This is a genomic window from Deltaproteobacteria bacterium (assembly GCA_016933965.1).
In the GTDB taxonomy this organism is placed as follows: Bacteria; Desulfobacterota; Syntrophia; order Syntrophales; family UBA2210; genus JAFGTS01.
In genome coordinates this window covers 1-88,867 of record JAFGTS010000055.1, presented here as the reverse complement: position 1 = coordinate 88,867, position 88,867 = coordinate 1, and the positions used below count along the sequence as shown (strand labels likewise).

The window sequence follows — 88,867 nt, the reverse complement described above, 5'->3', positions numbered from 1 at the left end:
GCGAAGCGGAGGATAAGCGATCTCAGCTGTTTGAGCCGGAGGCGAGTTTTGAGATCGCCCGGAGCAAGCCGCAAAGATGTATCAAAAACGTTTCGGGCCCAGCGAAAAAGGGATTCGTCACTGAAAAATATATGAAAAAGCTGGATTCCGGAATGGCACCAGGAATATTTTTAATCACGCTCGAAAACGATCCCGTATTTTTCCAGTTTCCGTTCAAAGGTGGGCCGTGAAATGCCGAGCATCTCGCAGATCTCCCCCTTGTTCTTGTCGGTTTCCTTGATAACCTTTCGAATGTGACGCTCTTCGACTTCGTCAAGGGTCAGGTAACGGCCCTCTCTGTCGCGGGCATCGTCCCCGGAAAGGGCCTCACCACTCTCCCCGGAATCAGGATCGGGCATCAACTCGGGGAAGTCCGCCCTGGTGAGAATGTGTCCCCTGGCTATGACGGAAGCCCGGACCAGCAGGTTCTCAAGCTCGCGGATATTTCCGGGCCACGGGTAGCGATTGAATGTTTCCATCATTTCATCGGAAACACCGGCGATCTTTTTATGAAGCTCCCGGTTTATCTTGGCAAGCAGATAGTTTATCAGAGGCACCAGGTCCTCCCGCCGCTCCCTCAAGGGCGGTATTCTGATCGAAACGATGTTCAAACGGTAGTAAAGGTCATCCCGGAATTTCCCATCCTTTACCAGGGAAAGAAGGTCCTTGTTCGTGGCTGTGATGATCCGGGCGTTGACCTTCACGCGGTCCTTGCCGCCGACACGCTCAAATTCCATCTCCTGAAGGACTCTCAGCAGCTTCGCCTGGAGATTGACCGACATTTCACTGATCTCGTCAAGAAAGACCGTACCATGCCTGGCCAGTTCGAACTTTCCCAGTTTCCGGCTGATCGCTCCCGTGAAAGAACCCTTTTCGTGACCGAACAGTTCCGATTCAAGAAGGGTCTCCACGATGGCCGAGCAATTGACCGCGATATAAGGTTCACTGCGGGCCGTATTGTTATGAATGACCTTCGCGATCAGTTCCTTTCCGGTGCCGCTTTCCCCCTGGATGAGAACGGTCGTCTTGCTCTGAGAAACGACGCCGACGGTCTTGAATATCTCCCGCATCTTCGGTCCGGTACCGATAATGTCACCTACTTTGAAATCCCGGGACGGGTCAACAAGAAGACCGTCGATCTTCTTTTCCATGTCGAGGCTGTTCAGCGCCTTCTTGATGGCGATATCAAGCTCATCCACATCAATGGGTTTGTGAATGTAATCAAAGGCCCCTCCCTTCATGGCCTTGATGGTGGACTCCATATCGTGGTGCGCCGTGATCATGATCACCTTCACATTTTCATCCTCTTCCTTCAGGTCTTCCAGGACGGTGTAACCGTCTATATCGGGCAACCTGATATCGAGAACAACCACATCCGGTCCGGTCTCGACAAAACGGTTCAGACCGTCCGTGCCGGTTGCGGCGGTGGTTACGTCGTACCCCTCTTCCGTCAGGTAGAGTTCGAGCGTTTCACAGATCGAACTGTCATCATCAATAACGAGAATTTTTGACATGGCTCCTGTCCTCACCAATTACGATGGCCCTTGTGCGTCATCGGAATTGTTAGCGGAGGCCCCACCGCTCCCCTCAATCGGAAGCGTGATTATGAATCTGGTGCCCTCCCCTTTCTTGCTCAGGATTTCCGTCGTCCCCTGATGCTGATCAATAATTTTACTGACCTGGGAAAGTCCCAGCCCGGTCCCGTATTTTTTCTTCGTAAAGAAGGGGTTGAACAGGTGCGGCAGATCGGCCTCGTCGATACCGCACCCGTTATCTTCTATTTCGATCTTCAGCCTGTTTCTGTTCTTACCGCTCATTTTGGCCGATATGAGAAGTTTTCCGTTTTCCTCCATGGCGTCAACAGCGTTGTGGTACAGGTTGATGAGCGCCTGTTCCATCATTGCCGGATCAACGTTCATGAGAGGAATCCCGTCATCGTATCGCTGGTGCAGTTTGATCCTTTTATCCGTCAGGGCCTTTTCCACCATCGCGAGAGCATGCTCCATGATCCCCCTGACATCGGACAACTCTTTCCTGGGTTCCGCGGGCCTGGCGAAAACGAGCACATCATTGACCAGTTTTTCCAGGTGCTCAACTTCCCTCTGAGCGATCCGGAACCGCTTCATGTCGTTGCCCTGCGGATTCATACGTTTTTCGAGGATCTGAAGGCTCATCTTGATCGATGAGAGGGGATTCCTTACTTCATGGGCAATGCCGGCGGATAGCTGTCCCACCGCCGCCAGTTTCTGGCTTTCATAATACTTCTTTTCAAGATCTTTCAGCTCTGTGATATCTCGCTGAACGAGAACATACCGGTCCGTTCCCTTTACGGGGCGGGGTGAAATGAGCAGGTCCCGCCGCGTCCCGTCGCGGGCCGTCACTTCAAGCTCATAGGGTTTGAATATTCCATTCTTGGCATCGTTCCATTTTGTTATGACGTAATCCCGGTGCTGGGGATCGACGAATTCCGTAAAATGCATCCCCTTGATCTCTTTCGATATCCCTCCGTCGCGCTTAATGTCTCTGCTCACAAAGTTGATAATCCCCTCACCGCTCAGGTCGAAAATCTTGTCGGGCAGGCTGTCGATGATGGATTGGAGATAATTATAGAGCTCTTCGATCTCCTTCCTGAGCTTTATGTTCTCCTTGAGCTCCTTCTGGAGGTTGTCCGCATACTCGCGAAGATGCTCCGACATTTCCTTTTCCCGGGAAATATCCTGCAATGTTTCAACGGCGGCGGTAATGTTCCCCTTGTCATCGTATATGGGCGCCGCCAGAAAATAGAGATGCCGGTCCCTGCCTCCCAGGTTGGCAAAGAAGTCCCGTGCCTCGTAGGCCCCCCGGACCACCTCTGATTTCCGTACTTTCTTGGAACCGTAATACTGATCCAGTCCGGCGACGTTCCCGTCGATGATGAAATCGGCGATGACCGGTCTCTTTTCGCGGTAAAAAGGAAGGTAATGTTTGCCGGTGCCGATCATCTGCGCGGCGTCATACCCTGTCAGTTCGGCACAGGCCTTGTTCCAGAAGATAATGGTATGGTGCTTGTCGATGACAAAGGTCGGGATCGGCGATCCCTCGACGATTCCTTCCACGGTCTTCTTCTCTCTTTCAATACTGTCGGCAAACTCGCGAAGGTTCCGGGCCATCTCCTCTTCATATGAGATATCCTGAATACTCTCGATCGCCGCCGTCACCTCTCCCTTCTCATCATAGATCGGGGCGGCGAGGAAATAGAGATACCGGTCCTTTCCATTGAGATTTTCAAAATAATCCTTTGCCTCGTAAGCACCTTCAACAATATCGGATTGTACGATCTTCTTCGCACCGTAGTACTTCTGCAGCACTTCGTGGTCATAATCGACGATAATATCGGCGATAAGCGGCCTTTTCTCACGGTAAAAGGGAATATAGTGCCGGTCCGTCCCGATCATGTCCCGGGCGCTCGATCCGGTCAGTTCGGCGCAGGCCCTGTTCCACAGTATGACCCGATGTTCCTTGTCGATAACAAAGGTGGGGACCGGGGACCCTTCAATGATCCCTTCCACGGTCTTCTTCTCTCTCAGGAGCTTGCCCTGCCACTCCTCCCGTTCCTGAAGACGCTTCAATTCCTCGTGAAGACGGAGCCGCCTGGCGCCGGCCCGCGCGATGGTGGTCCCGGTTATGATCACGACGACAATGAGCCCGGCTGCGCCGAGCATGATATTGATGAACGCCTTCCTCACGATGGCTATGACTGCCTTATAGGGGGTGACCATGACAAAAGACCACTGCAGGGAACCTATGCGCATCGGTGCATAGGCGACGATGCTGCGTCGTATATCCCCCATGCCCTTGCTCACAACGTACCCGCCGTATCCCAATCCGGTTCCCCCCGCGATTTCCTCGAAAACAGGCTCCCTGAGAGTTGAAATATTTTCGACGTTCTTGCCGACCAACACCGGGTTTGAATGAAAAATGATCGTTCCCGCCCCGTCGACGATCCAGAAATCGTACACGCCCTTTTCCGCCGCCGGTGCCACGTACCGCTTGACTATCGTTTTCAGTGAAAGCGCGGCCAGCGTTGCCCCGACGAATTCTCCGTTTCGGTCCACGGAGGGAACGGCGATCGCCGTCATCGGGACGGATCCCCACTCGGGAAGCATGCCCGCTGCGCCCGACAGCGAGAACTCACCAACATAAAATTCCCGGGATTCACGGATGTTTGCAAAGAATGGATGGCCGCTGAAGTTTTCAAATGCTGCGACATCGATGAAAGCAGGAGGATACCCGCAGGAAATATCGCCGTTCCCGTCGAGCCGAACGATGAATTCGACCTTCCCATCCAGGTCATCATAGGCGGTCTGAATGCTCCGGATCGTTTCCTCGCATTCGATCTGTTCCACCGTCGGCAATTTGGAAAGGATCACGATGATCCGTTCGATGCCGGCTACCATGTCCTCTATGCCGGCGGCCGCCCCGGCCGCAATGGTCGCCTGCTGACGGCTGAACTGTTCGATGATCGCTTTTTCCCTGGCATGATTGACGGTAAGGGCCAGAAGGATGATAAGCAGGATGATAACCGATGTGGTTATCCAGATTGAAATTCCCTTTTTGCTTTTAAAATACCGATTCATTCTCTGATCCGGCTTGATTCTCTCTTGACTGAAACGGCTCGTATTCCCGCGGAATGCACCGTCATTCCTCATTGTCGCGTTTTTTCTTTTCCTCATACTCCTTGAAGGCGATAAGGAAATAAACGCCGACGGCCGCGCCAAGGGAGATGATCAGTGTAATCAACCCACTCTCTATATTCAGCACCCACTTGCAGATGAGCCACATGACGAGGTACGTCGCAACTGTCAATATCTCCTGCATTCTGAACCCTCTCGCGTGATGTGATCTTTCGATCAGGGACAAAAATCAATCCGGAATGTCATAAGCGACGAATACTACAGACCTTATTAATAATTCAATAAAAATGTAAAAAATCATTGGAAAACCACGACCCGCACCGCACAAAGCAGTGTTCAAAGGCCTCCCCAAAACGGATCGTGCCGTATTCCCATTTGAAAGATGGCCGTCATGGAACGGTCTGTCAACAAGGTGCGGGCAGTTACAACCGGACAAAAGGAAATCATTGACCAAATTACTTTGAGGGGATATCCTTGATTACCTATACCTGCAGATGTGCCATTGATTAATCTTATCTTGCGCTCCCGGAGAACGCTCGGTTTCAGAAATTAATTTTGACGACTTCGTACGTGGTCATTAATTTTGGCGAGTGAGGCCGACTTAATTTTATGGGAGGTTCGTGAATGCCATATCGTATATCACCTGCATGGTGGCCGTTTCTGGCCATCACTTCTCCGGTCACACTTCCCCTGTTGCTTGTCAGGAACCGGCGATTTCAGAAGGGACGTGAAGAAGTCGCGGGGCTGAACAGACAACGAATAGACCGGGCCGAGCCACTTGAGCTGCCTGAACTTGATTTTCTCGAGCTGACAGTTCTGGTGGAGTGGAAAAGGGAACAAGGGTTTTTAGGAGATGCCGGCGTTTCCTACCTCTTTAAGAACAATCTGGGTTCGATGCTCTTCGATATCGGCTTCGGCCCTGATCGGCCGGCCTTTGTTCATAACGCCGAAAAGCTCGGTTTTCATCTTGACCAGGTCGATGCCCTGACGATCTCACATCTCCACTGTGATCACATGGGAGGTATTTCCGCTCAGCGTTCCTTGAAAGTAACGGTACCGGAAAAACTGCTTCCGACGCGGCACATACCCTGTTTCCTTCCCGATATGGCCACGGCTGAGGGATTCGACGCCCGGCTCATCGAAAGACCGCAACTCCTTGCCGCTGGTATTGCGTCCACCGGCCCCCTGGCCAGGAGGCTTTTCATGCTCGGTCACACGGAGGAACAGGCGCTGGTGGCACGTGTCAAGGGAAAGGGTCTGATTGTCTTTACCGGCTGCGGTCATCCGACCATAGAGGTTATTCTGGAAATGGTCTCCCGTCTGTCCGATGAACCGCTCCATGCGGTCGGCGGAGGGCTCCATTTCCCTGTTACTGAGGGGAGAGGCAACCGTGCCGGCATCAAGATCCAGATGCTCTTCGGTACGGGCAAACCCCCGTGGCAGCGGATCACCGATGAGGATCTGAGCCGCACCATTGCCGCCATCAATGACGCCGGCCCTGAGGAAGTGTATCTTTCAGGACATGACACCTGTGACCACGCTCTTGACCGCATGATAAAAGAACTTACTGCTGCAACAATAGTGCTCAAGGCGGGGGCGACCTATCGTTTGTAACCCGCATTCCGGGGCTTACGTCAGGCACTCTCGGCAGCGGCGTTCCTTCCGGCAATGCGCCCGAAGACAAAGCAGTCCGTAATGGCACAACTGCCGAGACGGCAGGCACCATGGATGCCTCCCGTGACCTCGCCGGCCGCGTATACTCCCCTCACCGGGTTTTGATCCAGATCTATGACCTGACCTCTGACATCGATCCGGACACCGCCCATCGTATGATGCACCTTGGGCCATAATCGCATCCCATAATAGGGAGGATGCGTTATTGTTGCCGCATCCGGCAGAATTTGTTTGCCGAACGTTTCATCCTGCCCTTTCACGACGAAACCGTTGTATTCTTCGATCGCAGGTTTCAATCCACTGTGAGGAAGACCATAGAACGAGGCAAGTTCCCGCAATCCATCGAATTCTTTCACCACGCCCTTCTTCAGACACCGGTCTATACTCCAGCCTGACCGTTCGACCGCCTGTGCGTCGGCGATACCGATGCAGGGCCGGCCGATATTGAGTATCGCATCAGACAGGGTTTTGCGGTCCGCCAGTTCATTCACGAACCGGCGACCCGTACCAGGGTCTATCACTATTCCGTAAAGGAATACGATGTAATCCGAAAAGCCGGGTCCGACACCGAATCCCTTTTCATCGGGAGAGGCCCATGGGCCGAGCTGTATCTGTGAAAGATGAACGGGCATGGCCCCTATCTTCATGGCCTCTTTCAAACCTTCGGCGGTGGCGAAGGGTTTGTTCGTCGTATCTATCTCCGCGGACAGGCGGGGGTCCTGGGCGACGCGGAATGCAACATCACTGCCGAAACCACCCGTGGCGAGAACAACCGCCTTTCGTGCCTGGATATACCGGTCGGACCCGCTGTCCGCATCCCTGTGATCATATCCGTCGCGAACGAGAACGCCGCACACCCGGCCTTCGGAATTTCGGATAAACTTACGCAGGTGCATTTGCGTCCGTATCTCCATTCCAAGCTGCTTCATTGTCGCAAGCTGCCGCTTTATGATCGTCAGGCCGGTCACGTTTCGCGCCGTATAACAGCGGGGAACGGAATGCCCCCCGAACCGATCCACCCGGTCAAGATATTCCACTCCCAGATAATCGATAGACCACTGAAAGACCTCATTCGAGCGCTCTGCAACCTCGCGGACCAGCTCCGGATAGTTCAGGCCCAGACCGGCCTTGAGCATATCAGAGCACATAAGCTCGGGTGAATCCTTGATGCCTGCTTTTTCCTGCATCCGCGTACCCGCCGCGGCAATGCCGCCGTCGCTGATGATGGAGTTTCCCCCGGGGGCCTTCATCTTTTCCAATATGAGGACGGAGGCACCGGCGTTACACGCCTCGATCGCCGCAGTGAGCCCGGCGAATCCACTGCCTATTATTACCACATCAGCGATCTCATCCCATTTCGGGACCTGTGACTCGAAGATCCCGCCTTCCTTTGCCGCCGCGTTTCTTGTGAGCATCTTCGCTTCTCCTGACCGAACATGTACTATGTGTACCACAGGTTTCTTCGAATCACTGCTTTTTTTATACGCACAAGCAGGTTCTTTTAACGCATCGCGTCAAAACAAGTGAACCCCGCATTTCTTTAATCTTGGAATTTGTAAAGACGCTGGTTTTATGAGATAGTGATCTGCGGTTCTGAAAATCTGACGGAAATGTTTCTGTATATCAAACGGTTCGTATGTCGCATCCGCACGGTGGCTCCTCCATGCTCTCATGAATCTCATTATGGTATTGACAGTGGAAAAGGGAATCGCGTATAAGGCGATTCAACTTTTCGTTCAACGGGAAAGCGCCCGTTTTGAATGAAACGTTAAATACAGAATGACCGGCATTCATTTTCCGGTGCGTGACAATACTGAAAATAGGGTAACCATTATAAGGCATTATGCGCTGGAAGGAATGACCGTCGGATTTATGGCATACCTGTTGCAGTCACTACACGCGGTTTGTTGAGAGTGTTTTCTCAAGACACTGAGGCGCTGACCGCGCCGTGTGAAAGAAACTATTCTTTATGGATGAAAGGAGAGAAACATGTTCAGGAAATCAGTAAAGTGGGTATTAGCCTTACTAACGTCTACGGCGGCATTGTTTGTATCCACATCGAGCGTCTTCGCCGCTGAGGCTCTTCCTGCTGAAGGAACCTATATCAAGGTTATCTTTGCTGTCGGTGCGATGATCGGTGCGGGTCTGGCAATCGGCCTGGGTGCGATCGGTGCCGGCGCCGGTATCGGTAACGCCGCAAGCGGTGCCTGTAGCGCAGTGGGAAGAAATCCCGGAGTTCAGGGAAAGATCATGATGACCATGCTGGTCGGTATGGCCATGGCCGAATCGATCGCCATTTACGCCCTTGTTGTTTCGCTTGTCCTTCTCTACGCAAACCCCTATTCGAGTTTCCTTTTCGGTTAAGAGACGAAATATCGAAGATAAACGTATAACACACTAACGTTAGGGGGAGAAGGAAATGGCAGAAACGAAACAAGGTAAGCAGTTATTGACGGTTGCGAGAGTATTCTTCCTGCTTATCGTCATCCCCTTATTATTGATGTCATTTCTCATCGCCAACGGCATTTTTCAATTAGGGGACGTATCCAAGAAGGGGGCAATTTCCGTTCTTGATGAGAAATCCCAGCAAGAAATGCTGATACGGGCCACGACGGTTGCTGAAAATGTCGCGAACTTCCTGCAGGAAAGCGAGCGGAACGTTTTGATCGCCACGATCCTGCCGCAGACACCGGAAGCATACAAGGAGTTCGTCGAAAACAACAAACAGGCCCTCTGGATGAAACAGGATGGACAGATCGTCAAGATACTCGAGCCCCTGTATACGGAAATGGCGCTGATTGATGAAGCGGGGAATGAAGTCATTAAGATTGCAGGTGGGGAAATCTCACCGAAAAGCGAACTGGTGAACGTCAGCGATCCGGCAAACACGACTTTCAAGACGGAAGAGTATTTCCAGAAAACCAAAGCCCTCAACAAGGGTGATGTTTACATATCGCCGGTTACCGGCTTGTATGTCAACAGGTCCGAGTTCGAGAGCGGCAAACGGTTTGAAGGTATTGTTCGTTTTGCGACACCGCTTTTCGATAAGCAGGGATTTACAGGTATGATCACCCTTGCTCTCGATGTACGGCATCTGGCTGCCATGACCGATACCATTATACCGACACAGACCGGCCATGTACTGGAAGCCGATGCTTCAACGGGAAACTACGCCTATATGGTGGACAACCGGGGATATGTTATCTCCCATCCCAACGATTACCACATCGCGGGACTCCGCGAGGACGGAACCCCTGTTCCGCCTTTCACGGGTGATACAGCCGCGGAACTGTCCAAGAAAGGCGAAGAGGTCCTGAATCTCAATCTGCTCGGTGATATTGATGCCGCATTGCCCCAGGTGGCGCAGGACGCTGCTGCCGGCAATTCGGGTGTCAAGGTTTACAAGTTCGCTGGACACACAAAAGTTGTGGCCTACGCACCGGTACCCTATTATTCCGTGCAGTATCCAACCCCGGCGGGGTTCGGCTGGGTAGCCCTGGGTGTCGATGTTGACAAGTACAACGAGCAGGCCAGGATCGCCTCCGACAAGATCGAGAAAGAGGCGAACGCCTGGATGGCAACAATCGTTCTGATCCTTGTCATCGCCATGATACTGCTCTTCATCATCGCTTCGCTCCTGGCACGGGGAGTCAATCGTTCCATTGAAGCGGAGGTCCCGCCGGAGTCTCTGGAAGCGGGAAAATATTACGACGATGAAGATTAAGAGGACCATCGTTGGTCGCAGGTAAAACGAAAGGCCGGAAGATGTTCTTCCGGCCTTTTTCTTTCTGTTATGTGTTATGGGGTCAGGTCTTGCAATATAACAAAAAACACCATTTTAACCATTCAGGTGATGGTGTGAAGTTACCCATAGGACACCAAATCTTATATTGCAAGACCTGACCCCTTTTCCTCTTTTTCCTTTTCGGTTCACACGAAATACCGGGGGATCAGATAGGGAATCTGGCGTGCCAGTTCCTTCAGAAAACGCCGTTTCGACGGGCTCATTGTCCGGACGGCGAGGTATCCGATCGCCGCCAGGACCAGCACAACAAATAGAAATACCTTCATGGCCCTCCTCCTTTTTCACTCGTATTTCCGGATCAGATCCGCCGCGATCATACCCGAGGCGATCGTTGTGGGGACGCCGCCGCCCGGGTGCGTGGACGCACCCACCAGGTAAAGCCCTTTGATACTCTTGGATCTGGCTGCGGGACGGAACGTGACACCGCAGGTCAGGTCCTGACGGAGCGCGTAAATGGCCCCCTCAGGGGAAAGCAGTCGGCGCTCGAAATCTACCGGCGTTGACAGTTCCGCCACCTGCACATGATCGGCCAGACCGGGAATGTACCGTTCCGACATATAGGTGATCAGTTGTTCCGTGAGCGCCGGTTTATACGCATCCCAGCTTGAACCTTTGAGACGGTAGGGTGCCGGCTCCAGAGTGAGCACGATGACATGATGTCCGTCCTTATCGGCCAGGCCCGGATCGGAATGGGACGGCCAGCTGATGATGCCGAAGTGTTCTTCAGGATACCGGTCCTGTTTGTAGGTGTTCCACCAGAAATCATTCAATTCCTCAACGGGGCGTGTTACGAGGGTATGGTGCCCGTCAAGCGGTGGTGTATAGTCCACCCCCAGGTACATCATAGGCGTGGCCATGGAGTATTCATAGCTCTTGATGCCAACCCGTGCCAGCCAGGGCAGATGCTCCTCCCCTATCATTTCAAGATAGAGAAGCTTTGAATTGATATCCGACACCACCACATCGGCGGTGATCTCCGTACCGTCATCAAGCTCGACACCCATGGCACGGCGGTCCCGCACAATGACCCGTTTCACCCGCTGCTTCAGCATCATCTCCATCCCGGCTTTTTCACCGCATCGTCTCAGGGCATTGGGAATCCCTATCATGCCACCCTTGCTGTAAAAGATACCGGCGTGCTCGGACCAGGGGACCATTGCGATATATCCCGGGCAGGTATCCGGCGGCAGGCCGCCGTAAAAGCTCTGAAATGCGACCGACTCCCTGATCCGGGGATCCTTGAAGAACCGTTCGATCACGTCCTGGTAACTGCTGATGAACAGACTACCATACTTGAGTAACCGCGGGGTCTTTCGAAACAGCTCGATCACGTCGCCGGTGGTGTTCGCCGGAGCCGTGAAAAACCCGTCCAGTGCCGCATCCAGGAATCCCTGCATGTATTCCGCATATTCGTGCCATCCTTTTACATCGCCCGGTGAGACCTTGCCGATATTTTTCGCCGACTCTTCACTGGAAATGGGATACCGGATCTTTGTTCCATCCTTGAGAATGACATCATAGACGGGGTCGCAGCTTACCAGGTCGACTTCCTGATAAAGAGTGGTCCCGAGCCGTTCGAAACACCAGTTGATCACTTCGGGGTCCTCGATGAGAGACGCGCCCAGATCAAACCGGTACCCGCCCTTTTCAAAGGTCGAGCAGCATCCGCCGACGATTCCGCTCTGTTCAATGACAAGCGTTTTACGTCCCTGGTGTGCCAACTGAGCGGCCACGCTCATGCCGCCACACCCGGCACCGATAACAACCACGTCATAATCAGCCATCCAGGGGGCCTCCTTTCGTCATGTCCCGCGCCTTACCCTTTGTATCGAAATTCCATCAACATCACCGAAGTATTACAGTACTTAACATTGATTTTATTCATGTAAATTACATTTGACTATGGTCACACATAGCGATAAACTTCATTGCTGTCAACTGAAATATTGAACACGGCGACAGCCTTCGAATGGTACGAATGAAATGACTTCTCAAAAACGGAGTGGTCTGTTATGATGCCGTCACCATGGCACATCAAAATGACCGGCCTTCCCGCTTTGAAAACAAGGGACGAATGGAGCTCGCAGAAAATGGAAATCGAAGACCGTAAGACATGGGAACGCCGGCAGCGGCAGGACCGAATAATCGATATAGCTGAAAAACTCTTTCTATCGCAGGGCGTGGAGCAGACCACGATGGAACGGATCGCCCGGGCGGCCGGCTACACAAAGCAGACTCTCTATCTCTATTTCAAGAACAAGGAAGACCTGATCGCCGCCGTGGTCCTGCGAAAGCTGAACATGATATACAATGCCGTTGACAAGGCTCTCATCACGGATAACATCGGACTCGAGTGCCTTCGCTCGCTGGCAACGGCCTATTACCAGTTCTTTCAGGAAAATGCCGCGTACATTGAACTCATCGTAAAATTCTTCACGCGGAATTACGCATACGGCAGGACGATGGATCCGGAAACGGACGGTTTCTTCATGGCCGAGTGCCAGAAAGTGAACGACGCCACGATCGATATCTTCCTCTCCACGATCAAGCAGGGCATTACCGATGGCTCCATTAAAACCTCCCACAAACCACAGCACCTCATGATCCTTCTCTGGGCTCAGATGCTCGGTGTCCTGCAGACCGTTTCAATGCGCAATGTGTTTTTTGAGGAAACCTATCAGATGAGCGCCGAGGAATTTTTTGCCTATTTCATGGAGAACATAGAGATATCCCTGACACACACCCTGGAGTATAGGGCCAGGTGATGCGATCATGAGCGATGAGATCTACCTGAACGTTGCAAAGGTACTCGATACCCTTCCCAACGGATTCCCGGCAACGGAAAGCGGTGTTGAGATCAAACTGCTGAAGAAGGTCTTTACTCCGGAGCAGGCGGCCCTCTTCTGTGACATGAGGTTGACCTTCGAAACGGCGGAGGATGTGGCGCGGCGGACCGGACGGCCGCTCGAGGGTCTCGAGGAGCTGCTCATATCCATGGGGGAAGCCGGCCAGCTCTTTGCTCTGCAGTTCGGGGAAACCCGCTATTTCAAAATGATGCCCTGGATATTCGGGATATACGAATTCCAGCTCGGCCGCATTGATCGGGAATTCGCCGAACTGATGGAGGAATACGCACCGACCTTCGCCCGGCAGTTCTTCGAACATACCCCCCAGTTGATGCAGGTCCTGCCCGTTGAGGAAGAAATATTCCTGCAGCACCAGGCGTTGCCCTATGAAAAAGTATCGACCCTGATCGAGCAGGGCCAGTCGTTCCTGGTGAATGAATGCATCTGCAAGAAGGAACAGGGGCTTCTGGGTAATCCCTGCAGTCGTCCTCTCGAAGTGTGTCTCGCCATCGCGCCCGTCCCCGGCATCTTCGACGACAGCCCCCTGGGCCGCGTTATCACGAGGGACGAAGCATATGAACTTCTGAGACAATGCGAGGAAGCGGGGCTGGTCCATCTTACCGGCAATATCCAGAACGGTCAGATATTCATCTGCAACTGCTGCGGTTGCTGTTGCGGCGTGCTGCGGTCCATAATGGAACTCGGCATTCCGGCGTCATCCGTCGTCAATTCGCATTACTGCGCGCAGATCGATGCCGACCGGTGCAGCGGTTGCGGTATTTGTGCCGATGAACGGTGCCAGGTCAAAGCGATCGAAGAAGTGAACGGTGAATACCGGGTCATCCCGGAACGCTGCATCGGCTGCGGACTGTGCATCAGTACCTGCCCGACGGAAGCGATCCGGTTCGTCAGGAAAGAGCCGGATAAGCTGACGCCCCCGCCGGTGACGGAAGAGGAATGGTTCGAGGAACGGGGTCGCCGGCGCGGCGTCGATTTTACCGGCTACAAGTAAGCGGAATGGTGACAAACCGACGGTTACCGGCAGCGGATACGGTCAGCGGTAATCGATGAGCCCCTCGATCCGGCCCCATACTTCGGCAGCGGCTTCCTGTACGTCACTCACGGACGCCGTCACCGCTTTTTCGGGACACACCGTGATACATCGGCCGCACCCTTTGCACAGAGACGCATCGTGCGTTACCATCCCCTGCTGATCAAGCGCTCGCGCATCCATGAAGCATTCATCTATACAGATGCCGCACCCGGTACACATGCCGGGGTCCGTCAGGATCTCCAATCCCTTGAGCCTGATGAGCCCGTCCTGAGAAACGGCCGGAAGATATTTTACGGAATTCAGAATGATGCAGCAGCAGCGGCAGCAGAAGCAGATAGTGAGGAGCCGGCCGCGGTCCCGAACGCCCCATATGATATTATCCGCCCGGAACCGTCCCACAAAGGGTATCAAACCGTTGTCAATGCATGTTCTCATGTGCGCCAGCGCCTCCTCGACGCTGACATGCCTGCTGACCCCTTCATCGATCTCGTGTGCGCCTTCACCGAGCAGGAGGCAGCCGAGTTCCACGGAATGATTCTCACAGCGGTTGCCATCCCGGCAGGTACAGCGCCTGATGATCGCCCGGTGCGAGGAGTTTCGGATGACCTCTTCGAGCACGATCTCCGGAACAAAGGAATGGCCATCTCCTGAAACATCCCGGTTGATCGGCAAATAGGTAATGTTGAAATTTTTCCCACTGAGAAGGGGAACGCTGAAATATGCGGCGAGCTTGCCAGCCCGGGTGGTCTGCGTTTCTCTGAGGAGCTTTCGAATAAGGGGATAGAACGTCGCCTGAAGCGTCATCCACCATCCGGGTCGTATGGACATGGTGTTCCCTCCTCAACGGTATGTGTCCTGGTACTTTTCCGTACAGCCCGTTCAGAAATCGTATTCCTCGTTGTCCGGATCGAAATCCACGTCGCCGAGACCAGTATTGATGCACAGCCGGGAATAATAATATGATTCATAGAGGCGGTTTTCCCAATCGTAGATATCGATCCTGAGAGGAATTCCCCACTGGATATCGATATAGATAACGTATCTCCGGCAGTAATGAAAGGGAACAAAGACCTCCTGTCCTTCCCTGATGTCACCGGAATCATCGATGCCGTCATTGGATAGAAGAATGACACGCATGTCCCGACCGGTCATGGCCGCGATGTCCCAGAGAGTATCACCCTTCCCGGCAATGACGACGAAGCCCTCCCGTTTTTCAGGAAATTGCACCTTACAGACATGTGCTTCCCGCTCTTCAAGCCCTACCGTACCGCCATAGGTAACGGTTACGTCCCCTCGCTCAAGCCCCCTCTTCAGTCCTTCCACAACCTGCTCAGTCAACGAACCGATACCGACATCGCTCACAGGATGATGATTATCCTTCATCGCCATCGAGCCGAGGGGATCGAGGGAGACATTCACAAGGCCAAGGAATCCTCCTTCATGAACAAGCAGCTTGTCGTCATTCACCCCTTTTCGAAAGAGCAGCTCACGGCCCTTGTGAGGGGCCTCGGTCCACTTCATGTACACATCGAAGGGCCGGCGGAATTTCATGAAGGTGGTTTCGCGGGCGAAGGTCCCTCCCATGTCTTCCCGTTTCAGGAGAAGGGTCGTGTAGTCCTGCACCGGCTCAAAATGCCGGGGCATTTTCAGGATAAGGTTCACCGGGTCCGGAGGAATCTCTCCTTTTCCGGCGGCCTCGGTGTCCGCGGGCATGCTCCACAGAATGAATGCCGCCAAAAGGCCGATCAGGAGGATCGGCACACCGGTTTTTCTCGCACCTGTCATATCCACGGGCGGTCCCTTCAAGCCATCGGTAATGCCGGTATTGATAACACAGTTTTCCGGAACCTTATAGAAAAAACAGACGGATCATGATTCGAGCAACACCAGGTATATCCCTTTGAAATTTTTTAACGCCACCGGTATAATCCCGAGACAACGAGATCGCATGGCGGCCGCATGTGAAGGGATCAGCGCCTGCAGTGAAAGATGAGGGGGACATCCGGGAGGCCGAAGAACGGATCCATGCTGTCAGAGTAAGGGCTCACTGTATATACAAGTAAAAAGAACGAACAAAACAAGGTGAACGTCAATGATGCCGCGAATACGGATTTTCATAGTCTTTCTGCTGGGATGCTCGCTTCTCTGTTGGGGATGCACGAGGGGCAACAGCGAAGGGGATTTTATCGATGACCGGGCGGGCCTCCTCACGGCAGGTGAGAAAATCCGTATTGCCCGCATGAGCGAAAAACTTCTTGAAGACCTGGATATTCACATCAAGACCGTCATTCTCAAGGAAAGCCCGGCCGACATCGGCACAACGGCGGTTGACATCTTCGATCGTTCCGAACTGGGGAAAAAGACGCGGGGGGCACGGGGTGTCCTTTTCCTGATCGATCCCCCGGGGCGTCAGGTCCGCCTGGAAATCGGCTACGATCTGGAAGGGATCTTCCCCGACGGGTTCGTCGGGTATATCGAACGCCGGCAGATGACCCCATTTTTCGAGTCGGGAACAGTGGGCAACGGCATCGAGGCCGCCGCTGAGCTTCTGGTGGAAAAAGCTTACGGCACCATCGATAATGAGTATGACCGGACAGGCACCGGAGAAACAGCGGAAACGGTCCATTATTCCGGCGGGGCAGGCGCGGAGGCGACCGTTAAGATCGGGAAGGGGGCCCCGGAAAAGGAACGCTCAGTGCTCGCCACGGAGTTCGGCGCCCGGCCCTCCCCCCTTGAGACGCTCGGGCAGTACCAGAAACTGCTGCGCCTTCATATCAAAGACCCCGACCTTGCGCTCTATACGCCTGAGAGCCGGCGGTTCTTCAAGGGGTGGACCGTCACGGACGCACAACAGGACAATGAATCAAGAAAACTGGAAACAGGCCTTGGCGTAGCTCGGGTTATCGTGACGGACGACCGGGCGGTCATCCGCTTCCCTCTTTCGGACCGTGGAAGAAATCCTTACTTCCTTACCCGGGGGCACGAAGGCTGGATGCTTGATTTCGCCGGCATGAACAGGGCTATCGGGTTCAATCACCTGAACCAGTGGTTCTTCCGAGATCAAAGCCACCCGTACATGTTTGCTTTCAAGGATGTATATTTCGACAAGAATGGGTTTCCCCACGAGAAGGGGCAATGAACGTATATGTGGGCCAATTGCTGACCCCTCACTTGTATTTTATCTTGCTGTCACTACTGTCCTTGGGTTTTTCCTTGATTTTAATGACGCCCCGGCGGTGAAGCTCGTCAAAGGTCTGCCTGTCCCGGACAGAGGTGGTTATGGCCACCTTTTCATGAACAAAGCCCTCTATCAGCAGAAGGAAAAAAATGCTCAGAAGATAATAGAAAATCCAGGGATATTTTTCATAGTAGACAAGTGCGATGACAACACCGATGATGATAAAGGGGTGAGTATAAAGGTAAGCCATGAAATGGAATAATTTTACGAGGGGGTTTTTCGTGACCTTGGCGTAGGTGGCCAGTGAATACCCCTTGTTGACACCGATTGAAACCTCCCCCCGTTTCAGTTTTTCCATGACGATGTCATACAGTGTTTTGGCAGCCATGGTTCTCAACTCCCCATAATTGATTTACTCTATAGCGACTCGCAATAAATTCCAAGAAAAAAATTTCACCGCTCACTCATCCGGTTCATCATCAATGCGCTTCATCCCAGTTCTTCCCGGAATAGATGCTGACCAGAAGAGGAACGTTAAGGGTAATAACGCCTTCCATTTCTACTTTTACAAGGTCCGTGAGGACTTTCTTCTCTTCGAGGGGCATTTCGAAAACGAGCTCGTCATGGACCTGCATGATCATTGATGATGTGAGGCCTTCCCGCCGCATCCTGTTCCAGATGTTCACCATGGCGACCTTTATGATATCGGCGGCGGTGCCCTGGATCGGCGTATTGATGGCGGTCCGTTCCGCGAACTGGCGGACCGTGGCGTTCCTGCCGTTTATTTCGGGGATGTATCGACGCCTCCCGAAAAGCGTTGTGACAAATCCATCCCTGCGGGCCTTCTCCAGCACCTCATCAATATATCTCCGTACCTCCCGAAAACGGTTGAAATACTCATCAATATATGTCTTCGCAAGGGCCTGACTTATGCCCAGCTCTTTCGCCAGGCCGAACGGGCTCATTCCATAGATGATGCCGAAATTGATGACCTTCGCCTGTCGACGCATGTCGCTGTTCACCAGTTCCGGAAAGACGCCGAATATCCTGGACGCCGTCCGTGTATGAATATCCTCCCCCGACTCAAAGACCTGTATCAATTCGCCGTCCTTCGAGAGATGTGCCAGTATTCGCAGTTCTATCTGCGAATAATCGGCCGACAATATTTCATAACCCTCGGGAACGATAAAGGCCTGTCGTATGCGTTTTCCCTCCATGGTCCGGATCGGGATGTTCTGAAGGTTCGGATCACTGCTCGACAGCCGGCCCGTGGCGGTGACAGTCTGGTTATAGGATGTATGAATTCGTCCCGTCCTCGGATTCACCATGGTGGGCAGGGCGTCGACATAGGTTGACCGGAGTTTCGCGAAACTCCTGTAGGAAAGGATCTCCGCCGGCAGCTCATAGGACTGTGCAAGAAAGGTGAGGACATCGACATCCGTTGAATACCCCTCTTTCGTCTTCCTGCCCTTCGGCAGCTTCAGCTTGTCAAAGAGGATCACCTGCAGCTGCTTGGGAGAATTGATGTTGAACTCTTCCCCGGCAAGTTCATATATTTTTTTCTCCGAAAGGGCCATGAGCTGTCCGAGCTGTTCGGACATCTCTTGAAGAAGCTTCACGTCTATGAGAACCCCCTTTTCTTCCATCGAGGCAAGAACGGGGATCAACGGCATTTCGACCCCGGAGAAGAGGTCCTCGAATCCACCCTCCCGGATCTGCGACATCAGCACACCGGAAAGCTGCTCGATGGATCCGGCCCGTTCACAGGCAAAGGACGCGGCCTTTTCAATTGGAACGGTAGTAAAGGAAACGGCTTTTGACGCGCTACCCGTCAGGTCCTTGAGGGGCGTCAATTCGCGATCGAGGTAATCACGGCAGACGCCCTCGAGGGAAAAATCCCTCTTGGATGGATTGAGCACGTAGGCGGCAACCATCAGGTCACGGGCGGGACCACGCAGGGATATTCCTTTTTTCCACAGCGATATGAGAACACTCTTGAGGTCGTATCCTTCCTTCCGGATCCCTTCGTTCTCAAAAACCGGTTTCAGACCCGCCAGTATCGTATCGATGGAAAGATGGTCCCCTTTATCCCCCGTCCCATACCCGCCCGGTATGTATACGGCACTTCCCGGCTCCGTACAGAAGGACATGCCGGCAATATCACCTTCGATCGCGTCCTGCGGGGAAAGCTGAACGTATAATGAAAAACCCTTCACCGCGCTCAACTGTTTCAGGAATTCACGAAATTCCGCAGTTTTCAGGATCACGCGGCTCGATATACCTTCCGCGGTCGCTTCGCCGCCGTCCAGGTTCTTCAGGAAGGACATGAATTCAAATTCCTTGAAGAGTTTCCGCAGTGTTTCCCGGTCCGGCTCTCCCCGGTACAGCTCCTTCTCGTCCCGTTCTATATGGGCATCGGTGCGGATCGTGACGAGCTCGCGACTCATCCGTGCCTGCTTGGCATAGGTTTCCAGATTTTCCCTGAGCTTGGCTTTCTTGATGGAACCGGTGTGTTCAAGCACGCCTTCAAGGGACCCGTAAGTCTCGATCAGCGCCAGGGCCGTCTTTTCCCCGACACCGGGAACACCGGGAACATTGTCGGAGGTATCCCCGGCCAGCCCGAGAATATCGATAACCTTGTCGGGCCCCACACCGAACCGCTCGTTGACCGCCGCAACATCATAGGTTTTATCCTTCATGGTATCGACCATCAGAACATCATCGGACACGAGTTGCATCATATCCTTGTCACCGGATATGATGACGACCTTGTATCCTTTTTCACGGTATGTTCTGGAAAGGGCCCCGATAATGTCGTCCGCTTCAAGCCCCTCTTCCTCGATGACGGGCAGGGAAAAGGCCTGAATGATCTCCTTGACGCGTGGCACCTGCATACTGAGCTCATCGGGCATGGCTTTCCTGTTCGCCTTGTAGTCTTCGTACATTTCATGCCGGAAGGTGGGCCCCCGGGAGTCGAACACGACGGCAAGGTACTCCGGATCGTAATCACGGAGAAGTTTCATGAGCATGTTCGTGAACACAAAGAGCGCGTTCGTGGGAAACCCCTTTGAATTGGAAAGTTCACGGATGGCATAGAAGGCCCGGTAGAGATAATTGCTGCCGTCAATCAGATAGAGCGTTGATTTCTTCCCGTTGTCTGTCATTCGATCACCCGACGTTGCGTGGTTAAGAGTATGTTTTTAAATAGATTGTTTATGCTGGTGTAAACAGTAGCATAATACTGTATCATTGGACCATGTCAACCGGTAATTCCAGCCGGTAATTCCAGCCATGCCGCGAGCGAATTCCGGATTTCACACCAATACTCCGTCAACATCGAATGGAAAGAGTCATTATCCCCGATCCCTGCCCCCTGTGAACTTTTTACATTAATAGTTTGAATCCACTATGAATTATATCTTTTTTTCATTATAATCCATGGTGCTGAGCCTTGAAGGCATCACGGAAAAGAAACGTGACGCGGCCGATACCGTACGCACCATCGAGCAGGTACGGACCGTTTGAAAACACGTCAGGGGGTGGAATATGGGAACGGATTTTTCACAGTTCGTGAAAATCATCCTGTCCGGGGGACACCTCTTTTCCGAACACGCCGGCCTTTCCGGAACGAACCTGCGAAGGGTGGGGCCGGTCCAGTATGCCCTGCACTGGCTTTACGGCGTCTCGGAACCGACGATACTCCGCATTGTGGACTTCATTTTACGGCAGAGGTTGCTGACGGAAACGCGGGTCGGACGATGTGTCCTCTACCTCATCGCCGTCGCGAGCAGGTATTTCCCTCACGGCATAGTTGTGACGACAGCGGCGGCGGGTCGCATGGTCGACTTCGTTCTCCAGATGGAGGGTCCCCGGGGAGCCCGTCTCGCCGTGGGTCCCTGCGTATGCCAGCGGGCATTGAACAGATGGGAAGAACCCGTCAAGAAGGACATGGTCATCCTTTATGGTGCCGACATTTACTACAACCTGAACATCGGCTACGAACTCATATCGGCGGAGGAAGGGAAAAAGCTCCTGAAAGAATGCGAAGACGCCGGATTGGTCCATGTCATCGACTTCTGCATGCGTTCCGGGAAGTGGGCCTTTGTCATCTGCAACTGTGAAAACCGGATCTGTGCTCCGACCAGGGTATATCTGTACACCGGGCAGATACTCTTCCCCGGACCGGAGATCGTCGCCCACAACAGACAGCTTTGTCTCGGTCCCGAGAAGTGCGGCCGCTGCATCAAACGCTGCATTTTCGGCGTGAACTTTGAAAACGACGGCCGGGTGGACGTAAACTACGCGAAGTGCATGGGGTGCGGGCTTTGTGTCACCACCTGCCCGGCGGGGGCACGTATGATGATCGAACGGGGAGATTACAGGCACGACCATCAAATACCGTCCGATATTCTCCTGGGTGTCAGGAAACCTCCGGCATCCCGCTCGAAGTGATAACGAAACTCCGCAGGCACCTTGGAGGAGCGAATCTTCCGGATCGGGCCCGAGGGGTGGATCCGGCAGGCCGGGGATGCAGTGAATAACCATCAGGGAGGGCAGCAATGGCGATAACGGAACGGGACAGGAAGCGGGCGCAACGATGCGTTGAATGCCCCGTGTGCAATCACGCCAGGAGGACGCAGAAGGGGCTCGCCTTCTGGTTCGTAAAGAATATCGAGCGCGGATTCTGTCCCTGGTGCGCGGCATACGAAAAAGTATACGGTCGCAAGGCACACGAGCCGATAGATCGCTGAATCACCATGTAGTTATAAAACAGGCTCGCATTCGAAAAAAACCAGTACCGTCCCTAATTCGCTGATGCTTTCGTGTGCCAGTGGAAGGAGAAAGGCTATGCCGATATTATCCGTGACGTTCATTTCAGAACCATGTGACCCGTGATCGGTTGAAAAGCAGGCTTCGTACTCTCATTCAAGTACGGTATCATTTCTTGAATTCCGAAATGATCGCATCAATACTCGATTTTGCATCACCAAAAAGCATACGCGTATTTTCCTTATAGAACAGATTGTTGTCAATTCCCGCAAAGCCGGGCGCCATGGAACGCTTTAAAACGATGACCGTCTTTGCCTGATCAACGTTTATGATCGGCATACCGTATATCGGGCTGCCCTTGGTTTCTCGCGCCGCCGGATTGACGACATCATTCGCACCGATCACAACACAGACATCAACGTCTGCGATCGTCCGGTTAATGTCATCCATTTCAACAAGTTTGTCATAGGAAACATTGGCCTCGGCGAGAAGCACGTTCATATGACCCGGCATGCGCCCCGCAACAGGATGAATGGCATAACGGATATCTGTTCCGTTCTCCTCCAAAATTTCCTCCAATTCATGAAGGCAATGCTGCGCTTGCGCGACTGCCATTCCATATCCGGGAACAAAGACGACCGAGTTCGCAGCTTCAAGAATAAAATATGTATCCTCGGCTGAAATAGGCTTCACATCGCCTTCAATTTCCAGAGGGCCTTTTGCTGCGGCAGCACCGAAGCCACCGAAAAGCACATTGGTGATCGACCGATTCATTGCCTTACACATAACATTGGTCAATATGATCCCGCTCGCCCCCACAAGGGCACCGGCAATTATCAGTATGTTATTCTGGATCGCGAAACCTGCCGCGCACCCTGCGATCCCTGAATAACTGTTCAAGAGTGAGATCACCACGGGCATATCGGCACCGCCTATGGGTATAACCACCAGGGCACCCAGAAGAAATGACAGAATGATGATCCCGACAAATAACGGATAAACGACTGAAGGACTCATCAACAAAAACGCTCCCGCCAGGAGCACAGCTATGAAAAGCGCCAGATTTATGATCGTCTGGCCGGGAAAGAGTATCGGCCTCCCACTTATGTATGTTGCCAGCTTGCCCCAGGCGACCAGGCTTCCTGAAAAGGTCACACCACCGACCAATACAGCGAGATAAATCGTGGTGATCATGAAGAGATCATGCGTGATCATCACATGATACGCCGCCCACCCCACAAGAAGGCTCGTAATGCCTCCGAACCCGTTAAAGAGCGCCACCATCTGCGGCATCTGGGTCATGGCAACAAGCCGGGCGGAGAAAGCACCGATGATACTTCCAATAACGATACCTATCGCGATCCATTTGTAATCGATAACTCCCTCGCTCAGAAGGGTCATTACCACAGCGAGAAACATGCCGGTCGCGGAGATCAGGTTCCCTTTTCTCGCTGTATCGGGCGAGGTGAGCATCTTCAGGCCGAAGATGAACAGAACGGCGGCCACAATGTAAACCACATTCACGAGAATATCCGTGGTCATTCTCTTCTCCCTTTCCCCGGATCCTTCCTGAACATTTCAAGCATCCTGTCAGTGACCACGTATCCACCAACCACGTTGATCGTCGCAAAGATGACGGCCAGGGTACCCAACAGTATCGTTATGCTGTTCTCTGCCGATCCTGCCGCCGCGATGGCACCCACAAGGGTGATGCCCGAGATGGCATTGGAACCGGACATCAAAGGGGTGTGCAATTTTGCCGGCACCTTGGAGATGATTTCAAATCCGACAAATATGGCAAGTATGAGCACCATGCTCATGCAGATCAGGCAGGAACTGCGACACAAGATCATATCCATATTCTCACCTTTACGTATGCCTTTTCAGTGCTTCACTGAATATCTTGCTCTCGTGGGTAACCAGGCACCCCTTGATAATTTCATCATCCAGATCCGGTTTGAGACTCTTTGTTTCGTCATCCCAGAATTCGGTGATGAAACTGAGGATATTGCTGGAATACATCTGACTCGCATGCTGAGCGACCTGATTTGCTGCGTTTTTGAGCCCTATGATTTTCACACCGTTCAGGCAGATCTCCTCTCCGGGTATTGTTCCCTCAACATTTCCTCCGCTTTCCGCAGCAAGATCGATAATTATACTTCCATTTTTCATCCCCGTTATCATTTCCCGTGTGACGATAAGCGGTGCCTTTCTGCCGAAGACCTGCGCGGTCGTTATCACCACATCCGCAATGGCACAGTGTTTCGCCATTTCCCGACGCTGCATCTCGATCTGTTCTTCCGTCAGGGCCTTTGCGTATCCGTCTTTTGTCTCCCCGGTCTCCCCAAGGTCTATTTTTACGAACCTCGCTCCGAGAGATCTAACCTGTTCTTCTACAACGGGTCTTGTATCAAAGGCATCTACCCTCGCTCCAAGGCGCTTTGCTGTCGCGATCGCCTGCAGCCCGGCAACACCGACGCCGATGACAAAAACACGAACAGGCGCGATGGTCCCTGCCGGCGTCATCATCATCGGGAATATCTTGCCGGACCTCTCTGCGGCAATAATGACGGCCACGTATCCGGCCAGGCTTGCCTGGGAGCTCAGTACATCCATCTTCTGTGCCCTTGTTACCCTCGGGATCATCTCCATACTAATTGCACTGATCCCCCGCGAAACGAATTTGTCGAGGATCTCCGGTTCATTAGAAGGGTCAAGATAACTGATGTGGATACTCCCTTTTTTCAACCAGCTGATCTCATCAACAGCCGGTTTGTGCAGTCGCACAACGACATCCGCGGACGACAGGAGCGTCTTTCGATCCGCGCTGATCGTTGCCCCCGCTGCCATGTATTCATCATCAGCATAGCCAACGGATTCCCCCATCCCCTTTTCAATTTCAACCTGCGCACCCAGTTTCACAAGTTGTTTCACATCCGGCGGGATCATGGGAACACGCCGTTCATCAGGCGACCGTTCTTTTGGTATGACGATCTTCATTTACAGCCCCCCGCTTAGATCCAACGTTTTTCTTCATCTGTACGCGTTGATCTTTTCCAACAACACGTCCTCCGGCATCGCACCGATAATATCCCCCACTTTCTCTCCATGTCTAAAAACAAGAAGGTTCGGTATCGACCTGATATTGAACCTGGCCGAAGAATCAGGATTGCCGTCAACATCAAGTTTGCCGAAAACGACAGCGCCCTTCTGGCTCACCGCAAGTTTTTCGATAACAGGACCGATCATCTTGCAGGGCATACACCATTCCGCCCAGCAATCAACGACAAGAAAGGGATACTTGGCGATCGCCTCGTCAATATTGTTGTCGGTTATAACAACCGGGGAATCAGGAACATCGTTCAGGGTTTCCTTTCTTTTTCTCTCTTCTTCCTCTTTTTCCAGTATCTCCTTCGCGCGGGAAGACCCATATTCAAGCACCTGATTTACAAATGCGCTCTCCCGCTGTACACCGACAGTAATAGAGCCTCTTTCTTCGTTGATCACCTGCTGGGGGACTGATGAAACATTGAACAACCGTGCCCTGTCCATCATCTCCTGAGCTTCTACGCATCGTGAAACTATTTTCCCGCCTGACTCGATCGCGATCTGATTTGACAGCACGACCGCTCTGGGACAATGGGGACAGCCGGGCGTGACATACGTCTCTATAAGCAGGTCTCTATCGATGTTCCGCAGCTTCTCTTTTGATGATGTGTCGAGACCGCTATCCCTGTTCGAGATCATCGAGATGGCTTCTATGAAGGAACTCGCCTCGTATCCCGCGGGCGCCCCGAAGTACTGCACCGGATACCACCCATTGCCGTCCCCGATAATGACCGACGGTGAAACGCTGATATCCCTCTTTTTCGCCTCCTCTCCATACATGTCATCAAACTCGACATGGATCCTGTCGTTCAACTCCGTCAACTCCCGCAAGAATTCCTTTGTGAACTCCACATACTCTTTGCTGTCATCTCCCGCTGCCGTGATCAGGCCGGTTGAAAACAGCCTGATGTAAACATCATTTGTTAACTCTGCATCGAATTTCGCCTTGATCTGCTGACGTGTCTTGTCATCAAGTAGCATGTTCTTTTTTCTCCTTCGTGTATTATTCACCCTCTTTTTCCAGCACATCCAGAATGGTTTTTACCAGAACAGGCTGTTTCAGAGAGTAGCATCGCATGTTTCCAACTTTGCGACATTCAACGATATCGCATTCCTTCAAAACCGCCAGGTGCTGAGAAATATTTGATTGTCTCGCACTCACGAGGCCTTCCACATCACTTACACACCGTTCGCCCTTCATGATCTCCATTACTATCTTAAGCCGCGTAGGATTGCCCAATGCCTTAAAAAAAGAGGACATTCTTTCATGATCAACGGTATCCATACATCACCACAATATTAGAATTTTTATATATTCGACTTTACTAATATACTTTCGATCCTTGTTTTGTCAAGTACTCACCGTTTAACACACCTGATCGCAGAGCGCACGGCTCGCGTTTTTGCAACTTATATTTGGCATACGGGAAGCATATATGCGACCCAAATACCTCGCGAACATTCTATTCCTGCACCTCCGCCCCTTATTTGCCCAACATTATATAAGCAATATCAGAATGATACGTCTTTTGAGCCACTTCGATACCGTGCTGGCATGCATCTTGATGTAACAGTATTAGCGATCAAAGATGTTTTTTAATGAGGGTTCAAGGAGCCAAGGGGTCGAGGGTTCAAGGTTTTAAGGTTTCAAGGGGTTATTGTTTTTCAGGGAAATACTTTTGTTATGGTACTCGTATCCACGCATGATCGACATGAGTTACAAAATACATTCAAATTGTTTCACATCCCCGGTTTTTCACTTGGCCCCTTGAATCCTTTTTTCAGAGGTAAGCCTTCATCAATAAGGAGGAGTAAACATGTTGAACCTCAAGAATGAATTTATATTCGCCCCGATAAAGGTCGGATACAGTGACGGAAGCGGCGTGGTGAACCGCAAGCATATCGCTTTTTATGCCGCCAGGAGTCGATATGTGGGAGCCGTTACCGTTGAGCCGCTGTATCTGGACAAAGGATTGCGCGAGATCCCCACGCAACTGGGAATAGATGACGACGACAAGATCGAAGGTCTGAAGGAACTGGTTTCTACTATCCATGAAACCGGCGCAAAGGTCATAGCTCATCTGAACCACCCCGGAAGGATGGCAAATCCCAATATTCCCGGCAATTATTTCATCTCATCTACCGATAAAGCATGCGAAAACGGCGGAGCGATACCAAGGCCCATGGACAAAAACGACATTGAGCACACCGCAAAATTATTTGCAGATGCGGCCCTGCGGGCTGAGAAGGCACATTTTGACATAATAGAACTGCAATTCGGTCACGGCTATCTCCTGTCCCAATTCATTTCACCCTTTGTCAACGACAGAACCGATAAATACGGGGGAAATCTTGAGAACAGGATCCGATTTCCGCTCGAGATCCTGCGAGCGGTTCGAAAAGCGGTTGATCTGCCCATCATTGCCCGTATAAGCGGCGACGAAATGATCCCCCTGGGAATCAAGCTGCCGGAGATGACGTCCTTTTCAAGGATACTTGAAGAAAATGGGGTCAGTGCCATCCATGTGTCCGCGGGTTCAGTGTGCTCCGCTCCACCCTGGTATTTCCAGCATATGTTCGTCCCCAAGGGAAAAACATGGGAAATGGCGGGTACCATAAAAGAGCAGATAACTATTCCCGTCGTATTCGTCGGGCAGATCAATACCTTTGAAGATATCAACAAAATACGAGCGGAATTTCCAACGGATTACATAGCCGTCGGTCGGGCCCTGGTGGCCGATCCCGACTTCATTGGAAAATATCAGGGGTCGGTGAACGATATCGTTCGTCCATGCCTTGCCTGCGCCGAGGGGTGCCTGGGAGGCGTGAAATCAGGCCAGGGACTTCAATGTCTTGTGAATCCGCGCGTAGGGCAGGAAACGGCTGTTATTGAAAAAGCCGAACAACCGAAGCGGTATGCCGTCGCGGGCGGCGGTCTGGCCGGGATGCAGGCCGCAATAACTTTGAAGGAAAGAGGACACGATGTTGACCTGTACGAAAAGAATACACTGGGGGGACAGTTCAACCTGGCTCCGTTGACCCCACACAAAAGATCGATGGGGAAACTGGTCCCCTACTTCATAGAGAAATTAAAGGAAACGAACGTCACCGTGCTCTCCAAAGAAGCAACAAGATCGGATCTGATCGACAGATATGACGGGGTAATAGTAGCGACCGGTTCCATGCCCTCCGCATTGGACATTCCGGGATTGGATACATTTTACTGGGCCGACATACTGTTGGAGGAAAACGTACCGGAAGGCAAGAACATCATGATCATCGGCGGCGGCCTTATCGGCGTGGACATCGCGACGGGCCTGATACCGCGAAACAACAGGATAACCATTGTGAAACGGACAACGGATTTTGGAGAGGACATGGAAATGATCGCCAAGAATCTCTCCCTCAAGATCATGCGGGAAAAGGAGACCGTTTTCAGCGATTACACTTACATAAAAAAGGTTGAGGGGAAAACCGTATACGCCGAGAGGAAGGGGGAGGATATACAATTCAATGATATCGATATTATTGTCGTATCCACCGGGATGACACCCTGTAACACGCTTGAAAATGAGTTAAAAGGGAGCGTACCTGTGCATGTGATCGGTGACGCACGGCACATAGGGAATGCCCAGGACGCGATAAGAGACGGGTATCATATTGGAAGCTCGATATAGATACGAACACCACAAAAAGATATAACCCCTGAACCCTTGAGACCTTGAACCCTCGAACCCTTTTCTGCAACTCAATGGGAGAAGAATGGAATATTGAAATGATGATCCAGCGCCGGGCTACAGGTCGAACTTCGCGTTTATCTTGAAGGTCCGCCGGGCGGGCATGTCGAGTATATCCGTAATTCCCGTTTTTTCCTGAATTTCCCTGATAATGCGGTCAATATCACCCCTGTCGGGGGCAATGAGGGTAAACCAGACGTTGTATTCATGGTCCCGGCGGTAGTTGTGGGTCACTTCACGGTATGAGTTAACGGTCTCGACGAATTCCGGCAGCCGGTCGTCAGGAACCCGGGCGGCGCAGAGGGTGCTGACAAACCCCAGTTTCGGGGGATCGAAAACGGCGCCGATGCGCCGGATAACGCCGCTTTCTTTGAGCTTTCCGAGACGCGCCAGAACCTCCTCCTCCCCGATGCCCGTCCGCTCCCCGATCACCCGGAATGGTTCTTCCTCCAGAGGAAAGTCATCCTGGATCATGTTCAGAATTTTTCTGTCGATCTCATCCATCATGTTCTTTCGTGCCGGCATCTTCGAAGGCATCTTTCAGCGGGTGGTCACGGACCTTTTTGCCGGCTTATAAACACAGAATGGCTCCTCGGCCAGGTAATCACCCGTCATTTCATAGGCCCGTGCCCGGCAGCCGCCGCAGACCCGGATAAATTCGCAGTCGCCGCATTTCCCCCGCAATTTCCGAAGATCGCGAAGGTCCTGAAAAATGGGCGAACCGATCCAGATATCCCGGAAGCTCTGTTTCGTCAGTTGGCCGCAGTCCAGTTCGAGAAAACCGCAAGGCTGCACCTGGCCCGTGTGTGATATGAAGCAGAAAGAGCTCCCACCCATGCACCCCCGGGTCATGGCATGGAGCGGCCCGGCGGCATTGTTCATCAGGTTGGCGTCTTCCTTTTTCCTCTGATGATAGATCCGGTAATACTGCGGCGCGCAGGTCGCCTTCAGTTGAATGGGACAGGAACGACCCTGTTCATAGAACCAGTTCAGGCACTCCTCGTAGGATTCCGGCGAGATCTCCTGGTCCGCCATATCGCGGGCCCTGCCGGTCGGCACAAGGAGAAAGATGTGATGGGCCACGGCGCCCAATTCTATCGAACGTTCAAGGATACGGTCGATCTGATGGAGGTTGAGACGCGTAATGGTCGTATTGATCTGAAATTCCACGCCCGCTCTCTTGAACGCCTCGATGCCCTGCAGGGCGCCTTCAAAGGCGCCGGGGACACCGCGAAGGGAATCGTGACCGACCGCGTCGGGGCCGTCGAGGCTGATGCTGATCCGCTGTATCCCCGATTCACGGGTCCTGCGGGCGATCTCATCGGTTACCAGCGTGCCGTTCGTGGCCAGGACCATGCGCAGGCCCGCCCGGTCGCCATAGGCGGCGATCTCGAAGATATCCCCCCGCAAATAGGGTTCACCACCGGTCAGTATCACCACGGGGCTGCCCACCGAGGCGATGTCGTCGAGGAGCGCCAGGCATTGCCCGGTCGTGAATTCCCCGGCATAGGGGCCGTGCTCGGACGAGGCACGGCAATGAAGGCAGGAGAGGTTGCAGGAGCGGGTCACTTCCCAGGCGACCATACGCAGGGTTCCGGGAAGAAGCAATCTGTCGTGTTTCTCGGACATGGTTCCTCGTCTCTCGACCGTGGGTGTCTCTCAGGCTTTCAGAAGCTTCGCCGCTTCCTTCGCGAAGTAGGTTATGATGATGTCGGCGCCGGCACGCTTGATGGCGGTCAATGATTCCATCATCGCCCGGTCGCCGTCAAGCCAGCCGAGTTTCGCCGCGGCCTTGATCATGGCGAATTCACCGCTCACGTTATAGGCGGCCAGGGGAAGATCGAACTCCTGCTTCGCCCGGCGGATGATATCCAGATAGGGCAGCGCCGGTTTCACCATGATGATGTCCGCCCCCTCCTCCACGTCGAGCATGATCTCCCGCATGGCCTCGTCACTGTTCGACGGGTCCATCTGATAGGTCCGTCTGTCGCCGAACTGCGGGGCGCCCTCGGCGGCCTCTCGGAAGGGACCGTAAAAGCAGGACGCATACTTCGCCGCGTAGGCCATGATAGGGATGTGCTCGAAGCCCTCTTCGTCAAGGATATCCCTGATGGCCAGGACCTGCCCGTCCATCATGGCTGAAGGGGCAACCATGTCGGCACCCGCTTCGGCCTGGGAAAGGGCCGTCTCGGCCAGGATCTCGAGCGTGGCATCGTTGTCCACATCATCACCGTCGAGAATCCCGCAATGCCCGTGACTCGTGTATTCGCAGAGGCAAACGTCGGTAATGACCAGCATATCGGGAACCTTCTTCTTTATCGCCCGCACGGCGCGCTGGATGATGCCTTCCCGGTCGTACGCGCCGGTTCCCTCTTCATCCTTGCTTTCCGGTATCCCGAAGAGCAGGACCGCCGGAATTCCCAGGTCGCGGGCGGACCGCACCTCCCTGACAAGATTGTCCGGGGAAAGCTGAAAATGGCCGGGCATCGACGCGATGGGCTTTTTGATCTTCTTCCCGGGCCGGACGAAGAGTGGGTAGACAAGGTCGTCGACGGAGAGCACCGTCTCCCGCACCATTTTCCTCAGGTTCTCGTTTTTCCTCAGCCTTCGCGGCCGGTATTCAGGGTAGTACATCTTCCCGCTCCTTCTTTTTGTTTCCGGTTCACCCTTCAAAACTTTCTGGATGAGTTCGCACGAGATGAATCTCTTTTGAAGCGGCCATTGAAACGTTTTTGCCATACATCTCGGCGAAGCGTAAGATAAGCGATCTCAGCTGTCTGAGCCGCAGGCGAGTTTTGAGATCGCCTGAAGCAAGCCGTTTAGATGTATCAAAAACGTTTCGGGCCCAGCGAAAAAGGGATTCATCTCGTGGCAACAGCCTGTGTCCATTGTCATATAGTGACCATCTCTGGTCACACGCCTATCTCTTCATCGGTCAGGTAACAGGCCGGGTCGGGCGCCCAGATATCTCCCGTCACCGCTTCGGCGCGGGCCCTGAAGTTCCCCCCGCAGACAGCGAGCCAGCGACACCGCGCGCATCTTCCCGTCACATACTCTTTCTTGTTCTTCAGCTGTGCCATCAATTCATTGCTCCCGTCCTGCCATATCTCGCTGAAGGCGCGATTCCGCACATTCCCGAAGGATATGTTCCTCCAGAACTGATCCGCGTGGACCTCCCCGTCCCAGCTCACACACCCGATGCCGCGACCGGAATTATTTCCCTCGTTCATCTTCAGCAACTCGAGAACCTCGGCGGCACGGCGGGGATCCTCGCGCAGAAGCCGCAGATAGAGATAGGGACCGTCGGCGTGGTTATCAACGGTCAGGACCTCCGTCGGACGTCCGCGGTCGAAAAGGTCCCGGGTCCGGTCCATGATCAGGTCCACGACCCGCCTGGTCTCATCGTGAGAAAGGTCCTCCGAGACAAGTTCGGAGGCCCGCCCCGAATAGACCAGGTGATAAAAACATACCCGGGGGATGTTCTCTTTCTCGACAAGATCGAAGATGGCCGGTATCTCGGCGGCGTTCCTTCTTGTTATGGTAAACCGGATGCCGACCTTGATCCCCCTGGCGATACAGGTCCTGATGGCCCCGAGCGCCGCGTCGAAGGCACCCGGCACACCCCGGAAGCGGTCGTTCACCTCACCGATCCCGTCAAGGCTGACACCGACGTAGGAAAGTCCCAGGCGGCTGAAGACATCCGCCCGTTCTTCCGTGATCAGGGTACCGTTCGTAGAGATGACGGCCCGCATGCCCCGGCCGACGGCATGGCTTATCAGGTCGGGAAGGTCCCGCCTCATCAGGGGTTCCCCGCCGGAAAACAGCACCACGGGACACCCGAAGGAGGCGAGGTCATCAAGGAACGCTTTCCCCTCATCGGTGGTCATCTCGTCCTCATAGCGCAGGTTCTGCGAGCTTGAATAGCAATGAAGGCATTTGAGATTGCACCGCCTCGTCACGTTCCAGACCACCACGGGCCGCTTATCGCGGGAAAATTGAAGCAGGTGCGACGGCAGCTCCGATGATTCACCGCCGTAGCGAAGAACATCGGACGGCTCGACCGCCCCGCAGTATAATTTAGAAATACCGATCACAAAAAAACTCCATTCAGTAAATTCGGGAAACGGGACTCGTTATTCGGGATTCGGTAACACTAATCCGTAATCCGTAATCCCCTATTCCGTAATCCGTAATCCCCTAATCCCCCTTTTCAAAATACCTCACCATTGCTTCCACCAGCCCCTCTATCACATAGGGACCCTGCATGATATCGACGGTCAGGCCCGCCTTCTCGGCGGCGCTCTTTGTCACGGGACCGATACAGGCGATCCTGGTGGATCCGGGCAGGACCGAAACATTACCCAGAATTTCCATAAAGTGTTTCACCGTTGACGGGCTTGTAAAGGTGATGACGTCGATCCGGCCCTCTTCAAGCAGGCCCGCCAATTCGGCCCCGTCACGGCCGGAACTGACGGTCCGGTATGCCGTCACCACATCGACCGTCGCACCCATTCCGGCGAGTCCCTCGGGAATCACGTCCCGCGCCCGTTCCGCCCGCGGCAGCAGTACCCGTGTTCCTTTCATATCATATGTTTTCAGCACTTCCACGACACCTTCCGACAGGTACTCTCCAGGAACGGCATCGACGGATATTCCGCGTTCCTCGAGCATCCTCGCCGTCGCGGGACCGATGGCGCAGAACCTGATACCTTTGAGGTCTCGAACGTCCCCGCCCTTTTCCATCAATCTCAGGAGAAAGGACCGGACCCCGTTCGCGCTGGTGAAAATGATCCACTGGTACTCCTCGATATGTTCTATCGACCGGTCCAGGGCATCGTAGTTTTCCGGCGGCACGATGCCGATCGTCGGGAACGATATCACCCGTGCACCGGCTCGCGAAAGAAGTTCCACCAGTTCCCCCGATTGCTCCTCGGGCCGGGTTATCAAGACCCCCTTGCCGAACAGCGGTTTTGTCTCGAACCAGTTCAGGCGGTCCCGCAGGCCCACCACCTCACCGACGACAAGGATGGCGGGAGGGGTCATGCCGGCCGCATCGGCCCGCCGGGCGATATTACCGAGGGTCCCCACCAGGGTCTCCTGATCGGGCGTCGTACCCCACCTGACAAGCGCCGCGGGCGTTTCAGGGTCCCTGCCCCTCCACATGAGGTTATCCGCGATCTGGCTCAGGTTCTTCACCCCCATGAGAAACACCAGTGTTTCGATCGTGGCGAGCTTGTCCCAATCGATGCGGCTCTCACTTTTTTCAGGGTCCTCGTGCCCCGTCACGAAAGCCACGGTGGATGTGAATTCGCGGTGGGTGAGCGGAATGCCCGCATAGGCGGGAACGGCGATCGCCGAGGTGACACCGGGGATCACCTCAAAGGGGATCCCCGCGCCGGCAAGGACCTCCGCCTCCTCGCCGCCCCGTCCGAATATGAAGGGATCACCTCCCTTGAGGCGGGCGACAACGGCTCCCGTCGACGCTTCCCGAACAAGGATACGGTTCAGCTCATCCTGGGAAACCGTGTGGTGCCCTCCTTTTTTCCCCACATAGATCAGCCGGGCGTCTTTTCGGACATGCCGCAGAAGGGCTTCCCCGACGAGGTAATCATAGACGACGACATCGGCCCTTTTCAGGCATTCCAGACCTTTAACGGTGATCAGGCCCGGATCACCCGGTCCGGCGCCGATGATGAACAAACATCCTTTCCCCGTCATGTCAGCTCTCACTTCCGTACACCGATTCCAGCACGGCTTTCCCGCCCCGGGACAGAATGATCTCGGCCAGTTCAATGCCCAGATGTTCGGCCTCGCGACAGTCTCCCCGCACCTCATCGGCTATGATGATCCTTCCCGTCGTGTTCCCCACGGCACCTCTGATGATCAGGGTGTCTCGCTCCCTCTTCGCCATGCAGGCGATCGGGACCTGGCAGCCGCCGCCGAGGCGCCGCAAAAAGGCCCGTTCCGCTGATACCGCCATGGACGTCTCGGGGTGATTCAGGAAGGAAACGGCTTCTTTCATCGTTTCGTCATCACTCCTGACCTCGATCCCGATAACCCCCTGGCACGCCGCGGGCAGCATGATCTCCGTCGGGATGAACTGGGATACCTCGCGCACCCATCCCATCCGCCTCATGCCGGCGGCGGCGGCGATGATGCCGTCCAATCCCTCCGTTTCCATCTTCCCTATCCGGGTACCGAGATTCCCCCGTATCGGAACGACCTCGATATCGGACAGGAGGTTCAGGAGCTGCATCTTCCGGCGAAGCGATCCCGTTCCGATACGGGCACCCCGTGGAAGCTCCTCGAGCTTCCTTTTCCCCCGCGCGATGAGGACGTCACGGGGGTCCTCCCGCTCCGGCACGACGCTGATCTCGAGACCCGCGGGAAGGTCGACGGGGACGTCCTTCATGCTGTGGACGGCGATCGATATCTCACACCGCAGCAAGGTTTCCTCGATCTCCTTGACAAAGACCCCTTTCCCGCCGATCTGCACCAGCGCGATATCCTGCATCCGGTCCCCGCGTGTCCTGATGGGGACTATCTCCACGGGACGTTCCGGATATCGCTTCCGTATCCTCTCGGCCACGAGACGCGCCTGCACCAGCGCCAGTTCACTGCCCCGTGTACCGATCCTGATCTCTCCTTCAAGGTTCATTTGTCGTCGCCGTTCTCGAGCCTGAAAAGTCGTTTCATCGCCGCAACGTAGGAATGCGCGCCGCCGTTCTCGCTCTCTTCCTTCAGCCCCGTGACAGGGTCATGAAGGACCTTGTTGATGATCGCCCTGACCAGGGCATCCACGTTCTCTCTATCCCGGGCGTGGAGGCCCTTTATCCAGGGACCGGCCCGCTCCATCTCGCCGGCTATGATCCCGTCCACCTTCCCCCGCAGGTCCACGATGGTCGGCACCACCTCGAGACTCCGGGCCCAGCGGGAAAAACCCTCCACTTCCTCATCGATGATGGCCTCCGCTTTTTCGGCCTCTTTCAGACGTCCCCGCATGTTCCGGTCCACCACTTCCTGGAGATTGTCGATATTGTAGAGATAGACATTATCGATACGCCCCACGGAGGGCTCGATATCACGGGGCACGGCGATATCCATGAGGAAAAGGAGCCGGTTCTTCCGCCGGCGGAGGGCGGACTCGATCATGTGTTCCTGAATAACATATCCGGGAGAACCCGTCGAACTGATAATGATATCCGCCCTGCCGAGGCCGTCCACCAGGTGATCGAGATCGATCGCCTCTCCCTGGAATTCACCGGCCAGGGAACAGGCCCGTTCGTAGGTCCTGTTCGCTACAATGACCTTCCCCACACCGTTGTTCATAAGATGCCGCGCCGACAGTTCCGCCATGTCTCCGGCCCCGACGAGGAGGGCCGTTTTGTTGTTCAGGCTGCCGAATATCCGCTTGGCAAGTTCCACGGCCGCGTAACTGACGGAAACGGCATTCCCGGCAACGGCCGTTTCCGTCCTCACCCGCTTGGCGGTGCGGAACGCGTGGTGAAGAAGGCGGTTCAATATGACACCTGACGCGTCCCGTTCGACACTTCGCCGATAAGCGTCCTTCACCTGCCCCAGTATCTGCGGTTCCCCCATCACCATCGAATCGAGGCTCGCGGCGACCCGGAACAGGTGCCGCGCCGCATCCTCATTCCGATAGACGTACAGGCATCTCTCGAGTTCCCGGCGGGGCAGGTTTCCGTGAGAAAAGACAAATTCCTTCAGGTTTTTCAGAGCATCGTCCATATCCCGCACATGGGCGACGACCTCGATGCGGTTGCAGGTTGACAGGTAGAGCGCTTCCAGCACCGTTGGAACGCTTTTGAGCATATCGATGGTCTTTATGTCATCCTCGCAGGAAATCGCCAGGAGTTCCCGTATCTCCACGGGGGCCGTCCGGTGGTTCATGCCGATGAGCACTATGTTCATGTTCTTATGCAAAATGATGAACCGTCACAAAAAAGATATTCACGCCGACGAAGGCAAAGAGGAGAATACCAAAAGCGATGATCGACAGCAGGGCCGCCTTCCTTCCCTTCCAGCCGATGGCGAGCCGCTGGTGGAGCAGAACGGCATAGAGAAACCAGGAAATCAGCGTGCACACCTGTTTCGGATCCCAGTACCATCGACTTCCCCAGACCGTTCCGGCCCAGACGGAACCGGCCACGACACCGAAGGTCAAAAGGAAGAATCCCGCAACGATGGAGACATGATTTATCCGGTCAAGGTCCCGAAGTGGCGGAAGCAGCCTGATAAAACCATACCCCCGCTTCTTTTTCAGCAGATTGTCCTGAACCAGATACGCTATACCCGCGATGCAGGCCAGGGCGAGCAGGGCACCGGCGATAAGGATCGACGCAACATGAGCAGAAACCCAGGTGCTCCGAAGCATTGCCGGGATCGCCAGGTCGCCGGCCGCACGGGGCAGTGCCGTGATGGCAAGGACGAGGACGATGGGGGAAACGAACGCCCCGAGCACCCGCGTCTTTGTCTTGACCTGGGACAGGAGGTAGACGCCGGCTATCGCCCAGGCACTGAACGAGAGGGCCTCATAGAGGTTGACGGCGGGATTGTATCCCGCCGCAACCCAGCGGAAGACAATATAAACCGAATGCACGGCAAAGGCCGCGCAAAGGACCCATGTCGAGACCTTCGCCGCCAGCACACGTTTCATGAGCAGGGATACCATATATCCCACGGTACTAAGCGCGTACAGCAAAAGGGCGGTCTTGAATAAAAGGCTTTCCATAGTTAAAAAACCAAGTGCCTGAGTGCCTGAGTGCGGGATCCGGGATTGGTGAATCGGGATTCGTTATTCGGGATTCGGGAACATTAATCCGTAATCCCTAATCCGTAATCCCTAATCCGTAATCCGCTAATCCCCTCCCACATCGACCTCCTCACCCGTCGTTTCCCGGATGATCCTGCGCACCTCTTCCCAGGCGCCGTTCCGTATATGCTCGAGTACCGGCGAATCCAGAACCCTCTCGAATATCTCCCGGTTATCGCCGGAGCCTCCGCCGCGGGCGATGATCCGTTCCCGCAGGTCTCCCATTATCTTCAGGAGAACGGCATACTCGGGGCCGTACCGTTCCTCCAGCTCCTCCCGGAGACGACGGGCGAGAAGGGGGCTTTTCCCGGCCGTCGAAACGGCGATGGAAAGGTCTCCCTGCTCGGCGACGGCGGGAAGTATAAAATCGCACCGAAGGGGGTCGTCGACTATGTTGACGGGAATCCCCAACTCCCGGCAATCCCGGAAAAGGAGACCGTTCACCACCGGGTCGTCGGTGGCACCGATGACGAGGCGGGCGCCTGTCAGATATTCCTTCCGGTACTCATCATCGATATGGACGATCCCGTTCTCCCTCCTGATACCATCCAGCCGTGCCGTCAGCGTGCGGCTCACGACCGTTACCCGCGCCCCGCTTTCAAGAAGGCGTGCTACCTTTCTTTCTGCAACACCGCCTCCGCCGACAACGACACAGGATCGATCGAGAATATTCAAGTAAACAGGGTAATATTTCACCGTGTCACCTATGGGGATCCCGGTCCCGTTCACACGCTCACTTTCCGGGCACCGCTCCGGACCGGGAGTGATCCATAACACTTCAGATAAAGGAAAGTTTTTTATCACGAAGAACATAAAAATTCAAGATACTTGAAATCTCTTCAAAAAGAGGTTATTAGTCTGAGAACGGTCGTTCATCGGACCTTCCGAGCATGCATGGCCGACCGGACGGTCCCGGGGTCCCCGGTGCCGGAGAACACCGCGATGTCCGCGGGGGTATCAGGCGGAACCCATCAACAGCACCATGTCCTCAGAGGAGACAGGCTATGCCCGAAGCGAAGGAACAATGGATCGAGATCACCCTTTCATCGCCGCCGGAACTGAGCGATGCCCTTTCCAATTTTCTCATCGAGATGAACACCCTCGGGATCATACAGGAAGAGGGAGAATCCGACGCTTTCGAACAGGAGGAGAGCATTGCCGGCCGCGATGAACTGAAGGCATACCTCCCCGCGGTTCAGGAGTCGAAGGAAAAGATCATCCTGCTTCAGCGATATATCGACAGCCTGTCGGAACTCTTCCCTGCTCTCGAAAAACCGGCCTTTACGACGGTTACCGTCGTTGACCCCGGCTGGGAGGAACAATGGAAAAAATTCTTTAAACCGCTTCGGGTCAGCAGGGGGATCGTCATCAAACCTACCTGGGAGCGGTATGCGCCGGCGGGGCGGGACATCGTCGTCGATATAGACCCCGGCATGGCATTCGGCACGGGTCAACACCCCTCAACACGCATGTGCATCATGGCCCTCGAGGAGATCATCACGAAGGACCGGATGCATGGGAGCTGGAACGCCCTTGACATCGGCACCGGCACGGGAATCCTCGCCATCTGCTGCGCCAAGCTGGGCGCCGAGAAAGTGACCGCTATCGATATCGATCCCCGCGCCGTGGACATTGCCTCAAAAAACGTGGCGATCAACGGTGTCGGCGACCGCGTCACCGTCATCAACCAGGATGTTGAAACCTGCGACAGGGTGTTCGACCTGATCGTCGCCAACCTGACGGCGGCCACCCTCACCACCTATCACGCCGCGCTGATCCGCATGATCTCAGACGGCGGCTACTTTATCGCTTCGGGGATCATCGACCAGGACCGGGATTCCATCGAAGAGACCTTCCGCACGGAAGACCTCGATATTCATGACATCGGCACCGAGCGTGAGTGGGTCTGTTACGTCTTTCACAAAAGGAGCACGACCGATTGACGATCCCAAGGATCTATCACCCCTTCCCGCCGGACAAAGATACGACGGTAACTCTCGGGGGTGCGGATTTCCGGTATATCAGGCAGGTGCTCAGGCTCAGGCCGGGCGCGACGGTCATCCTCTTTGACGGCCGGGGCCGGGAATTCACGGCCCGCATAGAAGCTGTCTCGGCAGGCACCGCCACCCTTCTGATCACCGGTGAGGAACGGACGCCCCCGCCGGCCTGCTCGATCACCCTCGCCCAGTCGCTCCCAAAAGGCGCCAAGATGGATCTGATCGTCCAGAAAACGACGGAACTGGGCGTGAACCGGATAATCCCCTTCATTTCATCACGGTCGGTCCCCCGCCTCACCGAGGAGAAGAAACACGCCCGCGCGGACCGATGGCGGAAGATCGCCCGTGAAGCCGCCCGCCAGTGCGGCCGGGCCACGGTACCGGAGGTAACGGAGGTCGTTTCCTTCGACGAACTTCTCGAAGCACCGGGGGAGGACACGCTTCGCCTGATATTCTGGGAACATGAACGCAGACAAAGCATCAGGGGTATCCTTACCGACGAGCGATACCGGCACAGGTCCCGGCTCGATCTCATCGTCGGTCCCGAAGGCGGGTTTTCGGAGAACGAGGTGGAAACGGCGCGACAAGGGGGATGCATTCCCGTCACCCTGGGCGACGCCATCCTCAGAACCGAAACAAGCCCTCTCACGATCATCTCGATCGTCCAGTACGAGCGAGGCGGGTTCGATCCGCCGGAAAGCGGCTGTCAGCCATGACGGATCCCATCTACGGCGGTTTCTGGCGGCGGGCCGCGGCATACATGACCGACAAACTCATCATCACTATTCTCGCACTATCCGTGACGGCGGCCGGGCTCATTCTCATTCACCTCAGCGCCTTCTCCCTGACGCCGGCTGTCTTCGCGTCACCGGTACTCATATCGTTCTCCGGCACCAGCATCGTACTGGACATGCTCTACTTCACCTACTTTCACGGAACCACGGGACAGACGCCGGGAAAGAAGCTCTTCGGGCTCAGGGTGGTGCCCCTTTCGGGAGAACCGGTCACCCTCGGCCTGGGATTTCTTCGCTGGGTGGGATATCTCCTGTCGGAGGTGATATTCTACCTCGGGTTCTTCTGGATCGCCCTGGACGCCAGAAAACAGGGCTGGCATGACAAGCTCGCGGCAACAGTGGTCGTGCGAACACGGCTCGGCACACCGGTGAGAACCGGGCCGCCCCCGCGCGATATCTATCCGCAGCGCCTTCCACCGGTCATGGAAGAACCGGAAACCGCCGGTTCAGGGGACAGAGAAGAGCCGTGAATGGTCGTCCCGCTGTTCCTCAAAAATTCTTGACAAAGACTGAAAGATTGGATAGTAGTCTAACCCTCTTTGAAACAGCATCCCGGGTCGGTAGCTCAGTCGGTAGAGCACTGGACTGAAAATCCAGGTGTCGGCAGTTCGATTCTGCCCTGACCCACCAGTAAAATAAAGGGGCTGCGGCATTAATGCCGTAACCCCTTTTTTTATCGTTCTTTCCGGTTATAATTTCGAAAAACGACCAGAAACAGCGGCGGGCCGGTATTATAATGAACCGGCCCGCACGAGATTGTCTTATGAAAGGTCGAGGGAACGCCTCCAGGGCGTCCCCTTGAACCAGGCACTAATACTGGTAGTAGAAAGCACTGCTGTTCCCATGCGCCACATACAGACGCTGTCGCAGGGTATCGTAGGTCGCGTGGCCGACACAGTTCGAGTTCGGCTTCGGGTCTGCCATGGCATGCCAGGTATTGGCACCGATATCGTACATGGCAGGGGTGCCGCTGCAGCCGCCCATGGCATAGAGGTAACCGATGGTGGTGCCGAACCAGACGAACTGGCCGTTGCCGCCGAGGCTGAAGCCATAGGGATGAGACGCAAGAATGGTGGTTGTGTCAGTGACGGTATTGTGCGAGTAAAGAGCCCCGCCCACGACAATGACATAGACGAGATCGGACGCCGGACCCGAAGATGCCACATTGGCCCAACTGCTGAACCCGTGCACACCGGTCCATGTGTTGGATGCGGGATCGTAATTGTAAAGCTGGTTGTTGTTGAGCACGATCCAGAGCTTACCGTTCTTCCACGCCCCATGGGCGAAGGTGCCGTTCGCGGGTGCCCCCGCGAGGGTTTCCAGGGTGAACGTCACCGTGTTGTAACGCTCGAGAACGTTGGTCTGCTGCGATGGGGGCAGGTAGATGTACGTGCCGGTGTCGTCGATCACCGGATGCGACCCGTGGCGGCCGTAGGTCAGGACCGTCGCGAGGGTGAACGTCTGCCCGATGTGGTCGATGCGATAGAGGTTTCTTCCTGTGGTTCCCGCATCGTTGCCGTAAAAGGCGTACAGGACGTCTTCGCGGGGCGAGTAGACCCACCCGCCATCGTGTTTGTCAAAGTAAGGATTGTTCGTGAGCCAATTGTCCGCGGTCGCGATCGTGGCCCAGGGGTCAACGGGGTCACAGACACCAAACACCAGGATGTTACTGTCGTCTTCTTCTTCATCATCCGCCACGAAGGCCGACCCGTTCGCCTGGATCGAAACCCGTCCACCCTCTGCCGTTCCCGTGAACACGATGGTTATTTCCGTCGCATTCACATAGATAACGGAATCGAAGGTCAAACCCGTGGTCCCCGTATCCACCGTCATATCACCGACCGTGATACCGGCCTGAAAGTCCAGTCCGTCGTCCACGGTGACGGTAACGGCCGGATCGACGGCATCACAGGGGATCGTATCCGCCGATGTTATGTGGGGAGGGATGACAATGGACAGCGTATCGGTGTCATATGTATCAGCCTCGATCAGCACCTCTCCGTAGGCCGCCGTTCCCGTTAATGCCACCCGTATCTGCGTCGCGTTCAACCAGGTGACCTGGAACAATTGCAGATTCGTCGTCCCCGGGTCCACCTGCAGGTCAGCAGCCGTGATGTTCACATCAAACTGGAAGTCTATTGCCGTAATAACAACCGTCGGGTTCACAGCACCCCACGCGATCGTGTCAGCTGTCACGATCTCGGCCTTTCCGGGGTAGTATGTGTTTTGCTCGTCATTATCATCGGGAATCCGGATCGTCTTGTTATCATCGCTGCATCCGAGGATGAACAGCATTGACAGAACGATCAGACCGAATACAAGAAATCCCTTTTTCCAAGAAAGTGCATTTTTCATAGTCTACCCCTTCTAAGGTAATGTAACCATGTTGAATATCATTAAATTAATTTAGGTATTTTTACAGGATGTATCTGTGCATGTCAAGAAATTGTTGGCCGATAGAAAGGGTATGTCCTCCCTTTTCTTCCCCCTTTGCAGGGAATCTTGGATGTCCCCGGTAAAGCCTCCCGGCTTTTCTTCAACCGGCACAAGCTGAAACACGATGGGACAGAGTGTCTTATTCAGGCGCAACAGCCCGGCAAGAAGGACTGCGGTGCGCTGGCGCACCGATCTGGCCGATATCTAGTAATATCAATATATTGAGGTAAAGCCACTCCGGGCGACATTCATGGCACGCATGTTGCTCCCTGGAAACCGACCCATGCAGAACCACACAAATATACGTTTAAGGAGGGACGGCCATGAATATCAACACCGTTTCGGGATCAGTGCCTTCCAAGAAGTTAGGCATGACCCTGATACACGAGCATTTTCTCTTTGGATTTCCCGGCTGGCAGGGCGACGCCACGCTGGGCCCTTTTGACCGTGATGCCTGTATGGAGGCCGGTCTGAAGATGGCCGAGGCGGTGAAGGAGCAGGGCGTGAAGACCATCGTTGACGCCACACCGAACGAATGCGGCAGGGACGTGAAACTGCTCAGGGAGATCTCTGAAAAGAGCGGCCTTACCGTTCTCTGTTCCAGCGGATACTACTTCGAGGGAGAAGGAGCCCCGCCCTATTTCAAGCTTCGAAGCCAGCTTGGTGACGGAACGGAACAGGTCTACGAGATGTTCAAGACGGAAGTGACGAAGGGCGTCGGGGATACCGGTATCAAGCCCGCCGTCTTCAAGGTCGCGTCCAGCAAGGAAGCGATCACGGATTATGAAACGATGTTCTTCAAGGCAGCCGCACGGGTTTCAAAAGAGGACGGGATCCCCATTATCACCCATACCCAGGAGGGGAAACTCGGTCCCGAGCAGGCCGATCTGCTTATCGCCGAAGGGGCCGACCCGAAACGGATCATGATCGGCCACATCGGCGGATCGACGGATATCGACTACTTGCTTCGGGTCCTTGAAAAGGGCGTCTCTATCGGATTTGATCGTTTCGGTGTTGAAGGCGTGGGCGGAACGCCGCCAGATTCCCGCAGGATCGCCTGTCTCATCGGCCTTCTCGGCCTCGGCTACGCCGACAAGATCATGATTTCCCATGATTTCGTCAATTACTGGCTCGGCAGACAGGGCGTTTCTGACATTATAGGCCTTGTCATGCCGAACTACCATATCACACACATATTCAAGGATATCATCCCGGCACTTAAGAAGGCGGCCGTCAGCGACGACCAGATCAATACCATGCTGATCGATAATCCACGGCGGCTCCTTGCGGGAGACTAACGCGGTACGTCAAACGATACCGACACAAAATACCATTCAAAGGAGGAAGCAACATGTCAGAGTATGTACCGATAACATTTGAGAAAAACAATCTGCTCGAATACATTACTGAAACCATTAATAATTATCCCGACAGAACGGCCGTCGTTACCGACAACGGAAGCGTCAAAAAGACTTTTGGGGAGGTTAACAAGCGGGCAAACCAGTTGGTACATTATCTCGCAGGTCTGGGGGTGGGCAAGGGAGATCGCGTCGCCATATTCCAGAACAACTGCTGGCAATACCTGGAGCAGTACCTGGCGATCCTGAAACTCGGCGCAATATGTGTCCCCATGAACTTCCGTTTGAAAAGTCCCGAGGCGCTTTTCATCCTGAATGAATCAGGGGCAAAAACGCTGATACTGGAAAAACGGTATATACCAATTTTCGAGCCCACTCTTTCCTATCAACTGGGAGTAACAAACTATCTGTGTACCGGTGATGGCGACTGCCCCGAATGGGCGGTCGATTATGAAACAACGCTCTCCCGGGAGACGGGAGATGAACCTGAAATGCCGGATTTGATCCTGGACGATATTGTGGCAATATGCTTCACTAGTGGAACTACGGGCCTTCCCAAAGGTTCTATCGCCACCCACCGGCAGCTCATGACGAATATTTACGGTGAACTGGGAGACCTCATCGATGACACGGTACCTCCCGATCTGGGCTATCACGTTGTCATGATGATTATTCCCGTGTATCATATTGCAGGTATCGGAATACTCTATGTGGGCATGAAATACGGCTACACCATCGTTGTCTCAACGGATTTTGTGCCGGAAGCGTTCATGCAGACCGTGGAACGTGAGCGGGTCAGCATGTGTTACCTGGTACCGATCATGTTCTTTTTCATCATCCACGATCCCTCCTTTGGGAAGTACGACCTCAGCAACCTGCGCTTTGTCTTCTATGGCGCGATGCCGATGGCTCCTGACCTTCTCCTAGATATCCTGAAAAAATTTCCCCCGGGTATCAAATATATGGATGCCTTTGGTTCGACGGAGCTGTGCATCAATATAGCCAAGCTCCCCGAAGACCACGATCTGACGGGTTCCGACGAAGAAGTCAAGAAAAAGATCGCCCGGTTGAAGGGCATAGGCCGTCCCCTCCGTTATGGGATCGAGAGTACAATTTTAGATCCTTTCGGCAAAGAAGTGGCTACCGGCGAGGTGGGAGAGATCGTTTCACGAGGCGAGAAAGTAACCCCCGGCTACTGGCGGAATCCCGAGGCAACAGCAAAGGCCTTTGACAAAAACGGCTGGTTCCATACCGGTGATGCCGGATGGATGGACGAAGACGGATATGTGTACTTCGCCGACCGAGCGAAGGACATGATCAACCGCGGCGGGGAGAACATATTCCCCGTTGAAGTCGAACGCAGGATCAACCAGCATCCCAAAGTTACGGAATCAGCCGTCTTCGGTGTTCCCGACCCCGCGTGGGGATCCCGCGTGATTGCGGCCGTCGTCCTGGCACCGGGGGAAACGGCTGAAACGGCCCCTGAGGAAGAACTCATCGGGTTCTGCAAGGAACAACTGGCAAGCTACAAGGCACCGTCGGCGATCTGGTACATCGATCAGCTCCCGCGGCGATTTGAACTTGGTAAGGTCATGCGATTTATGTTACGGGACGAATATATGAAAGAAAGGGAGGCAGATATTTCATGAAAAATATGCTCGATACCATGTCATTCAGGATTGCGCCGGAAGATGAATACAATCACCCCGTCGATGATGCGAAGAATTTCAACGAGAGCATGTATATCAACATATTCGACTTCAAGCAGGTCATGGGCGGCTGGTTTCGCGTGGGCAACCGCCCGAATGAGGGAAAGGCCGAGGTGTCCTGCTGTCTGTATCTTCCCGACGGAAGTGTCGGGTTTATCTTCAGCCGCCCCGAAATTTCATCGAATGACGCCCTTGATGCGGCGGGCTTGAAATTCGAAATCGTGGAACCGCTGAAGCGCCTGCGGGTCACTTATAACGGCCAGGTCTGTCTTATGAAAAACCCTCATGACCTGGCAAACCCGGCGAAGGCCTTTACGGAAAATCCCATTGTCGACTGCTCGGTCGCACTTGATTTTCAGGGGCTCGGGCCGGTTTTCGGCGGCGAGATGGTCAATAAGGACGGGACTGCTTTTGTGGAACGCCCGGAGGAAGCCTTTGCCAAAGCACACTACGAGCAACACCTGAGCGGTACCGGTACCATCCGCGTCCAGGACCGGGAGTGGAACATAGACGGCTTCGGCCTGCGGGACCACTCATGGGGTCCCCGGTACTGGCAGAACATCCACTGGTACCGGTGGCTGCCTATGAACTTCGGCCCCGACCTGGGTTTCATGTTCATGATCATGGGGAAAAAGGACGGAAATCACCAGATGATGGGGATCATGCTTGACAAGGACCGGTATGCTCCCTTCAAGGAAGTAAAACTGGAAACGAACTGGGACAAGAACTATTATCAGACCGGCCTGCGGTTGAAGGCCAATACCGATGACGGGGAATACATCATCGACGGAAAGGTGCTGTCGCTCATTCCGCTTCGCAACCGGAGAAAGAACAAGGCCGGTGAAATGCTCGAGACGCGTATCACCGAGGGAATGACCGAATACCGGTATCAGGACATGGTCGGATACGGCATGTCGGAATATCTCGATCAGATCATCAACGGCGAACCGGCGGGAAAGGAATGGGAATAGATCATGAAACAGGAAGAACTTGCCCGCATACTCTCCGGCGCGGCTTCGCAACATCTGGGAGAAACGGCGGTCATTGAAGGCCTCCGGCCGCTCTCCGGCGGCGCATCATCGGAGATGTGGTCTTTTGTTGCTCTTTGCGGGGATACCCGCCATGAGCTCATACTCAGGCTGTCGCCGCCGGGAGGGAAGAAAGACGGCTACCGCCTCGACCGTCTCACGGAGGCACAGGTCCTCAGGGCGGCCGAACAAGGCGGGGTACCCGTCCCCTCCATTCGTTTCATCCTCAACGATGATGACGAGATCGGTCCCGGGTACGCCATGCAGTGCGTACCGGGTGAGACCATCGCACGGAAGATACTGCGCGACGACGAGTACGCCCGGGCACGGGACATCATGGCCCGGCAGTGTGGAACGATTCTTGCCGGCATACATGCCGTCGATACCGGCCTTCTTCCGCCCCTCAAGAAACAAACGACGGAAGCGGCGGTGAAGGAGTTGTATACCTTTTTAGACATCTTTGGTGAGAAACACCCTGTCTTTGAATTTACCCTGCGCTGGCTCCAGGACCACCTCCCGAATCAGGGGGAACTGCGTCTGGTCCACGGCGATTTCAGGAACGGAAATTTCATCGTCGGTCCCGACGGCATTCAAGCCGTCCTCGATTGGGAACTCGCCCATCTCGGCGACCCCATGGAGGACCTCGGCTGGATCTGTGTCAACTCATGGCGCTTCGGCAATATCGACCTGCCCGTCGGGGGTTTCGGCACCCGGGAAGACCTCTTCTCAGGATACGAAGAAGCGGGGGGCGTACCCGTCGATCCAGAGGCGGTTCATTTCTGGGAAGTATACGGCACGTTGAAATGGGGCATCGCCTGTATCATGCAGGGATTCACCCATCTTCTTGGAATGAAACGCTCCGTCGAACTGGCCGCCATCGGACGGCGAACTTCGGAAACGGAAATCGACCTGCTGCGCCTGCTGAAAGAGAGGGAATGACATGGCATCACCACGACCGACTACAGATGAACTTCTTGAGGCCGTCCAGGAGTTTCTTGAAAAACGGATCATCAAAGTCCTCGATTCACACCGGGCCTTTCATACCCGCGTTGCCGTCAACGTCCTGGCACTGGTGCGGAGGGAACTCCAACTGGGGCCGCTGCTCTCCTCTCAGGAACATGAACGGCTCCGTACATTGCTCGGGACCGACGGTAGTATTGCGGAACTGAATGAGGAACTCTGCCGCCGTCTTCGGGACAAGAGCATGGACTATCGCGACGGCGTATTGTTCCACCATCTTTACGAAACCACTACGGGGCAGGTATCCATCGACAATCCCGAGTATTCGGGGTACCGGCGGGCCCTGGAGGAATCGGGGCAGGAGTGAAGAATACCTAATAAAGGTAAGGGATATATGGCGGCTTCGTCAAAAGCTCCAGATATGGACTTTGAACGAAGTCGCCTTATATTGAAGCTCGTGAAATATTATACCGCGCCATTTTCCTGTACAGGGTCGAACGGGCTATTCCCAGCGAACAGGCCGTACGGGACAGGTTTCCCCGGTGCTTTCTGAGCACGGACAGGATGCGGTGTAATTCCCCGTATCCCCCTGATTGCCCGTGACAGCCGTTTCCTATTTCTTCTTTCAGGTCCGTCACGTCTATCACCGGTCCCTCCGAAAAGATACAGGCCCTTTCTATGGTATTTTCCAGTTCCCGTACGTTACCGGGCCAGTGATAGTCGAGGAGCGCCTCCACGGCGCGGTCCGATATTTTCTTTACGTCGCCACCGTGTTTGTCGCGCATTTTTTCAAGGAAATACTCCACCAGCCGGGGGATATCCTCCCTGCGCTCCCTCAGGGACGGTATGTGAAAGGATATCACGTTCAGGCGATGGTACAGATCGCTTCTGAACTGTTTTCCATCCATCATGTCCATAAGGTCACGGTTCGATGAGGCGATTATCTGAACGTCCACCGGGTGCGGCCTGCCACCGCCGAGAGGAGTTATCGTTTTCTCCTCAATGACCCGCAACAGGCAGGCCTGGAGGTCCATGCTCATTTCGCTGATTTCATCGAGATACACGGTCCCGCCCGATGCCTGCTCAAAACGGCCCGGATTTCCTCCCCGCTTTGCTCCTGTGAAGGCACCCGTTTCGTATCCGAACAGTTCGCTCGCCAGAAGATTGGGTGGGATGGCCGCGCAGTTGATCGCCACGAATGGATTGGACCTCCGCGGACTGTGCTCGTGTATGAAGCGCGCCAGGACCTCTTTTCCCACGCCGCTTTCACCCACAATAAGTTTCGTAGAATCATACTGAGCCGCTTTTTTTGCCTTGTTCAGAAGAATACCAATACTGGAAGAACCGAACACAAAATCGGCACCTGTACGCGCATATGACGATGTTTCTCTGTTTTCAAGCATGAATACTCCCGTGGACATTCTTCCCACAGCGCGGGACACGGAGGCTATTGAAGCTCTTGACGGCCGGTCTTTTCTCCGTGCGGGTACAGCATTATTTCTCAGTTTTTCCTCGATCACATCGGCGATGGCCTGAACAATCCCCAGCGAAAGAACGTGGAAGTATTTCACAAAGCAGGTCAGGCACAGGGCACCGATAATGTTCCCCGTGAAGGGGTCTCGAATCACCGTCGCCGCATTGGCGGAATCCTGCCACTGTTTCACATAATTTTCCTTTCCGATGACACAGATAGACTTACCGGTGGCAAGACAGGTCCCGATCGCGTTGGTTCCGATATATTCCTCACTGCAACTGGTCCCGATATCAAAACCGCAGCGCAACACACTCTCTCCCCATTTCCCGTTTCCCGTGCCGGCAATGACGACGGCATTCTCGTCGGCAAGGGCCACTGCAGAGTGCGAAAGATCGAAAAAGAGATGGAACTTCTCCATGACGGGCACGGCGGTATCGATAAGCCACCGTATCCGTTCGGACCGTTCGTTGATATAGTCTTCGCTGAATCTTACGGGTGCCTTTTTTATACTCTGGTCGATACCGCCGGTGATGCTCTTCTTCCAGGAATAATCAATCTGCCGGCGAAACATGTTCTTGAGATCCTGCATACCGTCAAAAGCCGATACAGCCATATGGCGCCTCCCTTTCCGGTCCCGACGATGTACACCGACCCTTGAGCGGCATACATCGGGAAACGATGCCGCTTATGTTCTATTGCTTGGGTGGGATGGCGCATTGTAAATGCAGGGCGCACCGTTTGTCAAGGAGTTGACGACAGTTGAAACGGTCCGTGCAGCGTTCACAACCATCGTCACATGTCACAGAGGTGCATCGCTCCTGTAATTCTGTAATTTACAAATCGAACACCTGATTTTCATTGATTTATAATCGTAATATTGATATAGGCCATACGTTTAAACGATGAAGTTATCGTTCAGGCTCACCATTTATTCTTCACAAAAAGGTAATGCGAGAAAGGGGACATGCAGCGAGTGTGGAACGTCAATTCAGTATCCCCCGAAACCGACAGGAGAAATGACCCCGGAAGACCACTGAACATATGTCTGTTGACCTACCGGGGCAACCCGACATGCGGCGGCCAGGGAGTGTATATCAAGCGCCTGAGCAAGGCATTGAGAGACCTCGGTCACACGGTGGATGTCGTATCAGGTCCGCCCTATCCATATCTTGACGACGGCATAGAGCTCCACAAGCTTCCGAGCCTTGATCTGTACAATCCAAATGACCTTTTCAGGGTCCCTACCCTGAGAGAACTGACCTCTCCCATCAACATGTATGAGTGGCTGAGCGTGTCAAGCGGCGGTTTTCCGGAACCGCTGACCTTCAGCCTGAGGGCCTACCGGTTCTTCCGCCGGAACGGCCATTCTTACGACATTATCCATGACAACCAGTGCCTGGCTTACGGCCTGCTGGGGATACAGTCCCTGGGTCATCCCCTGGTGGCCACGATACATCACCCCATCACCGTCGACCGTGACGTGGAGATAGAATCGGAACGCAAGTGGTACCGGAAAGTCAAGGTGTGGCGCTGGTATTCCTTTCTTGCCATGCAGGGACAGGCGTCAAGACGCATTTCCCGGATCATCACCGTCTCGGAGGCATCAAAAAAAGACATCAGCAAGGCATTCAAGATACCGAAGGAGAACTTCAGGGTCGTGGCCAACGGCATCAATACGGAGGTCTTTCACCCCGACCCGGCCGTCAGGCGTCTCGAAAACCGGCTCATGGTAACGAACAGCGCCGACACACCCCTCAAGGGACTCCGCTACCTGCTGGAGGCGCTGGCTTCGATCAGAAAGAAAAGGGACGTGAAACTGACCGTGATCGGGCAACCGAAAAAGGATGGCGTCATCGACAAGCTCGTGCGTCAGCTCCATCTCGGCTCAGGCGTGACCTTTACGGGACGCATCGATGACCGTGATTTCGCCCGGTATTACGGGGAAGCCACCATGGCCGTTATTCCATCCATCTACGAAGGGTTCGGTCTGCCGGCAGGTGAGGCCATGGCCTGCGGTGTTCCCGTCATCAGCACGACGGGAGGGGCCCTCCCCGAGGTGGTCGGTGACGCCGGCGTTCTGGTTCCTCCCGGAGACGCGCGGGCGCTGGAAAAGGCCATCATTGACCTACTCGACAATCCTGAAAAGCGGGCAAACCTGGGCAAGGCCGGATATGACCGGGTGCTGCGCCATTTTACCTGGCGAAACACGGCCGAGCAGGTCACCGAGATCTACAGGGAGGCTATGGATGCTCACTGTTGATTTCTCAAAACTGAACCTGAAGCCCGGCGATTATGTTCTCGACGCGGGATGCGGGACGGGACGCCACTTGAGTGAGGCCCTGCGATACCGGAACATCAACGCGGTCGGCATCGACCTGAACAAGGGTGATATTGCCAAAGCGAAAGATACGCTGTATATAATGGAGCACGAGGGAGAGAGCGGCGGCGGTTCCTGGGTCGTCATGCAGAGCGACATAACGAAACTCCCCTTCCCCGATGAGTCTTTCGATATCGTGATCTGCTCGGAGGTGCTCGAACACATACCGGAACACGAAAAAGCCGTGCGTGAGATCATACGCGTCCTGAAACCGGGGAAATCCCTCGTGGTCACCGTTCCCCGGTATTTTCCCGAACGGATATGCTGGGCGCTTTCAGAGGATTACCATACCGAGAAGGGGGGGCACGTTCGGATCTACCGGAAAAAGGAACTTATTAACCTCCTCGAATCAGCGGGAACACGCTGTGTATCGCGAGGGTTCGCCCATGCCCTGCACAGCCCCTACTGGTGGATCAAATGTTTCGTGGGACACAAGAACAACGATTCGCCCGCCGTTCAGCTGTACCATCGCTTTCTGGTCTGGGACATCATGGAAAAACCGTTCCTGACCCGGCTGCTCGACAGGGTTTTGAATCCGTTGATCGCGAAGAGCATCGTGCTGTATCTGAAGAAAGGGAATCAATATGGAGCTTGAAGTATCGCGGCGTGAGTATACCGCTCCCATAGATATCGACATTCTCGCCGCATCCATCACCGATGTGCAGAGAGAGTCCGGAGAGATCCCCTGGCACGTGGGAGGGAAGACCGATCCCTGGGACCATGTCGAGTCCGCCATAGGGCTTACCATCGGGGGGTTTTACCGTGAGGCCCGCAATGCCTTTCAATGGCTGGCGGACACGCAGCTTGAGGACGGAAGCTGGTATTCCGCCTACCGCAACGGCGAACCCGAGGACATGACGAAAGAAAGCAACATGTCTTCCTACATCGCCGTCGGCCTCTTTCATTACTACCTCGTCACACGGGACACCCGCTTTCTTGCTACCATGTGGCCCGCGATGAAGGCCGCCATCGACTTCACGGTGAGCCTCCAGGCGCCGGGCGGTGAGGTCTACTGGGCCCAGAGCCCCGATGGTGAAATAGACAGGATGGCACTCCTCACGGGATCCAGTTCCATTTACATGAGCCTCAAATGCGCACTGACCATCGCCTATCTGCTCGGCAAGAACGAGCCGGGCTGGCAGAAGGCCTTCGCGCTGCTGGGAGAGGCTATCAGAAACCGCCCCGAAGCCTTTAACAAGGAAAAAGAACGATTTTCCATGGACTGGTTCTATCCGATCCTGAGCGGCGCCGTTACGGGAAAGAATGCCCGGGAACGCATCAAAAGATCCTGGGACATCTTTGTCGTGGAAGACCTGGGGGTCCGGTGCGTGTCCGACGAACCATGGGTGACCATGGCCGAGACATCGGAACTGGCCCTGACGCTCGTGGCAATGGGTAATACGGGGCTGGCGGAAATGTTCCTGAAATGGATAGCCGATAAGAAGTTCGATGACGGCACGTACTGGTGCGGGGTAACGTTTCCCGACGGCGTCATCTGGCCGGAAGAAAAGATCACCTGGACCAACGCGGCGGTCATCATGGCCGTTGACGCGGTGTACAATATTACTCCCGCTTCACAGCTTTTCAAGCATACCTTCTGGTCCCGCTATCATGAATCCCTCTCATTTCCCCGCCGGTTCTTCAGCACGGCCGCCCAGCACCTGAACGCCCTTCTGAATGTTGAAGAGGAGCCTGTCCTCTCGACCAAGTAGGGATCGCAGCCATGAGAAGAGATCACCGGCCATACTATCTGAAACGAATGAGCCTCCGGTTCCGTGAGTGGTACGTGGAGCATTTTCTGCGACCCCAGTTCACCGCCCTCGGTAACGGCTATACCTTCATGAAACCCTGGTACATGGAAATATTCGGCTGGCCCATCGAACTGGGGGATTTCGCCGACGTCATCTGTACCGTGGACCGGCGCGTCCGGCTGACCGTATGGTCGGAGGAAAAGCATCCCAAGGGGATCCATATCGGCGATCACTGTCTCATCTGCCCCGGTGTGCGGATCAGCTGCGCGAAGGAAGTCACCATCGGGAATGACTGCATGATGGCGAGCGACGTCTACATAACCGATTCCGACTGGCACAGCGTGTATGACCGCGTGGAGCCCCTGAGCACGGCGCGACCCATCCGGATCGGCAACAACGTATGGATCGGGGACGGGGCCATCATATGCAAGGGGGTCACCATCGGGGACAACAGCATCGTGGGAACACGCGCGGTCGTGAACAAGGATGTCCCTCCCAATACCATCGCCGCGGGTAATCCCGCCGTCGTCGTGAGCCGGCTCGATCCGGGGAAAACGATCAGGACACGGGCTGACTGGTTCGCCGACCCCGATGAACTTTTCAGGCAGATACGGCAGATCGACCGGGACATGTTGCGGGGCAACACCATTCTCGGTTGGCTCCGTGCCCGTTTTTTCCCGAAACCTGGAGACTAGGAGATCGATCCTTCAATGAGAGTAGCGTTTATCGGAACACCATACCCCCTTGAAGAGGCGCCCGCGCCTCCCCTGGGACTGAGCTATGCCGCCGCGGCCTGTGAAAGGACCGGCGCGACCGTCACGATCATCGACTATATCGTTCGGAAATACTGTCCCGAAAAACTTACAAAGGAACTGGACGCCTTCGGCCCCGACGTGGTGGGAACGTCGTCGGTAACGCTCAACTATTACACGGCCGTTGAAATCCTGCAAACAGCCAAGGCCCATGATCCCGATATCATCACCATGATGGGCGGCCCTCATGTTTCCTTTGATTACGAGGACACGCTCAGGAACTACCGGGGGATCGACGTGGTCGTCATCGGAGAGGGTGAGGAGACGATCCAGGAACTGATCCCGGTCATTCGTGAGCGGAACAAATGGAAGGATATCAAGGGGATCGCCTTTCTCGAGGACGAGGAACTGATCGTCACGGAACCGAGGGAACTGATAGCCGATCTCGACACGCTGCCGCTTCCGGCGAGACACCTGCTGCCCATGTCACGTTACCAGGCCCTGGGGTATCCCGTCAGCATCATCACCAGCAGGGGCTGCCCGAACAAATGCATTTTCTGCCAGGGACGGCGCATGGTGGGACAAAAGGTGCGGTTCCGGACAATTAGCCTGGTCGTCGACGAGATCGAGGACATCCTCTCCTACGGATGGACGCGGATCAACATCGCCGACGATCTCTTCACGGCCAACAAGAAGCGGGTCATCGAGTTCTGCAACGAGGTCAGAAAGAGGGGCCTTCGCTTCGGCTGGAGCGCTTTCTCACGCGTCAACACGGTGGACCGGGAAGTATTGGACCACATGAAGGATGCCGGCTGTGACGCCGTGAGCTTCGGTATCGAATCGGGAAACCAGGAGATGCTGAAAAGGATCAGAAAGGGGATAACCCTCGACCAGGCACGGGAAGCAGCACGGCATTGCAAGGACGCGGGCATGATAACTCATGCCTCCTTCATGGTCGGTCTTCCCGGGGAATCGCGGCAAACCATGGAGGACACAAGCGCCTTCGCCCAGGAACTCGGCATCGTATACGGGTATCATCTCCTGTGCCCCTTTCCCGGCACGACCGTCAGGGACGAAGTGGACCGCTATGACCTTGAAATCCTCACCAATGACTGGAGCAAGTACGACGCCAACCGGGCGATCGTCCGCACGTCACACCTCGGACCCGAGCAAATGGAAGAGTTTGTCTTTTCTTTTAACGATTCACTCATGGCACAATGGAAGGACATCGAGGACCTATACTGGCAGGGAACGCTGACGGGGATCGATTACCTCAAGGTTGAGGGGCATTACCGGACCCAGCTGATCTACCGGCTCTTCAACGAGGATATCATTGAGGGACTTCCGTCGATGAACGGCAGCGGTGAGCCCGCCGAGATCCTGGCGGATAAGCTTGCGTCCCTCACCGGCATGGACGGCGGAATCGTGAACCGGACGATCATCAACCTTTCCAGAGCGGGATTTCTCAAGTGCCGTCCGGAGGACGGGGGTCTTAAATGGTACTGGACCCACAACAACCGCCTCGATATGCTACCAGTCTCTCATCCCTGAAATGTGACCGGGCACTTCCCCAGCCTGAAGCCTTCGCAATATACCCAGGCTTTTCATCCGGGGAAGTTCATGGAAGAGGCCCGACTCCAGGGCAAGCCGGTACATATAATACGGCGCCTGGCCCCCGTCGTTCGGATCGGGAAAGATGTCATGAACGGCGAGATATCCACCGGGCATCACATGGGAAACCCAGGACGAGTAATCACTGAAAGCCGCAGAATAGCTGTGTCCCCCGTCGATGAAAAGCAGCGACAGCGGCGTGTTCCAGCCACGGGCCACCAGGGTTGAGGCCGCCACGATGGGCACGACCGTATCCTCAAGACCCGCCATTTCGATGGTCCGCCGGAAGAACCGGAAGGTGTCCACCCTCCCCTCCCGTTCATCAAAAAGCTCGGCGTCGAAATATTCCTCACCGGGCTGCTGTTCCTCCGAGCCCCGGTGATGATCGATTGAATAGAGAAGACCGCCGCCGTCACGGCATCCCAGGCCCAGATACAGGGTCGATTTGCCGCAATATCCGCCGATCTCGAGGCAAGGGCCAAGCCGGCTTGCCTCGCGGGCGCACTCATAAAGCCTCATTCCTTCATCATGATCGAGAAAGCCCTTCACGGGCAGTGCCGGTATGTCCTGTACCTTCATGAGCCTCCTTCAGAGCTTCAGTCCTTTCTTCTCATAGAGCATTTCCATGAACGCATCGACGCGGGTCTCGAACTGGGCTACCGAGAAATTCTGATCATCCATGTGGTCGGCGTCTATGATGACCGAGGGCACGCCCAACTCCTCTTCAAGGGCCCTCTTTATATCCATCTGGCCGAGGGTGATGGGGACACAGGATTTGTTCCGGTGCAGGACGGCACCATCTATGGAGTATTCCCGGCAGGCCTTGAGAACCATTTCCTTTCGTTTCCGGATTGATACACAGGATACCAGGGGATAGGACATGAGGCTCTTCATTGCAAGGGCTTCCAGGGGATGCTCCGTATCGAGCCGCAGCGACCAGGCGGCTGAATAGGTTTCCGCCACGGCGACGCCGCCCATTTTCTCGAAATAATTGAAAAGGCCCATATTGTACCAGAGCGGTATGTTGTCCCAGAAAAGCCGGATCCTTTCATCATCGATAACACCGATACCCGCCTCGGCACGCTCCTTCACCTCATCCCGCACGGCCGTCAGAAAATCAACAGCGATCTGCGTTCCCTGACGTGTGACCATGACGAACATAATGCCGATCTCCGCCGCCGACAGGGGCGTGGGAATGAATCGGCGGTAGGACATGATCTCGTCCCAGAGGGCGCAGGCCTGGTCAGAGAGCTTCACCACCTCCGCGAGCCGGTCATGGTCCATACGGTGACCGGTCACCTCCGTCAGAAAATCGATGAGACGGTTCATTTCCCATACCGCATAGTCCAGATGATGTTTCCGGATATCTTCCACCGCTACCTGGGGAAGATCGGCCGAAAAGACCTTCGCCTTCGGAAAACGGCGTTCGAGGATGTGAAATATTTTCATGACCGGCACGCAGCCGCCGCCCGGGCTGAGCAGAATATCGGGCTCGGGCAGCCCGCCGAGAGGGATCGATTCATCATTCATGAACCCATGGACATAACCGGTGATGTTCCTGAGATACCCGCAGAGATCGCGGGAATAGCCCAGGCCGTCGGTTACATCGAAATTACCCGGTGTCAGGCCGAAGGCGGCGCAGACGGGAGACCAGTTCTCGGGAAAAACGGGCTGGAGGTCCATGGCGTAGAACAGCTCTATCGCACCATTCATCGGCGGCATCCAGCCCACGGGCGTTCCCCGCCGCTTTGCCTCATGACACTCCAGATAGTAGTCGATGACCAGCCGGTTGAGGTCCTTCGCCGTTCTGAGCCGTTTCGTCGACTTTTTCGTCTTATCCATCACGCTCACCCAGTGTTTCAAAAAAGGTTTCCATCCTTGTCCGCAACTGGCCCTCCATAATGCCCGTTTCTTCCATTTCGAACACCGTGGCAGGGATACGCTCCTTTTTGAGCTCTTCATTGAGGATCGGGTAATCGGCGAGATGGGGGGTGCAGAACTTCTGGAAAAGGAATATCACGCCCCGTGCCGCCGATCGCCTGACCAGGTCGATGATCAGGGGGGCACGGTCCCGTGCCCGCGATCGCGAGGGACAGGGAAAGCGCCGCATGTGACGATCGATCACACGGTCAAGCGGCCGTGCACCGCTCCCGGTGGCGGGACTCCACTGTCGAAACCCCGTACAGAGATCGTCGGCACAGATCCGTCCTCCCGACTCCTCGATTATTTCCAGAATTCGCGGCTCTTCGACAAGGCTCCCGGATACCAGAACGGGGATACTCGGTGGTTGCCCGTCTTCCCGCTCATGGTCCGCTTCATCTCTCAGGGTTTTCAGGAGGCCCAGATATCGTTCCGGCGGAGTGACATAACCCGCTTGGATCACGGTAAGGAAATCACCGGCGGAGAAAGGGAGAGAACCCTCATATCGCCTGTCATAAAGGTCAAGGATGACACGACGGATCTCGTCATAAAGGGAAAGGGAGTGCTCCAGGCGCTCTTCCGAGAAGCATCCCCCGGCACGGTCGAGCTTCTCGATCAGTTCCTTCAGGGCCGAGCGGAGAAAATCCCTCGATGCCTCATTGTCATTGTAAGGAAGCGGCACGAGGTGACAGGGGTCGCCGCCGATGTTGTCCTTCCAGATATTGATGAGCCCGCAGGCCACGTCACAGGTATACCCCTGAACGAGACCCGACAGAAAACCGTATTCGCCGCGCAGCGCCTTTTCCGTGGCGACACGCATGTAGGGACAGATGAAGTTCGGGGTCAGCGTATCCGCCAGCGATACGCTGTCAAGACCGCCGGCAACCCGGAAAGGCGTGAACCCCGCCGCGTGAATGATCTCGATCGGTGTGTAGGTGCAGAAATAGCCGACGTATCTTTCCCCGGACAGTGCCGGAGTCACCCGTTCATTCTCTTTCAGGACCTCATAAAATGGTGCCGCCGGCTGAGAAGGCATTGCTCAGGACCTCCTTTTCACGTGATGACGGTTTCGCCGTGCTTCTCACTCGTCGAGTCGTGCGGCGACAACCGCCGCGCCCACGGCGCCGTTCACCTGGGCCGTATCAAGAACTTCTATGGATGTGCCGAGCTTCTTCTCCAGTGCTGTCACCACACCGATATTTTGTGCCACGCCGCCGGTCATCATCACCGGCGGCTGAATACCGACACGGTGCACGAGTGCCGAGACCCGCGCCGCCACGGATTCATGAATGCCGGCAATGATGTTCCTGCGCTTCTCCCCTTTCGAGATCAGGGAGATCACTTCCGACTCGGCGAAGACGGTACAGATGCTGCTTATCTTCGCCGGTTTTTCGGCAGTGAGCGACATGGCCCCAAAATCACCGAGATCGACCTCAAGGGCGCGGGCCATGACCTCCAGGAACCTTCCCGTCCCGGCGGCGCATTTGTCGTTCATGGCAAAATCCCTGCCCCGCCCTTCACCGTTGATGACCATGGCCTTGCTGTCCTGACCCCCCACGTCGATGATGGAGCGGACCCGGGGATCGAGGAAATGGGCACCCGCTCCGTGACAGATGATCTCCGTGACGGCCCGGTCCGCGAACTTCACGCTGTTCCTGCCGTAGCCCGTGGAAACGATCTTCTGTATATGTGCCCGTTCAAGACCGATCTCCGCCAGCAGCTCTTCAAAGACCGTCACGCCGGCACGCTCCGCGTTATAGCCCGTGAAGATGACCCGTGTTCCCGCTATCGTCCCGTCGATAAGAACGGCGGCCTTCGCCGTTATCGAACCGATATCAATACCCGCAGTGTACATAGGATTCCTTCATATCAGCGGCCGGATCCGTTAAACAACCGTGGCGCCCCCGTCAACGACCAGCGTCTGCCCCGTTATATAGTCGGCCGCGTCGGAACAGAGAAACAGCACCGGATGAACCACATCGGCCGGTTCGGCGATCCTGCCGAGGGGTATGTTCTTCACGATCTGGGCGTGCAGTTCCTCGTTGGACCAGAACGGTCTGCTGAAATCGGTCCTTACCATTCCCGGGGCGACGGCGTTGACCTGGATGTTGAAGGGCGCGAGCTCCGAGGCAAGCACCCTGGTGAGCATTTCCACGCCTGCTTTCGCGATACCGTATATTCCCATTCCCGGTGATGCCTTCCGACCAGCGATGGAAGTAATGTTGACGACCTTGCCCCGTTGCCGCTCCTTCATCATGGCCGCCGCTTTTCTTGAACAGAGGAAGGTGCCGTTCAGGTTCGTTTCAAGGATCTTCCGCCAGAGCGCGGGTTCCGTGTCCGTCACCGACAGGGTCAAAAGATTCATCCCCACGTTGTTGATAAGAATATCGAGATGCCCCCGGCGTTCCCGGATCACCTCGAACATGGCCTCCACGTCGGTTTCCTTTCCGATATGCGCCTGTATGACCGTCAACCGCTCGTCATTTCCTAAATGCTCCATCGCCGCGTCGAGGTTTTCCTGTTTTCTTCCGCATATCACCACCCGGGCGTCTTCCGCGAGAAGCCGCCGGACTATCTCAAGACCGATACCCCTGCTCCCCCCGGTGACGAGAGCCACCTTGTCCGCCAGCCCGTAAGATATCCTGTTCATGGTCAGTCCCCCGTTATTTCTTCCGTTCCTTGATGACTTCCATAAATGCGTCGATGCGGGTTTCCGCCTGGCTCTCGGAAAAGCTCCGGTCATCGACCATGTGGGACTCAATGATCATCGACGGCAGGCCCCGCTCCCGCTGAACTGCCCGCTGAATATCATACTGCCCCAGCGAGTAAGGTTTGCAGCTTCTGTTGGAATGCATGACGAAACCGTCGACATCGTAACGGTCTATCATTTCCAGGATGATGGCGATCATTTCATCGACCCCGATGTTGAGGTAGATCCGGGTGTATCCTTCCGCCATGGAATCAAGAAAATTATTTTCATCCATGTACTTGAGCTGCCCGCACCATGCCGACGTGTAGGTGTCGGCCACCAGGGAGGCATCGTGGGACGCGAAGGCATCGGAGAGCCACTTGATGCGGTACCAGATCGGCAGATTGTCCCATAAAAGACGGTAGCGCTCACGGGGGACCGCGCCGATGCCCGCGGCGGCGCGCTCTTCCATCTCCGCCAGCAGTTCCCGGTAGAAGTCGACCGTGACCTGGGTCCCGCGAAGGGTCACGATCAGGGCGAGAAAGAAGAAGGCGTCGAAGCAGGTCATGGGTGACGGCCTGTTCCTCGCCGTGTCGAGGACGGCTTGCCAGAGTTTCTGGGCCTCCACGGAGAGACGCCCCACTTCCTCCATCCGGTCGAGATCAAAGGATTTCCCGCAGAGCCCTTCGAGAAAGAGGATATACTCATCGATCTGCCGGCGCACGTAGGTTTTCACTTCATCATGATAGCCGGCATGACAGAAGGGAGTGTCGAAAATAAAGAGCGGTACATCATAGTACCGTGCCTGTATCTCGTACCACTTCATGACCGTTCCGCAGATGTTGTTGCAGCAGATCAGCATGTCCGGCCTTGGAAGTCCTCCGACAGGCCCGCCTCCCACGATCGAGCAGCCGATATCGGCCCGCGCGTAGGAACAGAGGTCTATGCTGTATCCCAGGGTCTCGGCCTTTTCACAGAATTCTCCGCCCATTTTCGAGGCACCGATCATGGCCCCGTGGTTCTCGGGATACACCGGGATGACATCCATGGCGATGAGCGGCTCCACCGGACCGCCGCTGGTGATCCAGGCAACCTTTTTTCCGTTCTGTTCCGCCGACTTGGCCTCGATATAATAGGTCGTCATAATGTCCCGCATCTTCTTCGCGGACATGAGCTTCTTCTTTTCCCTGCCGGCATCTATGTCGGACATGAATGGCTCCTTTTCTTCAAAGTGGCTGAGTACCTGAGTTCCTGAGTGCGAACCGTCGTAATTATTAACAAACAACCCTTGGGTTTTTCACCTCCCTTTCGTAAAGGGAGGCCGGGAGGGATTTATATACTTGAAAATCCCCCTCAATCCCCCTTTTACAAAGGGGGACTTCTGTTGCACTCAGGCACTCAGGCACTCAGGCACTGATAGTCATATCGTCTCCACAAACGTCTCAAAGCGCGTCCGGAGCTGCCCCTCCGAGGGAAGCCGGTCCTCTATCTCCAGCAGCATGGCGGGGACCCGCTCCCGTTCCAGAAATTCCTTCAGATAGGGATAGTCAAAGGCATGGGGATCGCAGAATTTGATCAGCAGGAACACGACTCCCCCTGCCTGATGTTCTCTTACCATCTTCACCAGCGCGTCACCGCGGGCGGTGTTCGAAATATGCTTGGCCGGACAGACGAGACGCGTGGCATACCGGTCGGCCAATGACACGACCGGGTCCGGTCCATCATCAATGATCCCTTCGAAGGAACGGGTACCCGTGCAGAGGTCGTCCCAGACGACGACACCGCCCGATTCTTCAATAACCTTGAAGATATCGGGATGGTTGCAGATGCTTCCCGCGAGGATAAGGCGTTTTCTGCCGTCCCGTGAAGCCGGTTCCCCGGCCATCTTCAATTCCTCAAGAAGCGCCGTAATTCTTTCAAGGAACTCCTGCCGTTCCATGATCATGGAGGCCCTGACAACGGTGTCCATGTCCCGCCCGGAGATGGCCGCCGGGTTTCGAGAACGCAATTCATAGAGCGTTTTCAGCGCATGCCTGATGTCGTTGAAAAGCTTACAGGACGCCCTCAGGGCGGAGTCGGAGATATCCATTCCCAGTCCTCTCCCAAGGTCGGCGCGGAACCGCTCCAGAACGGCCACCATATACCGGCGGGAGCCCTCACCATTCAATTTCACGGGGAACACCACATCAGCAAAAAAGGAAAATCCCGTGTTGAGCCGCCAGATATCGGAAAGCCGCTGGATGGAATCACAGGTGTGAGGAAAGACGGTCCCGTCGAGGAAATCAAGGTTTCCCGAAAGGGCGTCTTCAAGGGCGCTGCGGACCAGCGAGCAGGAATAGGACTGCAGGTGGGCATCAGCCCTCGAGATCTCTTCCGTGGTCCCGAAAAGCCGCAGGGGGTGGGCACCTGCCGCATGGATGATCTCCTCGGGCGTATAGGAACAGAAGTAGCCGATAAGGTGTTTTCCCGTCGATTTCAGTTCCCTGGCGTAGCCGTAAGGATCACCGGTGACCCGGTAGAAGTCCCGCAGAGATTCCATGTATTCTTCCTTTCCCCGGCATGTAAGCCGCTGTTATTTCACGAATTCCCGGATAAGCCGGGCGGTGGTTTCCGGGCATTCTTCCTGGGGGATATGCCCGCATTCGGGAATGACCGTCAGGACCGTTCCCGGGATGTCCTTCTGAAAACGATGCCCGTACTCAACCGGTATCCATTGGTCCTCCGCGCCCCAGATAATCAGGGTGGGCGCCGTGATGAGGGACAGCTTTTCAAGGTAAGGCTCAGCCTCGTTCTGCAGGATCGCCCTGGCGACGGCCGTCTGCGCGTCCCTGGCCCCGACAGTTCGCAGCCGGTCGTAGTAGGCATCGATCCTCTCGTCCGTCACCAGATCCCTGTTAAAGAACACCATGGTAAGGTTCCCCTTGATGAGCCACCTGCCGAAGGTCCATTTCATAACGAATGCGCCGGGACCGCTGTTCATGATCCTGATGATGAGCGGCGCTTTCTGGTGGTAGCCTGCCGCGTCGATCAGGACGAGTCTGCCAACGTTCTCAGGATGATCGACGGCCAGGATGATACCGACCGCGCCACCCAGTGAATTACCCACGATGACGGGCCGTTCGATACCCATCACCTCCACCCAGGCATTCACTTCCCTTGCCAGCGTGACCGGATCGTAGTCGTCCCCCCGGGGCTTGTCGGACCAGCCGAATCCCTTCATGTCGAGGGCCCATACGTGGTATCCCGCGTCGGACAGGATCGGCGCCACCTCTTCCCAGGTGTAGGTGGAAGACCCGAAGCCGTGGATCAGGAGAATGTCCGTTCCCTGTCCGGGGTATTCCCGGTAATGGTAACGGACGCCGTCGATTGTTGTAAAGTGGTCACCCGGCTCGGGAGAAAGTATCCGGCCGGCGGGAATGGTTTCCATGAAAACACCGCATGATGACAGGAGAAGACAGGCGGCCAGTGCAAGAATGACCGGTATGATCCTCTTTGAATGTTTCATCGTTCCCTCCTCTATTGCATGCAGTATGACGTCATTTCCAACCGGAACTTCCCCCTCTTCCGGCACTCAATGGGACAGTATTCGCTTCGCCGTTCGGAAATGCCGACAGGCCTTGTTTCCCATATCATGAAATACAGGGGGATACAATTTTTAAAAAGGGGCAGAGTGACAAAGGGGCAAAGCGACAAAGTGACACAGTGGATTATTTACAAAAAACGACAAAGTGAGCGTTTATTACCCTGATCCGTAATCCGTAATCCGATAATCCATTATGTCTATAATCCGTACCCCGTAATCTATAATCCGTACCCCGTAATCCATAATCCGTACCCCGTAATCCGTCATCCCGAATGCCACCAATGAATCGGCAAACCACCGACCTTATTTGTCATTGCGAACCACTGACCTTATTTGTCATTGCGAGCGAAGCGAAGCAATCTTAAAGTACAACCGAACCCATGAGATTGCCACACCCACCTTCGTTGGGTTCGCAATGATGGAAAACCCGAATCCCGAATTTTAAATCACGTTTCCCGAATCATCAATTCCGAATACCGATTCACGATCCCTGAGTGCTCCATAAAAAACATTGCAAATGAGCGGGGAATTTGTTTATCTTTCGTATCATTCATTTTGTTTCGTTATCCGATATACCGTTCATCGAAGGAGGGGGAAAACGATGAAAAGAAGTTCCTTCCGGTCAATCCCGTATTGTTTCTATTGCGTTTTTCTTCTCGCCTTCATTGCATCGATGATCGTCGCCTGCGACAGTGACAGCAGCAGGCAGCAGCTCAAGGTCACCATCACCGGCCCTGCCTATAATGAAAAATATGTGGAAGGAAACGCCGTCACCTTTTCGGGAACGGCAACGTCAAAAGGTGAACCGCTGACGGGCGATTCGCTGGAATGGGCTTCCTCTATCGACGGAACACTCGGAACGGGGGAAGAGTTCGTCACCGACGGTCTTTCAGTGGGGCACCACATCATCACCTTTACAGCGACCGATGACCGGGGCGACTGGAAAGCCCGCTCGACCCGGGTGAGGGTGCGGACGCGGTACCCCGATGAGGTGGTGAAAACCATTTACGTGGGGGCCCTCTTCCCGGCGGTGCTTCCCGATGATTCCACGCTCTATCTGACCAACGCCGACGACGAGAATATCGTCACGGTGATCGGGCTTCCCCGCATCTGGATCAAGGACGTCATAGACGTAGGGAACACCCCTTATGGCATCGCGGTAAAACCGAACGGCACCCGTCTGTACGTGGCGAACGTCTATGACAAAACGCTCTCTGTGATCAATCCAATATCGAACACGGTGATCGACACGATCGCCCTGGGCAACGGTCCCTATGATGTCTCCATCACCTACGACGGCAGGTACGTCTGCGTGACCAACTCCGATGACAACACGGTGTCGGTGATATCAACGGCGACGAACCTGGTAGCGGGAACGATACCGGTCGGACAGTGGCCCCACGGCCTCGCCGCCATGCCCGATGAACGGACCTACGTGTACGTGGCAAATTCCCACGATGGTACGGTCTCCGTCCTGCGCCTGGCCACGAACGAAGTGATCGAAACGGTACCCGCCGGTACGGACCCTTTCAACATCGTCATAACACCCGACGGCAGTACCGTCTATGTGACGAACTTTGAAAGCGACACGGTGACGGTCATCGACACGGCGGACAACAGCATCATAACGACCATCCCCGTCGCCGCCGGGCCTTACGACATCGCCGTGACCCCCGACGGGAACTACGTGTACGTGACCAATTTCAAGGCCGACCAACTTACCGTCATCGACGTGGAGGATAACACCATCATCGACGAGATCCCCCTCGGCGACGGCCCCTTCGGCGTGGCCGTCAGCAACGACGGGACCCAGGTCTACGTGGCGAATTCCTTCGACGACACCGTATCGTTCCTCGGCTTCTCCATCCGGTAAGCTGCACCGTACCGCGAACGATCCGCCGCGAGCTCAATCAGGGAACGAAGGTTATCGTTACGTTGTCGAACTCTCCCTCGAAGTCCCAGCCATGGCCCCGAAGCCTCAGGGTATTTAAAATTCCAATCGTTCCGCTCGGTATCGGCGTAACACTCCCCCCCGGCGTCTGTGTCGTCTGCTCCCCGATCAGGTTGGGCGAGGTGTAATGGTACCACTGCCCTGCCGTCAGCACTGTGTAGTTCTGTCTCCCGTAGGAATCGACGTTCAGCATGAATCCGTGATTCCAGATATAATCGTCCTCGTTCGTATCCGTGAAATAGAGCAGCACATCGGCGGGGAATTCCCCGGTACCACCGTTATTGAAGGTCCATGAACCGCTGTTCGTCAGGCTGTGGCTGATGAGCTTGACATCGAATTCGAGATACACTGCCGAATAACCGGTAATGCCGATTGCATCCAGGGACTGCTGGATGCCGCCCTCACCTCCGCCGCCGTTCGAATTGGACCGACGGTAATGGAACACAGTGCTGTCACCGTCAACGATCGTCTCAAGGACGAATATCCCCGCACCGCTCTGGACCAGGCTCCAGTCACCCAGGCCGGATTCGAAGTCCTCACTGAAGAGGGCCTGCACCGGCTCGGTGACAGTAAAGGTCTCCGCCGCGCTCCACTCGCTCCACACCCCCTCGACCACGTGGGCCGCCCGCCAGTAATAGGAACCCGGATTCATCTCAAGGGTAAAGGCCACGCCGTTGACGAACACTCCCTCGGCGTCGATTTCTTCGAATTCATCATCCCAGGCTATCTGGTAGCGAAGTTCACCGACATGCTGTTCAAGGCAGTTCGTGGTATAGGTAATGGCATTGAAGGTAAGATCCACCTCGCCGTCATCTTCCTCGAACTCCGTCGCGTTCCCCGCGTCGGTGATGTTCGGCGTCGCCACGTTCGCGACGACACTGAAGCAGGTGGGCTGGCTCCAGTCGCCGTATCCCTCGGCATCGGCCGCCCGGCCGTGCCAGTAGTAGGTATCGGCGGGAAGAACAGGGGGTACGATGTCTACCGAGCCTGTTACGGCACCGATCACCTGCTGGGGATCATCGTCAAAGCCCGCGCTCGTATCGTACTCGAAATCATACATAAGAATGGGGTCTTCATCGGGATCAGTCACACCCAGCGTCAGGGTAATAACATTCTCGATGGGGAATACGGCTCCGGCTTCGGGTGTCACATTCTCGGACAGGGGAAGCCCGTTCTCTTCGAGCACCTCAAAGGCGAAGGGCTCTGTCCACCCGCTCAGGATGCCGGCAACCTCGTGCTGGGCCCGCCAGACATAATCCCCGGGGGCGAGTTCCAGGGAAAAGGGCACACCGTTTTCAAAGGTCCCCACAATGTCGTCGCCCGCGGAATAGGAAATTTTATAGTGAAGAACACCGGCAACGGGATTTTCCAGACAGTCGCGCAGGTCGGTCACGGCATGGAAGGTGATCTCCAATTCCCCGGCGGCCTGGCGGTAACTCGTTGGATTTCCGGCTTCTTCTATATCCGGTACGGCAACGGTATCGATGACCGTGAAGCAGGTCGGCTCGCTCCAGTCACCTTCGCCGATCTCATCGGCCGCCCGGCACCGCCAGTAATAGATACCCGGCGTGAGGGTCCCGGTTCCGACGCTATCCACCGGCAGGTCGGTAAACTCGACGGGCTCGGAAAATTCCGGGTCTGGATCGTACTGAAAATCGTGGGACTGGATGGGGTCTTCATCGGGGTCCGTCGCGTTCATTGTCAGAAGGATATCATCATCGGTGTTGAATATGGCCCCCGCCACGGGCGTGAGATTTTCCGCCAGGGGTCGTTCGTTCGCTTCCTGAACGGTGATCACCAGCGGCTCGCTCCAGGCGCTGGCCATCCCGGCCACTACATGGCGCGCCTTCCAGAAATAATCGCCCACCGGAAGTTCAAGGCCGAAGGGGACACCGTTTTCGAAGTTGCCGATGGGAACGGCAAGCACGCTTTCATCGTCGCGGATCTCATACTCAAGGGTCCCCGTAAATTCACCGAGGCAGTTCGTTGTATAGGTATGCGCCTTGAAGGTCAGGGCCACCACGCCGTCGACACGGAGAAATTCAATCTCATTCCCCACCTCTGCGCCCGCAATGTTCGGCGGGATAACACCGTCTATGACGCTGAAACAGGTGGCAGGGCCGAATTCGCCGGGGCCTCCCGCGTCGGCGGCAAAGGCCCGCCAATAATAGATCTCAGGGGGAAGCTGCATGCCGACCTCGACCGATGAACTGTGGATATCCTTGTAATCAGCCACCACGGAGCTGCTGTCGGCCAATTCGAACGTGCAGGAGAGGATCTCATCCTCCTCGGGATCGTTCACCTGCACCGTCAGGGTGATCCAGTTGACGGCGGGAAAAACGCTGCCGTCGGCCGGCGATTCATTGATCGTCTCGGGGGCCTGATTGTCGAGAACAGTAAACCGGCGTTCCTCACCGTACCCGCTTTGCAGCATGTCGACTCCAACGATGGTACCCGAGACGGCCCGGACCTTCCATGTATACTCACCCTGTTCAAGGTCCGTCACCAAGACTTGAGGTATCGCTGAGGTTTTCTGTATTTCCGTGGCCCCTTTCTTTATCAGGAATATATACTGGGTGATGGGATCACCGTCGGGATCGGTCGGTACCTGGGCGGTAAGGGTCACGTTGTCACGAATGACCTCATAGCCGTCGATGGGAGAGAGCGGCTTCGGCGGTTCCGGCGGACAGTTATACGTATACGCATGGAACATCTGATTCTTGTCCCAGCCGGGGGAGAGTGCGCCGAGGGCATCCATGGCCTGGATGTCGACGTAGAAATCATAGCCGCCCTCAGTGAGATCGAAGGTGATCTGATTCTGCGTGACAGTGTAGGACTTCAAAAGGTCATATGTCGGCAGTCCGCCGCCATCATCAGCCCCGGCCCTGAGATACACCAGGTAGGTAATGGCGTCCCCATCGGGGTCCGTAGAAGTGAAGTTCAGTTTCAGCGTCCCGTCAATGCAACCGCCCTTCTGATGACCGGTGAGGGTAACCTTCGATGGTGCCGTGTTCGTGACCCAGAACATTCGTGCCTCCGTCCAGGCACTTGGGATACCGTTCGCCAGCGTTCGTGCGCGCCAGAAATAGGTGCCTACTGGAAGTGGCCCCGTCTCCCAGATGGTCGACGTGCTTACATTTCCCACATTCCCCCACCCGAACGAGGGGGTAACGGAATACTGGAATTCAAAAGAATCGACATCGCCCGGGTCTTCCACCTCGAAGTGGACCGGCTGGGTGTGCGAAATACTTGCTTTGTGGGCCGGGTCATAGAGCACGGTCGGCGGAGGGCCCAGTGTGAAGCTCCAGGTTTCTCCCCAGTCAAGGGCTTCGGCCTGCAGGTTGTAGCCTGCCACACGCCAGTAATACACTCCAGGGGGTGTCCCTTCAAGCTCCGTGCCGGAAAACTCATACAGACGAGCGGTTCCTGCGAATTCATCGACTATGGGAGACACAAACGACGTGTTATCGGCAATCATAAATCGATAGTCATAATAATCGGCATCGCTGTCCCACTCAAAGGTGATGATATCCTGGGCCCCATAAATAAAGTTCTGGCCGTTCACAGGCGATATGAGCTCCACAGGCAGGGGGATGACCGAAAAATACTTGACGGCGCTCCAGGGTCCGTAATCCATTCCGTCATAGGCCCGCACTTTTATGTAATAAGAGTTTCCGTCGATGATCGAATAGGGAAGCGCGATCTCCGTTCCCGTAAAGGTATAGCTGTAGAGGACATTGGTGAAACCCGCATCCCAGGATATCTTGACCTCGAAGGTCAGCGGATCCCCGTCGGGATCGGTGGCGCTCAGGGGGATCCGGTCGATCCGTGTCAGTTGGGCGTTGTCGAGGAGGGTAAGGACGGGTTGTGTCGGCACCTGGTTGGCCGTAACGTACACGATATAGTCGAAATCATTCCGTCCGTCACTGTCCGTCACATCACATCGGACACGATATTCCATGATCTTACCCGGCGTAAAGGTTATCGCCGTGGCAGAGGTTGTATCGGTCACAGTGGCTATCGTTTCACTGTTCTCTATTACCGCCCCGTTCCCGGTGATCTCCTGGCCGTTGATATACCATGTGGTATCGGCTATGGTCGTCCCCGTCTTCAGTTCGCTCTGGCTGACGGAGAAGGTTACCGCCTGGCCCCGTACCGCCGTCGACGGTGACTGTGTCATGGCCACCACCGGGTAGGTACGCAGTTTCTTCGTTCCGTAGATCCCGCCGGCCGTCACGGTCCGGAAGGGGTCTCCCTGGAGGGTGACCGTTCCCTCGATGAAGTTCATCTGGGCTCCCACGCCCAGGTTCACCTGCACCGCTTCATCGAATCCCAGCTCGATGCTTCCACTCAGGGGAAGGGTGAAGGAAACCTCGGGGAATATCCCCGGCTGGTCCAGGACGATCAAACGGTCCTTTATGGTCTGCGGCGCGCCTTTGAGCGTCAATGCCTTTGACAGGACCGGATAGAGGGTGTTGAAGACGAACTCCCCGTTCGCGGAGATCGAGGGACCGAGGGCAAAACCGGCTTCGATGTCTCCACCCTCCTCAAGCTCGCCGTCGATCCCGGCCTGGAAACTGAGGCCGAAGCTGACATTCTGCGCCATGCTGTTGAAGAGCCCGTTGATGGCATTGTACTTTGTCGTCTCGGTCTCGGAGCCCGCCGGCAGCTGTTCGATTATTTCCATGAATCCTTCCTCGAAGAGCTTTGCGATGCCCTTCACATCGAAGGGATTGCTCCGGTCAGACGCGTTCATGGCCTCCATCGATTCCATGAGGGGTGTCATGAGGAAGGTATTGACATCCTTGTTCCGGTAATAGGCGAGCAGGGTATCACGGAAAAAGAGAAGGTTCGCGTTCATGTCAAAGGCCGTCCCCAGGGAAAGATTTACGGCACCGCCGCCCGTTCCCGTGCCGCCGGCGCCGAGACCGATACCGATCTCCGCCGAGGGAGAGATACCGACCGTCACTGCCCCCAGGAGACTTTCCGCGACGCCGTTCGCCACCAGCTGGGTACGCAGATCTCCCATGAAGGTATAGAGGAAATCAATGAACTGGTCCTCGTCGGGGAAATTCATACGGTTATAGGAACCGCCGTCACCGCTGACGGTACTGAAGAACTGGGAGAAGGAATCCCGGCCGGCCGTGAAGGCGCTCTTGGCCGCGTTCTTTACCACCTCGCCGGAGATGGCGCTTCCATCGACACCCACATATATCTGGACGCCCACTTCTCCCTTTCCGCCGATACCGATATAGTAATCCAGTTCCACCCCCAGATTGATATAGGCGGTAAACCCGTAATCCGGCCGGAGGCGTGAGGTGATCTGCATGATGATGTCCCGGTACTTCGTCTGCATGGTCAGCGTGATATCGGGAAAGGGACTCGACGCAAGAGCGAGTATGTCGAACATCATGGCCACCGTATCGTCCGTGCCCGACGGCAGAGAGAAGGGCTGATATTCAAGAAGGACATAGGTGTCCGTCTGCAGGGGGTTCGTCACTTTTATGTCGAGCCCCGATGACGTGGGCGAGAGCATCACCCGCAGCCTGAAAAGCTCGGTGCTCCCTGTAAGGACGGAAAACTGGAATTTCAGTTCCTGACGGCTTCCCGTGTAGTAAAATCCGACCTCGCCGGCAACGCCGGAGCCGAGGGCCGCATCAATTATCCCCATCTTGCTCACAACGTCGCTCAAGGGAAAATCGGCGCCCAGTTCATCAAGAACCGTATCGGCATATTCAAGGAGGGTGTTCAGGGTATCCAGCGACAGGGTCTGCTGGACAGAACCCGCCTTTACCTTCAGTGAAAGTTCGTCCGTGCCCACATGGAAAACAATATAAGAATCGGTCGATAACGACGGGACGAATCCCGCCAGGAAGGTGCCGGCGTCCCCGACGGCCAGCAGCGGTTCCGAGATGAGCTCGAAGGCGCCACCCGTACAGTTCAGCACATTGATGGCTTCTTCAGCCACGGATTTGACCGAGGCGCCCGCGCTCGTATAGAGCAGGTCCCGTACATCACCGATCAGCGCCGCCGGGTCCGTGGCTCCTGTTACGATGCCGCCGGCGGAACTGAACGTACTGTGCAGCGAGACGAACTCCGTTTTTATGTCTTCGCAGCCGTCCTTCACGTCTTCAAGATATTGAAAGGGGTTCATGTCGACTATCTTGAGAACGAAGTCCTTCAACCCCGTGAGGAGGTCGATAAGGTCCCCCGTCAGAAGATTGTAAAGATCCGTCAGGCTGTCATCCACATCGACATCGGCGCTGACACCGCCGCTTCCGACGCTGGCGCTGAACGTCACCGGTCCGAGGGAAAAGCTGCCGCCGATGTTCCACTTGCGAGCATATCCCCCTGTTACCGACTTTGTCTCCCGGGCCTCCTCGATGGTATCAAGCCGGAAGAAACCGTTACGGGTATAGAACACATCCAGCGGCCGCCTGATCATTTTCGGCAGGTATCGCTGGAGATTATCAAGAACCTCCTGGCAGATCGGGATCGACATCTGGTGGAGCCAGGGGGTGGGGCTCATTTCCGTAGAGGTAATGTCGATATCATAGATGTCGTCGCGGTATTGAACATTGATGTTGCCTTCATTGACGAACATTTCCAGGACATAGTAGTCGTTCAACGGATAGTAGGACAGGATGGTGGGAAATCCCTTGAAGCTCACGATTCCCAGAAAACGACCTTCTCTGATGAGCGTCTTTATATAGTCCGCCCCGAAGGAGGCGATCCGTTCCGGTCTTATGGCAAGGGACGTAAGCGGCCGGCCGGGAATGATTTCCGCCAGCGTTTCCACCCTGGATGGCTCGGCGCGTGTCGCCTTCCCCTTTCCCCCCGAGGTATACACATCGGCGGTCACCGCCGCCAGGACATCTTCAGAGTAAGTGTCGACGAGCGACGAGAGCGTCCCCTCATCAAGCGCCGAGGGATCGACCATCTGCACATCGAGGAACCCGCCCTTTTCTGTCATGGCCGCGGCAATGTTCTTGAACACCCGGATGTCCTTACCGGCGGTGAACTCCCTTCCGTAGATGTCTTCGACGTTCAGCGTGACGCGGTAGATCCCGGGGGCATTATAGGTATACAAGGGACCGGTCCCGTACGACGTCACCGAATCGGCGTCACCGCTGTTGAACGTCCAGAGGACCGACCGGTAGGGGACGGTGGAATCAACGGCAAAGGTTACCTGCTCACCCTGGAGGATCACAGCGGGGTCCGCCAGGATGTCCACCACCGTGGTGGTATCGTTCGTTGCAAGCTGAAAACAGTAGTCCTCGCCAAGACAATCATCGTCGATGGAACGGATCACCGACGATACGAGAACGGTGTAGGCCGCTCCGGGAGCAAGGAGTTCATCGGGAACAAAGGTAAGCTCCCGTCCATCCCCGGAAAGATATAGCGTTCCCGTTATTTCTTCCAGCTGCTCCCCTTTGAAGACTTTCATCAGACCGGCACCTTCGACGGCCGACATATCATCATCCGCGGCAAGGGATTTCGTTCCCGTCCCGGCGGGTTCAAGGGCCAGGGCCTTGTTGAAGGAAACCGTCACGGCCGTTCCGATCGAGCAGTCCCGGTATCGTTCAGTCAGCTCATCCGTACTGACCGAGAGATAAAAAAGGTCTTTCTCTTCCTTTGCCGACGCGTTGTCATCACCGGAACCGGCACAACCGACGATAATAAACAACGATATTGAGATACAAAGGAAAAGAATGGATTTCAGACGTTTCACCCAGGCAATTTTCATGATTCACCACCCTCCTGGCAGGTTTATTCTGTCTGCATACACGGGCTGACGAAAGAATATTGACGCCGTGGAAATTATGAAAGGCAAATTAATTTATCACAGCCACTGGCGCCGGGCAAAGAATATTTCAGTTGAAAAGTGTGTGTTGAATCGGGATGCTGGTTAAAAAGAATTTGACGGATATGGTGAGATCGTTCTCACAGCATCTCCGGCGTGAAGCTCAGCACGTTATCAATGGAGGTTGCATCGGCAAAAATCATGGCAAGCCGGTCGATACCGAGGGCGATCCCGGCCGATTCCGGCATGCGCTCCAGGGCACGCAGAAATTTTTCCGCCGGGGGATAAGGGGTTTTACCGGCCTTCCGGCGGTATTCCTCCTCTTTCCGAAAGCGGTCCCTCTGCTCCGCCACCTCTGTCAGCTCGGAAAAGGCGTTCGCCAGCTCGAGACCACCCAGGTAAAGCTCGAAGCGTTCCGCCACGGTGGGGTCGCTTTGTTTCTTCCGTGCCAGGGCACCCAGGGATGTTGGATAATCGTAAAGAAAAACCGGTTTTCCCCGGCCGATACGGGGTTCGATATGGGTGACCATGAGCTCGTCAAAACTGCCGTCATCAAGGGCCTGCTCCACCGGCACCGGGCAGAACCGGAGAAAGGCATCCCTCACGGATATCCGCTCCCAGGGCCTTGCCAGACCGATCCACTCGTCACGATATCGAAGACGCGTACCCCGTCCCAGGCGGCCCGACACAAACAGCAGAAGGTCCTCACATTCATCCATGAGGTCTTCGTACCCGGCATCGCGGCGGTACCACTCGAGAAGCGTGAATTCAGGAACGTGGCGACTCCCCCGCTCCGCGCCTCTGAAACATTTCGATATCTGGAATATCCTGTCATACCCGGCGGCCAGAAGCCTCTTCATGCACAGTTCCGGTGAGGTCTGGAGAAACCACTCCCCGGATGAGACGGCGTCGATATGTGACTCCGGAGCGAGGGTTGGGACCCTGATGGGGGTCTCCACTTCAAGATAGTCTCTTTCGATAAAAAAAAGGCGGACCGCCTGGAGCATCTCCGCGCGAACCCGCAGATTGTTCCGGCGCCCCGCCACTATCCGTTGTTCATCTATCGTCAATTATTGAGCACCCTCAAAAATGCCATAATCAGGATGTCATTGCGAGCGAAACGAAGCGATCTCGCAAAGAACATTCCTTTATTATTACTTTCTATTGCAATGCACACCGCTATGGCATGACTGGGGACTTTTTACAGAATCGCCGCTTATTCTTTGACCCTTGTCACATAATCCCCGCTTCTGGTATCGATGCGGATCCGCTCCCCTTCCTCTACGAAGGGGGGAACCTGTACGATATATCCCGTCTCGACTTCAGCGGGCTTGGTCTTCCCCGTGACCGAATCACCCTTGGCCCAGGGTTCCGCCTTTATCACCGTGACATCGATGAAGTTGGGAAGCGTGATGCCCAGTGCCTTTTCACCGAAGAAAAGTATTTCCACATCAAGGTTCTCAATGAGAAAGTTACGGGCGTCACCCACCTGGTCGTCCATGAGAAAGACCTGTTCGTAGGTCTCATTGTCCATGAAGCAGTAATTGCTCTCGTCGCGGTAGAGATACTGCATCTTTTTTTCCTGAAGGTTCGCCGGCTCGAAGCTATCAACGGAACGAAAGGTGCGGTCGAACTGGGAACCGGTGATCATGTTCTTCAGCTTACAGCGATAAAGCGCCTGCCCCTTCCCCGGCTTTGAAAATTCGAAATCGACGATAACATAGGGTTCACCATCGATCTGTATCTTCAGGTTCTTCTTCAGGTCACTGGCGGAATACATAGACGTCTCTCCCCGGCACGATTTTGTGGCCGGTCTTGTAATCCATTTCCAGGGAGTTGTCAATGAAATCTGAGTAACGGATTATGGATTACGGATTATCGGATTATGTTTTTCACCTCCCTTTAGCAAAGGGAGGCCGGGAGGGATTTATGTATTTGAAATCCCCCTCGATCCCCCTTTCCCAAAGGGGGAAGCAGGTTTTGTCACGCATTTAGGCACTCAGGCACCATGGGCGTGATCAGGGATGCAGATTTGTGAATAAAATAACTAATCCGTTAATCCGTAATCCGCTAATCCGTACCCCGTTAATCCCCCGTTCATATATTCAATATCTTCCTCGCATTCCCGCCAAGAACGGCCTCGATCTCTTCCTTTGTGAAGACAAGGCCGTCGGGAGCATTTTCGGGGAGCTCCCGGACCATTTGCAGCCAGTCTTTTACGGGGATCACGTTCTCCAGTATGGGATTGTCCGTCCCCCAGAGAAACTTTTCAGCCCCCGCTTCATCAAAGGCCGCCCTCAACATATGACAGAACTCGCCGAAGTTTCTCCGTGCAAGGACCTGCATTCCCGAAAAGTCAGCGTAAAAGGTCGTCGCCTTGGCAGCAATGAGATTGACCAGTTGATGCCACCAGGAAAAGGCCATATGAGCGCCTATGACGGTAAGTTTCGGGAAATCGGTGACGACGGCATCCAGGTTGATCGGCATAGCATACTTGCTCTTCAGCGGTTTCGATATGGGACCCAGATGTGACAGGAGCGGAATGCCGAGTTCCTCGGCCTTCTCGAGTACCCGGTACGATTCCTCGCCATCCGGATAGAACCCCGACGTAGGGTGATACTTGAGCCCCTTGCACCCGTAATCGTTGACTGCCCGGTCCAGGATATCGACGGCGCCGGGCCTTCGCGGGTCAACGCCTGCAAAGGGAATGATACGGTCGGGATAGTTTTTGCCGATCGAACCATATACTTTGTTGATATCATCGATCGTGTCCTCCGGCTCACCGATCCCGTATCCCCAGTCCGTCACAAGTATCACGGAAATATCGACACCGGCGGCATCCATTGAGGCGAATAGCTTTGAGCCGTCGGGGTCCATCATGGGATCCATGATATTCTTCCTGATCTCTTCCTTCGGCGGTTCACCCAGATTGTTTTTTCTGAAAAAATCCAAAGCGATCTCTACAAGTTCATCCCAGTATCGATCCGATATCATACTCCAGGTATACAGGTGGCAATGCATATCGATGATCATGATTCCCTCCTTTATCTGTCTTATTGAACCTTCTCTTTTTACTTCTTCGATCTTGTCTCATTCCATCAGAACCCTCAGTCCCTTCCCCTGAACTCCGGCCTGCGTCCCGTCAGGAAGGCATCGATACCTTCCCGGGCGTCATGTGTGCGGATATTTTCCCGGAAGGTCTGAAACTCCATGGCCATACCGGCATCGAAACCGTCTTTCAATCCTGTCATGACGCACCGCTTGATCCGCCCGATGGCCATTGTCGCCTGACGGGCCAGCCGCCGGGCATACTCAAGAGACCGTTCGAAAAGTTCCTCCTGAGGAAAGATATCAGTGACAATGCCTGATTCCTTCGCTTCCCCGGGGGTAAGCGCACGGCCTTTTATCATCATCTCCAGGGCCTTCGCGCGCCCCACTATCTGCGGCAAACGTTGCGTTCCACCCATGACGGGTATCATGCCGAGGCGTACTTCCGGCATTCCGATACTTCCTGAATCTCTACCCATAAAACGAAAATCGCAGGCGAGGGCAAGCTCGAACCCTCCACCGAGCGCGTGACCGTTGATGCCCGCAACAGTCGGCAGAGGAAGAGCCTCGAGCCTGTCGAGGAAGGCGTGGGCCGCGGGCAGCATGTTAATCATTTCATCGTCGATATCCTTCAGCGGTCCCACATCATCTCCGGTTGAAAAGAAGCCGGGGCAGGAACTGGTGATGAGGACGGCCCGTGCAGCGCCGGGAGATTCGATCTGATCGAGAACCGTCGTAATATCCTCGAGAAATTGAATACCCAGGGCGTTAACAGGTGGATTGTTCATGGTGATAACGGCAACATCATCGATCACCCCATATTCCAGTACGCGATAATTCATACCCGCCTCCTCGTTTGTTGAAGTGATTATTCGTGGATTGTATACATATTCAATACAGTGTCAAGAATAAAATCATATTTTGATATATGTATCTAGATTATCATCTCATTATCTTAATGCCTATATTGTTTTTTACTCTATATTAAAGTGTTATTATGATTTTTTCTTGACATCGGCAAATGAAATGCTGTATGACCGTAAGAAATCGCCGTTCATTATGGACGGGAAAGGTTGGAAAATGAAAAAGAAAGCACGGAAAAACACTCAGAAAAAGGACAGAAAACAGAACCTGCAGAAGGCCGTGAACATCATGGAAGGCGCACTGACGGTCTTCGGTGAAAAGGGTTACGAGGCGACGACCATATCGGATATCTGCAAGGCCGCTAAGATTTCCGATGCCACCCTCTATGAATATTTTACCTCGAAAGAAGAGGTCCTCTTTTCCATCCCCGAGATATACACAAAAAGAGAGTTCGACCGGATGCGGGAGGTAAGCCGTTACGTTCACGGAGCGAAGGAACAAATACGTCTCATCATCCAGGGGTATCTTGAGTTCTATGAAAACAACCCTCTGTATACTTCGGTGGCGCTGCTGACCCTGAAGGGAAACAAGAGATTTACCCAGTCCCCGGCGTACCTGACCGTCCGGGAGGCTTCCCACACTATTGTAGAAGCCTACAAGCAGGGAATTGAAGAAGGGGTTTTCAGAGAGGACCTTGACCCTTACATTGTCAGAAACATGGTGCTCGGCTTCATAGAGCATCTGACCATCCAGTGGCTGGTCGTCGGACGGCCTGAGAGCATTTCAGCCTACCGGGACATCCTGTTCGACATGGTAATACGGGCAGTGGAGAAGAAGAATGAACGGGGTCCTCTTGAAGTTCTGCTCAGGCTCGAAGAACCGTACACTCAGTAACACGATTGTGCAACAGCAACAAGGGAGGGAACAGGGATATGGGAACACCCGGTCCGGTAAACGACAGGATTCTCGATGTTGACCTTACCACCGGTCACATCGATCACATGGATGTTTCCCCGGAAGACCGCCGCCGATTCCTCGGCGGCAAAGGGATAGCCCTGAAGATATTACACGACGCTATCAGGCCGGGAACGGACCCGATGTCTCCCGACAATATCCTTGTCATGATGACGGGACCCACCGCGGGAACCCCCTCTCCAGCGGGAGGCCGTTTCATTGTTGCCGGCAAGTCCCCTCTCACCGGCATATTCGGCTCGTCTCTCGCCGGCGGGCGCGTCGGCCTCAGCCTGAAACGAGCAGGGTTTGACGGGATCGTGATCAGGGGGTGTTCGGATTCTCCGGTCTACATCAAGGTCACTGATGATGGTGCCGTCATTGAAGATGCCTCTTCTCTCTGGGGCATGGATACCTATCAGGTCCAGGAAGAACGGAAGCACGAAGGAGATTGGGCGGTCATCGGTCCTGCCGGTGAACATCTCGTACGGTACGCCGTCATCGTATCGGGGCGACGAGTCTCCGGACGTTGCGGTCTCGGCACCGTCATGGGTTCAAAGAACCTTAAAGGCATCGTGGCACGAGGCGGCAGAAAATTTCGTCCCGCCGATCCGGGACTCTTTGAAAAAGCGGTAAAACGGGCGCAGGAAAAGGTTGCCTCCCATCCGAACACGGGCACGCAGCTCAGGGAACTCGGGACCCCGCAGAACGTGATGCTCTATGGCACATCGGGCATCACACCGGTGCGAAATTTCAGCGTGTCGAATTTCGATAAGATTCAACATCTGAGCGCCGAGAAAATAAAGAACGAGCACTATGTCAAAAATCATGGCTGTGTCGGATGTCCTATTCAGTGCGGGCGCATGGGTCGTTATGGCGGCAGGGAACTGGTATCGCCAGAGTATGAGACCATCGGCCTGATGGGATCGAACCTTATGATAGACGACCTTTCGATGGTGGCCGAATGGAACGACATATTGAACCGGCTCGGCATGGACTCAATCAGTGCCGGCGGGACGATCGGTTTTGCCATGGAACTGATGGAACGCGGTATGCTTTCCGGTACCCTTTCCTTTGGAAGCGCCTCCGGCATTTCCGAACTCCTTCAGGATATCGCCTATCGAAGGGGACTGGGGGATGAGCTTGCCGAGGGAGTGAAACGACTCTCTGAAAAATACAGCGGCGAGGATTTCGCCATTCATGTCAAAGGTCTGGAAATGGCCGCCTATGACCCGCGGGGATGCACCGGCCAGGGCCTGGCATATGCGACCGCCAACTGCGGCGCCACTCATCTTTCAGGCAGCACCCATGCCATAGAAGTCAACACCTATCTGAGCCAGCATGGAACAAAGGGCAAACCCCACTTCGTCAAGTTCATGCAGGATCTGACCGACGCGGTCAATTCCTCTATCTTCTGCATACAGACCATGTATCCCTTCCTTGAGGAAAACTTCGCGTACAAATATACACCCCTTCCCATCATGCAGTTCATCATGCGGAATCTCCCCGCCATAGCCGTCAAGACCACGGATCTGTCCGATTATGCCGCGCTCATGTCGGGGCTTCTCGGATACAGGATTTCAAAAAGCGAGTACTACGAGATAGGGGAACGTATCTTCAATCTCGAACGGCTCATGAACTGCCGCGAAGGCATCAACAGGGCCGACGATACCCTGCCCCCCCGCCTGTTGAATGAAGTCAGAGAAGACGGGTGGCCGTCAATCGAACTTGAGTCCATGCTCGACAGTTACTATCACCTGCGCGGCTGGGACCCGACGGGGCACCCCACTCAGGCGGTTCTTGATCGATTGGGAATTTCCCAACAGGAGGGGTTCTGATGGATAAAAAGCGAGGGAATGTTCTTGTCACCGGCGCCGCCGGGTTTACCGGTCATCACATGGTCATGGAGGCCGTGGCGGCAGGGTTCAGGGTTCGGGCGACCGATGTTTCGAGTCGATACTACAGTGCCCTTTTTGAGGCCCTTGGCGTTGAATTCATAGCCTCGGACCTGACGAAAAGAAACGGCCTGGACCGGCTGACCGACGGGGTTGAAGGAGTTTTTCATGTCGCCGGCATTCATGATTATTCAACGCCCGACGAGATCATACAGGCCGTTAATGTAGGCGGGGTAGAGAACATATGCGATGCTGCAGTGACGGCCGGCGTGGAACGGCTCATCCACTGGTCATCGGTCGGCGTCTACGGTTATGACTGGCACGAGAGAAAGCCGGTCGCGGAAGATGACCGGAAACTGACACCGCCTCTGAACAATTACAATATCACCAAATGGGAAGGGGAACAGGTGGTCTGGAAATACATGAAAGATAAGAACCTGCAGGCCACCATCCTGAGACCGGCGGCGATTTACGGGACCCGTTGTGAATACGGCCTCTACAACGCATTCAAGCAGGTGTACCAGGACCGCCGGAAGAAAAAGATGCTGATGATCGGCCGGGGTGACCGGATCGAGGCCTTTGTTCATGTCCGGGATGTCTGCCGGGCGGCGATCCATGCCTATGACACCGGGGCCATGGTGGGAGAGGCCTACAATATCAGCGACGATACGCGAATCACGACAGCCGAGTTCTTCAGACTGATCTCCCGCGAACTCCTTGGCCAAGAAAAAGACTTTATTCACGTACCCAAGAACATCCTTATTCCCGTGGCGGCCCTTTCGCAATTTCTGGCACGACTTTTTGGAACAAAATCGCTTCTTGAAACCGCAACGCTCCATTACCTCACCTGCGACAGGGTCTGGGACAACAGCAAACTCAAGGCCACCGGATTTACATTCCTCTATCCCACCATGCCGGAGGGAATGAGGGAAACGCTGAAATGGTACCGGGACAGCGGATGGTTCAGGATCTGATGGACGCGACATCCCGGCTGCCATGCATGAATACTCAACACCGACAGGAGGGAACACCCATGGAACAGGAACCACGCACCATTCAGGAACTGGTTGCGGCGAACGCCCGGAACCACCCAAATACCGTTTTTCTGAATTATTACGATGACCTCGTAACTTACGAGAAACTTGAAGAACGGACCGATGCCTTTGCCCGTTATCTGCTTGATAAGGGGGTCCGGAGGGGTGATGTCGTATCCTACATGCTGGGAAACAGCCCCTATTATTTCTACACCCTTCTCGGCGCGCAGAAGATAGGTGCCGTTGGCGGCCCCATCAGTTGCTGGTGGCAGGCGGAAGAAGTTCGCTTTCTCGTGAACGACTCGCAACCGAAGATCCTTGTCATGGATGCCGAATACGCCCCTATCGTATCAGCGATCAAAGATGATATGCCGTCCGTTAAGGCGATCGTGATCAATTCCCCTGAACCGCTGGACCTCGATTATCCTCATGACTATCTGCCGGCCATTATTGCACGCTCCGGCGGCAAACCGGATATCGATTCACCACCTGGACCGGACGATATATCTACCTTGATGTATACCTCCGGGACCACGGGCACGCCGAAGGGTGTAATGCTCACCCACAGGGGAACCATCTTCGGTGCAAAGATCAAGACCGAACCCTTTCCTCTCAATCCGGGAGACAGGGCCTTGTGTGTCCTTCCCCTTTTTCACTCCGGAGGGTTGAACGACCTTGCCTTTCCCTGTATGTACCGGGCCGCAACGATCGTTCTGAGAAAGGGATTCTCTGCATCGGAATTCTGGGAATGCGTCGAAAACAACAAAATAAACGCCTTCTACATAGTCCCAACCATGTGGAACATCCTGCTCAACGCACCGGAATCAAAAACCGTCGATACAAGTTCTCTCGTATTCGGCCTTTCAGGGGCGGCCCCCATTCCACCGGAACAACTCAGGGAATGTGAGGAACGATTTAAAATTCCAATTATCGAAGCATACGGCTCCACGGAAAACACCGGCGGCACAACGGCAAATCATCTTGACAGCAGGAAGGACGGCTCGATCGGAATGGCCTTCATGGGAATCGATGTGAAGATATTTGATGAAAAAGACCGGGAATTGCCGCCGGGAGAGATCGGTGAAATCGTCGTCAAGGGAGATACGGTTATGATGGGCTATTTTAACAACCCCGAAATGACGGCGGAAACCATTACGAATGGCTGGCTTCATACCGGGGATGTCGGCTACGTTGATAATGATGGATTCTTCTTCATCGTCGACCGCATGAAAGACATGATCATCCGTGGCGGTGTGAACGTCTATCCAAAGGAGCTGGAAAGCATTATCTACACCCATCCGAAAATAAGCCAGGTGGCCGTCATCCCCGAACCCGACAGGAAATACGGCCAGGTCGCAAAGGCATGTATCGTACTGAAGCGGGGCGAAGAAGCAACAGAAGACGAGATCCGGGAATTCTGCCGGCAGCATATGGCGGCATACAAGGTACCGCAGTACTATGTCTTTCGCGAGGGGCTTCCTACCAATGCCGTCGGCAAGGTGATCAAAAAGGACCTTATCCGGCTCCTTGAGGAAGAAGCGACAGCGGAGCCGGTCCCGGTTGCCCATTTCTTCGAGGATATGCCGAAACGATTCATCCCTGAAAAAGCAGAAGGAGTATCAGCAACCGTCAGTTACAACATCACCGGCAAAGGGGGCGGAAAGTGGACGATCACCATACAGGACGGGACGATGACCCTGAGCGAGGGCATTCTCACGGAGCCGACGGTGTACCTCGTGGCACGGGACTGCGATTACCACGATATCGTCACGGGCAAACTTGACGGCATCACGGCCGTGGTGACGGGAAAATTGAAGATCGAAGGGGATGTGGGATTCATGGCAAAGCTCCGCGAGATGATGAAACCGATCAGTTAAGTCGCAAAAAGGGAGGATATAATGGCTTTGAGAACGGCCGATGAATACAGGCAAGGATTGAGGGACGGCAGGACCGTGTATATCATGGGAAACCCGGTTTCAGACGTCACTGAAGACCCTTATATCAAAGTAGGTGTGGAAACGGCGGCGCACGACTTTCTGCTCGCACACGACCCGGAGAAACGGGAAATCGCGGTTATGAAGGACCCCGAAACAGGCGAAGACATAAGTGCCTACTTTGAAGTTCCCGACCATCCCGAATCGGTACGCAAAAGGCACAATCTCATCCTGGAAGCCTGTTACTACGCCGATGGCGCGATCCCCTTCGTGAAAGACGTGGGAACGGATATTATCAACGCCCTTTCAGTCGCATCACGGCTGACGGGAAACAAGGAATATGAAAAACGGGTGAACGATTACCGCCGGTATTGTGCCGGAAAGGACCTGTCACTGGCCGGAGCAGTGACGGACGTGAAGGGAGACCGTAAGAAAGGCCCTTCCGGACAGGAAAGCCCCGATTACTATCTCCGGATCGTTGATAAAACAGCCGATGAAATAGTTGTTTCCGGGGCGAAGGCGCATATCACCGCAGGGACGTATGTTGATGAAATTCTTGTCATTCCTACCAGGAACCTGACTGAAAAGGAAGCCGATTACGCCGTTGCCTTCGCGGTCCCCGTCGATACACCGGGCATTACACAGATATGCCGGCCGAATTTCAGGTTCGAGGACAGGAACCACTTTCCTACTCCCAAGCCGAAAAGAGGGCATATTGAATCACTTCTGATCTTCGATGAGGTCAGGATACCAAAGGAACGGGTATTCATGCAGCGGGAATGGCAGTTTGCACAGGCCCTTGCTTACGCCTTTGCCGCCTTTCATCGATTCACTGCCGTTACGTATAAAATACCGATCCTGGAATTCATGACAGGTCTCGGAATACTTGCGGCTGAAGCGAACGGTATCAACAGATCTTCTCATATTCGAGAAGCATTTATCGAAATGATAAAATACACGGAAACCACCCGGTCCCTGGCAAAGGCAGCAATGTATGAACCGGAGGATTTCGGCGGGTCGGGACTTTTCGTCCCCAACCGTCTTACCTGCAACATGGCGAAGCTTTTCTTCGCATCACACTTTCACGAGTTCATCAGGCTCATCCAGGATATCACAGGAGGCATACTGGTAACTCAGCCGACATACCGGGATTGGGAAAATCCCGACCTCCGGCCGTACCTGGAGCGCTATCTCGGCGGTGCCGAAGGATATGACGCGGAAACGCGCATGAAACTGATGAGCATGCTCCACCATGTTGTGGGAAGCGATTTCGCCGCATGGCACGAGGTCTGTACCGTTCACGCCGAAGGTTCCTTTGCATCGCAGAAGATGATGCTCATGGTCGAAGCACCCATGAAAAAATACAAGGAAGCAGCCCGGAAGCTGGTGGGGCTTCACAGTGCCTGAGTGAGGGGATCAGGAGGCGGGATTCGGGAATGGGGATTATGGATTACGGATTACGGTTTTTCACCTCCCTTTAGCAAAGGGAGGCCGGGAGGGATTTATATACTTGAAAATCCCCCTCAATCCCCCTTTTTCAAAGGGGGATCAACCAGGCACTGAGGCGCTGCTGATGGAATCAGGGATTCCTGAGGTCAAAGTTTTTGCAGTGTGCCGATATCGATGTCTTTGATGAGAAGTAACCACTGGAAAAGGAGACGAAAAGCTTGAAAAATATAAAAGGGCTCAACGCTATCGTCACTGGAGGATCGAGGGGCCTCGGGCCGATCATTGCCGAGGCACTTGCGAAAGAAGGTGTCAATCTTGTCCTGGCGGCCCGTTCAAAAGAAGAACTGACCATCGTTGCAAAAGACCTCTCAGTTCATGGCACACGAACGGTCGCCGTTCCTGTTGATATAACCGATGCTGATTCTCTCAAAAAACTCGTTGAACAGGCACACCGTGAACTTGGAAGCATAGAAATCCTGATCAACAACGCAGGTATAGAATGGGTCTGCAGTTATATCAAATTATCGCTCGAGTATATACGCCGTATCATCGACACTAATCTGCGGGGCCCTCTTCTGCTGACGCGTCTTCTCCTCCCGCACATGCTGGAAAGGGGAAAGGGACATGTTGTGACCATGTCTTCCCTTGGAGGGCAAAAGGGGTCACCCTATTCAGCAACGTATGCCGCCACAAAGGCGGGACTTATTGAATGGACGAGCGGACTCAGGGAGGAACTGCGGGGCACGGGGGTCAGTGCTTCCGTTGTCTGCCCCGGCTTTGTATCTGAAAAAGGAATGTTTGCAGTTTACAACAAACGCGCGCCGGCCATGACTGGTGAAACAACACCTGATAAGGTTGCAAAGGCGGTTATTCACGCTATCAGAGAGGACAAGCAGGAGATCATCGTTAATCCGGGCCCGGTACTGATAATGAAGCTCTGTGAAGCGATCCATCCTGCCATCATGACCACCATTCTCAGGTTGTCCGGTGTGTATGAATTCTATCGGAAACAGGCGGCTGAAAATGAGGCGGCTGAAAATGAGGCGTCTGAAGGGGAACTGGATTCGGGATTGCGGATAAGGGATTAGGGATTACGGGTTATCAGACAGGTATGTTGTCAGTCTGGTTTTGTAGTATGCCGATGTATCGGCTTTTTAAAAAGAGCTCGATGAATCGGGCAACTGCAATCCCGAATCCCCAGTTCACGTTTCTCGAATCACGATTCCTGTACTCAGGCACTCATGAACCTTGCATTCTGACCGGGAATCAGTTAATCCTGTATTCTTGAAAAACCTTGTGTGAATCCATACATTACAGTACGCGCGGGCACATGGGCATATCGGCTCATAAGCATATGAACTTACGAACTCAAGAACTCAGCCAAGGAGGCATTCATGTTCAAAACACTGGTCTGCGACATTCTGGGAATCGAGTATCCGATCATTCTGGGCGGCATGGTATGGATCGGCAAGGCCAAGCTTGCGGGGGCCGTCTCCGAGGCGGGAGGCCTCGGCCTTCTCGCCACGGGGGGCATGACCGTTGAAGAGGTCATAGAGGAATCGAAAAAGGTCCGCGACATAACGACAAAACCCTTCGGTATCAATGTTCCCCTGGCGCGTCCCGATGCCTGGGACCTGATCGAGGCCGGCATCAAGGGGGGCGCGACGGCCGTCTCGACATCGGCGGGAAGCCCGAAAAAATTCACCGCCATGATAAAGGACGCGGGCTGCACGGTCATGCATGTGGTCCCCTCGGTCTCGTTCGCCGATAAGTGCGCCGACGCCGGAGTGGATATTATCGTCGCCGAGGGGATCGAGGCAGGCGGTCACGACGGCTTCGACGAGATCACCACCATGGCCCTGGTCCCCCAGGTCGTTGACCGTGTCTCCATACCGGTCGTGGCCGCTGGTGGGATCGCGGACGGCCGGGGATTCATGGCCGCCCTGGCCCTGGGAGCACAGGGGGTCCAGATGGGAACACGTTTCGTCGCCACTCATGAATCGGCAGCACACCCCCGCTTCAAGGAAGCTATCCTGCGGGTCGCGGCTGATGGAACGACACTCACGGGAAGAACGACCGTCGGGCCCACACGGGGCATCAAGAACAAACTGACGGCGATGATCCTCGAAGCGGAAAAGCGGCAGGCCTCTCAGGAGGAAATATTCGAACTGATCGGAGAAGGCCGCTCCGCCATGGCCAGCATCGAAGGCGACACCGAGGAAGGTTCCGTTTACTGCGGCCAGATCGGCGGCATGATCCGGGAACTGAAAAGCGTCCGCGAGGTCATAGACGACGTCATCGCCGAAGCGGAAAGGATCGTTTCAAAGTGGCAGCGGGATTCGTGATTCGGGATTGGGGCCTTCTGTCATTGGAGTCCACCGAAGGTGGGCGTGGCAATCTCATGGGTTTGCCTGCACTTTAAGATTGCTTCGCTTCGCTCGCAATGACAAACACGCAAAAAGCACCCGATAAATCGGGCAACTACAACCCTTATGAACTTATGAGCTCAACCAAAGGGCAATTGCCGCAATCGCCTCTCGTTATATAACCCTCTTAACCCGTAATTCGTAATCCGCTTAATCCTTTAATCCGCTAATCCCAATCCATAAAAAAGGCGGCCCGAAGGCCGCCTTTTTTATTTATGCAGCAGTATGCTGATGTTTAGAAGATATCCCAGTCACCGTCCTCGTCGAACCCGACCTCGTCGAACCAGGCACAACTGGGGTTGCCTGAGCGGTCAAGTACTTTGACCTGGAGAACATCGGCATCTCTCGATGAACCGATCGTTACCACGGTGGTATCAGCATCAAAGTTATAGGGATTCCCTTCGGAATTGGACGTGATATCGTCTATCACCAGATACCCTGCTCCCGACCCATCAGAGAGAGCGCCGACAACCGTGGCACTGTCCGTTTCCACACCATCGTCGAAGGTGACCGTGCTGTTGGGCTTAACGCCGATCATGTTCTTTACCAGCACAAAGGGATATCCCGTTACCATCTCCGTGGATATGAACGTCGCTTCTTCAGCGGTCACACCGCTGGCAACGTCCGCGCTCAGACCGGCCGTGAGGGTCAGTACATTTCCATCGATACTTTCGATGACGGCAAATACCGGCATCCCGCCCTCATCGAACAGGATCCCGTCACCGGCCTCTAATCCTGATGCATTGTCCACCTCTATTTCCGTGACACCTGCCGTGTAGGGGCCACTTACCACGACTGTATTATAGGCTCCGGCAAAGTTGTAGTTATATCCCTCGACAGGAGTGCCGGACGCATAGGCCATGGACAGATCAACATCCAGTTCGAGTGCGTACACCACGAAACCGCACCCTTCACCGTTATAATAAGCATCTTCAACCTCAGTCTCTTCAGGGGCTGTTATCCTTACCGATCCTGTGCAGGAACCGAAATCAAGATTATCGGGATTGGCCACAATAATGTGGTCGGCAAAATACATCGAATCCTCGTACATCTCGGTCTCTACGGATTCATATCCCCTCTGCATCGGACCGATCCAGGAAACGGCGGCACCTTCTTCGACATCAAGATCAAGACCATCGTCTATGGAAAAGAGGCCTCTCGTGACATCGAATGAAATCAGCTCATAGTCTTCTTCCAAATCTCCTATCGCCAGTTCGTCACCGATGGCGAACCCATCCATATCTTCAGGATCGACGAATACGCAGATATCATCTTCCTGCGCTCCAACTGCGAGTGCCGCTGTCACCGTGGGTTCCAGTTCGACGACGATGTAGGAACGGTTGCTCGGATAGGGC

71 protein-coding genes and 1 tRNA gene are annotated in these 88,867 nt (G+C 54.8%); 32 read left to right on the top strand and 40 right to left on the bottom strand.

Annotated elements, in window-relative coordinates; translation table 11 throughout:
- On the top strand, positions 1-230 hold a 230-nt coding region (locus tag JXO48_12990), incomplete at its 5' end, for a hypothetical protein (protein MBN2284796.1).
- On the opposite strand, the gene JXO48_12985 is transcribed toward JXO48_12990, so the two are convergent.
- The 3 genes from JXO48_12985 to JXO48_12975 form a co-directional block, all read right to left on the bottom strand.
- Positions 171-1,553, bottom strand: coding sequence for a sigma-54-dependent Fis family transcriptional regulator (locus JXO48_12985; GenBank protein ID MBN2284795.1), 1,383 nt, complete (start codon positions 1,551-1,553; stop codon positions 171-173). The two genes, JXO48_12990 and JXO48_12985, sit on opposite strands and share 60 nt — an antisense overlap.
- Positions 1,554-1,571: 18 nt before the next feature.
- Positions 1,572-4,655, bottom strand: coding sequence for a PAS domain S-box protein (locus tag JXO48_12980; protein ID MBN2284794.1), 3,084 nt, complete (start codon positions 4,653-4,655; stop codon positions 1,572-1,574).
- A gap of 61 nt (positions 4,656-4,716) precedes the next feature.
- Complete coding sequence (locus JXO48_12975) at positions 4,717-4,884, bottom strand: hypothetical protein (protein MBN2284793.1); 168 nt, start codon at positions 4,882-4,884, stop codon at positions 4,717-4,719.
- A gap of 452 nt (positions 4,885-5,336) precedes the next feature.
- Between JXO48_12975 and JXO48_12970 the strand changes: the two genes are divergently transcribed.
- A complete protein-coding gene (locus JXO48_12970; GenBank protein MBN2284792.1) occupies positions 5,337-6,326 on the top strand; it encodes an MBL fold metallo-hydrolase in 990 nt (329 codons plus the stop codon).
- Positions 6,327-6,346: 20 nt separating this feature from the next.
- On the opposite strand, the gene JXO48_12965 is transcribed toward JXO48_12970, so the two are convergent.
- Complete coding sequence (locus JXO48_12965; GenBank protein ID MBN2284791.1) at positions 6,347-7,801, bottom strand: flavocytochrome c; 1,455 nt, start codon at positions 7,799-7,801, stop codon at positions 6,347-6,349.
- Positions 7,802-8,375: 574 nt separating this feature from the next.
- Between JXO48_12965 and atpE the strand changes: the two genes are divergently transcribed.
- The gene (gene atpE, locus JXO48_12960) at positions 8,376-8,750 is read left to right on the top strand and encodes an ATP synthase F0 subunit C (protein ID MBN2284790.1); all 375 of its coding nucleotides are present in this window, start codon (positions 8,376-8,378) and stop codon (positions 8,748-8,750) included.
- A gap of 55 nt (positions 8,751-8,805) precedes the next feature.
- Positions 8,806-10,110, top strand: coding sequence for a cache domain-containing protein (locus tag JXO48_12955; protein MBN2284789.1), 1,305 nt, complete (start codon positions 8,806-8,808; stop codon positions 10,108-10,110).
- 206 nt (positions 10,111-10,316) lie between these two features.
- Here the strand turns inward: JXO48_12955 and JXO48_12950 are convergent, their stop codons facing one another.
- Together JXO48_12950 and JXO48_12945 are read right to left on the bottom strand one after the other, a co-directional pair.
- Positions 10,317-10,457 carry a hypothetical protein gene (locus JXO48_12950; GenBank protein ID MBN2284788.1) on the bottom strand — a complete coding sequence of 47 codons (141 nt, stop codon included), beginning with the start codon at positions 10,455-10,457 and terminating at the stop codon, positions 10,317-10,319.
- Positions 10,458-10,472: 15 nt separating this feature from the next.
- Positions 10,473-11,975 carry an NAD(P)/FAD-dependent oxidoreductase gene (locus tag JXO48_12945; protein ID MBN2284787.1) on the bottom strand — a complete coding sequence of 501 codons (1,503 nt, stop codon included), beginning with the start codon at positions 11,973-11,975 and terminating at the stop codon, positions 10,473-10,475.
- Positions 11,976-12,281: 306 nt separating this feature from the next.
- Between JXO48_12945 and JXO48_12940 the strand changes: the two genes are divergently transcribed.
- Together JXO48_12940 and JXO48_12935 are read left to right on the top strand one after the other, a co-directional pair.
- A complete protein-coding gene (locus tag JXO48_12940) occupies positions 12,282-12,956 on the top strand; it encodes a TetR/AcrR family transcriptional regulator (protein MBN2284786.1) in 675 nt (224 codons plus the stop codon).
- Between the two features lie 7 nt (positions 12,957-12,963).
- Positions 12,964-14,049, top strand: coding sequence for a 4Fe-4S binding protein (locus JXO48_12935; protein MBN2284785.1), 1,086 nt, complete (start codon positions 12,964-12,966; stop codon positions 14,047-14,049).
- Between the two features lie 42 nt (positions 14,050-14,091).
- On the opposite strand, the gene JXO48_12930 is transcribed toward JXO48_12935, so the two are convergent.
- Both JXO48_12930 and JXO48_12925 read right to left on the bottom strand, forming a co-directional pair.
- Positions 14,092-14,919, bottom strand: coding sequence for a 4Fe-4S dicluster domain-containing protein (locus tag JXO48_12930; protein MBN2284784.1), 828 nt, complete (start codon positions 14,917-14,919; stop codon positions 14,092-14,094).
- Between the two features lie 51 nt (positions 14,920-14,970).
- Positions 14,971-15,882 (bottom strand): DUF1571 domain-containing protein, encoded by a 912-nt coding sequence (locus JXO48_12925; GenBank protein ID MBN2284783.1) that lies wholly within the window; start codon positions 15,880-15,882, stop codon positions 14,971-14,973.
- 301 nt (positions 15,883-16,183) lie between these two features.
- Between JXO48_12925 and JXO48_12920 the strand changes: the two genes are divergently transcribed.
- On the top strand, positions 16,184-17,230 hold the full coding sequence (locus tag JXO48_12920) for a TPM domain-containing protein (protein MBN2284782.1): 1,047 nt from the start codon (positions 16,184-16,186) through the stop codon (positions 17,228-17,230).
- A 28-nt stretch (positions 17,231-17,258) separates the two neighbouring features.
- On the opposite strand, the gene JXO48_12915 is transcribed toward JXO48_12920, so the two are convergent.
- The gene (locus JXO48_12915) at positions 17,259-17,657 is read right to left on the bottom strand and encodes a hypothetical protein (GenBank protein MBN2284781.1); all 399 of its coding nucleotides are present in this window, start codon (positions 17,655-17,657) and stop codon (positions 17,259-17,261) included.
- Positions 17,658-17,748: 91 nt separating this feature from the next.
- Complete coding sequence (polA, locus tag JXO48_12910) at positions 17,749-20,433, bottom strand: DNA polymerase I (protein MBN2284780.1); 2,685 nt, start codon at positions 20,431-20,433, stop codon at positions 17,749-17,751.
- Between the two features lie 382 nt (positions 20,434-20,815).
- Between polA and JXO48_12905 the strand changes: the two genes are divergently transcribed.
- Complete coding sequence (locus tag JXO48_12905; GenBank protein MBN2284779.1) at positions 20,816-21,721, top strand: 4Fe-4S binding protein; 906 nt, start codon at positions 20,816-20,818, stop codon at positions 21,719-21,721.
- A 107-nt stretch (positions 21,722-21,828) separates the two neighbouring features.
- Entirely contained in the window at positions 21,829-22,020 is a 192-nt protein-coding gene (locus JXO48_12900) for a hypothetical protein (protein ID MBN2284778.1), read from the top strand.
- A 187-nt stretch (positions 22,021-22,207) separates the two neighbouring features.
- Here the strand turns inward: JXO48_12900 and JXO48_12895 are convergent, their stop codons facing one another.
- The 5 genes from JXO48_12895 to JXO48_12875 are packed head-to-tail and all read right to left on the bottom strand — an operon-like array spanning position 22,208 to position 26,432.
- Positions 22,208-23,581: an NAD(P)(+) transhydrogenase (Re/Si-specific) subunit beta gene (locus JXO48_12895; GenBank protein MBN2284777.1), complete on the bottom strand. Its 1,374-nt coding sequence runs from the start codon at positions 23,579-23,581 to the stop codon at positions 22,208-22,210.
- Positions 23,578-23,892, bottom strand: coding sequence for an NAD(P) transhydrogenase subunit alpha (locus tag JXO48_12890; GenBank protein MBN2284776.1), 315 nt, complete (start codon positions 23,890-23,892; stop codon positions 23,578-23,580). Before JXO48_12890 ends, JXO48_12895 begins: the two co-directional genes overlap by 4 nt.
- A 16-nt stretch (positions 23,893-23,908) precedes the next feature.
- The gene (locus JXO48_12885; protein ID MBN2284775.1) at positions 23,909-25,039 is read right to left on the bottom strand and encodes a Re/Si-specific NAD(P)(+) transhydrogenase subunit alpha; all 1,131 of its coding nucleotides are present in this window, start codon (positions 25,037-25,039) and stop codon (positions 23,909-23,911) included.
- Positions 25,040-25,072: 33 nt separating this feature from the next.
- Positions 25,073-26,128 (bottom strand): thioredoxin, encoded by a 1,056-nt coding sequence (gene trxA, locus JXO48_12880; GenBank protein MBN2284774.1) that lies wholly within the window; start codon positions 26,126-26,128, stop codon positions 25,073-25,075.
- A 22-nt stretch (positions 26,129-26,150) separates the two neighbouring features.
- Positions 26,151-26,432, bottom strand: coding sequence for a winged helix-turn-helix transcriptional regulator (locus JXO48_12875; protein ID MBN2284773.1), 282 nt, complete (start codon positions 26,430-26,432; stop codon positions 26,151-26,153).
- Positions 26,433-26,964: 532 nt separating this feature from the next.
- Here JXO48_12875 and JXO48_12870 point away from each other — a divergent pair.
- The gene (locus JXO48_12870) at positions 26,965-28,824 is read left to right on the top strand and encodes an FAD-dependent oxidoreductase (GenBank protein MBN2284772.1); all 1,860 of its coding nucleotides are present in this window, start codon (positions 26,965-26,967) and stop codon (positions 28,822-28,824) included.
- 117 nt (positions 28,825-28,941) lie between these two features.
- Here JXO48_12870 and JXO48_12865 read toward each other — a convergent pair whose 3' ends face one another.
- The 9 genes from JXO48_12865 to JXO48_12825 all read right to left on the bottom strand — a co-directional run bounded on the left by JXO48_12865 (position 28,942) and on the right by JXO48_12825 (position 38,413).
- Entirely contained in the window at positions 28,942-29,388 is a 447-nt protein-coding gene (locus tag JXO48_12865) for an AsnC family transcriptional regulator (GenBank protein ID MBN2284771.1), read from the bottom strand.
- A gap of 36 nt (positions 29,389-29,424) precedes the next feature.
- On the bottom strand, positions 29,425-30,513 hold the full coding sequence (gene ahbD, locus JXO48_12860) for a heme b synthase (GenBank protein MBN2284770.1): 1,089 nt from the start codon (positions 30,511-30,513) through the stop codon (positions 29,425-29,427).
- A 30-nt stretch (positions 30,514-30,543) separates the two neighbouring features.
- A complete protein-coding gene (gene hemB, locus JXO48_12855; GenBank protein MBN2284769.1) occupies positions 30,544-31,518 on the bottom strand; it encodes a porphobilinogen synthase in 975 nt (324 codons plus the stop codon).
- 278 nt (positions 31,519-31,796) lie between these two features.
- A complete protein-coding gene (ahbC, locus tag JXO48_12850; GenBank protein ID MBN2284768.1) occupies positions 31,797-32,978 on the bottom strand; it encodes a 12,18-didecarboxysiroheme deacetylase in 1,182 nt (393 codons plus the stop codon).
- 103 nt (positions 32,979-33,081) lie between these two features.
- Positions 33,082-34,602, bottom strand: coding sequence for a uroporphyrinogen-III C-methyltransferase (gene cobA, locus JXO48_12845; GenBank protein MBN2284767.1), 1,521 nt, complete (start codon positions 34,600-34,602; stop codon positions 33,082-33,084).
- Position 34,603: 1 nt separating this feature from the next.
- Positions 34,604-35,542, bottom strand: a complete 939-nt coding sequence (hemC, locus tag JXO48_12840; GenBank protein MBN2284766.1) for a hydroxymethylbilane synthase — start codon at positions 35,540-35,542, stop codon at positions 34,604-34,606.
- Positions 35,539-36,816: a glutamyl-tRNA reductase gene (locus JXO48_12835; protein ID MBN2284765.1), complete on the bottom strand. Its 1,278-nt coding sequence runs from the start codon at positions 36,814-36,816 to the stop codon at positions 35,539-35,541. Before JXO48_12835 ends, hemC begins: the two co-directional genes overlap by 4 nt.
- 4 nt (positions 36,817-36,820) lie before the next feature.
- Complete coding sequence (gene ccsA / locus JXO48_12830; protein ID MBN2284764.1) at positions 36,821-37,636, bottom strand: cytochrome c biogenesis protein CcsA; 816 nt, start codon at positions 37,634-37,636, stop codon at positions 36,821-36,823.
- Positions 37,637-37,762: 126 nt separating this feature from the next.
- A complete protein-coding gene (locus tag JXO48_12825) occupies positions 37,763-38,413 on the bottom strand; it encodes a bifunctional precorrin-2 dehydrogenase/sirohydrochlorin ferrochelatase (protein ID MBN2284763.1) in 651 nt (216 codons plus the stop codon).
- A 308-nt stretch (positions 38,414-38,721) separates the two neighbouring features.
- Here JXO48_12825 and prmA point away from each other — a divergent pair, with 308 nt between their 5' ends.
- The 4 genes from prmA to JXO48_12805 all read left to right on the top strand — a co-directional run bounded on the left by prmA (position 38,722) and on the right by JXO48_12805 (position 41,138).
- Positions 38,722-39,660 (top strand): 50S ribosomal protein L11 methyltransferase, encoded by a 939-nt coding sequence (prmA, locus tag JXO48_12820; GenBank protein MBN2284762.1) that lies wholly within the window; start codon positions 38,722-38,724, stop codon positions 39,658-39,660.
- The gene (locus JXO48_12815) at positions 39,657-40,430 is read left to right on the top strand and encodes a 16S rRNA (uracil(1498)-N(3))-methyltransferase (GenBank protein MBN2284761.1); all 774 of its coding nucleotides are present in this window, start codon (positions 39,657-39,659) and stop codon (positions 40,428-40,430) included. The genes prmA and JXO48_12815 overlap by 4 nt, the downstream gene beginning before the upstream one ends.
- Entirely contained in the window at positions 40,427-40,978 is a 552-nt protein-coding gene (locus JXO48_12810; protein ID MBN2284760.1) for an RDD family protein, read from the top strand. The genes JXO48_12815 and JXO48_12810 overlap by 4 nt, the downstream gene beginning before the upstream one ends.
- A gap of 84 nt (positions 40,979-41,062) precedes the next feature.
- Positions 41,063-41,138 (top strand) — tRNA-Phe (locus tag JXO48_12805).
- Between the two features lie 180 nt (positions 41,139-41,318).
- Here the strand turns inward: JXO48_12805 and JXO48_12800 are convergent.
- Entirely contained in the window at positions 41,319-42,863 is a 1,545-nt protein-coding gene (locus JXO48_12800) for a hypothetical protein (GenBank protein ID MBN2284759.1), read from the bottom strand.
- Positions 42,864-43,267: 404 nt separating this feature from the next.
- Between JXO48_12800 and JXO48_12795 the strand changes: the two genes are divergently transcribed.
- From JXO48_12795 to JXO48_12775, 5 genes are read left to right on the top strand one after another with little or no spacing between them, the layout of a single operon-like run.
- Positions 43,268-44,242, top strand: coding sequence for a phosphotriesterase-related protein (locus JXO48_12795; protein ID MBN2284758.1), 975 nt, complete (start codon positions 43,268-43,270; stop codon positions 44,240-44,242).
- A gap of 53 nt (positions 44,243-44,295) precedes the next feature.
- Positions 44,296-45,951: an acyl--CoA ligase gene (locus JXO48_12790; protein ID MBN2284757.1), complete on the top strand. Its 1,656-nt coding sequence runs from the start codon at positions 44,296-44,298 to the stop codon at positions 45,949-45,951.
- A complete protein-coding gene (locus JXO48_12785) occupies positions 45,948-46,982 on the top strand; it encodes a hypothetical protein (protein ID MBN2284756.1) in 1,035 nt (344 codons plus the stop codon). The genes JXO48_12790 and JXO48_12785 overlap by 4 nt, the downstream gene beginning before the upstream one ends.
- A gap of 3 nt (positions 46,983-46,985) precedes the next feature.
- Complete coding sequence (locus JXO48_12780) at positions 46,986-47,978, top strand: phosphotransferase family protein (GenBank protein MBN2284755.1); 993 nt, start codon at positions 46,986-46,988, stop codon at positions 47,976-47,978.
- 1 nt (position 47,979) lies between these two features.
- Positions 47,980-48,366, top strand: a complete 387-nt coding sequence (locus JXO48_12775; protein ID MBN2284754.1) for a hypothetical protein — start codon at positions 47,980-47,982, stop codon at positions 48,364-48,366.
- Positions 48,367-48,442: 76 nt separating this feature from the next.
- Here the strand turns inward: JXO48_12775 and JXO48_12770 are convergent, their stop codons facing one another.
- Complete coding sequence (locus JXO48_12770) at positions 48,443-50,086, bottom strand: sigma 54-interacting transcriptional regulator (GenBank protein MBN2284753.1); 1,644 nt, start codon at positions 50,084-50,086, stop codon at positions 48,443-48,445.
- A 351-nt stretch (positions 50,087-50,437) separates the two neighbouring features.
- On the opposite strand from JXO48_12770, the gene JXO48_12765 reads away from it, so the two are divergent.
- The 5 genes from JXO48_12765 to JXO48_12745 are packed head-to-tail and all read left to right on the top strand — an operon-like array spanning position 50,438 to position 55,904.
- Positions 50,438-51,733 (top strand): glycosyltransferase family 4 protein, encoded by a 1,296-nt coding sequence (locus JXO48_12765; protein ID MBN2284752.1) that lies wholly within the window; start codon positions 50,438-50,440, stop codon positions 51,731-51,733.
- Entirely contained in the window at positions 51,720-52,445 is a 726-nt protein-coding gene (locus JXO48_12760; protein MBN2284751.1) for a class I SAM-dependent methyltransferase, read from the top strand. Before JXO48_12765 ends, JXO48_12760 begins: the two co-directional genes overlap by 14 nt.
- Positions 52,435-53,562, top strand: coding sequence for a phenyltransferase domain-containing protein (locus JXO48_12755; GenBank protein MBN2284750.1), 1,128 nt, complete (start codon positions 52,435-52,437; stop codon positions 53,560-53,562). Before JXO48_12760 ends, JXO48_12755 begins: the two co-directional genes overlap by 11 nt.
- 11 nt (positions 53,563-53,573) lie before the next feature.
- Positions 53,574-54,296, top strand: coding sequence for an acyltransferase (locus tag JXO48_12750; protein ID MBN2284749.1), 723 nt, complete (start codon positions 53,574-53,576; stop codon positions 54,294-54,296).
- A gap of 15 nt (positions 54,297-54,311) precedes the next feature.
- Positions 54,312-55,904, top strand: a complete 1,593-nt coding sequence (locus tag JXO48_12745) for a cobalamin-dependent protein (GenBank protein ID MBN2284748.1) — start codon at positions 54,312-54,314, stop codon at positions 55,902-55,904.
- Here JXO48_12745 and JXO48_12740 read toward each other — a convergent pair.
- The 8 genes from JXO48_12740 to JXO48_12705 form a co-directional block, all read right to left on the bottom strand.
- Complete coding sequence (locus JXO48_12740) at positions 55,884-56,543, bottom strand: class I SAM-dependent methyltransferase (GenBank protein ID MBN2284747.1); 660 nt, start codon at positions 56,541-56,543, stop codon at positions 55,884-55,886. The two genes, JXO48_12745 and JXO48_12740, sit on opposite strands and share 21 nt — an antisense overlap.
- Before the next feature lie 9 nt (positions 56,544-56,552).
- A complete protein-coding gene (locus JXO48_12735; GenBank protein MBN2284746.1) occupies positions 56,553-57,806 on the bottom strand; it encodes a 2-hydroxyacyl-CoA dehydratase in 1,254 nt (417 codons plus the stop codon).
- On the bottom strand, positions 57,799-58,920 hold the full coding sequence (locus JXO48_12730) for a 2-hydroxyacyl-CoA dehydratase (GenBank protein MBN2284745.1): 1,122 nt from the start codon (positions 58,918-58,920) through the stop codon (positions 57,799-57,801). The genes JXO48_12735 and JXO48_12730 overlap by 8 nt, the downstream gene beginning before the upstream one ends.
- Before the next feature lie 45 nt (positions 58,921-58,965).
- Complete coding sequence (locus tag JXO48_12725; protein MBN2284744.1) at positions 58,966-59,739, bottom strand: 2-hydroxyglutaryl-CoA dehydratase; 774 nt, start codon at positions 59,737-59,739, stop codon at positions 58,966-58,968.
- 30 nt (positions 59,740-59,769) lie between these two features.
- Positions 59,770-60,534, bottom strand: coding sequence for an SDR family oxidoreductase (locus tag JXO48_12720; GenBank protein ID MBN2284743.1), 765 nt, complete (start codon positions 60,532-60,534; stop codon positions 59,770-59,772).
- Between the two features lie 13 nt (positions 60,535-60,547).
- Positions 60,548-61,783, bottom strand: coding sequence for a 2-hydroxyacyl-CoA dehydratase (locus tag JXO48_12715; protein MBN2284742.1), 1,236 nt, complete (start codon positions 61,781-61,783; stop codon positions 60,548-60,550).
- 210 nt (positions 61,784-61,993) lie between these two features.
- Positions 61,994-63,112: a 2-hydroxyacyl-CoA dehydratase gene (locus JXO48_12710; protein MBN2284741.1), complete on the bottom strand. Its 1,119-nt coding sequence runs from the start codon at positions 63,110-63,112 to the stop codon at positions 61,994-61,996.
- 33 nt (positions 63,113-63,145) lie between these two features.
- Positions 63,146-64,078, bottom strand: coding sequence for an alpha/beta hydrolase (locus JXO48_12705; GenBank protein ID MBN2284740.1), 933 nt, complete (start codon positions 64,076-64,078; stop codon positions 63,146-63,148).
- 679 nt (positions 64,079-64,757) lie between these two features.
- Here JXO48_12705 and JXO48_12700 point away from each other — a divergent pair.
- Positions 64,758-66,029 carry a YncE family protein gene (locus JXO48_12700; GenBank protein ID MBN2284739.1) on the top strand — a complete coding sequence of 424 codons (1,272 nt, stop codon included), beginning with the start codon at positions 64,758-64,760 and terminating at the stop codon, positions 66,027-66,029.
- Between the two features lie 37 nt (positions 66,030-66,066).
- On the opposite strand, the gene JXO48_12695 is transcribed toward JXO48_12700, so the two are convergent.
- From JXO48_12695 to JXO48_12675, 5 genes are all read right to left on the bottom strand, one after another.
- Positions 66,067-73,854 (bottom strand): PKD domain-containing protein, encoded by a 7,788-nt coding sequence (locus tag JXO48_12695; GenBank protein ID MBN2284738.1) that lies wholly within the window; start codon positions 73,852-73,854, stop codon positions 66,067-66,069.
- 197 nt (positions 73,855-74,051) lie between these two features.
- Positions 74,052-74,975, bottom strand: coding sequence for an EF-P lysine aminoacylase GenX (genX, locus tag JXO48_12690; GenBank protein ID MBN2284737.1), 924 nt, complete (start codon positions 74,973-74,975; stop codon positions 74,052-74,054).
- Between the two features lie 152 nt (positions 74,976-75,127).
- Positions 75,128-75,691 (bottom strand): elongation factor P, encoded by a 564-nt coding sequence (efp, locus tag JXO48_12685; GenBank protein ID MBN2284736.1) that lies wholly within the window; start codon positions 75,689-75,691, stop codon positions 75,128-75,130.
- Between the two features lie 317 nt (positions 75,692-76,008).
- Positions 76,009-76,944 (bottom strand): amidohydrolase, encoded by a 936-nt coding sequence (locus tag JXO48_12680; GenBank protein MBN2284735.1) that lies wholly within the window; start codon positions 76,942-76,944, stop codon positions 76,009-76,011.
- 74 nt (positions 76,945-77,018) lie between these two features.
- On the bottom strand, positions 77,019-77,801 hold the full coding sequence (locus JXO48_12675) for an enoyl-CoA hydratase/isomerase family protein (GenBank protein ID MBN2284734.1): 783 nt from the start codon (positions 77,799-77,801) through the stop codon (positions 77,019-77,021).
- Positions 77,802-78,039: 238 nt separating this feature from the next.
- Between JXO48_12675 and JXO48_12670 the strand changes: the two genes are divergently transcribed.
- From JXO48_12670 to JXO48_12640, 7 genes are all read left to right on the top strand, one after another.
- Positions 78,040-78,717, top strand: coding sequence for a TetR/AcrR family transcriptional regulator (locus JXO48_12670; GenBank protein MBN2284733.1), 678 nt, complete (start codon positions 78,040-78,042; stop codon positions 78,715-78,717).
- A gap of 38 nt (positions 78,718-78,755) precedes the next feature.
- Positions 78,756-80,612, top strand: coding sequence for an aldehyde ferredoxin oxidoreductase family protein (locus JXO48_12665; protein MBN2284732.1), 1,857 nt, complete (start codon positions 78,756-78,758; stop codon positions 80,610-80,612).
- Positions 80,612-81,643, top strand: coding sequence for an NAD(P)-dependent oxidoreductase (locus JXO48_12660; GenBank protein MBN2284731.1), 1,032 nt, complete (start codon positions 80,612-80,614; stop codon positions 81,641-81,643). The genes JXO48_12665 and JXO48_12660 overlap by 1 nt, the downstream gene beginning before the upstream one ends.
- A gap of 59 nt (positions 81,644-81,702) precedes the next feature.
- Complete coding sequence (locus JXO48_12655) at positions 81,703-83,580, top strand: long-chain-fatty-acid--CoA ligase (GenBank protein ID MBN2284730.1); 1,878 nt, start codon at positions 81,703-81,705, stop codon at positions 83,578-83,580.
- Between the two features lie 21 nt (positions 83,581-83,601).
- A complete protein-coding gene (locus JXO48_12650; protein ID MBN2284729.1) occupies positions 83,602-85,044 on the top strand; it encodes a gamma-aminobutyrate dehydratase in 1,443 nt (480 codons plus the stop codon).
- Between the two features lie 260 nt (positions 85,045-85,304).
- Positions 85,305-86,174: an SDR family NAD(P)-dependent oxidoreductase gene (locus JXO48_12645; GenBank protein MBN2284728.1), complete on the top strand. Its 870-nt coding sequence runs from the start codon at positions 85,305-85,307 to the stop codon at positions 86,172-86,174.
- Between the two features lie 306 nt (positions 86,175-86,480).
- Positions 86,481-87,431 (top strand): nitronate monooxygenase, encoded by a 951-nt coding sequence (locus tag JXO48_12640; protein ID MBN2284727.1) that lies wholly within the window; start codon positions 86,481-86,483, stop codon positions 87,429-87,431.
- A gap of 316 nt (positions 87,432-87,747) precedes the next feature.
- Here JXO48_12640 and JXO48_12635 read toward each other — a convergent pair.
- Positions 87,748-88,867: hypothetical protein (locus JXO48_12635; protein MBN2284726.1), on the bottom strand; the 1,120-nt coding region annotated here is incomplete at its 5' end.

What these genes read in the sequence shown, in the direction of transcription:
- JXO48_12985 (MBN2284795.1), bottom strand. Translation starts at nt 1,553, where the DNA reads ATGTCAAAAATTCTCGTTATTGATGATGACAGTTCGATCTGTGAAACG.
- JXO48_12980 (MBN2284794.1), bottom strand. Translation starts at nt 4,655, where the DNA reads ATGAATCGGTATTTTAAAAGCAAAAAGGGAATTTCAATCTGGATAACC.
- JXO48_12970 (MBN2284792.1), top strand. Translation starts at nt 5,337, where the DNA reads ATGCCATATCGTATATCACCTGCATGGTGGCCGTTTCTGGCCATCACT.
- JXO48_12965 (MBN2284791.1), bottom strand. Translation starts at nt 7,801, where the DNA reads ATGCTCACAAGAAACGCGGCGGCAAAGGAAGGCGGGATCTTCGAGTCA.
- atpE (MBN2284790.1), top strand. Translation starts at nt 8,376, where the DNA reads ATGTTCAGGAAATCAGTAAAGTGGGTATTAGCCTTACTAACGTCTACG.
- JXO48_12955 (MBN2284789.1), top strand. Translation starts at nt 8,806, where the DNA reads ATGGCAGAAACGAAACAAGGTAAGCAGTTATTGACGGTTGCGAGAGTA.
- JXO48_12950 (MBN2284788.1), bottom strand. Translation starts at nt 10,457, where the DNA reads ATGAAGGTATTTCTATTTGTTGTGCTGGTCCTGGCGGCGATCGGATAC.
- JXO48_12945 (MBN2284787.1), bottom strand. Translation starts at nt 11,975, where the DNA reads ATGGCTGATTATGACGTGGTTGTTATCGGTGCCGGGTGTGGCGGCATG.
- JXO48_12940 (MBN2284786.1), top strand. Translation starts at nt 12,282, where the DNA reads ATGGAAATCGAAGACCGTAAGACATGGGAACGCCGGCAGCGGCAGGAC.
- JXO48_12935 (MBN2284785.1), top strand. Translation starts at nt 12,964, where the DNA reads ATGAGCGATGAGATCTACCTGAACGTTGCAAAGGTACTCGATACCCTT.
- JXO48_12930 (MBN2284784.1), bottom strand. Translation starts at nt 14,919, where the DNA reads ATGTCCATACGACCCGGATGGTGGATGACGCTTCAGGCGACGTTCTAT.
- JXO48_12920 (MBN2284782.1), top strand. Translation starts at nt 16,184, where the DNA reads ATGATGCCGCGAATACGGATTTTCATAGTCTTTCTGCTGGGATGCTCG.
- JXO48_12915 (MBN2284781.1), bottom strand. Translation starts at nt 17,657, where the DNA reads ATGGCTGCCAAAACACTGTATGACATCGTCATGGAAAAACTGAAACGG.
- polA (MBN2284780.1), bottom strand. Translation starts at nt 20,433, where the DNA reads ATGACAGACAACGGGAAGAAATCAACGCTCTATCTGATTGACGGCAGC.
- JXO48_12905 (MBN2284779.1), top strand. Translation starts at nt 20,816, where the DNA reads ATGGGAACGGATTTTTCACAGTTCGTGAAAATCATCCTGTCCGGGGGA.
- JXO48_12900 (MBN2284778.1), top strand. Translation starts at nt 21,829, where the DNA reads ATGGCGATAACGGAACGGGACAGGAAGCGGGCGCAACGATGCGTTGAA.
- JXO48_12895 (MBN2284777.1), bottom strand. Translation starts at nt 23,581, where the DNA reads ATGACCACGGATATTCTCGTGAATGTGGTTTACATTGTGGCCGCCGTT.
- JXO48_12890 (MBN2284776.1), bottom strand. Translation starts at nt 23,892, where the DNA reads ATGATCTTGTGTCGCAGTTCCTGCCTGATCTGCATGAGCATGGTGCTC.
- JXO48_12885 (MBN2284775.1), bottom strand. Translation starts at nt 25,039, where the DNA reads ATGAAGATCGTCATACCAAAAGAACGGTCGCCTGATGAACGGCGTGTT.
- trxA (MBN2284774.1), bottom strand. Translation starts at nt 26,128, where the DNA reads ATGCTACTTGATGACAAGACACGTCAGCAGATCAAGGCGAAATTCGAT.
- JXO48_12875 (MBN2284773.1), bottom strand. Translation starts at nt 26,432, where the DNA reads ATGGATACCGTTGATCATGAAAGAATGTCCTCTTTTTTTAAGGCATTG.
- JXO48_12870 (MBN2284772.1), top strand. Translation starts at nt 26,965, where the DNA reads ATGTTGAACCTCAAGAATGAATTTATATTCGCCCCGATAAAGGTCGGA.
- JXO48_12865 (MBN2284771.1), bottom strand. Translation starts at nt 29,388, where the DNA reads ATGGATGAGATCGACAGAAAAATTCTGAACATGATCCAGGATGACTTT.
- ahbD (MBN2284770.1), bottom strand. Translation starts at nt 30,513, where the DNA reads ATGTCCGAGAAACACGACAGATTGCTTCTTCCCGGAACCCTGCGTATG.
- hemB (MBN2284769.1), bottom strand. Translation starts at nt 31,518, where the DNA reads ATGTACTACCCTGAATACCGGCCGCGAAGGCTGAGGAAAAACGAGAAC.
- cobA (MBN2284767.1), bottom strand. Translation starts at nt 34,602, where the DNA reads ATGACGGGGAAAGGATGTTTGTTCATCATCGGCGCCGGACCGGGTGAT.
- hemC (MBN2284766.1), bottom strand. Translation starts at nt 35,542, where the DNA reads ATGAACCTTGAAGGAGAGATCAGGATCGGTACACGGGGCAGTGAACTG.
- JXO48_12835 (MBN2284765.1), bottom strand. Translation starts at nt 36,816, where the DNA reads ATGAACATAGTGCTCATCGGCATGAACCACCGGACGGCCCCCGTGGAG.
- ccsA (MBN2284764.1), bottom strand. Translation starts at nt 37,636, where the DNA reads ATGGAAAGCCTTTTATTCAAGACCGCCCTTTTGCTGTACGCGCTTAGT.
- prmA (MBN2284762.1), top strand. Translation starts at nt 38,722, where the DNA reads ATGCCCGAAGCGAAGGAACAATGGATCGAGATCACCCTTTCATCGCCG.
- JXO48_12810 (MBN2284760.1), top strand. Translation starts at nt 40,427, where the DNA reads ATGACGGATCCCATCTACGGCGGTTTCTGGCGGCGGGCCGCGGCATAC.
- JXO48_12800 (MBN2284759.1), bottom strand. Translation starts at nt 42,863, where the DNA reads ATGAAAAATGCACTTTCTTGGAAAAAGGGATTTCTTGTATTCGGTCTG.
- JXO48_12795 (MBN2284758.1), top strand. Translation starts at nt 43,268, where the DNA reads ATGAATATCAACACCGTTTCGGGATCAGTGCCTTCCAAGAAGTTAGGC.
- JXO48_12790 (MBN2284757.1), top strand. Translation starts at nt 44,296, where the DNA reads ATGTCAGAGTATGTACCGATAACATTTGAGAAAAACAATCTGCTCGAA.
- JXO48_12785 (MBN2284756.1), top strand. Translation starts at nt 45,948, where the DNA reads ATGAAAAATATGCTCGATACCATGTCATTCAGGATTGCGCCGGAAGAT.
- JXO48_12780 (MBN2284755.1), top strand. Translation starts at nt 46,986, where the DNA reads ATGAAACAGGAAGAACTTGCCCGCATACTCTCCGGCGCGGCTTCGCAA.
- JXO48_12775 (MBN2284754.1), top strand. Translation starts at nt 47,980, where the DNA reads ATGGCATCACCACGACCGACTACAGATGAACTTCTTGAGGCCGTCCAG.
- JXO48_12770 (MBN2284753.1), bottom strand. Translation starts at nt 50,086, where the DNA reads ATGGCTGTATCGGCTTTTGACGGTATGCAGGATCTCAAGAACATGTTT.
- JXO48_12765 (MBN2284752.1), top strand. Translation starts at nt 50,438, where the DNA reads ATGCAGCGAGTGTGGAACGTCAATTCAGTATCCCCCGAAACCGACAGG.
- JXO48_12760 (MBN2284751.1), top strand. Translation starts at nt 51,720, where the DNA reads ATGCTCACTGTTGATTTCTCAAAACTGAACCTGAAGCCCGGCGATTAT.
- JXO48_12755 (MBN2284750.1), top strand. Translation starts at nt 52,435, where the DNA reads ATGGAGCTTGAAGTATCGCGGCGTGAGTATACCGCTCCCATAGATATC.
- JXO48_12750 (MBN2284749.1), top strand. Translation starts at nt 53,574, where the DNA reads ATGAGAAGAGATCACCGGCCATACTATCTGAAACGAATGAGCCTCCGG.
- JXO48_12745 (MBN2284748.1), top strand. Translation starts at nt 54,312, where the DNA reads ATGAGAGTAGCGTTTATCGGAACACCATACCCCCTTGAAGAGGCGCCC.
- JXO48_12740 (MBN2284747.1), bottom strand. Translation starts at nt 56,543, where the DNA reads ATGAAGGTACAGGACATACCGGCACTGCCCGTGAAGGGCTTTCTCGAT.
- JXO48_12735 (MBN2284746.1), bottom strand. Translation starts at nt 57,806, where the DNA reads ATGGATAAGACGAAAAAGTCGACGAAACGGCTCAGAACGGCGAAGGAC.
- JXO48_12730 (MBN2284745.1), bottom strand. Translation starts at nt 58,920, where the DNA reads ATGCCTTCTCAGCCGGCGGCACCATTTTATGAGGTCCTGAAAGAGAAT.
- JXO48_12725 (MBN2284744.1), bottom strand. Translation starts at nt 59,739, where the DNA reads ATGTACACTGCGGGTATTGATATCGGTTCGATAACGGCGAAGGCCGCC.
- JXO48_12720 (MBN2284743.1), bottom strand. Translation starts at nt 60,534, where the DNA reads ATGAACAGGATATCTTACGGGCTGGCGGACAAGGTGGCTCTCGTCACC.
- JXO48_12715 (MBN2284742.1), bottom strand. Translation starts at nt 61,783, where the DNA reads ATGTCCGACATAGATGCCGGCAGGGAAAAGAAGAAGCTCATGTCCGCG.
- JXO48_12710 (MBN2284741.1), bottom strand. Translation starts at nt 63,112, where the DNA reads ATGGAATCTCTGCGGGACTTCTACCGGGTCACCGGTGATCCTTACGGC.
- JXO48_12705 (MBN2284740.1), bottom strand. Translation starts at nt 64,078, where the DNA reads ATGAAACATTCAAAGAGGATCATACCGGTCATTCTTGCACTGGCCGCC.
- JXO48_12700 (MBN2284739.1), top strand. Translation starts at nt 64,758, where the DNA reads ATGAAAAGAAGTTCCTTCCGGTCAATCCCGTATTGTTTCTATTGCGTT.
- JXO48_12695 (MBN2284738.1), bottom strand. Translation starts at nt 73,854, where the DNA reads ATGAAAATTGCCTGGGTGAAACGTCTGAAATCCATTCTTTTCCTTTGT.
- efp (MBN2284736.1), bottom strand. Translation starts at nt 75,691, where the DNA reads ATGTATTCCGCCAGTGACCTGAAGAAGAACCTGAAGATACAGATCGAT.
- JXO48_12680 (MBN2284735.1), bottom strand. Translation starts at nt 76,944, where the DNA reads ATGATCATCGATATGCATTGCCACCTGTATACCTGGAGTATGATATCG.
- JXO48_12675 (MBN2284734.1), bottom strand. Translation starts at nt 77,801, where the DNA reads ATGAATTATCGCGTACTGGAATATGGGGTGATCGATGATGTTGCCGTT.
- JXO48_12670 (MBN2284733.1), top strand. Translation starts at nt 78,040, where the DNA reads ATGAAAAAGAAAGCACGGAAAAACACTCAGAAAAAGGACAGAAAACAG.
- JXO48_12665 (MBN2284732.1), top strand. Translation starts at nt 78,756, where the DNA reads ATGGGAACACCCGGTCCGGTAAACGACAGGATTCTCGATGTTGACCTT.
- JXO48_12660 (MBN2284731.1), top strand. Translation starts at nt 80,612, where the DNA reads ATGGATAAAAAGCGAGGGAATGTTCTTGTCACCGGCGCCGCCGGGTTT.
- JXO48_12655 (MBN2284730.1), top strand. Translation starts at nt 81,703, where the DNA reads ATGGAACAGGAACCACGCACCATTCAGGAACTGGTTGCGGCGAACGCC.
- JXO48_12650 (MBN2284729.1), top strand. Translation starts at nt 83,602, where the DNA reads ATGGCTTTGAGAACGGCCGATGAATACAGGCAAGGATTGAGGGACGGC.
- JXO48_12640 (MBN2284727.1), top strand. Translation starts at nt 86,481, where the DNA reads ATGTTCAAAACACTGGTCTGCGACATTCTGGGAATCGAGTATCCGATC.